The organism is Microbacterium sp. NPDC078428, assembly GCF_044542535.1.
Lineage (GTDB): Bacteria > Actinomycetota > Actinomycetes > Actinomycetales > Microbacteriaceae > Microbacterium > Microbacterium limosum.
This window is the reverse complement of record NZ_JBITUP010000006.1, coordinates 1-110,846: the sequence shown is the minus strand read 5'-3', so window position 1 is coordinate 110,846 and position 110,846 is coordinate 1. Positions and strand designations below refer to the sequence as shown.

Annotated in this window: 113 protein-coding genes, 1 tRNA gene and 2 pseudogenes; 71 read left to right on the top strand and 45 right to left on the bottom strand. The window is 71.1% G+C overall.

The annotated features are described in order from the left end of the window. The first annotated feature begins 31 nt into the window (after positions 1-31). Positions 32-403: a rhodanese-like domain-containing protein gene (locus tag ACIGCK_RS11910; protein WP_396666347.1), complete on the top strand. Its 372-nt coding sequence runs from the start codon at positions 32-34 to the stop codon at positions 401-403. A gap of 59 nt (positions 404-462) precedes the next feature. Here ACIGCK_RS11910 and ACIGCK_RS11905 read toward each other — a convergent pair whose 3' ends face one another. Further along, a complete protein-coding gene (locus ACIGCK_RS11905; RefSeq protein WP_396666345.1) occupies positions 463-1,506 on the bottom strand; it encodes a LacI family DNA-binding transcriptional regulator in 1,044 nt (347 codons plus the stop codon). A gap of 173 nt (positions 1,507-1,679) precedes the next feature. Between ACIGCK_RS11905 and ACIGCK_RS11900 the strand changes: the two genes are divergently transcribed. From ACIGCK_RS11900 to ACIGCK_RS11875, 6 genes are all read left to right on the top strand, one after another. Next, positions 1,680-2,978 (top strand): ABC transporter substrate-binding protein, encoded by a 1,299-nt coding sequence (locus tag ACIGCK_RS11900; protein ID WP_396666343.1) that lies wholly within the window; start codon positions 1,680-1,682, stop codon positions 2,976-2,978. Between the two features lie 79 nt (positions 2,979-3,057). Beyond that, the gene (locus ACIGCK_RS11895) at positions 3,058-4,011 is read left to right on the top strand and encodes a carbohydrate ABC transporter permease (protein WP_396666341.1); all 954 of its coding nucleotides are present in this window, start codon (positions 3,058-3,060) and stop codon (positions 4,009-4,011) included. Continuing rightward, positions 4,008-4,832, top strand: coding sequence for a carbohydrate ABC transporter permease (locus tag ACIGCK_RS11890; protein ID WP_396666340.1), 825 nt, complete (start codon positions 4,008-4,010; stop codon positions 4,830-4,832). Before ACIGCK_RS11895 ends, ACIGCK_RS11890 begins: the two co-directional genes overlap by 4 nt. Continuing rightward, positions 4,829-6,421 (top strand): glycoside hydrolase family 43 protein, encoded by a 1,593-nt coding sequence (locus ACIGCK_RS11885; protein WP_396666339.1) that lies wholly within the window; start codon positions 4,829-4,831, stop codon positions 6,419-6,421. The genes ACIGCK_RS11890 and ACIGCK_RS11885 overlap by 4 nt, the downstream gene beginning before the upstream one ends. 5 nt (positions 6,422-6,426) lie before the next feature. Beyond that, positions 6,427-8,730: a hypothetical protein gene (locus ACIGCK_RS11880; protein WP_396666337.1), complete on the top strand. Its 2,304-nt coding sequence runs from the start codon at positions 6,427-6,429 to the stop codon at positions 8,728-8,730. Positions 8,731-8,976: 246 nt separating this feature from the next. Beyond that, the gene (locus ACIGCK_RS11875; protein ID WP_396666336.1) at positions 8,977-10,263 is read left to right on the top strand and encodes a cation:proton antiporter; all 1,287 of its coding nucleotides are present in this window, start codon (positions 8,977-8,979) and stop codon (positions 10,261-10,263) included. On the opposite strand, the gene ACIGCK_RS11870 is transcribed toward ACIGCK_RS11875, so the two are convergent. Next, positions 10,257-10,853, bottom strand: coding sequence for a DUF1349 domain-containing protein (locus ACIGCK_RS11870; RefSeq protein ID WP_396666334.1), 597 nt, complete (start codon positions 10,851-10,853; stop codon positions 10,257-10,259). The genes ACIGCK_RS11875 and ACIGCK_RS11870 overlap by 7 nt on opposite strands. A 47-nt stretch (positions 10,854-10,900) precedes the next feature. Between ACIGCK_RS11870 and ACIGCK_RS11865 the strand changes: the two genes are divergently transcribed. Next, positions 10,901-11,296 carry a TIGR03618 family F420-dependent PPOX class oxidoreductase gene (locus ACIGCK_RS11865; protein ID WP_396666333.1) on the top strand — a complete coding sequence of 132 codons (396 nt, stop codon included), beginning with the start codon at positions 10,901-10,903 and terminating at the stop codon, positions 11,294-11,296. 193 nt (positions 11,297-11,489) lie between these two features. After that, positions 11,490-12,746 (top strand): MFS transporter, encoded by a 1,257-nt coding sequence (locus ACIGCK_RS11860; protein ID WP_330172063.1) that lies wholly within the window; start codon positions 11,490-11,492, stop codon positions 12,744-12,746. Between the two features lie 16 nt (positions 12,747-12,762). Here ACIGCK_RS11860 and ACIGCK_RS11855 read toward each other — a convergent pair whose 3' ends face one another. Then, the gene (locus tag ACIGCK_RS11855; protein WP_396666331.1) at positions 12,763-13,458 is read right to left on the bottom strand and encodes a class I SAM-dependent methyltransferase; all 696 of its coding nucleotides are present in this window, start codon (positions 13,456-13,458) and stop codon (positions 12,763-12,765) included. A 58-nt stretch (positions 13,459-13,516) separates the two neighbouring features. Here ACIGCK_RS11855 and ACIGCK_RS11850 point away from each other — a divergent pair, with 58 nt between their 5' ends. Further along, positions 13,517-14,308, top strand: a complete 792-nt coding sequence (locus tag ACIGCK_RS11850; protein WP_396666329.1) for an alpha/beta fold hydrolase — start codon at positions 13,517-13,519, stop codon at positions 14,306-14,308. Between the two features lie 6 nt (positions 14,309-14,314). On the opposite strand, the gene ACIGCK_RS11845 is transcribed toward ACIGCK_RS11850, so the two are convergent. Next, the gene (locus ACIGCK_RS11845; RefSeq protein ID WP_396666327.1) at positions 14,315-15,577 is read right to left on the bottom strand and encodes an NAD(P)/FAD-dependent oxidoreductase; all 1,263 of its coding nucleotides are present in this window, start codon (positions 15,575-15,577) and stop codon (positions 14,315-14,317) included. Between the two features lie 10 nt (positions 15,578-15,587). After that, entirely contained in the window at positions 15,588-16,121 is a 534-nt protein-coding gene (locus ACIGCK_RS11840; RefSeq protein WP_396666326.1) for an iron chaperone, read from the bottom strand. Positions 16,122-16,225: 104 nt separating this feature from the next. Here ACIGCK_RS11840 and ACIGCK_RS11835 point away from each other — a divergent pair, with 104 nt between their 5' ends. Continuing rightward, positions 16,226-16,879 (top strand): acyl-CoA synthetase, encoded by a 654-nt coding sequence (locus tag ACIGCK_RS11835; RefSeq protein ID WP_396666324.1) that lies wholly within the window; start codon positions 16,226-16,228, stop codon positions 16,877-16,879. Then, positions 16,876-17,199, top strand: a complete 324-nt coding sequence (locus ACIGCK_RS11830; protein ID WP_396666323.1) for an amino acid transporter — start codon at positions 16,876-16,878, stop codon at positions 17,197-17,199. The genes ACIGCK_RS11835 and ACIGCK_RS11830 overlap by 4 nt, the downstream gene beginning before the upstream one ends. Here ACIGCK_RS11830 and purB read toward each other — a convergent pair. Together purB and ACIGCK_RS11820 are read right to left on the bottom strand one after the other, a co-directional pair. Further along, positions 17,193-18,563: an adenylosuccinate lyase gene (gene purB / locus ACIGCK_RS11825; protein ID WP_396666321.1), complete on the bottom strand. Its 1,371-nt coding sequence runs from the start codon at positions 18,561-18,563 to the stop codon at positions 17,193-17,195. The genes ACIGCK_RS11830 and purB overlap by 7 nt on opposite strands. Further along, entirely contained in the window at positions 18,560-19,114 is a 555-nt protein-coding gene (locus tag ACIGCK_RS11820) for a low molecular weight protein-tyrosine-phosphatase (protein WP_396666319.1), read from the bottom strand. The genes purB and ACIGCK_RS11820 overlap by 4 nt, the downstream gene beginning before the upstream one ends. Before the next feature lie 118 nt (positions 19,115-19,232). Between ACIGCK_RS11820 and ACIGCK_RS11815 the strand changes: the two genes are divergently transcribed. Next, complete coding sequence (locus ACIGCK_RS11815; protein ID WP_330170712.1) at positions 19,233-19,526, top strand: hypothetical protein; 294 nt, start codon at positions 19,233-19,235, stop codon at positions 19,524-19,526. Positions 19,527-19,540: 14 nt separating this feature from the next. Beyond that, positions 19,541-20,914 carry a hypothetical protein gene (locus ACIGCK_RS11810; RefSeq protein ID WP_396666317.1) on the top strand — a complete coding sequence of 458 codons (1,374 nt, stop codon included), beginning with the start codon at positions 19,541-19,543 and terminating at the stop codon, positions 20,912-20,914. Here the strand turns inward: ACIGCK_RS11810 and ACIGCK_RS11805 are convergent. Beyond that, entirely contained in the window at positions 20,883-21,278 is a 396-nt protein-coding gene (locus ACIGCK_RS11805) for a phage holin family protein (protein ID WP_330170710.1), read from the bottom strand. The genes ACIGCK_RS11810 and ACIGCK_RS11805 overlap by 32 nt on opposite strands. A 161-nt stretch (positions 21,279-21,439) precedes the next feature. On the opposite strand from ACIGCK_RS11805, the gene ACIGCK_RS11800 reads away from it, so the two are divergent. The 17 genes from ACIGCK_RS11800 (at position 21,440) to ACIGCK_RS11720 (ending at position 36,994) form a co-directional block, all read left to right on the top strand. Further along, positions 21,440-22,501, top strand: a complete 1,062-nt coding sequence (locus ACIGCK_RS11800) for a histidinol-phosphate transaminase (RefSeq protein ID WP_396666475.1) — start codon at positions 21,440-21,442, stop codon at positions 22,499-22,501. Positions 22,502-22,506: 5 nt separating this feature from the next. Continuing rightward, positions 22,507-23,637: a thiamine pyrophosphate-dependent dehydrogenase E1 component subunit alpha gene (locus tag ACIGCK_RS11795; RefSeq protein ID WP_396666315.1), complete on the top strand. Its 1,131-nt coding sequence runs from the start codon at positions 22,507-22,509 to the stop codon at positions 23,635-23,637. Continuing rightward, on the top strand, positions 23,634-24,617 hold the full coding sequence (locus ACIGCK_RS11790; protein ID WP_396666314.1) for an alpha-ketoacid dehydrogenase subunit beta: 984 nt from the start codon (positions 23,634-23,636) through the stop codon (positions 24,615-24,617). Before ACIGCK_RS11795 ends, ACIGCK_RS11790 begins: the two co-directional genes overlap by 4 nt. A gap of 136 nt (positions 24,618-24,753) precedes the next feature. After that, complete coding sequence (locus tag ACIGCK_RS11785) at positions 24,754-26,085, top strand: dihydrolipoamide acetyltransferase family protein (RefSeq protein WP_396666313.1); 1,332 nt, start codon at positions 24,754-24,756, stop codon at positions 26,083-26,085. Positions 26,086-26,228: 143 nt separating this feature from the next. Next, positions 26,229-27,242: a metal ABC transporter solute-binding protein, Zn/Mn family gene (locus tag ACIGCK_RS11780; protein ID WP_396666311.1), complete on the top strand. Its 1,014-nt coding sequence runs from the start codon at positions 26,229-26,231 to the stop codon at positions 27,240-27,242. After that, positions 27,239-28,060 carry a metal ABC transporter ATP-binding protein gene (locus tag ACIGCK_RS11775; protein WP_396666309.1) on the top strand — a complete coding sequence of 274 codons (822 nt, stop codon included), beginning with the start codon at positions 27,239-27,241 and terminating at the stop codon, positions 28,058-28,060. Before ACIGCK_RS11780 ends, ACIGCK_RS11775 begins: the two co-directional genes overlap by 4 nt. After that, a complete protein-coding gene (locus ACIGCK_RS11770; protein WP_396666307.1) occupies positions 28,057-28,905 on the top strand; it encodes a metal ABC transporter permease in 849 nt (282 codons plus the stop codon). Before ACIGCK_RS11775 ends, ACIGCK_RS11770 begins: the two co-directional genes overlap by 4 nt. A 120-nt stretch (positions 28,906-29,025) precedes the next feature. Continuing rightward, the gene (locus ACIGCK_RS11765) at positions 29,026-29,439 is read left to right on the top strand and encodes a transcriptional repressor (protein ID WP_330170702.1); all 414 of its coding nucleotides are present in this window, start codon (positions 29,026-29,028) and stop codon (positions 29,437-29,439) included. Then, positions 29,426-30,493 carry a permease gene (locus tag ACIGCK_RS11760; protein ID WP_396666305.1) on the top strand — a complete coding sequence of 356 codons (1,068 nt, stop codon included), beginning with the start codon at positions 29,426-29,428 and terminating at the stop codon, positions 30,491-30,493. The genes ACIGCK_RS11765 and ACIGCK_RS11760 overlap by 14 nt, the downstream gene beginning before the upstream one ends. Further along, entirely contained in the window at positions 30,486-31,319 is an 834-nt protein-coding gene (locus ACIGCK_RS11755) for a DUF1980 domain-containing protein (RefSeq protein ID WP_396666304.1), read from the top strand. The genes ACIGCK_RS11760 and ACIGCK_RS11755 overlap by 8 nt, the downstream gene beginning before the upstream one ends. Next, the gene (locus ACIGCK_RS11750) at positions 31,309-32,730 is read left to right on the top strand and encodes a hypothetical protein (RefSeq protein WP_396666303.1); all 1,422 of its coding nucleotides are present in this window, start codon (positions 31,309-31,311) and stop codon (positions 32,728-32,730) included. Before ACIGCK_RS11755 ends, ACIGCK_RS11750 begins: the two co-directional genes overlap by 11 nt. Then, positions 32,712-33,401 (top strand): DNA-3-methyladenine glycosylase, encoded by a 690-nt coding sequence (locus tag ACIGCK_RS11745; RefSeq protein ID WP_396666474.1) that lies wholly within the window; start codon positions 32,712-32,714, stop codon positions 33,399-33,401. Before ACIGCK_RS11750 ends, ACIGCK_RS11745 begins: the two co-directional genes overlap by 19 nt. Before the next feature lie 224 nt (positions 33,402-33,625). After that, on the top strand, positions 33,626-33,862 hold the full coding sequence (gene rpmB / locus ACIGCK_RS11740) for a 50S ribosomal protein L28 (protein WP_251454689.1): 237 nt from the start codon (positions 33,626-33,628) through the stop codon (positions 33,860-33,862). After that, on the top strand, positions 33,862-34,032 hold the full coding sequence (rpmG, locus tag ACIGCK_RS11735; protein ID WP_029145259.1) for a 50S ribosomal protein L33: 171 nt from the start codon (positions 33,862-33,864) through the stop codon (positions 34,030-34,032). Before rpmB ends, rpmG begins: the two co-directional genes overlap by 1 nt. 4 nt (positions 34,033-34,036) lie before the next feature. Next, positions 34,037-34,342, top strand: a complete 306-nt coding sequence (rpsN, locus tag ACIGCK_RS11730) for a 30S ribosomal protein S14 (protein WP_330170698.1) — start codon at positions 34,037-34,039, stop codon at positions 34,340-34,342. A gap of 274 nt (positions 34,343-34,616) precedes the next feature. Further along, the gene (locus ACIGCK_RS11725; protein ID WP_396666301.1) at positions 34,617-34,904 is read left to right on the top strand and encodes an HU family DNA-binding protein; all 288 of its coding nucleotides are present in this window, start codon (positions 34,617-34,619) and stop codon (positions 34,902-34,904) included. Between the two features lie 104 nt (positions 34,905-35,008). After that, positions 35,009-36,994: a cytochrome c oxidase assembly protein gene (locus ACIGCK_RS11720; RefSeq protein ID WP_396666299.1), complete on the top strand. Its 1,986-nt coding sequence runs from the start codon at positions 35,009-35,011 to the stop codon at positions 36,992-36,994. Between the two features lie 34 nt (positions 36,995-37,028). Here the strand turns inward: ACIGCK_RS11720 and ACIGCK_RS11715 are convergent, their stop codons facing one another. Then, on the bottom strand, positions 37,029-38,105 hold the full coding sequence (locus tag ACIGCK_RS11715) for a hypothetical protein (RefSeq protein WP_396666297.1): 1,077 nt from the start codon (positions 38,103-38,105) through the stop codon (positions 37,029-37,031). A gap of 75 nt (positions 38,106-38,180) precedes the next feature. Between ACIGCK_RS11715 and ACIGCK_RS11710 the strand changes: the two genes are divergently transcribed. Then, on the top strand, positions 38,181-39,563 hold the full coding sequence (locus ACIGCK_RS11710) for an ATP-dependent RecD-like DNA helicase (protein WP_396666296.1): 1,383 nt from the start codon (positions 38,181-38,183) through the stop codon (positions 39,561-39,563). Positions 39,564-39,569: 6 nt separating this feature from the next. Here the strand turns inward: ACIGCK_RS11710 and ACIGCK_RS11705 are convergent, their stop codons facing one another. Together ACIGCK_RS11705 and ACIGCK_RS11700 are read right to left on the bottom strand one after the other, a co-directional pair. After that, complete coding sequence (locus ACIGCK_RS11705) at positions 39,570-40,226, bottom strand: heme oxygenase (biliverdin-producing) (RefSeq protein ID WP_396666294.1); 657 nt, start codon at positions 40,224-40,226, stop codon at positions 39,570-39,572. A 47-nt stretch (positions 40,227-40,273) separates the two neighbouring features. After that, a complete protein-coding gene (locus ACIGCK_RS11700) occupies positions 40,274-40,582 on the bottom strand; it encodes a DUF2470 domain-containing protein (protein ID WP_396666293.1) in 309 nt (102 codons plus the stop codon). A gap of 80 nt (positions 40,583-40,662) precedes the next feature. Here ACIGCK_RS11700 and ACIGCK_RS11695 point away from each other — a divergent pair, with 80 nt between their 5' ends. Both ACIGCK_RS11695 and ACIGCK_RS11690 read left to right on the top strand, forming a co-directional pair. Further along, complete coding sequence (locus ACIGCK_RS11695) at positions 40,663-41,925, top strand: serine hydrolase domain-containing protein (RefSeq protein WP_396666472.1); 1,263 nt, start codon at positions 40,663-40,665, stop codon at positions 41,923-41,925. Beyond that, positions 41,922-42,794, top strand: coding sequence for an EamA family transporter (locus tag ACIGCK_RS11690; RefSeq protein ID WP_396666291.1), 873 nt, complete (start codon positions 41,922-41,924; stop codon positions 42,792-42,794). The genes ACIGCK_RS11695 and ACIGCK_RS11690 overlap by 4 nt, the downstream gene beginning before the upstream one ends. A 27-nt stretch (positions 42,795-42,821) precedes the next feature. Here ACIGCK_RS11690 and ACIGCK_RS11685 read toward each other — a convergent pair whose 3' ends face one another. Next, on the bottom strand, positions 42,822-43,787 hold the full coding sequence (locus tag ACIGCK_RS11685; RefSeq protein WP_396666290.1) for a nucleoside hydrolase: 966 nt from the start codon (positions 43,785-43,787) through the stop codon (positions 42,822-42,824). Between the two features lie 165 nt (positions 43,788-43,952). Here ACIGCK_RS11685 and ACIGCK_RS11680 point away from each other — a divergent pair, with 165 nt between their 5' ends. Further along, on the top strand, positions 43,953-44,813 hold the full coding sequence (locus ACIGCK_RS11680) for a ribokinase (protein WP_396666289.1): 861 nt from the start codon (positions 43,953-43,955) through the stop codon (positions 44,811-44,813). A 110-nt stretch (positions 44,814-44,923) separates the two neighbouring features. On the opposite strand, the gene ACIGCK_RS11675 is transcribed toward ACIGCK_RS11680, so the two are convergent. Next, positions 44,924-44,997: transfer RNA gene (locus tag ACIGCK_RS11675), tRNA-Gly, on the bottom strand. 195 nt (positions 44,998-45,192) lie between these two features. Between ACIGCK_RS11675 and dcd the strand changes: the two genes are divergently transcribed. After that, positions 45,193-45,798 carry a dCTP deaminase gene (gene dcd / locus ACIGCK_RS11670; protein WP_330170688.1) on the top strand — a complete coding sequence of 202 codons (606 nt, stop codon included), beginning with the start codon at positions 45,193-45,195 and terminating at the stop codon, positions 45,796-45,798. Positions 45,799-45,855: 57 nt separating this feature from the next. Here the strand turns inward: dcd and ACIGCK_RS11665 are convergent, their stop codons facing one another. The 10 genes from ACIGCK_RS11665 to ACIGCK_RS11620 form a co-directional block, all read right to left on the bottom strand. Continuing rightward, on the bottom strand, positions 45,856-46,842 hold the full coding sequence (locus ACIGCK_RS11665; protein WP_396666287.1) for an NAD(P)/FAD-dependent oxidoreductase: 987 nt from the start codon (positions 46,840-46,842) through the stop codon (positions 45,856-45,858). Beyond that, on the bottom strand, positions 46,839-48,236 hold the full coding sequence (locus ACIGCK_RS11660) for an FAD-dependent oxidoreductase (protein WP_396666285.1): 1,398 nt from the start codon (positions 48,234-48,236) through the stop codon (positions 46,839-46,841). Before ACIGCK_RS11660 ends, ACIGCK_RS11665 begins: the two co-directional genes overlap by 4 nt. Beyond that, positions 48,233-48,985, bottom strand: coding sequence for a uroporphyrinogen-III C-methyltransferase (gene cobA, locus ACIGCK_RS11655; protein ID WP_396666283.1), 753 nt, complete (start codon positions 48,983-48,985; stop codon positions 48,233-48,235). The genes ACIGCK_RS11660 and cobA overlap by 4 nt, the downstream gene beginning before the upstream one ends. Continuing rightward, positions 48,982-49,956, bottom strand: coding sequence for an ABC transporter permease (locus ACIGCK_RS11650; RefSeq protein WP_396666281.1), 975 nt, complete (start codon positions 49,954-49,956; stop codon positions 48,982-48,984). The genes cobA and ACIGCK_RS11650 overlap by 4 nt, the downstream gene beginning before the upstream one ends. Then, positions 49,946-50,671 (bottom strand): ABC transporter ATP-binding protein, encoded by a 726-nt coding sequence (locus ACIGCK_RS11645; protein ID WP_396666471.1) that lies wholly within the window; start codon positions 50,669-50,671, stop codon positions 49,946-49,948. Before ACIGCK_RS11645 ends, ACIGCK_RS11650 begins: the two co-directional genes overlap by 11 nt. 68 nt (positions 50,672-50,739) lie before the next feature. Further along, a complete protein-coding gene (locus ACIGCK_RS11640; protein ID WP_396666280.1) occupies positions 50,740-51,807 on the bottom strand; it encodes an ABC transporter substrate-binding protein in 1,068 nt (355 codons plus the stop codon). Between the two features lie 79 nt (positions 51,808-51,886). Continuing rightward, on the bottom strand, positions 51,887-53,227 hold the full coding sequence (locus tag ACIGCK_RS11635) for a sulfate adenylyltransferase subunit 1 (RefSeq protein WP_396666278.1): 1,341 nt from the start codon (positions 53,225-53,227) through the stop codon (positions 51,887-51,889). Further along, positions 53,227-54,180, bottom strand: a complete 954-nt coding sequence (gene cysD / locus ACIGCK_RS11630) for a sulfate adenylyltransferase subunit CysD (protein ID WP_396666276.1) — start codon at positions 54,178-54,180, stop codon at positions 53,227-53,229. The genes ACIGCK_RS11635 and cysD overlap by 1 nt, the downstream gene beginning before the upstream one ends. After that, positions 54,177-54,920, bottom strand: a complete 744-nt coding sequence (locus ACIGCK_RS11625; protein ID WP_396666274.1) for a phosphoadenylyl-sulfate reductase — start codon at positions 54,918-54,920, stop codon at positions 54,177-54,179. The genes cysD and ACIGCK_RS11625 overlap by 4 nt, the downstream gene beginning before the upstream one ends. Then, positions 54,917-56,668 carry a nitrite/sulfite reductase gene (locus ACIGCK_RS11620; protein ID WP_396666272.1) on the bottom strand — a complete coding sequence of 584 codons (1,752 nt, stop codon included), beginning with the start codon at positions 56,666-56,668 and terminating at the stop codon, positions 54,917-54,919. Before ACIGCK_RS11620 ends, ACIGCK_RS11625 begins: the two co-directional genes overlap by 4 nt. 233 nt (positions 56,669-56,901) lie before the next feature. On the opposite strand from ACIGCK_RS11620, the gene ACIGCK_RS11615 reads away from it, so the two are divergent. Beyond that, a complete protein-coding gene (locus ACIGCK_RS11615; protein WP_396666270.1) occupies positions 56,902-57,366 on the top strand; it encodes a MarR family winged helix-turn-helix transcriptional regulator in 465 nt (154 codons plus the stop codon). Positions 57,367-57,544: 178 nt separating this feature from the next. On the opposite strand, the gene ACIGCK_RS11610 is transcribed toward ACIGCK_RS11615, so the two are convergent. Continuing rightward, on the bottom strand, positions 57,545-58,834 hold the full coding sequence (locus ACIGCK_RS11610) for an MFS transporter (RefSeq protein WP_396666268.1): 1,290 nt from the start codon (positions 58,832-58,834) through the stop codon (positions 57,545-57,547). A 109-nt stretch (positions 58,835-58,943) separates the two neighbouring features. On the opposite strand from ACIGCK_RS11610, the gene ACIGCK_RS11605 reads away from it, so the two are divergent. The 6 genes from ACIGCK_RS11605 to ACIGCK_RS11580 all read left to right on the top strand — a co-directional run bounded on the left by ACIGCK_RS11605 (position 58,944) and on the right by ACIGCK_RS11580 (position 64,704). After that, the gene (locus tag ACIGCK_RS11605; RefSeq protein ID WP_396666266.1) at positions 58,944-59,432 is read left to right on the top strand and encodes a cation:proton antiporter regulatory subunit; all 489 of its coding nucleotides are present in this window, start codon (positions 58,944-58,946) and stop codon (positions 59,430-59,432) included. 2 nt (positions 59,433-59,434) lie between these two features. Beyond that, positions 59,435-60,640 (top strand): cation:proton antiporter, encoded by a 1,206-nt coding sequence (locus tag ACIGCK_RS11600; RefSeq protein ID WP_396666265.1) that lies wholly within the window; start codon positions 59,435-59,437, stop codon positions 60,638-60,640. Positions 60,641-60,791: 151 nt separating this feature from the next. Continuing rightward, positions 60,792-62,657, top strand: coding sequence for a molecular chaperone DnaK (gene dnaK / locus ACIGCK_RS11595; RefSeq protein ID WP_396666263.1), 1,866 nt, complete (start codon positions 60,792-60,794; stop codon positions 62,655-62,657). A 2-nt stretch (positions 62,658-62,659) separates the two neighbouring features. Next, positions 62,660-63,256 (top strand): nucleotide exchange factor GrpE, encoded by a 597-nt coding sequence (locus ACIGCK_RS11590; RefSeq protein WP_396666261.1) that lies wholly within the window; start codon positions 62,660-62,662, stop codon positions 63,254-63,256. A gap of 12 nt (positions 63,257-63,268) precedes the next feature. Continuing rightward, positions 63,269-64,264, top strand: coding sequence for a DnaJ C-terminal domain-containing protein (locus ACIGCK_RS11585; RefSeq protein WP_330170674.1), 996 nt, complete (start codon positions 63,269-63,271; stop codon positions 64,262-64,264). Continuing rightward, positions 64,264-64,704, top strand: a complete 441-nt coding sequence (locus tag ACIGCK_RS11580; RefSeq protein ID WP_396666259.1) for a heat shock protein transcriptional repressor HspR — start codon at positions 64,264-64,266, stop codon at positions 64,702-64,704. The genes ACIGCK_RS11585 and ACIGCK_RS11580 overlap by 1 nt, the downstream gene beginning before the upstream one ends. On the opposite strand, the gene ACIGCK_RS11575 is transcribed toward ACIGCK_RS11580, so the two are convergent. After that, positions 64,665-64,940 (bottom strand): DUF2252 family protein, encoded by a 276-nt coding sequence (locus ACIGCK_RS11575; protein WP_396666258.1) that lies wholly within the window; start codon positions 64,938-64,940, stop codon positions 64,665-64,667. The genes ACIGCK_RS11580 and ACIGCK_RS11575 overlap by 40 nt on opposite strands. A gap of 122 nt (positions 64,941-65,062) precedes the next feature. Then, positions 65,063-65,320, bottom strand: a complete 258-nt coding sequence (locus ACIGCK_RS11570) for a DUF2252 family protein (RefSeq protein WP_396666257.1) — start codon at positions 65,318-65,320, stop codon at positions 65,063-65,065. A gap of 831 nt (positions 65,321-66,151) precedes the next feature. On the opposite strand from ACIGCK_RS11570, the gene ACIGCK_RS11565 reads away from it, so the two are divergent. The 9 genes and pseudogenes from ACIGCK_RS11565 to ACIGCK_RS11525 all read left to right on the top strand — a co-directional run bounded on the left by ACIGCK_RS11565 (position 66,152) and on the right by ACIGCK_RS11525 (position 72,418). Then, on the top strand, positions 66,152-66,433 hold the full coding sequence (locus ACIGCK_RS11565) for a metal-sensitive transcriptional regulator (RefSeq protein ID WP_396666255.1): 282 nt from the start codon (positions 66,152-66,154) through the stop codon (positions 66,431-66,433). A gap of 30 nt (positions 66,434-66,463) precedes the next feature. Continuing rightward, complete coding sequence (locus ACIGCK_RS11560) at positions 66,464-66,784, top strand: heavy-metal-associated domain-containing protein (RefSeq protein WP_396666253.1); 321 nt, start codon at positions 66,464-66,466, stop codon at positions 66,782-66,784. Further along, a pseudogene (locus ACIGCK_RS11555) lies at positions 66,781-66,960 on the top strand (cation transporter); the annotation flags it as partial. The gene ACIGCK_RS11560 and the pseudogene ACIGCK_RS11555, both read left to right, overlap by 4 nt. 53 nt (positions 66,961-67,013) lie before the next feature. Further along, a pseudogene (locus ACIGCK_RS11550) lies at positions 67,014-67,478 on the top strand (HAD-IC family P-type ATPase); the annotation flags it as partial. 41 nt (positions 67,479-67,519) lie between these two features. Further along, positions 67,520-69,622 carry a heavy metal translocating P-type ATPase gene (locus tag ACIGCK_RS11545; RefSeq protein ID WP_396666251.1) on the top strand — a complete coding sequence of 701 codons (2,103 nt, stop codon included), beginning with the start codon at positions 67,520-67,522 and terminating at the stop codon, positions 69,620-69,622. Positions 69,623-69,663: 41 nt separating this feature from the next. Then, positions 69,664-70,104, top strand: a complete 441-nt coding sequence (locus ACIGCK_RS11540) for a DUF6153 family protein (RefSeq protein WP_396666250.1) — start codon at positions 69,664-69,666, stop codon at positions 70,102-70,104. Positions 70,105-70,210: 106 nt separating this feature from the next. Beyond that, the gene (locus tag ACIGCK_RS11535) at positions 70,211-70,819 is read left to right on the top strand and encodes a DUF305 domain-containing protein (RefSeq protein ID WP_396666248.1); all 609 of its coding nucleotides are present in this window, start codon (positions 70,211-70,213) and stop codon (positions 70,817-70,819) included. Between the two features lie 71 nt (positions 70,820-70,890). Further along, a complete protein-coding gene (locus tag ACIGCK_RS11530) occupies positions 70,891-71,772 on the top strand; it encodes a F510_1955 family glycosylhydrolase (protein WP_396666246.1) in 882 nt (293 codons plus the stop codon). A 52-nt stretch (positions 71,773-71,824) separates the two neighbouring features. Next, positions 71,825-72,418: a DUF305 domain-containing protein gene (locus tag ACIGCK_RS11525; protein WP_396666244.1), complete on the top strand. Its 594-nt coding sequence runs from the start codon at positions 71,825-71,827 to the stop codon at positions 72,416-72,418. 157 nt (positions 72,419-72,575) lie between these two features. Here the strand turns inward: ACIGCK_RS11525 and ACIGCK_RS11520 are convergent, their stop codons facing one another. Both ACIGCK_RS11520 and ACIGCK_RS11515 read right to left on the bottom strand, forming a co-directional pair. Beyond that, the gene (locus tag ACIGCK_RS11520) at positions 72,576-73,217 is read right to left on the bottom strand and encodes an LON peptidase substrate-binding domain-containing protein (RefSeq protein WP_396666242.1); all 642 of its coding nucleotides are present in this window, start codon (positions 73,215-73,217) and stop codon (positions 72,576-72,578) included. Positions 73,218-73,246: 29 nt separating this feature from the next. After that, positions 73,247-73,840: a hypothetical protein gene (locus tag ACIGCK_RS11515; protein WP_396666241.1), complete on the bottom strand. Its 594-nt coding sequence runs from the start codon at positions 73,838-73,840 to the stop codon at positions 73,247-73,249. Between the two features lie 249 nt (positions 73,841-74,089). Between ACIGCK_RS11515 and ACIGCK_RS11510 the strand changes: the two genes are divergently transcribed. The 5 genes from ACIGCK_RS11510 to ACIGCK_RS11490 all read left to right on the top strand — a co-directional run bounded on the left by ACIGCK_RS11510 (position 74,090) and on the right by ACIGCK_RS11490 (position 81,160). Beyond that, on the top strand, positions 74,090-75,238 hold the full coding sequence (locus ACIGCK_RS11510; protein ID WP_396666470.1) for a glycosyltransferase: 1,149 nt from the start codon (positions 74,090-74,092) through the stop codon (positions 75,236-75,238). Beyond that, a complete protein-coding gene (locus ACIGCK_RS11505) occupies positions 75,235-76,497 on the top strand; it encodes a glycosyltransferase family 4 protein (protein ID WP_396666239.1) in 1,263 nt (420 codons plus the stop codon). Before ACIGCK_RS11510 ends, ACIGCK_RS11505 begins: the two co-directional genes overlap by 4 nt. 233 nt (positions 76,498-76,730) lie before the next feature. Then, positions 76,731-77,678, top strand: coding sequence for a GlxA family transcriptional regulator (locus ACIGCK_RS11500; protein ID WP_396666237.1), 948 nt, complete (start codon positions 76,731-76,733; stop codon positions 77,676-77,678). Positions 77,679-77,931: 253 nt separating this feature from the next. Beyond that, a complete protein-coding gene (locus tag ACIGCK_RS11495) occupies positions 77,932-80,139 on the top strand; it encodes an ATP-dependent Clp protease ATP-binding subunit (protein WP_396666235.1) in 2,208 nt (735 codons plus the stop codon). A 184-nt stretch (positions 80,140-80,323) separates the two neighbouring features. Further along, complete coding sequence (locus ACIGCK_RS11490) at positions 80,324-81,160, top strand: UbiA family prenyltransferase (RefSeq protein WP_396666233.1); 837 nt, start codon at positions 80,324-80,326, stop codon at positions 81,158-81,160. A gap of 22 nt (positions 81,161-81,182) precedes the next feature. Here the strand turns inward: ACIGCK_RS11490 and ACIGCK_RS11485 are convergent, their stop codons facing one another. Genes ACIGCK_RS11485 through ACIGCK_RS11475 form a run of 3 tightly spaced genes read right to left on the bottom strand, consistent with a single transcriptional unit; the run spans position 81,183 to position 84,177 of the window. After that, on the bottom strand, positions 81,183-82,328 hold the full coding sequence (locus tag ACIGCK_RS11485) for an FAD-dependent oxidoreductase (RefSeq protein ID WP_396666231.1): 1,146 nt from the start codon (positions 82,326-82,328) through the stop codon (positions 81,183-81,185). 2 nt (positions 82,329-82,330) lie between these two features. Continuing rightward, positions 82,331-83,038 (bottom strand): methyltransferase domain-containing protein, encoded by a 708-nt coding sequence (locus ACIGCK_RS11480; RefSeq protein ID WP_396666229.1) that lies wholly within the window; start codon positions 83,036-83,038, stop codon positions 82,331-82,333. Then, entirely contained in the window at positions 83,035-84,177 is a 1,143-nt protein-coding gene (locus tag ACIGCK_RS11475; RefSeq protein ID WP_396666227.1) for a type III polyketide synthase, read from the bottom strand. The genes ACIGCK_RS11480 and ACIGCK_RS11475 overlap by 4 nt, the downstream gene beginning before the upstream one ends. 132 nt (positions 84,178-84,309) lie before the next feature. Here ACIGCK_RS11475 and ACIGCK_RS11470 point away from each other — a divergent pair, with 132 nt between their 5' ends. Further along, positions 84,310-84,690, top strand: a complete 381-nt coding sequence (locus tag ACIGCK_RS11470; protein ID WP_396666225.1) for a VOC family protein — start codon at positions 84,310-84,312, stop codon at positions 84,688-84,690. Positions 84,691-84,737: 47 nt separating this feature from the next. Here the strand turns inward: ACIGCK_RS11470 and ACIGCK_RS11465 are convergent, their stop codons facing one another. Both ACIGCK_RS11465 and ACIGCK_RS11460 read right to left on the bottom strand, forming a co-directional pair. Beyond that, entirely contained in the window at positions 84,738-85,853 is a 1,116-nt protein-coding gene (locus tag ACIGCK_RS11465; RefSeq protein ID WP_396666224.1) for an ABC transporter permease, read from the bottom strand. Further along, the gene (locus tag ACIGCK_RS11460; RefSeq protein ID WP_330170652.1) at positions 85,850-86,734 is read right to left on the bottom strand and encodes an ATP-binding cassette domain-containing protein; all 885 of its coding nucleotides are present in this window, start codon (positions 86,732-86,734) and stop codon (positions 85,850-85,852) included. Before ACIGCK_RS11460 ends, ACIGCK_RS11465 begins: the two co-directional genes overlap by 4 nt. Positions 86,735-86,949: 215 nt before the next feature. Between ACIGCK_RS11460 and ACIGCK_RS11455 the strand changes: the two genes are divergently transcribed. Beyond that, positions 86,950-87,531, top strand: a complete 582-nt coding sequence (locus ACIGCK_RS11455; RefSeq protein WP_396666223.1) for an NADPH-dependent FMN reductase — start codon at positions 86,950-86,952, stop codon at positions 87,529-87,531. A gap of 36 nt (positions 87,532-87,567) precedes the next feature. Here the strand turns inward: ACIGCK_RS11455 and ACIGCK_RS11450 are convergent, their stop codons facing one another. The 3 genes from ACIGCK_RS11450 to ACIGCK_RS11440 all read right to left on the bottom strand — a co-directional run bounded on the left by ACIGCK_RS11450 (position 87,568) and on the right by ACIGCK_RS11440 (position 90,535). Beyond that, positions 87,568-88,266, bottom strand: a complete 699-nt coding sequence (locus ACIGCK_RS11450; RefSeq protein ID WP_396666221.1) for a response regulator — start codon at positions 88,264-88,266, stop codon at positions 87,568-87,570. Beyond that, the gene (locus ACIGCK_RS11445) at positions 88,263-89,588 is read right to left on the bottom strand and encodes a sensor histidine kinase (RefSeq protein WP_396666219.1); all 1,326 of its coding nucleotides are present in this window, start codon (positions 89,586-89,588) and stop codon (positions 88,263-88,265) included. Before ACIGCK_RS11445 ends, ACIGCK_RS11450 begins: the two co-directional genes overlap by 4 nt. 101 nt (positions 89,589-89,689) lie before the next feature. Next, positions 89,690-90,535 (bottom strand): exodeoxyribonuclease III, encoded by an 846-nt coding sequence (locus tag ACIGCK_RS11440; protein WP_396666217.1) that lies wholly within the window; start codon positions 90,533-90,535, stop codon positions 89,690-89,692. Between the two features lie 39 nt (positions 90,536-90,574). On the opposite strand from ACIGCK_RS11440, the gene pyrE reads away from it, so the two are divergent. Then, entirely contained in the window at positions 90,575-91,153 is a 579-nt protein-coding gene (gene pyrE / locus ACIGCK_RS11435) for an orotate phosphoribosyltransferase (RefSeq protein ID WP_396666215.1), read from the top strand. A gap of 248 nt (positions 91,154-91,401) precedes the next feature. On the opposite strand, the gene ACIGCK_RS11430 is transcribed toward pyrE, so the two are convergent. Next, a complete protein-coding gene (locus tag ACIGCK_RS11430; RefSeq protein WP_330170646.1) occupies positions 91,402-92,241 on the bottom strand; it encodes an HAD-IIA family hydrolase in 840 nt (279 codons plus the stop codon). Positions 92,242-92,283: 42 nt separating this feature from the next. Here ACIGCK_RS11430 and ACIGCK_RS11425 point away from each other — a divergent pair, with 42 nt between their 5' ends. Beyond that, positions 92,284-93,216 carry an SDR family NAD(P)-dependent oxidoreductase gene (locus ACIGCK_RS11425; RefSeq protein WP_396666213.1) on the top strand — a complete coding sequence of 311 codons (933 nt, stop codon included), beginning with the start codon at positions 92,284-92,286 and terminating at the stop codon, positions 93,214-93,216. 9 nt (positions 93,217-93,225) lie between these two features. Here the strand turns inward: ACIGCK_RS11425 and ACIGCK_RS11420 are convergent, their stop codons facing one another. Together ACIGCK_RS11420 and ACIGCK_RS11415 are read right to left on the bottom strand one after the other, a co-directional pair. Continuing rightward, positions 93,226-93,867 carry a metal-dependent transcriptional regulator gene (locus ACIGCK_RS11420; protein ID WP_396666211.1) on the bottom strand — a complete coding sequence of 214 codons (642 nt, stop codon included), beginning with the start codon at positions 93,865-93,867 and terminating at the stop codon, positions 93,226-93,228. 22 nt (positions 93,868-93,889) lie between these two features. Then, the gene (locus tag ACIGCK_RS11415; RefSeq protein WP_396666209.1) at positions 93,890-95,218 is read right to left on the bottom strand and encodes an Nramp family divalent metal transporter; all 1,329 of its coding nucleotides are present in this window, start codon (positions 95,216-95,218) and stop codon (positions 93,890-93,892) included. A 64-nt stretch (positions 95,219-95,282) separates the two neighbouring features. Here ACIGCK_RS11415 and ACIGCK_RS11410 point away from each other — a divergent pair, with 64 nt between their 5' ends. Then, entirely contained in the window at positions 95,283-95,909 is a 627-nt protein-coding gene (locus ACIGCK_RS11410; RefSeq protein ID WP_330170642.1) for a TrmH family RNA methyltransferase, read from the top strand. A gap of 4 nt (positions 95,910-95,913) precedes the next feature. On the opposite strand, the gene ACIGCK_RS11405 is transcribed toward ACIGCK_RS11410, so the two are convergent. Then, on the bottom strand, positions 95,914-97,248 hold the full coding sequence (locus ACIGCK_RS11405) for an MATE family efflux transporter (RefSeq protein WP_396666207.1): 1,335 nt from the start codon (positions 97,246-97,248) through the stop codon (positions 95,914-95,916). A 119-nt stretch (positions 97,249-97,367) separates the two neighbouring features. On the opposite strand from ACIGCK_RS11405, the gene ACIGCK_RS11400 reads away from it, so the two are divergent. From ACIGCK_RS11400 to ACIGCK_RS11385, 4 genes are all read left to right on the top strand, one after another. Further along, positions 97,368-97,838 carry a hypothetical protein gene (locus ACIGCK_RS11400; protein ID WP_396666205.1) on the top strand — a complete coding sequence of 157 codons (471 nt, stop codon included), beginning with the start codon at positions 97,368-97,370 and terminating at the stop codon, positions 97,836-97,838. Positions 97,839-97,998: 160 nt separating this feature from the next. Beyond that, positions 97,999-98,337, top strand: coding sequence for an SHOCT domain-containing protein (locus tag ACIGCK_RS11395; protein ID WP_396666204.1), 339 nt, complete (start codon positions 97,999-98,001; stop codon positions 98,335-98,337). Positions 98,338-98,416: 79 nt separating this feature from the next. Further along, positions 98,417-100,378 carry a M13 family metallopeptidase gene (locus ACIGCK_RS11390; RefSeq protein WP_396666202.1) on the top strand — a complete coding sequence of 654 codons (1,962 nt, stop codon included), beginning with the start codon at positions 98,417-98,419 and terminating at the stop codon, positions 100,376-100,378. 104 nt (positions 100,379-100,482) lie between these two features. Then, positions 100,483-101,403: a serine hydrolase gene (locus ACIGCK_RS11385; RefSeq protein ID WP_396666200.1), complete on the top strand. Its 921-nt coding sequence runs from the start codon at positions 100,483-100,485 to the stop codon at positions 101,401-101,403. Positions 101,404-101,424: 21 nt separating this feature from the next. Here ACIGCK_RS11385 and ACIGCK_RS11380 read toward each other — a convergent pair whose 3' ends face one another. The 4 genes from ACIGCK_RS11380 to ACIGCK_RS11365 form a co-directional block, all read right to left on the bottom strand. Continuing rightward, the gene (locus tag ACIGCK_RS11380; protein ID WP_396666198.1) at positions 101,425-102,012 is read right to left on the bottom strand and encodes a PadR family transcriptional regulator; all 588 of its coding nucleotides are present in this window, start codon (positions 102,010-102,012) and stop codon (positions 101,425-101,427) included. 91 nt (positions 102,013-102,103) lie between these two features. Next, positions 102,104-103,513, bottom strand: a complete 1,410-nt coding sequence (locus ACIGCK_RS11375) for an aminomethyl transferase family protein (protein ID WP_396666196.1) — start codon at positions 103,511-103,513, stop codon at positions 102,104-102,106. Between the two features lie 28 nt (positions 103,514-103,541). Further along, on the bottom strand, positions 103,542-104,414 hold the full coding sequence (purU, locus tag ACIGCK_RS11370; protein WP_396666194.1) for a formyltetrahydrofolate deformylase: 873 nt from the start codon (positions 104,412-104,414) through the stop codon (positions 103,542-103,544). A gap of 10 nt (positions 104,415-104,424) precedes the next feature. Continuing rightward, a complete protein-coding gene (locus ACIGCK_RS11365; protein WP_330170634.1) occupies positions 104,425-105,300 on the bottom strand; it encodes a methylenetetrahydrofolate reductase in 876 nt (291 codons plus the stop codon). A gap of 327 nt (positions 105,301-105,627) precedes the next feature. Between ACIGCK_RS11365 and ACIGCK_RS11360 the strand changes: the two genes are divergently transcribed. From ACIGCK_RS11360 to ACIGCK_RS11340, 5 genes are all read left to right on the top strand, one after another. Continuing rightward, entirely contained in the window at positions 105,628-106,611 is a 984-nt protein-coding gene (locus ACIGCK_RS11360; protein ID WP_396666192.1) for an ABC transporter substrate-binding protein, read from the top strand. A 65-nt stretch (positions 106,612-106,676) separates the two neighbouring features. Continuing rightward, positions 106,677-107,558 (top strand): ABC transporter permease, encoded by an 882-nt coding sequence (locus ACIGCK_RS11355; RefSeq protein ID WP_396666190.1) that lies wholly within the window; start codon positions 106,677-106,679, stop codon positions 107,556-107,558. Beyond that, entirely contained in the window at positions 107,555-108,379 is an 825-nt protein-coding gene (locus ACIGCK_RS11350; RefSeq protein ID WP_396666188.1) for an ABC transporter permease, read from the top strand. The genes ACIGCK_RS11355 and ACIGCK_RS11350 overlap by 4 nt, the downstream gene beginning before the upstream one ends. Next, positions 108,372-109,178, top strand: a complete 807-nt coding sequence (locus tag ACIGCK_RS11345) for an ABC transporter ATP-binding protein (protein ID WP_396666186.1) — start codon at positions 108,372-108,374, stop codon at positions 109,176-109,178. The genes ACIGCK_RS11350 and ACIGCK_RS11345 overlap by 8 nt, the downstream gene beginning before the upstream one ends. After that, complete coding sequence (locus ACIGCK_RS11340; protein ID WP_396666184.1) at positions 109,175-110,038, top strand: PaaX family transcriptional regulator C-terminal domain-containing protein; 864 nt, start codon at positions 109,175-109,177, stop codon at positions 110,036-110,038. The genes ACIGCK_RS11345 and ACIGCK_RS11340 overlap by 4 nt, the downstream gene beginning before the upstream one ends. Positions 110,039-110,086: 48 nt before the next feature. Here ACIGCK_RS11340 and ACIGCK_RS11335 read toward each other — a convergent pair whose 3' ends face one another. Continuing rightward, positions 110,087-110,629, bottom strand: a complete 543-nt coding sequence (locus tag ACIGCK_RS11335) for a MarR family winged helix-turn-helix transcriptional regulator (protein WP_396666182.1) — start codon at positions 110,627-110,629, stop codon at positions 110,087-110,089. Positions 110,630-110,846: the final 217 nt, after the last annotated feature.

Below are 110,846 nucleotides of genomic sequence, written 5' to 3'. Positions count from 1 at the left end.
CCGGCTGATCAGCGGTGCGGGGGTCACCCTTATGCCGCGGCGTAGCCTGCGAGCCGTCGCGCTCGGCGCGGCCCTCGCTCTCTCCGTCGTGATGAGCGGCTGCGCAGCCACGGCGCCTGGCTCCATAGTCATCGGCGACGACACGGTCGTCGTCGATGTGCGCACACCCGCGGAGTACGCCGGCGGGCATCTTGACGGCGCCATCAACATCGATTTTCAATCCCCGCAGTTCGACGCGGCCATCGCGGAGCTCGATCCCGACGACGAGTACGTGGTCTACTGCCAGACCGGCAACCGATCCGCGCAGGCGGTCGCCGCGATGGAGGATGCGGGACTGGACGTGCAGGACGCGGGCGGGATCTCCGAGGCCGAACGGGCCACAGGTCTTGCCATCGTCCGGTGACGTCGGCCGGCCTCACTGTTCACGGCGCGGACCTGGAAAACCGGAACGACCATTCCGCGTCATTCCGCCGCTGCGGGGGCCTCGCGGGAGAGGGGAGGGGCCGTGGACTCCCGCACCTTGAGGCTCGTCGCCAGCTGCAGATGCGGTGACGACGAGCGGGCCGTGCCGTTCGCGTGCGCCTCCAGGATCATCGTCACGGCCATCCGGCCCATGTCGACGAGCGGCTGACGAACCGAGGTCAGCTTCGGCGTCGACCATGACGCCTGGGGGGTGTCATCGAAGCCGGTGACCGACAGATCCCGCGGGATATGGAGGGCGAGGTCGCGCGCGGCGTCGAGGACACCGATGGCCAGTTCGTCGTTGGCGGCGACGATCGCCGTCGGCCGGTCGTCGAGCGCGAGCAGCTCCCGGGCCGCCGTCTCGCCCCCCGCCACCGTGAAGTCGGTGACCCGCTCGATGGCGGGATCGAGTGGCACCCCCGCCGATTGGAGAGCGGCCCGATAGCCGTGAAGGCGCTCGATGGAGGGTTCGGAATGCACCGGTCCGCCAATCCATCCGATCCGCCGGTGTCCGAGCCCCAGCAGGTGCTCCGTCGCCGACCGCGCCCCCGTCCAGTTCGTCGCGCCGACGTTCATCCACTTCGCGGGGTGCTGCGCCTCCGACGGGTCGACCACGGCGATCGGCACGCCCGCCTCTAGGTACCGGGAGCGGAGCCCGCGCGTGCCGAACGTCACCGCGATGATGCCGGCACAGCCCTCGGGCAGCTCGTCGCCCGAATCGGCCGCCGACGAACCGGGTGACGAGGGCGCGGTGAACCGCAGCACGGTCTCCGCGCCCTGGGCGGCCGCGGCATCCACGATCCCGTGCAGCACGCTCGCGGAGTACATCGTGTCGATGCCGGCCAGAAGGGCCAGGATGACGGGGCGCTGCGGGCTCTCCCGCCGCTCCGCCGGACTCTGGTACCCCGTGTCGGAGATGATCTTCAGCACACGATCCCGGGTTTCGGCCGAGATGTCCGAGCGCCCGTTGAGGGCCTTCGAGGCGGTCGCGACGGAGACACCCGCCTGCGCGGCGATGTCAGCGAGGGTGGGTCGCGCCGCCATGAGTCTCCTAACGAAATAGTTTCGTCAGCCTACCGCTGGGATCCAGCCCGACGCAACAGGGAGTTGCTCAACACTTTCCGGCTTGATAGCGTAAGCCCAGGTCAAAGATTTCGAAACTATTTCGTTGACCGAACACACGCATTTTGCGCCAAAAGAACAGAAAGGGCATGCAGATGCCACGTACAAGGATGTACTCCTTCGCTCTCGCCGCGGTCGCCGTGGGCGCGCTCACCGCGGGATGCGCCAGCGGGTCGGGCGATTCCTCGAGTGTCGAGCTGGAGATCTGGAACCCGGAGACCGACGACGCATCGATCGCCGTCTTCCAGTCGATGGTCGACGCGTACGAGGAGCAGAACCCCGGCGTCACCGTCAACCTGGTCAACATCCCGTGGTCCGACATCTTCACGAAGTGGCAGACCGCGCTGCAGTCGGGCAACGCGCCCGACGCGACGATCGGCTCGGCCGCGTTCGCGACCTCGTTCCAGGAGCAGGGCGTGCTCGAGCCGCTGGATGACGTCGTCGAGCAGATCGGCGGGGAAGAGGCCTGGTCCGACACCGCCGACTCCCTGGTCGAGATGAGCAAGGCCGACGGCAGCTACTTCGCGCTTCCGTACACGAACAACGCCGTCCTCCTCTGGTACAACAAGGCGATGTTCGAGAGCGAGGGCCTCACGCCCCCGACCACCTGGGACGAGCTTCGCGACGCCGCCGAGACGCTCACCCACGACGACCAGTACGGCATCCTCGTGCCCTCCTCCACGAGCATGGTCACCTCGCAGAGCCTGTACAGCCTGATCCTCTCCAACGGCGGCGACGTGGTCGACCGCGACAACCCCGACGAGATCATCTTCGACGACCCCGCGTCGGTCGAGGCCATCGAGTTCTACAGCTCGCTGGCGCAGTACTCCCCTCCCGGATCGGGCGGGTACGACCGTCCCGAGGCGCAGGCGGCGATGACGACGGGCAAGCTCGGCATGTTCATCTACGGCAGCTGGATGCAGGCTGCGCTGGATGCCGCGGGCCCCGATGTCGCGTCGCAGTTCGCCGCCGTGCCGGTGCCGTCCGAGAACGGCGAAGGAGGCGCCTTCATGGGAGGCCTGAGCCTGTTCGCCTTCACCGGGTCGGAGCACCCCGAGGAGACGAAGGACCTGCTCGCGTTCATGCTCGAGCCGGAGAACTACGAGCCCTACGTGCTGCTGAACCCCGTGCAGTCCATCCCCGTGCTCACCGAGGTGCAGCAGAGCGAGAGCTACCTGACGAACGAGAAGGTGATCGCCCAGGCCGAGGTGATCGACGCGGTCAAGACCACCCTCCCCTACTCGTGGTTCTTCGGTCTGCCGAACCCGCACGCCGGTGAGTGGGAAGGCCTGAACCTGATCGCTCAGGCGGCTTCCGCCGTGATCGAGCAGGGACGGAGCGCCCAGGAGGCCGCGATCGAGGTCGCCGACGAGATGCGCGCTTCGCTCGACTGACCGGTTCGCTCGACTGACCGGTTCCGCTAGCAGCGACGAGGGGCGGGCTGCGGCCCGCCCCTCACGAATGGAAACCTCCATGACTCACACCTCCACCGTCATCGCGCGCTCCCGGCGCAGCGATCCGTCGCTCGGGAAGCCCCGCCGCTCGCCGGCCCGGCGCCGCGAGATGCTCTTCAGCATCCTTCTGCTGCTTCCGGCGGCATCGGTCATCGTCCTTCTGATGGGCGTGCCGCTCCTCTCGGTCGTGGCCGACAGCTTCACCGACCGCTCCTTCATCCGGCCGGTCGCCGAGTTCGTCGGCCTGGAGAACTACGCGGATCTGCTGACGGACGGGTCCTTCTGGGACACCTTCGGACGCAGCCTGCTGTGGACGGCCACGTCGGTGCTCCTGCAGATCGTGCTGGGTCTGCTGTTCGCGATGCTCCTGAACCGCCGGTTCCGCGGCCGCGGCTTCATGCGCGCGATCTTCCTGCTGCCGTGGGTCACGCCCGTCGTGGTGGTCGCCCTCATCTGGAAGTGGATGCTGAACGACCTCTACGGGGTCGTCAACGGCATGCTCGCCGCGATCAATCCGGCCTGGGGCGACACGGCATGGTTCTCCGACGAGTCGCTCGCCCTGTGGACCGTCATCGGCGTCAACGTCTGGCGAGGCGTGCCGTTCACGATGATCATCTTCCTCGCGGGGCTGCAGAGCGTGCCGAAGGAGCTCATTGAGGCGGTCGCGGTGGACGGAGCGGGGCGCGTGCGCACCTTCCTCACGGTCACGCTTCCCCACCTGCGGGGAATCCTGCTGACCGTCGCGCTGATCTTCACGATGTTCAACTTCAACAACTTCGACCTCGTGTACCTGTCGACGCGTGGCGGCCCGGCCGAGCGCACCATGATCCTGCCCGTGAAGACCTACGAGGTCGCGTTCAAGGGCCTCCAGGTCGGCGAGGCCGGCGCCTGGGCGGTGCTGATGCTCATCACCATCGCGATCATCGCGGGTATCTACTTCGCCTACATCCGCCGCACCCGGAAGGAGTCATGATGTCGGTTGTCCTCCGGCGGGCCGCGCTGGCCGTCGCGCTCGTGGCCGCGACCCTGTACGTCGCGTTCCCGTTCTACTGGCTCTTCATCTCCTCCATCACCGACCCGGCGCTGCTGTTCACGGGCGACCTGTTCCCCGCGGCCTTCAGCTTCGACAGCTACGTCGACCTGTTCGCGACGTCGCCGATCCTCACGTGGGTGGGCAACAGCATCCTCGTCGCCGTGATCGTGACGGCCCTCACCGTCGTCGTCTCGGTGCTGGGGGCGTACAGCCTGGCCTTCTTCGACTCGCCGCTCTCCCGTACGGCGGGCAACCTCATCCTCTTCACCTACATGTTCCCCGGTGTCGTGGTGGTCGTGCCGGCCTACCAGCTGCTCAGTCGACTGGGCCTGGTCGACAACATGGTGGGTCTCGTGCTCGTCGAGCTGGTGCTGACGGTCCCGTTCTGCATCTGGATGCTGCGCAGCTTCTTCGTCGAGATCCCGATCGAGCTGCTGGAGGCCGGAAGGATCGACGGCGCGTCCCGCATGCGGGTGCTGTGGAGCCTCCTGCTGCCGGTGGCGCGCCCCGGGGTCATCGCGATCGCCGTGTTCGCCTTCATCTTCTCGTGGAACGAGTACCTCTTCCCGCTCGTGCTGGTCAACTCCGACGCGAGCAAGACGCTGCCGCTGGGCATCGCCGGCTACATGGGCAACCTCACCGTGGAATGGGGTCCCCTGCTCGCCTCGGGCGTCGTCGCGGTCGTCCCGGTGCTCGTGCTGTTCTTCTTCCTGCAGCGGTACCTCGTCGAGGGGCTCATGGCGGGGGCGGTGAAGGGATGACCATCACGCAGACGGCCACTTTCACCAACCCCGTCCTCCCGGGCTTCCACCCCGACCCGAGCATCTGCCGGGTGGGAGACGACTTCTACCTCGTCGTCAGCTCGTTCGAGTACTTCCCCGGCATCCCGCTGTTCCACAGCCGCGACCTCGTGTCGTGGACGCCGCTCGGTCACGTGCTCGACCGGCCCGAGCAGCTGGATCTCTCCCAGGCACCCGCCTCGGGCGGCGTGTTCGCGCCCACGATCCGGTGGCACCGAGGCGTGTTCTACGTCACCGCGACCAACGTGTCGGGGCGGGGCCACTTCATCGTCTCGGCCGTCGATCCCGCCGGTCCCTGGTCGGACCCGGTGTGGGTCGATCAGAACGGGATCGACCCGTCGTTGTTCTTCGAGGACGACCTCGTTTACTTCACCTCCAACGTCGAGCCCGACCCGAGCGGGCCGCATCTCGTGCAGGCCCCGTTCCGCCGCGGCATCCAGCAGTCGCTGATCGACCCGGTCTCCGGGAGCGTGCTGACCCCGCCGCGATTCGTGTGGGAGGGCTCGGGCGGCCGTTATCCCGAGGGACCGCACCTCTACCGCCGCGGAGATCACTACTACCTCGTGATCTCCGAGGGGGGAACGGAATACGGGCACCGCGTGACGGTCGGACGGTCGACGTCTCCCTGGGGCCCCTTCGAGGCATCCCCGTACGGTCCGATGGTCAGCCACGGCAGCATCGCCAGCCCGTTGCAGGCGGTGGGCCACGCCGACCTGATCGAGCTCGACGACGACGAGTGGTGGATGGTCTGCCTCGGTGTGCGGCCTCGGGGCCAGTGGCCGCGCCACGTCCTGGGGCGCGAGACGCTCCTCGCCCCCGTGAGCTGGACGGATGACGGCTGGCCCCGTGTGGGAGAGCAGAGCGAGGTCGCCGTCGCGCCGCCCCGCCCGTCCCTGCCCGTGCACGAGGTTCGCCCCGCGCCGGTGCGCGACGACTTCGACGCGGAGACGCTCCACCCGAGCTGGCAGTTCCTCCGCCGACCCGTTCCTCTCGACGTCCTGCTGTCGCGCCCCGGGTCGCTCACCCTGCCCACGGGGGCACCGTTGCGCGACAACCGCTTCCCCTCGTTCGTGGGGCGCCGTCAGCAGCACCACTACTTCGTCTCCCGGGCGCTCCTCGAGAGCGGTCCCGACGGGGCGGGCGACGAGGCAGGCCTCGTCGTGTGGATGAACGAGTCGCACTTCTTCAGCCTCGCCGTGCGCCGGGCCGGCGACGCCTCGGAGGTGGTGCTGCGGCAGGTCATCGGTCGCATCGACCTCGAGACCGTGCTCCAGGAGGTTCCGCTCGGGGCGGTTGTCCTCGAGGTGCGCGGGGACGGAGACGAGTACATCTTCTCCGCGACCGCCGCCGACGGGTCGAGGACCGAGGAGACGCCTCTGGAGGCGCGCTTCCTCAGCACCGAGTTCGCGGGAGGCTTCACCGGTGCGTTCGTCGGGCTGTTCGCGGCGTCGGCCGGATCGCCGACGGGTGTCGCATCGTTCGATTGGTTCGAGTATGAAGGTCGGGATCCTGCCTCGGGCATGACGGATCCGCGACCGGCGGGAGAGTGAGTGCGATGATTCTGGACACGTTGACGTCGGACGAAGGCATCGGCGTCGTGCTGCGCACCGAGGCCGCGCCGGTGGCGCGCTCCGTGACGCCGGTGCGCGTGGAGACCAGCGACGGGGTCTCGGTGCACCGCGGGTACGACCGGGTCGCCCCCGAGGGGCGAGGCATCGTCGGGCACGCCACCGTGCAGATGCCCGACGGGACAGTGATGTCGATCTCCGACCGGTGGATGCCGGAGGAGGACGGCTCGGGCTGCGGCGTCGTGCGCACCCACGAGATCGTCCGCGCGGGCACCTCGGGCGGGGTCCGGTGGGATCTGGAGTTCGCCTCGGGCTCGGATGCCGACAGCGACGAGTGGCGCTTCTTCATCTCCGGCAACGTGTACGGACGCAACGACACCGACGGTGACGGCGTCGACGACTATCTCGGCGGGAACACCCACGAGTTCCGCGACGACCGCAACGGACACCTCGCCGCGCTCGCCTATCTCCCCACCGCACGAATGGGACTGAGCCTCGCGCGCACGGAGGCCCCCGGGCAGGACAGCGCCATCGCGCCCGACCAGCTGACCGCGGGCGTCGTGATCGGCGAGACCGACATCGGGTCGCTGGGACTCGTCGCCGTCGAGACCGGCGGGGTCGTCCTCCGGGCCGGGTATCCGTTCCGCGAGGAGCGGACCTTCGCCCTCGACACATCGGGACGCGGCTGGTCCGGCTACCTCCCGGCGGTCGCCGGACGAACCGGTTCCGTCGGCTACGAGCTGCGGGCGATCGACGCGGACGAGCTCACCGACGCCATCTGGTCGGTGTCGCGGCGGCAGTGGGCGGTGCTCGGGACGGCGCCGACCCCCGTCCCGCTGCCGATGGAGGAGATCGAGCGGTTGCGGTTCGATCTGACGCAGCAGTACTACCGCGAGTGGAACGCGAACGAGGACGCCCGCATGCCGGCGGGGTATCTCACGCACTTCTCACCTCGCGACGGACGCACGCTCGGATCGCTCCTGGAGTACGGATTCACGGGGGCGCAGTCGCTTCTCGCGCTCGCGTCGCTGCGACGCGGGCACCGGTACGGCGTCCCGTTGTGGCGGGACAGGGCGCGACGCGTGAACGACTTCTTCGTGAACCACTGCCAGCACGAGAACGGATTCGCGGACGGACTCTACGACACCGACACGCAGCGCTTCGTGCACTGGTTCACCGGCATCCTGATGCCCTTCCAGTACTCCGACGACGAGGACCAGCTGCGCGCCTACCTCGGGACGCAGATGGTGGATGCGCTCGCCCCGGTGGCTGCGCGCCTGCGGGAACTGCCCGGCAACTACACCCGCACGATGTGCGAGGCCGTCTACGCCGTCCTCCTGGGATACGAGGAGGAGCGGCGGCACGGTGTCGCGCAGGACGAGTGGTTGCGCGCCGGCGAGCGGTTCGGAGAGTTCCTCCTGTCGACGCAGCAGGCCGACGGCTCGTGGTTCCGCGGCTATTCGCCGTCGGGGGCGCCGCTCACAGAGCCGGTGGAGTGGTTCGGGGCGAGTGCGCTCGAGCGGGGGTCGGGAACGATCTTCCCCATCCCGGTCCTGGCAGCGCTCCACCGGCTGACCGGTCGCGAGGAGTTCCGTGCCGCAGCGATGCGCGCGGCCGACTACATCGCCGCGACCTACGTCGACGAGGTGCTGTACTGCGGGGGTCTGAACGACACCGCGCAGCTCAAGTCGATCAAGATGGACTCCACGGGCGTGCTGTTCGCGATGCGCTCGCTGATCACCGCCCACCGCCTGGGCGGCGACGAGAGGCACCTCGCCGCCGCCGTGCGCGCCGCGAAGGTCGCGACGTCGTGGCTGTTCCTGTGGGACGTGCCCTTCCCCGAGGGCACGCTTCTCGCGGAGGCCGATTTCCGCACGACGGGGTGGGCGGTCTGCGACGCGATCCCGGGCGGCTCGTACATCGAGGACGTGTTCCTGGAGTTCGTCGGCGACCTGCTCGCGGTGGCCGCGGCCGGCGGCGAGGCCGACCTCGTCGACGTGGCCGAGCTCGTCCTCACGGGCATGCAGCAGGGCGTATCGACCCCGGACCGGATGCTGGGGTACGCGGCCCCGGGCATCCAGTGCGAGGGATACCTGACCTCGTACTGGCTGAGCGCCCCCGACGAGACGGCCTTCTCGGGAGCGGTCGGCAAGGTGAAGGGCGACGACAACGACACCTGCAACGGGTTCGTCAACGCCGCCGCGTGCTACGGACTGGACACGATCCGGGACATGTTCGGCACGCTCGACTTCGCCGAGATCCGCGGCCGGGTCGCAGGGGCCGCGCGGTAGGACGCCGAGGAGGTCGGGGCGGGGAGCGCCTCGCCTCGTCGGGGCCGCCGGCTCCGGCTCGTCCGGAGTCGGCTCGCGCCGGTGTCGCGAGCGCGGGGCTCGAGAGGCGCCTCGTACCGATCGCAGGGGCGTCCGTCAACGCCCCTGACGTGGCCGTCTTCTCTTGGCACGGTGGGATGCTGCGGCCCTGAACCGCGGTGCGGAGGGCGCCGCGGCATCCGCCGACGCACCGACGAGAGCGAGCCGATGTACGCAGCGATCACGTTCTTCGCAGCCCTGACCTTCGTCTTGTCCGCATTCTCGTTGCGGCTCGAGCGCATCGGGGTTCCGCCCCTCGTCCTGGCGACGGTCGCGGGCGTGGTGGTCGGGCCCGCCGTCATCGGGCTCATCGAACCGGACATCCTCGGCATCCACGAGTACGCGGTGCTGACCGAGATCAGCCGTCTCGTGCTGACGGTGTCGCTGCTCGGGGTCGCCCTGCGCCTTCCCGCCGGTTACTGGCGCGCCAACTGGCGGTGGGTGCTTGCGAGCATCGGCCTCGGGATGCTGGTGATGTTCGCCGTCTCGACGGGGGCCCTCGTGCTGCTGGGGATACCGGTCCTCTCGGCGCTGCTCGTCGCGGCCGCGATCACGCCCACCGACCCCGTCGTGACGACGCCGATCGTGACGGGCCCGCTCGCCGAGAGCCGCATCCCGGAGCGGGTGAGGTTCAACATGTCGTCGGAGAGCGGACTCAACGACGGACTGGCCTTCCTCTTCGTCATGCTGCCCGTCCTGCTGCTCACCAGGCCGGCCGGGGAGGCGTGGAGTCACTGGGCGCTCCAGGTGCTGGTGTGGGAGGTCGGTGTTCCCGTCGTAGGGGGGCTCGTCATCGGGTGGGGTGCGGGCCTGCTCATGGATCGCGCCGCCGCTCGGGGCTGGACGATGTCGTCGTCGTACCTCGGCTATGGAATCGCGCTCGCCGTCGCGATCTTCGGCGTCTTCCGGTTGCTGGACACCGACGCCATCATGGCGGTCTTCGTCGCCGGCGCCGTGTTCAGCGACCGCATAACGGACGACCTGCGCCATGACCTGGGAGCGGAGGTGGACGCGCTCGGCCGCGTCCTGGTGCTCCCGGTGTTCGCGCTGATCGGCCTCATCCTCCCGTGGCAGGAGTGGGCGGGACTCGGCGCCCTGATGCCGGTGGTCCTGCTGCTCGCACTCGTCGGCCGACGGATCGCCGGGGTGTGGGCGACGCGGCCGGTGTACCGCGTCCTGCACACCCGCTCCGAGTCCGCGTTCCTCTCCTGGTTCGGCCCCGTCGGAGTCTCCGCGCTGTTCTACGCGTCCATCGCGGCCGAGAGGACGGCGGACCCCATCGTCTTTCCCGCCGTGACCATGACCATCGCCCTGTCGGTGCTGCTGCACGGTCTTACGGCGACGCCTGCGGGGCTCTGGCTCGCGCGGCGCTCCGAGGGCGCGGCCGCCGCCGGCGGCTCGACCTCTCGCCGGAGGCCGGGGTCCCTGCGGTCCTCCAGCGGGGCGAGTCAGTGAAGTGACGCGTCGGCGTCGGTCTCGGTCCACTCGTCGAACACGACGGTGAGCCCCGCGCGGGTGGGTGCGCATACGAAGGGACCGGCGGATCCCGCGTGGGCCGCATCGAACGGCGCGACGCGCAGCAGCCGCAGCGGCTCCGCGTCGAGGCCCGCCCGCACCGTCAGGGCGTCCGCCCCGCGGCTGACCCGCACCCGCACCCGTCTGCCGAGCCACTCCGGAACGGCGCCGACCGACCAGTCCGACCAGCCGTCGGTGACGACGGCGCCGGCTCCCAGCACGCCGTCGGCGAACTCGAGCCCCGCCTTCACCCACCGCTCGGCGTCGACCCGCACGAAGACGCCGGCCTGATCGAACTGCTCCGAGAAGTCGGCCGTGAACACGACCTCCACGGCTCGCCCGACCTCGAGGGGCCGCACGAGGGCGTGCTCGGAATCGTGCACGAATCCGTACGCCGTACGCCGCCAGGCGTCGCTCCCCGGCTCCGCGACGACGGCGAGCGAGTCGCCGCGGGGCTCCGTCGCGGCCGGCGCGTGCGTCCACGCCCCCTCGCTCCAGTCGACGCGGCGCGGCATGGCTGTCTCCGGCATCCCCCGATCGTGCCATGCCGGTCCGTGCAGCCGCGAGAATCGAAGCCATGGCCCGCAATCTCTCGACCGGCGGCGAGCGCTTCGTCGCCGACCGTCACCTCGCGACGCTCTCGACGATGGGCGTCGACGGCCTCATCCACGCCGTCGCCATCGGCTTCACCTTCCGCGACGGGGTCGTGCGCATCATCACTTCCGACGGCACCCAGAAGGTGCGCAACATCGAGCGCGACCCCCGCGCGACGGTCGCGCAGGTCTCCGGCGCGCAGTGGGTGAGCATCGCGGGCCGCGCCGTGATCGAGCGCGACGCGGATGCCGTGGCCCACGCGGTCGCGCTCTACACCGAGCGTTACCGGGCCCCTCGCGCCAATCCGCGGCGCGTCGTCATCCGGCTCACCCCGGAGCGCCTGATGGCCTCCGCCGGGCTGCTGCACCCCGCCGCGTGAGACACCACATCTGCGGCGAGACGGCGTGCGGCTGCTGGTGTCTCGTCGCGGATGTGGTGTTTCGCGCATCGGAGGCGTGATTAGGCTGGGAGGACAGCCCTCCCCGAACCGAAGAAGCCCTGTGTCGCACACCGCACTCGCCACGCCTTCGTGGCGGGCGTGGACCATCTGGGGCGTCGGGGTCGCGGCCTACATGCTCGCGGTGACCAACCGCACCTCGCTCGCGGCGGTCGGGATCGACACGGCGGAGCGCTTCCAGGCGGATGCCTCGACGCTGTCGATGTTCGCGGTCCTCCAACTCGGCATCTACGGCGCGATGCAGATCCCCGTGGGCCTCCTGCTCGACCGCTACGGGGCCAGGCCGATCATGACGATCGGCATGGTGCTCATGGCGGCGGGCCAGCTCGCCATCGCGTTCGCCCCCAACGTCGGCATCGCGATCGCCGCGCGCCTGCTCCTCGGTGCGGGCGACGCCGCGGTCTTCCCCAGCGTGCTCCGCCTGATCGCGACCTGGTTCCCGGCCCAGCGGGGCCCGCTCATGGTGCAGCTGACCGGCATCCTCGGACAGCTGGGGCAGATCGTCGCGATCATCCCGCTCGCGGCGCTCCTGCACGCGACGAGCTGGTCGATCACGTTCGGCAGCGTCGCGGGCCTCGGCATCCTGTTCGCCGTGCTCGTGGCGCTGATCATCCGCAATCACCCGCCCGAACGCACCGCGGATGTCTCGGTCGACACGTCGACGGGGGCGATCACCACGGTGACCTCCTCGGTCGACACGCGCGTCGGCATCCGCGCGGCCTGGTCGCACCCGGGGACCCGGCTGGCGTTCTGGTCGCACTTCACGACACCGTTCGCGGGCACGGCGTTCATCATGCTGTGGGGGATGCCGTTCCTCACCGCCGGCGAGGGACTGGACCAGGCCGAGGCGGCGGCCCTCATGTCCACGCTCGTGCTCGTCAGCATCGTCATCGGCCCGTTCATGGGCCAGCTCTCCAGCCGGCTGCCGAATGTGCGCTCGCGGGCGCTGGTGCTGCCGACGGTCGCCGCGCAGGCGATCGCCTGGCTGTGCGTGATCGCGTGGCCGGGCCCCGCGCCGCTGTGGCTGCTGTTCGCGCTGGTCATCGCCCTGGCGCTGGGCGGCCCGGCATCGATGATCGCGTTCGACCACGCGCGCACGCACAACCCGAGCCACCGCCTCAGCACCGCCACGGGCATCACGAACTCCGGGGGATTCCTCGCGGGCCTGCTCGCGGTGTTCCTCATCGGCCTCGCGCTCGACCTGCAGGGAGCGGGGACACCGGAGACCTACTCGCTCGAGGCGTTCCGCGTCGCGTTCCTGACGCAGGTGCCGCTGTGGCTCGTCGGGGGTTTCTTCATCTCGCTGGAGCGCAAGCGCACCCGCATCCACATCGGCCTGGACCGCCCCAAGCCGCCGCGCCGCCCGCGCTGAGCGGCGCTCCCGAGACTCAGCGGCGCTGCACGAGCAGGACGGAGTCTTCGAGCTCCGCCTCTTCGCCCGAGGGGCCGGCCGCCGCGCGGGTGCGGATCTCGGCGATGCGCACCACCCACGCGCGCTCATCCAGCCCGAGGTCGGCGATCTCGCTCGCCGGGGTCGGGAACGCCTGCCGGTACTCGTGGGCGTGCTCGCGCAGACCTGCCGCCCAGGGCGGCGCGGCGGCGTGCGCGATGACGAGCAGGTGGCCGCCCGGCGCGACCCATGTCGCGGCACGACGGAGGATCGCCGCCCGCGGGAGCTCGACCATGGAGTGCAGGAAGGTGGCGGCGACGAGGTCGACGCTCCCCTCCGGGCTCCATCCGGTCAGATCGGCGGCGACGAATCGCGCCCGGTCCTCCCCGATTCCCGCGGCCCGCGCCGCGTCGGTCGCGCGCCGCGCGGCCGTCGGAGAGAGGTCCACCCCGGTCACGGACCAGCCCCGCTCGGCGAGCCAGATCGCGTCCGCGCCCTCGCCGCACCCGAGATCCAGGGCCGATCCGGGGGACAGGTTCCCCGCGACATCGACCAGGGTGCGATTGACGCGCCCCGACCAGACGGAGCCGCGCGAGGCGTAACGCTGCTCCCAGTGCGCCGCGGGGTCGGCCGCCGCGCGCTCGGTGGCGTCGAGATCCTCGGCGGGGAGTCTCTCGTCGCCGTTGTCGTCCATGCCGAGATCATGGCTCCGTGCGCGCTCGCACCGCAAACCGATGCGCAATGCTGGGGGGATGGATGCCGCTCCCCTCCTGACCGAAATGCCCGACCCGCGGTTCGTGATGTCGGGCGACGGCCTGCGCATCGCGACCTACACGTGGGGGGATGACGGGGACGAACCCGTGCTGGTGGTGCACGGCTTCTCCTCCAGCTGCCGCGACAACTGGGTGAGCACGGGGTGGGTGCGGGAGCTGCTTCGCGCGGGGTCCCGGGTGATCGGGGTGGACCAGCGGGGACACGGCGCCAGCGAGAAGCCCCACGATCCCGCGGCCTACTCGATGCCCGCCCTCATCGACGACCTCGAGGTCGTGCTCGACACCTACCTCATCGACGAAGCGCGCTACGCCGGCTACTCGCTCGGCGCCCGCGTCGGGTGGCAGCTGGCCGTCGACGCCGCGCTCCGCGTCTCGAGCGCGGTGCTGGGCGGCATCCCGGACGGCACGCCGCTCGGCCGGCTGAAGCTCGACCAGGCCCGCGCGTTCGTCGAGGACGGCACCGAGGTGACCGACCCGGTGACGCGCAACTACGTCACCCTCGCCGAGCGGGTCAGCGGAAACGACCTGCGGGCGCTCGTCGCGCTCGCCGAGGGGATGCGCCTGGGAGACTCCGATCCCGACCCCGCCGATCCCCCTCAGCAGCCCATCCTCTTCGCCACGGGCAGCGAAGACGCCATCCTCGATCGCTCACGCGGGCTGGCCGAGGCGACGCCCCGCGGGGAGTTCGTCGAGATCCCCGGCCGGCATCATTTCAACACCCCCGGTTCGCGCGACTTCCGCCGTGCCGCGGTGGAGTTCTTCCGGCGCTGAGGGCGCTCAGCGTCCCCGCCGCAGGTCGCCCGCGACCGCTCGGGCCACCCGCTCCCCCGACACGAGCGCGCCCTGGATCGAGGCGGTGTCGCGGTGATCGCCCGCCACGTACAGCCCCGGAGACAGACGGGCCGGCTTGGCGGGCCGCAGCGGCGCCGGCTGTGCGGGGAGGGCGTGGGGGATGTCGTCCCGTCGCAGCAGCCGCCACGATCCGGCGTCGCGACCCCAGATCTCCGTGAGTTGCCGCCGCACGTCGCCCTCCGCGGGCGCCGCCCGTTCCCCTCCCGGCAGCAGACACGTCGCCTGCACCAGATGCATCTCCTCGGGCGCGTAGCCGGGAGCCGTGTGCGACATGACGACCGTGTTCACGATCGGTCCCCGTCGGCGGCCGTCCACCGAGAGCGAGGCGGATGCCGAGGGTGGCTGTTCGCTCGCGAACCACCACGTCTGCAGGCCCTTCGTGGGCGCGGCGGGCAGGTCGACAAGGCCCGGCAGTGCCTCGCCGCCGACGGCGACGACGATCGCTCGCGCCTCGAGGGCGGGTGCTCCCGCGATCGCCACCTCCGTCGATCGGTCCGTGCGCCGCATGCCGGTGACGCGGGCGTCGACGCGGATGCGTGCCCCGATCGCCCGTGCGATCGCGGCGAGCTGCAGCGGCACCGCCCCGATGCCGTGCTCGGGCACCCCCGGGCGGCCGAGCACGAACGACCGCAGCAGCAGCCGGGCGAACGCGTCGGAGGTCTCCCCCGAATCGTCGGCCAGCACACCGGCCAGGAACGGTTCGAGCACCTCGGTGCGCAGGGGCGAGCGCAGGCCGAGCGCCGTCCAGGCCTCGGCGAGGGTGCGGTCGTCACCGCGGGCGACGGCCTGCGGCCGCAGCAGCACCGGAGCGAGCCAGCGGGCGAGGATCGCGGCATCCCGCGGTGTCACGAGGCCGCTCCGCAGCGTCGCGACGAGGTGCGAGGGATGACGGAGGGGGTGTGCGAGCTCGCGCACCCCGCCGGCGCAGCGCACCCGCACCGCCACGGGAAACCGGCGCACGCGCAGCGGTTCGACGTCGACCCACCGTCGCACGGCGGGGTAGGCGGGGTTCAGCACGTGGAAGCCGCGGTCGAGCAGGAAGCCGTCGACGCGGTCGGTGCGCTGGCGCCCGCCCACAGCATCCGAGGCCTCGAGCACCATCACGTCGAGCCCGTCGAGCGCGAGCCGGGTCGCGGCGCGCAGGCCCGCCAGCCCCGCGCCGATCACGATGACGTCGTGCTGCTCCACGCCACCGAGCCTAGGTGCCCGGCTCCTCGCTCGGCGCGGGGGTGCCCACCGCTCGGCGCACGAGCTCGACCAGCCGCGCCTCGGTCTCCGGCGTCATCGCCGTGAGCGCGAACGTGGTCGGCCACATCGGGCCGTCATCGAGCGCGGCGGCATCGTTGAAACCGACGGTGCAGTACCGGCTGTCGAACTTGGTGGCCGCCTGGAAGAAGCACACCACCGCGCCGTCCTTCGCATACGCGGGCATGCCGTACCAGAGCTTGGGATCCAGCTGAGGCGCGTTCATCACCACGATCGCGTGCACCCTCTCCGCGAGCGCACGCTCCTCGTCCGGCATCTCGGCGATCTTGTCCTGCACCGCCTGCGCCTGATCGGCCTTCTTCGCTCCGCCGCGCTGGGCACGCAACTCGGCGGCCCTCTCCTTCATCGCGGCGCGTTCGGCGTCGCTGAAGCCGTCCTGGGCCGATCCGTTCCCCGCCATGATTCCTCCTCGGGCGATCTCGCCCGCGCGGATGAGGTTCTCCGGCGGGTCGCGGTTCGCGCGCACCCGCACGGGTGCTCCGGGGGACGGCCTTCGCCGCCCACCGCCGGAGCCATCCCCGCGGCACGACCTAGACTGGAGGCATCCCCTCGTCTACGCAAGGTTCCGTCGTGTCAAGCCCGTCCGTCCCCGCCGAGCGCTTCGCCGTGCACCACGTGCAGCTGGCCCGCGCCGGTGCCGCGGCGATCGCGGCGCTGATGATCACGTTCTCCCCCGATCACTCCGCGGCGGTCGGCCTCTCGGTGTTCAGCGGGTTCGGCATCCTCACGGCGATCGTGTTCTTCCTCGCGGCGTGGCTGACCTATCCCGCCGGCAGGCGGTGGGCGCCGCTGTCGCTCGGGGCGGTCGCGGTCATCGCCGGAATGATCGCCGGGATCGGCCCCTGGCGCACGAGCACGACCTTCTTCGTCCTCGTCATCGCGTGGGCGTTCATGTCGGGCGCGGTGGAGCTCCTCTCCGGGCTCCGCGAGCGCCGGGCCGACGCCGCGCGGCGCGGACAGGCGCGGGATGCCGTGACCGTCGGCATCCTCACCCTCGTCCTGGGCGCCGCGATGCTCGTGATCCCGGCGCAGTACGTGCTCGAGTACACGATCGACGAAGCGGGCACCTTCACCCTGACCGGGACGACGATCGCCGTCGGCGTGTTCGGCGGGTACGCCGCCATCGTGGCGGTCTACCTCGCGATCGCCGCCTTCTCCCCCCGCCCGAAGGCCGCCGGTGAGGCGGATGCCGCGGCCCCCGCGCCCGAGGAGGGCACCGCATGAGCGACCGACCCACCCGCCGCGCCCTGATGCGCCCCGTTCAGCTGCTGGGCATCGCCTTCGCGTGCGCCGTCTTCGCGGGCCTCGTCACGTTCTTCTCCGCGGGCGGCTTCCAGACCGGCGGCGGCACGAGCGTGCTTCCGCTCGCGCTCGTCGTCGCCGGCGTGACGTTCATCGGCGTGCTGCTCGGGCTCTCGCTGCTGCTCCTCGCGGTCGACCCCGCGCAGGTGGAGCGGCCCGTCGACCGCCCCGTGCTGCTGCCGGACGAGCCTGCGGACGACTCCGGCGACGGGGATGCAGCGGCATCCCCCCGCGCTCAGTAGAGCTCGGTCGCCAGCCCCGTGTAGGTCGCGGGGGTGAGAGCGAGCAGGCGCGCCTTGGCGTCGTCGCCGATCTCGAGGGTCTGCACGAACGCGGCGAGGTCGTCCGCGCCGACGCGGCGGCCGCGCGTGAGCTCCTTCAGGAGGGCGTAGGGGTCGCTGATCCGCGAGCGGCCCGCGACGACCTCGGCGCGCACGACGGTCTGGATCGCCTCGCCGAGCACCTCCCAGTTGGCGTCGAGGTCGGCCAGCAGCGCGTCCTCCGCGAGCGAGATCTCGCCGAGCCCGCGGTGCAGGTTGTCGAGCGCGAGCAGCGAGTGCCCGAACGCGACGCCGATGTTCCGCTGCGTCGAGGAGTCGGTGAGGTCGCGCTGCAGGCGGCTCGTGACGAGCGTCGTCGACAGCGACGCGAGCAGGGCGCCCGCGATCTCGAGGTTGGCCTCGGCGTTCTCGAACCGGATCGGGTTGATCTTGTGCGGCATCGTCGACGAGCCGGTGGCGCCCGCGACGGGGATCTGCGTGAAGTAGCCGAGCGAGATGTAGGTCCACACGTCGGTGGCGAGGTTGTGGAGGATGCCGCCCGCGTGACGGATGCGGTCGTACAGCTCCACCTGCCAGTCGTGCGACTCGATCTGCGTCGTGAGCGGGTTGAAGCCGAGCCCCAGCGACTCGACGAACTCCCGGGCGACGGTCGGCCATGCCACCTCGGGCGCCGCAGCGACGTGCGCCGACCACGTGCCGGTGGCGCCGGAGAACTTGCCGAGGAACTCGGATGCCGCGACCTGGTCGGCGACGCGGCGGAGGCGCCCCGCGAACACCGCGAGCTCCTTGCCCATCGTGGTGGGGGTCGCGGGCTGACCGTGGGTGCGCGAGAGCATGGCGGCGTCGCGGTGCTCGTCGGCGAGCGCGGCGACGCGGTCGATGACGGCGCGGAGGGCCGGCAGCCAGACCTCGAGCGCGGCCCGCTTGACGGTGAGCGCGTAGGCGAGCGAGTTGATGTCCTCGCTCGTGCAGCCGAAGTGCGTCAGCTCGGCGATCGCGTCGAGACCGAGCGAGGACAGACGATCGCGGACCAGGTACTCGACGGCCTTCACGTCGTGGCGGGTGACCGCTTCGCGCTCGGCGAGCCAGTCGATCTCCTGCTGACCGAACGCGAGGTAGAGGGCGCGCAGCGCGAGCTTGCTCTCCTCGGGCAGCGGTGAGGTGCCGAACAGCGAGCGATCGGTGAGAGCGATGATCCACTCGACCTCCACCTCGACCCGGGCGCGGTTGAGGCCGGCCTCCGAGAGGTGTTCGGACAGCGGGGCGACCGCGGGGCGGTACCGGCCATCGAGGGGGCTGAGCGGCTGGAAGGGCAGCGACGTCAAGACAGAGCTCCGGGCGGGGTGAGGAAAGGGGATCGCGACCCCGAGCGGAGCGCGGGCTCCAGCTGGCGCAAGAGAGACCGGGTCGCGCTCTCGATCATACCGAGCACGTCGTCGAACATCGCGGGCCTCGCGTAGTAGGGGTCGGGCACGTCGAGCGTGTGGGGCCGGGGTTCGAAGGACATCAGCAGCGCCACCTTGCCGGCATCCTCCTCGCTGGGCGCCCAGCCGCGCAGGATCCGCTCGTGGCTGCGGTCCAGCGCCACCACGAGGTCGTTCGCGGCGAACGACTCGAGGGTGAACTGCCGCGCACGATGGGTGCGACCGTCGTAGCCCTGGCGCTCCAGTGCGGCGAGCGTGCGGTGGTCCGCCTGCTCGCCCACATGCCAGTCGCCGGTCGCCGCACTGGTCGACGCGACGCGCGAGGACAGGCCCGCGGCATCCGCCATCTGCCGGAAGACGACATCGGCCATGGGCGAGCGGCAGATGTTTCCGGTGCAGACGAAGACGACGCGGAACGCCGAGGAGTCATCGGGTCGCGACATGTCGCCCATTGTGCCAACGGCAGCGGCGCGGGTCGATCCCTCCTCCCCAGATCCCGTCGCGGCTTCACGACCCCGCCCGGAGGGGCGGCACGCGAGTGCGGCTCCGACGCTCCGGAACGCTGGGAGCGTGCTCGCCTCCTACCCCCTCGATCCCGCCTCCGCGCAGCGCGCGCTCGCCGCGCTGGGCGTGGCGGAACGGCTGGCGGATGACGCGCTGGCCACCGTCGGCGAGCTGGTCGCCGCCGTGCACGGTCTCCCGGCCGAGGTGGCGTGGGAGAGCCCCGCCGGACGTGCGTTCGTCGATGCCGCGCGGCGCGCGGAGGAGGGGATGGCGGCGGGTGCCGCGGTGGCGGATGAGGTGGCCGCCGACATCGGGATGCTGCGGCGACGGCTGGCCGCCGCCGTGGACGCGGTGCGCTGACGGGCGCGCGGTCCATGGGCGACGAGATCACGATCACCTCGGGCGCCGTCGTGCAGGTGGACACGGCGAGCCTCCGCCGGGCGGCGGCGCGAGTCGCCGTCGACGCGGAGGGGATCCGCGGCGCGGCCGAGCGGGTCGCCCGCGCCGGGGAGGCGCTGTTCGACGCGTGGGCCGTGCCGGAGGCGCGTGGTCTCGCCCACCGGTGCGGCGACGCCGCGAGACGGCTCTCCACCGCCGCCGACCGGCTGGACGAGCTCGGCGGCGACCTGCGCACGGCCGCCGACACGTACGAGCTGGCGGAGCTGCGGGCGCAGTGGCTCTCGGCGGGAGACGCGGGTGACGGCTCGCGAACCCGGGAGGGCATCGAAGAACGCATCGTCGTGCTCGCCCGCCGGCTGCTGGGCGACGAGCAGATCGCCGACGCGGATGCCGCGTGGCATGCCCTGGCCCGCGCGCGCATCGAGCTCGCCGGGCGCACGCCCCGCTCGCTCGAGGCGCAGGTGGGGTTCGTCGCGGCGCTCGCCGGCGGGATCGGCGGCGCGCTGTGGGCGGGGGCGGCGATGGCGGCGCTGCGGGGCGCGATCGCCCTCCACACGTCCGCGCGCGGGACGGCTGCGCCTCGCGCCGTCCCGCCGTCGCCGCGGGCCGCCACCGTCGCACCCGCGTGGACGGCGCCGGCCCGGCCGCCCACCGGCCTGGCCGCCGCCGCGCGCCGCATCCCGGGCGGCGACGCGGCCCGCGTGAGGGTGGAGCGCTACGACCTGCCGGGAGGGCGGCGGGAGTGGATGGTGTACGTCGCCGGCACCCAGAGCGCGAGGCTGGGGGGCGCCGACCCGTTCGACATGCGCTCGAACCTGCAGCTCTACAGCGGTGAGGGGGCGGCGTCGGTCGACGCGGTCCGGGCCGCGATGGATGCCGCAGGCGTCGCCCCGGGCGAGGCGGTGCACCTGGCGACGCACTCGCAGGGGGCCATGATCGGCGTCGCGCTGGCCGGCGCCGACCCCGGTGTGCGCACCCTCATCACCTTCGGGTCGCCGGTCCCCGCGGAGGTCGCGCCCGATGTGCTCGCGATAGACGTCCGGCACGCCGACGACCCGGTCGCCGCGCTCGCCGGGCCGGCCCCCGTCGCCGCCCAGGGCTCGTCGGGCAGCGTGCAGGTGAGCCGGGTCGTCGACCCCCTGCCGCACCTCGGGGACGCGACGCTGCCGGCGCACCACATGGAGGCCTACGTCGAGACGGCGCGACTCGTCGAGGCATCCGCCGATCCCCGGCTGGCCGAGATCGAACGCCTCTGGCAGCGGCTCGGCGATGCCGAGAGGGTGACCCGCACCGACTTCTCGGCCGCGAGGGGGTCGCTCAGTCCCGCTTCTCCTTCGGCCGCAGGATGATGCCGAAGATCCAGTTGATCACCGAGATGATCAGTGCCGCGAGCACGCCCCACCAGAAGTCGCCGACGCTCAGGCCGAAGCCGAAGAACGACGTGATCCACGCCGTGAACCACAGCAGGAAGCCGTTGATGACGAGCGAGATCAGGCCGAGCGTGAGGATGTAGAGCGGGATCGCGACGATGCGGATCACCGTGCCGAGCACGCTGTTGACGATCGCGAAGATCGCCGCGACGAGCAGCAGGGTCAGCACGAGCTGCAGCGTCTCGCCGGGGGCGAAGGGCGTGACGGTCACCTGGAGCGCGGGGATGAGGGTGACGACCCAGATCGCAAACGCGTTGACGACGACTCGGACGATGAAGCGCATGGTGCGTCAAGTCTGGCACGGGGCGCGTGCGCGGCGCGAGGCATCCTGCCCCCGCGCAGCGGCCCCGGCGCGGCGAGCCGCGCTCGTACACTCGAGGGGTGACCGCCCCCGCAGAGCCCCCCGCCGACGCGCCGGTGCGCGTGCGCCCCGAGATCGCGGCGATGCCCACCTACAAGCAGGGCCGCCAGGCGGATGCCTCGGCCCACAAGCTCTCCAGCAACGAGAACCCGTTCGAGCCGCTGCCCGGCGTCCTCGAGGCGATCGCCGCGGCGACCGAGATCAACCGGTACCCGGACGCCACCGCGGGGGCCCTTCGCGCCCGGCTCGCGGCGCGGTACGGCGTCGACCTCGAGGCGGTCCACGTTGCAGCGGGATCGGTGTCGATCCTGGCCCAGCTGATCGCCGCGACGGCCGGCGCCGGCGACGAGGTGCTGTACGCGTGGCGCTCCTTCGAGGCCTACCCCCTGCTGGTGACGGTCGCGGGCGCGACGAGCGTGACCGTCCCGGTCGGGCCCGACGGGCGGCACGACCTCGCGGCGATGGCGGCGGCGGTGACGCCGCGCACCAGGGTCGTCCTGGTCTGCAGCCCCAACAACCCGACGGGGCCCGCCGTGCGCCGCGCCGAGTTCGAGTCCTTCCTCGCCGCGCTGCCCTCCGACCTGCTCGTCGTCCTCGACGAGGCGTACGCGGAGTTCGTGACCGATCCGGAGGCGGTCGACGGTCTCGGGCCCGCGGGGTATCGCGACCGCCCGCAGGTGGTCGTGCTGCGAACCTTCTCCAAGGCCTTCGGGCTCGCGGGACTGCGCATCGGCTACGCGATCGGCCATCCCCGCGTGCTCGACGCGGCGCGGGCCACGGCCATTCCGCTGTCGGTGACGGCGCAGGCCGAGCGGGCGGCCCTCGCGAGCCTCGAGGTGGAGCCCGCGCTGCGTGAGCGCGTCGCGGCGCTCGTCGAGCGACGGGACCGGCTCGTGGCGGGCCTGCGGGAGGCCGGATGGCGGGTGCCCGACGCGCAGGGGAACTTCGTCTGGCTCGCCACGGGCGAGCAGACGATGCAGGTCGCGGCTCGCTTCGACGAGGCGGGTCTCATCGTCCGTCCGTTCGCCGGCGACGGGGTGCGGATCTCGGTCGGAGCGGACGAATCTGTCGACAGCGTCATACGGATCGCGGCATCCGTTGTGGAGGGTCTACCCGAGGGTCACCCGGCGAGGGCATTAGCGTAGGGCAGGTGATCCCGCTCGAAGCCCCGGATGTCGTGCGCGTGCTCGCGCCCGACGGAACCCTCGCGCCCACGGCCGCCGCGGAGCGGTACCTCCCGCTGGTGGAGGCGCTGACCGATGCCGACCTCGAAGGCTTCTACCGCGACATGGCGACCGTGCGCGCCTTCGACAGGGAGGCGACGAACCTCCAGCGGCAGGGGCAGCTGGCCCTGTGGCCGCCGAGCTTCGGGCAGGAGGCGGCCCAGGTGGGGTCGGCGTACGCCGCGCGGCGGCAGGATCACCTCTTCCCCTCCTACCGCGAGCACATCGTGTGCATGATCCGCGGCGTGGACCCCGTCGACATCATCCGCGTCATGAAGGGCCTCACCCACGGGGGGTGGGATCCCACCGACCCGAAGAACGGGAACACCCACATCTACACGCTCGTGCTGGGGTCGCAGACGCTGCACGCGGCGGGGTTCGGGATGGGGCTCGCGTTCGACGGGCGTTGCGGCACGGGAGACCCCGAGCGCGACGAAGCCGTCATCGTCTACTACGGCGACGGCGCCTCGAGCCAGGGCGACGTGCACGAGGCGATGGTGTTCGCCGCCAGCTACAACGCCCCGCAGGTGTTCTTCCTGCAGAACAACCAATGGGCGATCTCCGTCCCCGTCTCGACGCAGTCGAAGGCCCCCCTGGTCGATCGCGGGCGTGGGTACGGGATGCCGAGCGTGCAGATCGACGGCAACGACGTGCTGGCGAGCTTCGCGGTCACCCGCGCGAGCCTCGACGAGGCGCGAGGCGGCGCCGGCCCCCTGGCGATCGAGGCGGTGACCTATCGCCGCGGCGCGCACACCACGAGCGACGACCCGACGAAGTACCGCACTCCGGAGGAGGAGCAGGCCTGGGCGCTGCGCGACCCGATCGAGCGCATGCGGGCGTACCTGCGGGGCCGCGGGGCATCCGACGCCTTCTTCGACGGCGTGGAGGAGCACTCCCGCGCGGTGGCCGAGGATGCCCGCGTACGCACCCTCGAGCTGGGGGTACCCACGCACGAGGCGATGTTCGCGCACGTGTACAGCGAGCCGCATCCGCTGATCGACGAGCAGCGCCGTTGGCTGCGCGACTACGAGGCGTCGTTCGAGGAGACGGGCCGATGAGCGCACCCACCACGATGCCGTTCAGCCGCGCCCTCAACGCCGGCATGCGGCGCGCCCTCGAGGACAACGACCGCGTGCTGCTGATGGGTGAGGACATCGGTCCCCTGGGTGGCGTCTTCCGCGTCACGGAGGGCCTGCAGGCCGACTTCGGCGACCGCCGGGTGATCGACACCCCGCTCGCGGAGTCCGGGATCGTCGGCACCGCCATCGGCCTCGCGATGGCCGGGTTCCGGCCCGTCTGCGAGATCCAGTTCGACGGCTTCGTGTTCCCCGCCTTCGACCAGATCACCACCCAGCTGGCCAAGTTGACCAACCGCCACGAGGGCGCGCTGCGCATGCCCGTCGTGATCCGCATCCCCTACGGGGGCCACATCGGTGCGGTCGAGCACCACCAGGAGAGCCCCGAGGCGTACTTCACGCACACGCCCGGTCTGCGGGTCGTGAGCCCGTCCACGCCCAACGACGCCTACTGGATGATCCAGGATGCGATCGCGAGCGACGACCCGGTGGTCTTCCTCGAGCCCAAGAGCCGCTACTGGCAGAAGGGCGAGGTCGACACGAGCGCCCGCGCGCTGCCGCTGCACGCGAGCCGGATCGTGCGCCGCGGCACCGACGTCACCCTCGTCGGGCACGGGGCCATCGTGACGACCCTGCTGCAGGCCGCGTCACTCGCCGAGGCGGAGGGCGTCAGCTGCGAGGTCGTCGACGTGCGCTCGCTCTCCCCCGTCGACTACGGCCCGATCCTCGACTCGGTGCGCTCGACCGGCCGCATGGTCTACGCGCAGGAGGCACCCGGCTTCACGAGCCTCGGCAGCGAGGTCGCCGCGACCGTCATGGAGCGCGCCTTCTACTCGCTCGAGGCGCCCGTGCTGCGGGTGTCGGGGTTCGACACCCCCTTCCCCGCGGCGAAGCTGGAGGGAGCGTACCTTCCCGACGCCGACCGCATCCTCGAGGCCGTCGACCGCACGCTCGCTTACTGAGAGATCGACCGATGACTCCGCTCGCCACACAACACTCCGGAAGAACGGTGCTGCGGGCGTCGCCGAAGCGCTGCGGCAGCCGTCAGAGCCCCGTGTCTCCGGAATGTTGTCCACGTACCCCCGAGAGGATCCACCGATGAGCACGCAGACCTTCCTGCTCCCCGACGTCGGAGAGGGCCTGACCGAGGCCGAGATCGTCTCGTGGCGCGTCGCGCCCGGCGACGAGGTCGCGGTCAACGACGTGATCGTGGAGATCGAGACCGCGAAGTCGCTCGTCGAGCTGCCCTCGCCCTTCGCCGGCGTCGTCGGCGAACTCCTCGCCTCCGAGGGCGACACCGTCGAGGTGGGTGCGCCGATCATCACGATCGGCGCCGCGCGGGGAGGGGCGGACGCGCCGGACGATGCCGCCGCGGCACCCGAGCCCGCGGAGGAGAGCGGCTCCGTGCTCGTCGGCTACGGCGGGGGCGGACACGTGAGCTCCCGCCGCCGCAAGAAGGCCGAACGCCCCGTCGCCGCGTCGGTGGGCGTCGTCGCGAAGCCCCCCATCCGCAAGCTTGCGAAGGACCTCGGCGTCGAGCTCTCGTCCGTCGAGCCCTCGGGCCCGGCCGGCGAGGTCACCCGCGAGGACGTCGTTCGCCACGCCTCGCAGGCGAGCGTGTTCCGCAACATCGAGACCCCCGAGTGGGGGGCCGTGCGCGAGGAGACGATCGCCGTTCCCGTGGCGGAGCCCGCGGCATCCGCCCCTGCCTCACGCGTGACGGACGACGCGCGTGAGGAGTCGATCCCCGTCAAGGGCGTGCGCAAGGCGACCGCCACGGCGATGACCAGCAGCGCGTACACGGCGCCGCACGTCTCGGTCTGGGTGGACGTCGACGCCACGCGGACGATGGAGCTCGTCAAGCGGCTGAAGGCCTCGCCGGACTTCGCCGACACCAAGGTCTCGCCGCTGCTGATCATGGCTCGCGCCGTGATCTGGGCGGTGCGGCGCACGCCGATGGTCAACGCGGCCTGGGTCGACGCGGAGGGGGGCGCGCAGATCCGCGTGCACCACTACGTCAACCTCGGCATCGCGGCCGCGACGCCCCGGGGCCTGCTCGTGCCGAACATCAAGGATGCGCAGGCGCTCAACACCCGCGAGCTCGCGCGCGCGCTCGAGAAGCTCACCCTCACGGCCCGCGAGGGCAAGACGAGCCCCGAGGACCAGCGCGGCGGCACGATCACGATCACGAACATCGGCGTGTTCGGCGTCGACGCGGGAACCCCGATCATCAACCCGGGTGAGGTCGGGATCGTCGCTCTCGGCGCGATCCGTCAGAAGCCGTGGGTCGTCGACGGCGAGGTGCGCCCGCGCTGGGTGACGACCGTGTCGGGCTCGTTCGACCACCGCGTCGTGGACGGCGACGGCATCTCGCGCTTCATCGCCGACGTCGCGTCGGTGCTCGAGGAACCCGCGCTGCTGCTCGACTGACCCGCGCGCGGGCCCGCGTCCTCGTGCTCACCTGTCGCATTCCGACGGTGCGGCGCCGCGCGGGCAGCGTGTTGTGACAGGGGAGCGGGTGGGGGAAGCCTGTTAAGTTGAGAACGATAATCACTAGAGGATAAGCTGACGGCGTGACCCGATACCGCCGCATCCTGCCCCTGTTCGCTCTCCCCGCCGCGTCGGCGCTCGTCCTCGCGGGCTGTGCCGGGGGGACGGATGCCGCCGGCCCCGGCGACGACGCGATCACGGTCGTCGCCTCGACCAACGTCTACGGCGACATCGCCCAGCAGGTCGTCGGCGACGTGGAGGGCGTCGACGTCGAGTCGATCATCACCTCCGGCGCGCAGGACCCGCACGACTACGAGCCGAGTGCGCAGGACCAGCTCACCGTCTCGCGCGCCGATCTCATCATCGAGAACGGGGGCGGATACGACTCGTTCATCGATGCCCTGATCGACTCCAGCGGCACCGACGCGCACGTGATCACGGCCGCGGAGTCCTCGCACGACTGGCCCGGGGAGGACGGCGGCGACTCCCACGACCACTCCGAGGAGGAGCACTCCGAAGAGGAACACGCGGCCGAGGAGGGGCACGACCACTCCGGTCACGACCACATCGAGGGCTTCAACGAGCACGTCTGGTACGACCCGCACACGATCGAGCACGTCGCCGAGCACATCGCCGAGGAGCTCGGTGAGCTGGTCCCGGCCGAGGCCGACACCTTCCTGGCCAACGCGGAGCAGTTCGCCGCCGAGATCGCGGGGCTCGAGGAGTCGCTCGCGATCATCGCGAGCGAGAACGCGGGGGCCGCGGTGTTCGTGACCGAGCCGGTGCCGGTCTACCTCGTCTCGGCTGCGGAGCTCGAGAACGTGACCCCGGAGGCCTTCAGCGAGGCGGTCGAAGAGGGCCAGGACGTGCCCCCGGCCACGCTCCTCGAGGCGCTCGGCCTCCTCGAGTCGGGCGACGTCCGCGTCGTCATCGCCAACGCGCAGACGGGCGGGGCGGAGACGACGCAGGTGATCGATGCCGCCGAGACCGCCGGCATCCCGGTGATCGAATTCACGGAAACGCTCCCCGAGGGCCAGACTTACATCTCGTGGATGCAGGAGAACATCGAGGCGCTCGCCGGCGCACTGGCGGAGTGAGCTCAGCGCGCCCCCTCGAGATCTCCGGTGCGGCGCTGCGGCGCGGCGAGCGCACGATATGGTCGGGCCTCGATCTGTCGGTCGAGCCGGGCGAGTTCGTCGCCGTGCTCGGCCCGAGCGGCTCCGGCAAGACCACGCTCCTGCGCGCGATCCTCGGCCTGGAGCGCCTCACCGAGGGCGCCATCACCGCCCTCGGTGAACCCGTGCGCCGGCCGGGCAATCGCCGCATCGGCTACATCCCGCAGTCCCGGCCGCTCCCGCGCGACGCGGCGCTGCGGGGCCGTGACCTCGTCGCGCTCGGGGTGAGCGGCCATCGCTTCGGGCCTCCCATCCCGCGTCGCGCCGATCGCGAGCGCGTGGACGCCCTGCTCGACGCCGTCGATGCCCGCGGGTTCGCCGACCGGCCCGTGGGCCAGCTCTCCGGCGGAGAGCAGCAGCGGCTCCGCGCGGGCCAGGCGCTCGCCGACGACCCGCGCCTGCTGCTCTGCGATGAGCCGCTGACGAGCCTCGACCTCGCCAACCAGCAGTCGGTCATCTCGCTCATCGACCGTCACCGGCGGGAGAAGGATGCCGCGGTCCTCTTCGTCACGCACGACATCAACCCCGTGCTCGGCAAGGTGGACCGCATCCTCTACCTCGCGAACGGCCGCTTCACGCTCGGCAGGCCCGACGAGGTGCTCACCTCCCGCGTGCTCACCGATCTGTACGGCGCCCCCGTCTTCGTGCTCCGGGCGGGCGACCGCCTCGTCGTGGTCGGGGCCCCGGATGCCGAGGCCTCCCACCATCACCACGAGCACGAAGCCGGGGACCACGCATGAACTGGGCCGACGTGTGGGAGGCGATGTTCGGCGGGCTGCCCTACTACGGCGAGATCCTCGCGCTCGTGTCGAACTCGGTCGTCGCGGGTGCGGTCCTCGGTCTCGTCGGCGGCCTCATCGGCGTCTTCATCATGCAGCGGGACATGGCCTTCGCCGTGCACGGCATCAGCGAGCTGTCGTTCGCGGGCGCGGCCGCCGCGCTGCTGATCGGCGTGGACGTCGTGACGGGCTCGATCGTCGGGTCGCTCGTCGCGGCGGGCATCATCGGCTGGCTCGGAGCCCGGGCCCGCGATCGCAACTCGATCATCGGCGTGCTGATGCCGTTCGGACTGGGCCTGGGCATCCTGTTCCTGTCGCTCTACAACGGCCGCACGGCCAACCGCTTCAGCCTCCTCACGGGGCAGATCGTCTCGGTGCAGTCCGACCAGCTGGGATGGCTGATCGGGATCGGGGCCTTCGTGCTCGTGGGGCTCGTCATGATCTGGCGCCCGCTGCGGTTCGATTCGCTCGACCCGCAGTCGGCTGCCGCGCGAGGAGTGCCGACGACCGCCGTCTCGTTCGCGTTCATGCTGCTGCTCGGGCTGATCGTCGCGGTCGCGGTGCACATCATCGGCGCGCTGCTGGTGATGGCCCTGCTCGTGACGCCCGCCGCGGCGGCCATGCGGATCGCGTCGGGACCGATTGCTGTGCCGGCGCTGGCTGCGGTCTTCGGCGTCGTCTCGGCGGTCGGCGGCATCCTGCTCGCGATCGCCGGCACGCTGCCGGTCAGCCCGTACATCACGACGATCTCCTTCGCGATCTACCTGGTCTGCCGGCTCGTCGGCGCGCGGCGCGGCTCGCCCTGAGAGCCCCGCGGATGCCGCGGCGCCGGGCCGCAGGCGGGCGGGGCGGTCCAGCCGCCGCCAAGGTGCGCCGTCCTAGACTTGGGGGCGATCGCGTTCGCGGTCGGCTCTCGGAGGTGGCAGATGGCCCAGCGCAACACGTGGCAGCGTGACGCCGTTCGCACGGCGCTCGACGGCTCCCGTGGGTTCGTCAGCGCGCAGTCGCTGCATGCCGCCCTCCGCGAGGGCGGGACGGGCATCGGGCTCGCGACCGTCTACCGGGCGCTGGCCGACCTCGCCTCCACCGGCGAGGCGGACAGCCTGCAGAGCCCCGAGGGCGAGAGCCTCTATCGCGCGTGCCGCATGCAGGCCCACCACCACCACCTCATCTGCCGCTCCTGCGGGTCGACCGTCGAGATCGAGGCGGATGCCGTCGAACAGTGGGCCCGGGGCACGGCCGCCCAGCACGGCTTCACCGACGCGGAGCACATCGTCGACATCTTCGGCACCTGCGCATCCTGCGCGGACGCCCGGGCCCGCGAGCGTGTCGCAGACTGAGCGCACGGGCACGCGCCGCCCCGACCACTCCTCGTCCGCCTCGCCGGCGCGCTCCGCCCGGCTCCACGCGCGATCCACCGTTCCGGTGATCGGCGGCGCGATCGGCCTCGCGGCGATCGCGGTGCTCGTCGCGATCGACGTGTGGGCGCCGGGCCTCTTCCAGGCATCCCTGCCCACACGCGCCCAGGACGGCTTCACCCTCGGGCTCAGCGTCCTGATCGAGTCGCTGCCGTTCATCGCGCTGGGGCTGATCCTCTCGATCGTCGTGCAGGTGTGGGTGCCCGCCGGGCTCATCGAGGTGTGGATGCCGCGGCGTGCCTGGGCTCGTCGGGCGGTGCTCTCGCTGCTGGGCATGTTCCTCCCGGTCTGCGAATGCGGCAACGTCCCGCTCGCGCGGGGGCTGCTCATCCGCGGCTTCTCGGTGCCCGAGACGCTCACGTTCCTCGTCGCGGCGCCGATCGTGAACCCGATCGTGATCCTCACCACCCACCAGGCCTTCGGCTGGGACGGCGGCATCCTCGTGGCGCGCCTGCTGGGCGGATACGCGATCGCCAACCTCATCGGATGGCTGTACAGCCGGCACCCCGACCCGGACGGCATGCTCACGGATCGCTTCCGCGCCGAGTGCGCCCACGATCACCACCTCCATGGCAACCGCGTGCAGCGCAGCCTCGAGGTCTTCGTCCGCGAACTGCGCGCCGTCATGCCGGCGCTCGTCATCGGCTCCGCGATCGCCGGGGCCATCCAGGTGCTCATCCCCCGCGACGTGCTGATCGCGATCGGGTCCAACCCGGTGCTGTCGATCGTGGCCATGATCCTCCTCGGCCTCACGGTCGCGATCTGCTCCAACGTGGACGCCTTCTTCGCGCTGTCCTTCGCGTCGACCTTCACCCCCGGGTCGATCGTCGCCTTCCTGCTGGTGGGCCCGCTCGTGGACGTGAAGATGCTCGCGCTGCTGCGCACGACCTTCACGACGCGCACGCTGGCCGGGATCGTCGCCGTCGTCATCGCTTCCGCGTTCGCGATCGCCGTGGGGGTGAACCTCCTTGCCTAGGGGCAGCGCGCTCGGCATGCGGTGGCTCGGCGTCGGTCTCGCCGCGGCGCTGGCCGTCGTGACCCTGGGCCTCTGGGTCACCGGCCGCATCGGGCTGTACATCAACCCCGACTCGGCATGGTGGGCGGTGGCGATGTCGGCCGTGCTCCTCGTCCTCGCGGTCGCATCCTGCGGCGTGCGCATCGAGGACGACGCGGAGCACGAGCACGAGCACGACGACCCCGGGTCGGAGACCGCGGACCCCGCGGAGGCCGCCCCCGCGGGCGGGCTCCGCCGTTCGCGCCCCCGCCCCGCGGCGTCCCCCGCGCCCCGCCCCCTCCTCGGCGCAGTGGCCTCGGCCGCGGGCGGCGTGATCGCATCGGCGTTCGTGCTGCTGGCGATCGCGACGCCCCCGGCATCCCTCTCGTCCGAGCTCGCTCTCGCGCGCACGTCGGGAGCGGCGCCGGTGCTCTCCACCTCGGCCACGCTCGCCCTGGCCAGCTCCGACGACACGTCGAACTTCGGCATCGGGGAGTGGGCCTCCGTGATCGCGACGACGACCGACCCGACGCGCTTCGTCGGCGAGCCCGCGAGCCTCGTGGGCTTCGTCTCTTCGACCGGCGACACCGACGGCTTCTCACTCACGCGCCTGGTCATCGTGCACTGCGTCATCGACGCCCAGTCGGCGAGCGTGCCGGTCTCCGGGACGGCGGGGACAGACGACCTCGAGGACGGGCAGTGGGTCGAGGTGCGGGGCGCGTTCTCGCGTTCGGCGAGCGGCGGACTGGTGCTCGAGCCGGTCGATGTCGAGCCCGTCGACGAGCCGGAGGACCCGTATGAGTACTGAGCGCCCCACCCGGCGCGCGCTGCGAGGCCGCCGCCCGGGGGCGACGTTCGGGCGCTCGCTCGCGGTCGTGCTCGCGGCCCTCGTGCTCGTCGGCGGCGTCGGAGCGGCCGTCAGCCTCACGCAGGGCCCGAGGGCGGGCGCCGCCGCGGTCGATGCGCAGGCGGTCGCGGCGGCGGCGGGCCAGCGCGTCGTGTTCACGACGAACCAGCCGCTCGCCCCGGTGACGGCGGGCCAGGTGTCGGTCGAGCCCGATGCCCGGTTCACGATCGCCGCGTCGGGGCGCAACATCGCCGTGCAGTTCACCTATGCGCTCGATCCCGACACCGAGTACACGGTGCGGATCGACGACGTCACGGGCGCGAGCGGCGGTCCCGCATCCACGCTCCGGCACACCTTCACGACGGGGACGCCGCCGCTGTTCGTGCTGCAGCGGCAAGACGACGCCGATGACGCGATCTTCTCGACGAACCTCGCCGGCGACCGCGCGGTCCCGGTCTTCACCGACGAGCAGATCGAGGACTACCGCGCGTCGCGCACCGCTCTCGTGGTCCAGACGACGGATGCCGCGGGTGCCGCGCGGCTCGTGACGACGGGTCTGGACGGCTCGGAGCCCACCGAGCTGGCGCTGCCCGGGGAGGGCACGATCGCGGGGCTCCAGGTCGCCGATCAGGGCGGATTCGTCGGCTACACGTACACCGATCTCGATATCTCGGCGTCGGGCGGCATCGAGTCCACGCTCTTCATCGCGTCGCTCTCCGAGCCCGGAGCGGACCCCGTCGCGATCGACGTGGGGGAGGATTCGCGCGTCGTGCAATGGGCGTTCGTGCCGGAGACGTCCGCCCTGATCGTGCTGACCTTCGACGGACAGCTTCGTCTGGTCGACACGGCGGACCTCGATGCGGAGCCGGTGCTGCTGGGGGGCGCGCTCGCGCTGTCGGGCATCGAGAGGGGCACGGCCCGCGCGATCGTCGAGCGCACCGAGGGGACGGTCGTGATCGATCTGACCGATCTCTCCGAGGAGCCGCTCGTCGCGGCCGACGGCGCCGAGTCCCTCGGCATCCCCGGGCCGGTGACCCCCTCCGTGGCGGGGTCGACCCTGCGCACCTTCACCCGCATGGGCGAGGACGGGTTCCCCGCGGCCCAGTCGGTCGTGAGGGTCGACGCCGACGGAGCAGTCACGCCGCTGCTCGAACTCGCCGGTCCGGGGGATGCCGTGATGCAGACCTGTGCGTCGCCGAGCGGTCGCTACGCCGCGGTCATCGTCACCCCCGACCTCGTGTCCAACACCTACGACACGTACACGCGCCCCCTTCCCACCCGCATCGAGACCCACATCATCGACACCCGCGACGGCGAGGGCGTCACGGTGATCGAGGGGACGGACATCTCGTGGTGCCAGGTCGCGATCTAGCGCAGACGCGACCGGCCGAGCGCGCCGACCTGCGTGCGAGCGCCCTCGAGGTCGCGCCGACGCTCCTCGGAGCAGTGCTGATCACGAGTCTCGCCGACGGAGAGGTGGCGCTGCGGGTGACCGAGGTCGAGGCCTATCACGGGCTCGGAACGGGGGCCGTGCCCGACCCCGGATCGCACGCGCGGATGGGACCGACCGCCCGCAACGCGACGATGTGGGGCGAGCCGGGTCACCTCTACGTCTACCTGAGCCACGGCATCCATTCCTGCGTGAACGTCGTCTGCGGCCCCGCGGGGGTGGCGGGCGGGGTGCTGCTGCGCGCCGGGGAGGTGATCGCGGGATCCGACATCGCCCGGCGGCGCCGCACCCTCCGCGGCGTCGTTCGCGCCGATCGGGATCTCGCGCGAGGTCCCGGCCGGCTCGGGGATGCCGTGGGACTGCGGCACGTCCTGCACGACGGGATCGACGCGATCGAGGGGGTGCCGCTCGGCGGTGCGACCGCGCGCCTGCTGCTTCCCGCGGCTCCACCGGCGTCGGTGGTGTCCGGACCGCGGGTGGGCGTGGCGGGTGTCGCGGGTGGGCACGAGTACCCGTGGCGGTTCTGGATAGAGGGCGATCCCACGGTGTCGGCGTTCCGCTGGGGGCGCGGTGCGGGCCCGACGGCCGTCTGATCGGGGCGGGCCGTCGTTCAGCGGTCACCCGACCCCGGTCGGCGCGACACGCCCGGCGTGCTAGTATTGGCGATTGTCTGTGCGCACTCCAGCGCGCAGTTCGCGTGTCACCCCACTCGTTCGTTCTACGACCGGTCCTCCGGGCGTGGGTCACCCGTGCGGCGAGACGCAGACAAGGGATCTTGGGTGGAGCCGTCCGGCTTCACGGTACAGAAGGAGACACCATGGCCGCAGTGTGCCAGGTGACCGGCGCTGTTCCCGGCTTCGGTCACAACATCAGCCACTCGCACCGACGGACCAAGCGCCGCTTCGACCCGAACGTGCAGAAGAAGACCTACTTCGTTCCCTCGCTGGGACGCAAGATCACGCTCAACGTGTCCGCCAAGGGCATCAAGGTGATCGACGTCCGCGGCATCGAGTCGGTCGTGAAGGATCTGATCGCGAAGGGCGTGAAGCTGTAATGGCGAAGAAGGCTCAGGACGTTCGTCCGATCATCAAGCTGCGTTCCACCGCCGGCACGGGGTACACCTACGTGACGCGCAAGAACCGCCGCAACAACCCCGACCGCATCGTGCTCAAGAAGTACGACCCGGTGGTCCGCAAGCACGTCGAATTCCGAGAGGAGCGCTGATCTCATGGCGAAGAAGAGCAAGATCGCGCGCAACCAGCAGCGTCAGGCCGTCGTCGACCGCTACGCCGCCAAGCGCGCCGAGCTGAAGAAGGCCCTGGTCGACCCGACCTCGACCGACGAGCAGCGCGAGGCCGCCCGTGTCGGCCTGCAGAAGCTGCCCCGCAACGCGTCGCCGGTGCGTCTGCGCTCGCGCGACGTGATCGACGGCCGCCCCCGCGGTGTGCTGACGAAGTTCGGCATCTCGCGCGTGCGCTTCCGCGACATGGCGCACCGTGGCGAGCTGCCCGGCGTGACCAAGTCGAGCTGGTAAGCACCGCGTCATCCACGCAGTCACGGGCGGGTCTCCTTCGGGGGCCCGCCCTTCTGCGTGCGCCGTGACGCCCCGTGGCGGCCAAGGTGAGTCACTCGCGTAACTTTGGTCACTTCTGTCACACGCAACACGCGCGAGGACGCCGAAAACCCGCGGAAATACGCGGAACATGACACGTGCGGGGTAGATTCGACGCGGTCGATCGACCAGCCGGGCACTTCGGGCCCGGTCAGTGAACGAGGCGGCGGACGAGCCGCCGCTGGAGGTAACCCCCATGGCAGACAAGTCCATCACCAAGACCGAGCTCGTCGCGAGCATCGCCAGCGCCACCGGCGAGAGCCAGGCCACGGTCTCGCGCGTCGTCGACGGTCTGTTCTCCACCGTCTCCGAGGCCGTTGCCAAGGGCACGAAGGTCTCGATCCCCGGCTGGATCTCGTTCGAGCAGGTCGACACCGCCGCTCGCACGGGCCGCAACCCGCAGACCGGCGCGGAGATCAAGATCGCCGCCGGCAAGCGCGTCAAGGTCACCGCCGGCTCGAAGCTCAAGGCCGCCGCGAAGTAATCGCCGACGCCGCACGAAGGGGGATGCCGCGGCCGCGGCATCCCCCTTCGTCGTGAGGGTCGGCTCCCACGCCCCACGCGCGCCTGGCCGCCTAGGCTGGTGCGGTGAGTCCTCGATCCCTGCGCGTGGCCGGCCCGGCGATCCTCGTCGTCTCCGCCCTCGCCGCGGTCCTCCTCGGGCTCGCCTACGGCGGCGGTGCCGCCCCGCTCGACATCGGCGATCCCGGGCCCGTCGTGCGCTGGGGGCTGCCGGTGGCGGATCTCCTCGTCAACCTCGGCGCCGCCGTGATGGTCGGCTCCCTCGTGCTCGCCCTCTTCGCGCTCCGCGCGGGGCAGCGGGAGTTCGATCTCGCGCTCGACGCGGCCTCGATCGGCGCGGCCGTCTTCACCGTGGCCGCGGGGACGACGGCCTACCTCAACTTCCTCAACGCGTTCAACGCGACCCCGAGCGCCGACGCCGTCTTCGGACAGCAGCTCGGTCGATACCTCCTCGACCTCGAATTCGGCCGCGCGTGGCTGCTGACGACCCTCGCCGGCGCCGTCGTGACGGTTCTCGCGTTCGCCGTGCGCACGTGGACGCCGACGCTCCTCGTCGCGCTCCTCGCGATCGCGGCGCTGGTTCCGATGGCCACCACCAGCCACGACGGGGCCGCGGCGAACCACAACGCCGCCGTGTCGTCGCTCGCGCTGCACATCATCGGCGCCGCCGTCTGGCTCGGCGGGCTGCTCGTGCTCGTCGTGCTGCGGCCGGTCATGCCGGGCCCCGCCTTCACGGCGGTCCTCCGCCGCTATTCGTCGATCGCCCTCGTCGCGTTCATCGTCGTCGCCCTTTCGGGCTACACCCGCGCCGCCCTCGCGCTGGGCATCTGGAGCGAGCTGGCGACGCCCTACGGCGTGCTGATCGTCGTAAAGGTCGCGGCCCTGGTGGCGATCGGCGTGCTCGCGGCCTCCTACCGCGGACGGCTCATCGCACGCATCGCGGATGCCGGGGCCGCCCGGCTCTTCTGGGGGCTGATCGCGCTGGAGCTGGCGTTCATGGGCATCGCCAGCGGTGCGGCCGCGGCGCTCGCCCGCACCGCGTCGCCCATCGGCGAGGACCCGATCATCGATCCCACCCCCGCGGAGTACCTCACGGGCGCCCCGCTGCCGCCTCCTCTGGATGCCGCGCGATGGATCACGGCGTGGGAGCCCGACCTGCTCTGGTCGCTGCTGTGCGGCTTCCTGCTGTTCTTCTACCTCGCGGGCGTGAGGCGCCTGCGTCGGCGCGGCGACCAGTGGCCGGTGGCGCGCACCGTGTCGTGGGTCGCGGGAGTGCTCGCGCTCTTCTGGGTGACCAACGGCTCGGTCGCCATTTACGAGCAGTACCTCTTCAGTGCGCACATGGTCGGCCACATGCTCCTCACGATGGCCATCCCGCTCATGCTCGTGCCCGGGGCGCCCGTCACCCTGGCGGCGCGCGCCATCCGCAAGCGCGACGACGGTACGCGCGGCGGGAGGGAGTGGATCCTCTGGGCGGTGCACTCGCCCGTGGCCCGCATCCTGACGAACCCGTTCATCGCGGCGGCGCTCTTCGTCGGGTCGCTGTGGATCTTCTACTACACCGACCTGTTCCGCTGGTCGCTCTACGACCACACCGGTCACATCTGGATGGTGCTGCACTTCCTCATCACCGGATACCTGTTCGTGCTGACCCTGATCGGCATCGACCCCGTGCCGTACCGCCTTCCCTACGCGTTCCGGCTCGTGCTCCTGATCGGCGTCATGGCGATGCACGCGTTCTTCGGTATCTCGATCATGATGCAGTCGGGGCTCATGCTCGCCGACTGGTTCGGGTCGATGGGCCGCGACTGGGGGGTGACGCCCCTCGAGGACCAGTACGTCGGGGGCGGCGTGGCATGGTCGGTCGGAGAGATCCCCACCCTCATCCTCGCGATCACCGTCGCGATCCAGTGGAGCCGGTCGGACGAGCGCACGCAGAAGCGCCAGGACCGCCAGGCGGATCGCACGAACGACTCCGAGCTCGACGCCTACAACGCGCGGCTCGCGGCCCTGGCCGAGCGCGACGCGCGCACCGCCCAGCGCACGCCCTGAGGATCGAGCGGATGCCGAGGGTGGGCGCCGGCGGTCAGCCGGCGCCCACCCGGATCGACACCGATCCGTCGGGCTGGAGCGAGATCGCGGCATCCAGCGTGAACGGCACGTCCTCGTCCACCTCGCGGATCGTGCCGTCGAACAGCGATCGCACGTCGACGAGCAGGTGCGCCGCCGCGGTCGTCGGGGGCATCACCCAGTCGGCGCCCGAGGGCTCGAGCGTGACGGTCGGGTACTCGCTGATCGACCACTCGGGAAGCGTCACGATGCGGTTCTGGACGACGTAGCCGAACGGGCACGCCGTGGGCTGGAGCACCTGCTGCGTCGCGCACTCGTCGAGGAACGCATCGACCTCGTCCTGCACGACCCGGATGAATTCCTCTGTCGGCTCAGCCGCGACCCGGACGGGCACTTGGACGAGGGGAACATCCGCCACGACGTCGACGCCCGGGGTCTGTGCGATCGGGGTGTCCACGCCCACCCGGTAGCGCCCCGGCGAGAACACCAGCAGGGGCACGGTCGCCGCGGGGTCGACATCCGCGCCCTCCGCGGCCACCTGACGCTTGTCGATCTCGAAGCCGTTGACGGTGAAGCTCATCGAGCCCGACACCTGCAGATCGAGCACGGCGAGGGGGCTCTGAGCGAAGCGCCACCGCGGGGCGACGCCGATCCACCCGTCCTGCTCGACGAGGAACGTCGACCGACCGTAGTGGTCGCCCGTCCGGTATCCGACGGTCACCTCCACGCCCTCCGGGACGGTCTTCTCCGAGATCGCGTGGATGTCGTCGATCGAGCTGAGCGCCGCGGAGCGCAGGAGGGCCTGCGAGGCGAACGGGTTCATCCCCGCGTCTTCGAGTGCGGCCGACGAGACGCGCACGCCGGGCACCGCGAGCGCGTCGGCGGCCGACCCCTCCGCGAGGAGCGAGACGTAGCGCTCGACGAACGCCGACGGTCCGTAGAAATGGCGGTAGAGCGAGAGCCCGGCCGCGACGAGCGCGGCGACCAGGAGCATCCCGATGACGACCATCAGGGCCACATCGCGACGCAGGCCGGACCGGTGACGCCGCCCACGGGGGCGCTCGCGCACACCGGTAACCGCCCCCTGATCCACACGGGAAGTCTAAGCGGGCATGGGTGCACGCCGCCGAGAACGCGGGGCGCGCGGCATCCCGCATAACATGTTGCGGTGACCACGCCGCCCCTCTCCGCCGAGCAGGAGGCGCTCTTCCGTCGCATCGAGGACACTCGGGATCACATCTTCGTCACCGGTCGTGCCGGCACCGGGAAGTCGACGCTGCTGCAGCACCTGTCGGCCCACACGTCCAAGCAGATCGCCGTGTGCGCTCCGACGGGTGTGGCCGCCCTCAACGTCGAGGGGCAGACGATCCACTCCCTGTTCCGCCTGCCGATCGGGCTCATCGCCGACCAGGAGCTCGAGCAGCCCGAGGCCACGCGGAAGATCCTCGGCGCCATCGACACGCTCGTGATCGACGAGGTGTCGATGGTCAACGCCGACCTCATGGACGGCATCGATCGATCCCTCCGGCAGGCGCGGGGACGACGGGCCGAGCCCTTCGGCGGCGTGCAGGTCGTCATGTTCGGGGACCCCTTCCAGCTGGCGCCGGTGCCGCCCCGGGGAGACGAGCTCGCGTACATCCGCGACCACTACCGCTCCTTCTGGTTCTTCGATGCGCACGTGTGGGCGGGCCACGACGGGGGAGAGGCGGCGGGCGACACGCTCGGAGGCCTCGATGCGCTCGGCCGCTACGGTGCGCAGCTGCACATCCACGAGCTCAGGACGATCCACCGGCAGTCGGATGACGGCTTCAAGGCGATGCTCAACGCGGTCAGACACGGGCGGGTCACGGCGGACATCGCCGGCGTGCTCAACGACATGGGATCGCGCACGCCGCCGAATCCGGGGCCGACCGAGACCCCCATCATCACGCTGGCCACGCGCAACGACATCGTCAACGCCATCAATCGGCGCCACCTCGACGCGCTCCCCGGCACCGCCCAGACCGCCAACGCCGAGATCATGGGGGACTTCGGTCGCGGCGAGGGTGCGTACCCGGCGGATGCCGAGCTGAGGCTGAAGGTCGGCGCGCAGGTGATGTTCCTGCGCAACGACGTCGGCGCCTACGGCGACCCGCCGCGCTGGGTGAACGGGTCGATCGGCACGGTCACCCGGATCGCGGGCGGCAGCGTCCGCGTGGACCTCGACGGCGAGGAGCACGACGTCGAACCTGCCGCGTGGGAGAAGTACCGCTACAGCTACTCGCCGCTGTCGAAGAAGATCACGCGCGAGGTGGTGGCGGAGTTCCACCAGTTCCCGCTTCGGCTGGCCTGGGCCGTGACGATCCACAAGTCGCAGGGCAAGAGCTACGATCGCGCGGTCATCGACCTGGGTTCTGGGGCGTTCGCGCCCGGGCAGACCTACGTCGCGCTCAGTCGTCTCACCTCGCTCGACGGGCTCTACCTCTCGCGTCCGCTCCGCCCGAGCGACATCCGCGTGGATCCCGACGTGCAGCGCTTCCTCGCCTCGCGTCGTGCGCCGCAGGCGGGGTGAGGCCGCTCAGGCGACGGACGAGCGGACGCGCGCCCGCTGCAGGTCCTGGAACAGCTCCGTGTTGAACCGGTAGGCCACCAGCACCTCGTCGATCACGCGCTCGCGCTCGTCGTCGTCCCACGGCGCCCGATCGAGCTGCTCGCGGTAGACATCCTTGAAGGCGCGGGGGTCGGCGATGTCGGCGAACAGGTAGAACCCGATCCCGTTGGTGTCGAATCCGAATCGCCGCTGCATGACGCGTCCGATGAAGATGCCGCCGGAGAGGTCGCCGAGGTATCGGGTGTAGTGGTGCGCGACGAAGCCGCCCGGCCATGTCGCCGCCACCTTCCGAATGCGATCGACGTACCGCTTCGTCGTGGGCAGCGGGGCGATGCGCTCGCGCCAGTCCGGGCCGACGAGGAAGTCGAGGTCGGCCTCGAGCGCCGGCAGCCGCGTCAGCTTGTCGCTGATGAAGGGGGCGACGACGGGGTCGGTGCGCAGCGCCGCAGCGGCGGATTCGAGGGCGTCGTAGATGAAGTAGTGCTGCGCGACGAGCGAGATGTAGTCCTCGCGCGTGCCCTCGCCCCCGAGCAGATCGGCCATGAAGCCCTCGCCTTCGCTGGCGGAGTGGGCGCGGCTGGAGCGCTCGCGAAGCAGGACGGAGAACGACACGACGTTCGACATGCCGCCAGTGTAGCGACCTGGTAAGGATTACCTAAGTACTTCTTTCCTCATTCGTGCGGGCGCGGCTCGACGCCGAGCCGCGCGCACGCCGCGTCATACAGGGCGACGACCTCTCGACGCACCTCGGCGCGCTCGCTGATCGGCCCCGTCGGCCAGTCCACCCGCACCACCGCGGCGATGCCGTCCGGACCCTCGACATTCCAGGCGCCCCCGGCCCCGTCGAACCCCGTCATCGTGGCCGTGACGGCGTCGGGACGACCGAACGCCCGCACGATCAGCAGATTGTCGCCGGCGTGATCGGTGTTCATGTGCCGCAGCACCGCCGAGACGACGGATTCGTCGAAGAGATGGGTCACGTCTTTACCATAGGCGGCGCGCGTGATCGAACCGTGATCTCGGCTCGTTAGACTCGACCGGGATACACCGGGGGGTGAGTATGGCGGCACGCGGCATTCGTCGTCGAAGCGCGGCGATCGCGGGCGCGGTGCTCTCGGTGATTCTTCTGGCCGCGGGGTGCGCACCCGACAAGACCCTCGAGCTCGATCTCGTCGAGCAGGCGTCGGGCGGCTTCCCGGACGACGTCTCGGCCGAGCTGGATGCCGCGGTGCAGAGCGCGATGGCGGCGACGGCATCCACCGGCGCGCTCGTCGGGGTGTGGGCACCCTGGAGCGGGAGCTGGCTCGCGGGTCTCGGCACCGACGCGACGGGCGCGACCGTCACGCCCGACATGACCTTCCGCATCGCAGACCTCACGCGCCTGATGACCTGTGACGTGCTCTACGCGGTCGCGAGCGAGGGCACCGTGTCCCTTCAGGACCCCGTGACGGACTACGTCGTCGGGTACCCCGATCTCCACGATGCGACCCTGCTCGACCTGTGCAACGGGACGGCGGGGCTCGGGTCGTTCGAGCCCGTCATCGGCGCGCAGTGGTACGGCAACCCCGAGCGAGTCTGGGACCCGCTGGAGATCGCCGCCTTCGGGCTCGGTCAGCCGCGCTCCGCCGTCGGCACGGAGTACCGGGACTCGGACGCCGGATTCATGCTCCTGGGCATGGCTCTCGAGCGCGCGACCCGCCTGAGCGCCGCTGCCATGTACGAGCGCTACATCGTCGAGCCCCTCGGCCTGGTGGCGACGTCGCTGCCTCGGGCCGCGGCATCCGCGCCCGGAGCCCAGCCGCTGCACGGCGCCTGGATCCCGACGAACCCCGACGGCACGCTCAACTGCGCCGAGCCGCGGGATGTCTCGGTCATGTCGTCGTCGGCCGGATTCACCGACGCGGGCGTCGTCTCCTCCCTCGAGGATCTCGGGCTCTACCTGCAGGCGATGGCGGCGGGGGCGATCGGCGGCGAGGCCGTGAGCGAGCGCTTCTCCGAGCCCCTGCCCGCCTACTCGGGAGCTCCCGCGTGGTACACCGCCACCGGCGGCGCCCTGATCGCAGGATCGCTCATCGGCCAGATGGGGGCGATGCCGGGCTACCTCACGGCCGGCTTCACCGACCCCGCCACGGGGATGACGGTCGTCGTGGTGCTCAACAACTCCACGGCCGGCGCGGCCGTCGCGGGCGACCTCGCCTGGCAGCTCGCCGCGATCGCGTCGCGGGCCCCCGCGGCATCCGGCTTCACCGCGCCGGAGCTGGGCCTGCCCTGGACGGCGCAGCAGTACGGCAACGCCGTCGCGCAGATCAACATCTGCCGGTGACCCCGCGCTCCGGTGGGTCGGCAGCCGCCGGCCTCGTGGTGCTCGGCCTCGCCTGCCAGGAGGTCGGCGCCTCGGTGGCCGTGCTGCTGTTCCCGGCGGCCGGGCCGCTCGGGATGGTGATGCTGCGGCTGGTCTTCTCCGCGGTGCTGCTCATGGCGATCGCGCGGCCGGCCCTGCGCGGCCGCTCCCGGTCGGACTGGAATGCCGTCATCCTGTTCGGCCTCGTCCTCGCCGTGATGAACGGGCTGTTCTACCTCGCGCTCGAGCGACTCCATCTCGGAGTCACCGTCACGATCGAGGTGCTGGGGCCGCTCCTGCTGTCGGTGATCGTCGCTCGACGGCCCGTGGCCTGGCTGTGGGCGGCGCTCGCGTTCGGCGGCGTCGTGCTCCTCGCCGGGGGCGGTTGGCAGGATCTGGACCTGCTGGGCGTGCTGTTCGCGCTCGGCGCCGCCGCGAGCTGGGCGGGCTACATCCTCGCCTCGGAGCGGGTGGGTCGGGCCTTCTCCAAGCTCGAGGGGCTCGCTCTGGCGATGGTGATCGGGGCCGTGGCGTCGCTGCCCTTCGGCGTGGCCGACGCGGGCGCGGCGCTGCTGAACCCGGTCACGCTCGCGCTCGGCGCCGCGGTCGCGGTGCTCTCCTCGGCGATCCCCTACGCCCTCGAGCTGTCGGCGCTGCGCCGGCTCGCGGCATCCGCCTTCGCGATCCTCATGAGCCTCGCTCCGGCGATCGCGACCGGTGCGGGGCTGCTCCTGCTGGGACAGGTGCTCACACCGCTCGAGCTCGCGGGGATCGCCCTCGTCGTGATCGCGAGCATCGGGGCGGTGCGCACCGTGCCTCGTGCGGCGCCACCGGCCGAGCCCGTGGCGTGACGCGGCGGTCGACCGGGACGGGCGCCCTCAGAATCGCGTGAGCGTGTCGACGAGGTGGGGCCCGAGGGGGCGGTCCACCTCCAGGACGATCCTCGTGCGGACGCCCTCGTGATCGCGGGGGCGCGCGCGCTGACCGCGCAGGTCGGCGATCGTCTGACCGCGTCCGGGGCCCGACGTCGTGTCGACGATGACGGGAACCCGGGGCGCGCGCGTCGCCGTCACGCCATCGCCCACCGCGAGGGCCGCCGCGAGGGGATCGTGCAGTGCGCAGCCGCGCTCGCCGTAGATGGGTCGGTAGAAGTCGAAGTAGTGGTCGAGCATCTCGCCGACGGCGCGCGTGAAGGGATTCGCCGATGCCAGCAGGGCTTCGCGGTCCTCCTCCCCGAGCGTGTGCTCCATCGTGACGTCGAGCGGCACGAGCGTGATGTCCCACGCGGCATCCAGCATCGCGGCGGCCGCCTCGGGGTCGTTGGCGATGTTCGCCTCGGCGACGGGGGTGATGTTGCCCGCGCACAGGGCCGCTCCGCCCATCGCCGTCACTCCGTCGATCCGCTCGGGCAGTGAGGGGTCTGCCGCCAGGGCCAGGGCGATGTTGGTCACCGGACCGATCGTGAGCAGGTGGAGGTCGCCCGCGTAACGGTGCGAGAGCTCGAGGAGCAGGTCGACCGCGGAGGCGTCCTCCGGCGCGCGCGTGGCCGTCGGCAGCGTGACGCCCCCGATGCCGTTCTCTCCGTGCACGTGGGTTGCGCCGCCCCCGTAGCCGTGCGAGAGGTGGTCGTGCGCGCCGACAGCGACGGGGATGTCCGTGCGCCCGGCGAGGGCGAGCAGGTCGAGGGTGTTCTGTGCCGCGGTCGCCGAGTCGATGTTGCCGCTGACGGTGCCCACTCCCACCAGCTCGATCGAGGGAGAGGCGAGCAGGTAGGCGAGGGCGACGGCGTCGTCGATGCCCGTATCGCAGTCGAGGAAGACGGGGCGGCGAGCGGGTGCAGACATGGTGACCTTTCGTGAGGGCGTCGACCACGCTGTCGTTCTCCGGCGGCGCCGGTTCGCTCTCAGGGTTATATCGCGCGTGCGGGGTGGGGGGCAAAGTGACCCCGGGTGCATGCGGGCGGGCGGGCGGATCCTTCGGCGGTGGGAGCGGCGTGGTGGAATGGGCGGATGAGCTCCCCCCGCCTCCCCTCGCTCGCCGTCGTGGGCAGCATCAACGTCGACGTGAGCGCCGCCGTGCGGCGGCTGCCCGGTCCTGGCGAGACGGTGCTGGGTGGAACGCTCGCGCGGCATCCGGGAGGCAAGGGCGCGAACCAGGCCGTCGCGGCGGCGCGCCTCGGGGCGACGGTGCGCATGATCGGCGCGGTGGGCGACGACGGCGACGGACAGCGGATGCTCGAGAACCTCCAGGAGGCGGGTGTCGGGACGGCCGACGTGTGGCTCGGCGCGCAGCCCACCGGCACGGCGCTCATCACGGTGGAGGAGTCGGGGGAGAACCAGATCGTCGTCTGCTCCGGCGCCAATTCCGACGTGAGCCTCGACGGGGTGCGGTTCGCGCCCGACGAGGTCGTCCTCGCGCAGCTGGAGATCCCGATGGGCGTCGTCGCCCGGCTCGCGGAGGCGGTGCCGGGCTACCTCGCCGTCAACGCGGCGCCGGCCGCGGCCTTGCCGGCCGAGGTGCTCGCGCGCGCAGATCTGGTCATCGTCAACGAGCACGAGTACGAGTCGCTGCGGCCCGAGATCGAACGAGCCGCCCTGGTCGCCGTCACCTACGGGTCCGAGGGCGCGGCACTGCGTGAGCACGGCGCCGAGGTCGTGCGCGTCCCCGCGCCGCGCGTGCGGGCCGTCAACGCGGTCGGGGCGGGGGACGCGTTCTGCGCGGCGCTCACGGTGGCGTTGGCCGCCGGGTGGGGCCGCGAGGAAGCGCTGCGCGCAGCGTGCGCCGTGGGGGCGGATGCCGTCACGCACGAGGGGGCGCAGCCGCCCCTGCGTCCGCTGGAGTCGTACCGCTGGGCGCACCCCGCGGGATAACCGCGGGGACGCGCCGGGACACGACCGACATTCGGGCCCAGCGCGTGTCGAGCAGCCGGCCCCGCGCCTCGGAGTCCGCCCCGTAGCCTGTGGCCACGGGGTGAGAAAAGTGGAGGGGATGACGGGAATCGAACCCGCGCTATCAGCTTGGGAAGCTGAAGTTCTGCCATTGAACTACATCCCCGGAGCCTTTCGGCGTCCGGCCAGCATAACAAACGCGGCGGGACCGATCACGCGCGGACAACACTCCGGAGAGATTCGCGGAAACTGTCGCTTCCGGCGCCATCCGGTCCGGTTTCGGTGCGAACGTCCGGAGTGTTGTGCGCGGTGCCGCCGATCGTGCCCCGATCCGCCCCCGCCCGCTCGGTAGGCTGGGCCCGTGCTGCTCTCCGACCGCGACATCAGGCTCGAACTCGACGGCGGCCGCATCGGCCTCGATCCCTACGACCCCGCGATGGTGCAGCCCTCCAGCGTCGATGTGCGGCTCGACCGCTACTTCCGCCTCTTCGACAACCACAAGTACCCCTTCATCGACCCGGCCCAGGATCAGCCCGAGCTGACCCGCCTCATCGAGGTCGACCCGCAGGAGCCGTTCGTGCTGCACCCCGGCGAGTTCGCCCTCGGCGCCACCTTCGAGCAGGTCTCCCTCCCGGACGACGTCGCGGCTCGTCTCGAGGGCAAGTCCTCGCTCGGGCGCCTCGGCCTTCTCACCCACTCCACTGCGGGCTTCATCGACCCGGGCTTCTCGGGCCACGTCACCCTCGAGCTCTCCAACGTCGCCACCCTGCCGATCACCCTGTGGCCCGGCATGAAGATCGGCCAGCTCTGCTTCTTCCGGCTGTCGTCGCCGGCCGAGAACCCCTACGGCTCCGGTCCCTACGGCAACCGCTATCAGGGCCAGCGCGGACCCACGGCATCCCGCTCGTTCCAGAACTTCCACCGCACCGATGTCGGCACGTCGGATGCCGGGGCCCTCGGCGGCTGATCACGGTCGCTGAGCGAGCGGCGGCAGCACCGTCACCGCGCCGCTCGAGCCCAGCCGTCAGTGAGCCTGCGTGACGCCGAGGGCGTCGTGCACGACGACCGCGGCGACGCGGGCGCCGGCACCGGCGGCGACGATCAGCTGCTGAGCGCCCGGAGCCGCGGCATCGCCCGCGCCGTAGAGCCCGGGCACGCTGGAGCGGCCGGAGCGGTCGGTGACGAGGTGCCCGTCGTCGTCGAGGTCGGGCGCGAGGGGAGCGAGGAACTCCAGCGCCGACTGCCATTCGGGGCGGACGAAACCGCCCGCGATCTCGACCCGGCTGCCGCCCTCGAGCACGATGGCCGACAGCATCCCGCGCTCACCCTGAAGCTCGGCGATGCGGGCGCGCTCGACACGGATTCCGGATGCTGTCAGCTCGGCCTCGGCATCCACCCCGAGCGCGTCCGATCCGTTCGTGAAGACCGTGAGGGCGTTCGTCCACCGCGCGATGAGGCGAGCCCGGTCGGCGAGGTCGGCGCTCTCGCCGATGAGCGCGAGGGGGCGGTCGCGCAGCTCCCAGCCGTCGCACGCGGCGCAGCTGAAGAGCGACATGCCGTAGAAGCCGCGGATGTCGGGCACCGCCGGCAGGGTCTCGCGCAGGCCCGTCGCGACGATCACGGCGCGCGCGGCGATCGTGGCGGGCGCGCGCCGACCCTCCAGCGTCGCGACGAAGCGTGCGCCGTCGGGGTGGCCGTCGGCGCGCGCGACCGCGACGACCTTCGTGCGGCCGTGCACCACAACGTCCGGATACGCCTCGAGCTCCGTGCGTGCAAGGCGTCGCAGCTCGTGCGGGGGCACGCCGTCGCGCGTGAGGAACCCGTGCGAGAGCAGCGTCGCCGCGTTGCGGGGGCGGTCGGCGTCGACGAGCGCGACGCCGGCGCGGGCCCGTCCCAGGTTGAGGGCTGACGAGAGCCCCGCGGGTCCGCCGCCGATGACGAGAACGTCGACGACGGTCGGCGCGACAGGCGGCGTCCCCTCCGCCCCGCCCGCCGCGGGCGATCCGTTCACGACCGGGTCAGCGCGTCCGCGCGCGAGATCTGCACCTGCTCGTCGCGGGGTACGACCTTGACGCGCTCGCGCGTGTGCTCGTGGTTCGCGCCGAGGTTGCGCTCGTGCGCGTCGAGGGCCAGCCAGCCCTGCCAGGTCGTGTACTCCACGCCGCGGTCGGCGAGCAGCTCGAGCACGTCGCCCGGCTCGGTCGGGGCGGCGAGCAGGCCCGCCTCGGCGTCGGCCACGAGATGCGCGACGGTCTCCATCGCGTCGCTCTTGGTGTGCCCGATGAGGCCGACCGGTCCGCGCTTGATCCACCCCGTCGCGTAGAGCCCGCGCACCGCCGTGCCGCCGTCTTCCGCGGAGAGTGCGGATGCGGCATCCGTCACCCGCCCCTCGACGTTGGGGACGACGCCGCGCACCTCGTCGAACGGGGCATCGAGCACGGGCGTGCCGAAGTAGCCGACGGCGCGGTAGACGGCCTGCACCGGGATGTCGCGCAGCTCGCCCGTGCCGACAACGCTGCCGTCGCCGGTCGGGGTCGTGCGCTCGAACCGCACGCCCTCGACGCGCTCGGACCCGAGCACCTCTACGGGCGAGTGGAAGAAGTGCAGGTGCAGGCGACGAGAGGCGGTGCCCACCTCGCGACCGCGCCAGGACTGAAGGGTGCGCAGCATGACCTTGAGCTGGTTGTTGGATGCCGCGGCGGGGTCGACGCCCTCGAAGTCCTCGTCGTAGAGCACGATGTCGACGTCGGGCACTTCGCCGAGCTCGCGCAGCTCGATGGGCGTGAACTTGATGTCGGCGGGACCGCGGCGGCCGAAGACGTGCACGTCGGTCACGGCCGAGGCCTCGAGCCCCGCGAGCACGTTGTCGGGGATCTCGGTCGAGCGCAGGTCGACCGCGTGCTTGGCGAGCACGCGTGCCACATCGAGCGCGACGTTGCCGTTGCCGATCACCGCGACCTCGGCGGCCTCGAGCGGCCACTCGCGCGACACGTCGGGATGTCCGTCGAACCAGGCGACGAAGTCGGCGGCGCCGTAGGAGCCCGGCAGGTCGATGCCCGGGATGTCGAGTCGCACGTCGCGGATCGCCCCGGTCGCGAGGATCACGGCGTCGTAGCGCTCGTGCAGCTCGTCGAGGGCGACGTCGCGGCCGACCTCCACGTTGCCGATGAAGCGGATGACGCCCGAGTCGAGCATCTCGTGCAGCGACGAGACGATGCCCTTGATGCGCGGGTGATCGGGCGCGACCCCGTAGCGGATCAGGCCGTAGGGGGCGGGGAGGGTCTCGAACAGATCGATTTCGACGGTGCCGCCGGCGTCGGCCACGCGGCCGGAGAGGATGTTGCCGGCGTAGATGCCGGCGGGACCGGCGCCGACGATCGCGACGCGGAGATTGAGGGTGCTCACAGTGCTTCGGCCTTTCTGGCGGAGAGTTCTTCCGGGGCGTAGGGGCTGAGGGTGACGACGTCGCCGACGACGATGACCGCCGGATTGCGCACGCGGCGCTGCGCGGCCTGGGCGACGATGGTACCGAGGGTGCCGATCGTGACGCGCTGGTGCTCGCCGTATCCGTCCTCGATGACGGCGACGGGGCAGTCGGCGCCCCGGGCGCCGCGCGCGAGCACGTGGGCGGAGTGGCCGAGGGTGCCCACGCCCATGAGCAGCACGACGGTGTGGTCGCGCCCGCCGCCGACCTCGCCGAGCTGGTCGTGGCCGGAGACGACGGAGAACGCCGTCGCGAGCCCGCGGTGCGTGAGCGGGATGCCGGCGATCGCGGGCACCGAGACCGCGCTCGTGACTCCGGGGACCACATCGACGGGGATGCCGGCATCCCGGCAGGCGGCGAGCTCTTCGCCGCCACGGCCGAACACGTACGGGTCGCCGCCCTTCAGGCGCACGACGTGCTTGCCCTCGAGGGCCAGCTCGACCAGGAGGGCATTGATGCGCTCCTGCGGCACCGCGTGGTGGCCGGGCAGCTTGCCGACATCGATGACGGGGGTGTCCAGGCCCAGCTCGTCGAGCACGGGGCGGGCCCCGAGGCGGTCGGCGACGATGACGTCGGCCCGCTCGAGCGCGCGCAGCCCGCGCACCGTGAGCAGGTCGGCGCTGCCCGGGCCGGCGCCGACGAGCGTGACGCGTCCGAGCCGAGTCGTCATCGGGCCCTTCCCTGCAGCAGGCCGCGCCCACGCAGCATCCGTCGTTCGAGCGGGGCGAAGAAGAGCAGTTCGATGAGGATGCCGATCCCGAGGATCACGAGGATCGTCGCGAGGACGCCGGAGATGTCGGCGAGCTCGCGGCTCTGGTCGAGCATCGCGCCGACGCCGAATCCGATGGCCCCGCCGGTGGCGATGATCTCGGCGGCCATGAGCGAGCGCCAGGAGAACGCCCACCCCTGCTTGAGGCCGGCGACATACCCCGGCAGCGCGGCAGGCATGATCACCAGGGTCGCCAGTTGGGTTCGGTTGGCTCCGAGCACCGTGCCCACCCGCCGCAGCTGGGGCGGCACCTGCTCGACGCCCGCGATGAGTCCATTGACGATCGACGGGGTCGCGCCCATCAGAACGACGAAGTACACGGTGGCGTCCGTGAGCCCGAACCACAGGATCGCGGCGGGCACCCACGCGACGGAGGGCAGAACCTGCAGGCCCGAGATCAGCGGACCCATGGCCCGTCGCAGCACCCGCACCTCGGCGAGCAGCAGCCCTAGCGGGGTGCCGACGGCGATCGCGATGAGAAAGCCGACGATGCCACGCTCGAGGCTCGTGACGACGGCCGTCTGCAGGCGACCGCTCTCCCAGGCGTCGCCGAGGGCCCCGACCACCGCGAGCGGCGAGGGCACGACGTCGGGGCGCGGCTGGGTGATCGTCACGTAGAGCTGCCAGAGCACGATCAGCGCGAGCAGGAAGACGATCGGCGGAACGACGCTGTCGGCCACCGAGCGCAAGCGCCCGATGGGTCGCTCCGCGGTGGTCTGCAGGCGATCCAGTCCCGCCTCGAGGCTGCGCAGATCCTCGTCGTTCTGGGATGTCGGGGGGGCGGAGGCAGGCGAACCCGGGGAGAGCGATCCCTCGGGTCTCGTCCCTTCGCTGCGCTCCTCACTCAAGGGCGGATGGCTATCACGCGGCATTGCGGCGGATCTCCTTGCGCAGCTTCTCGGTGATCTCGATCGACAGGGCCGCGACCTCCGGTGATTCGATGCGCCGACCCTCGGTGTGTGCGATGCGCCACTCGCCCGCGACCCGACCCGGGCGGCTGGAGAGCAGGACGACCCGCTGGCCGAGGCGCGCGGCCTCACGCACGTTGTGGGTGACGAACACGACCGTGCGGCCCGTGCGGCGCCAGACGCGCTCGAGCTCGTCGTGGAGCAGGTCGCGGGTGATCGCATCGAGCGCGGCGAAGGGCTCGTCCATCAGGAGCACGGGACGGTCCTGCGCGAGTGCCCGGGCGAGCGCGACCCGCTGGCGCATGCCGCCCGACAGCTCGTGCGGGCGCTTCTCGGCCGCATCGGCAAGGTTGACGGTGTCGAGCAGTTCCATCGCCTGAGCGCGGCGTTCCGCGCGCGCGACGCCGCGCAGGCGGAGCGCGAGCTCGACGTTGCGCCGGGCGCTCAGCCAGGGCATGAGCGCGGATTCCTGGAACATCACCGACGAGCCCTCGGGGGGCGTCTCGATCAGGCCGCTGCTCGGCTGGTCGAGGCCCGCGATGAGGTTCAGCAGCGTGGACTTGCCGCATCCCGAGGCGCCGAGCAGGCACACGAACTCACCCGGGGCGATGTCGAGGGTCACGCCATCCAGCACGAGCGGACCGGTGCCGAAGCGCTTGCCGACCTTCTGGATCCGCACCGCGGGCGGTGTGCCGAAGTAGGCGCCCTCGTCGAAGCTCGGCCCGAGCCGGGGGGCGGCGGCCGCGCTCACGGCGAGTCCTCGCCGAGTCCGGCGGCCGAGACGGGCTCGGCGCCGGCGTCGGCACGCAGCTCGTTGAGCAGACGCAGGTCGAACAGGCCCTGGATCGAGCCTTCCCGCTGCGTGCCGGCCGCGAGGCCGTGGTCGACGAGCGTCTCGAAGGTCCCGGCGTGCGGGTTGACCGAGAAGGTCACGTGCTCGAGCGCGCGGGCGAGCACCGCGTCGCTGAGCCCGCGACCCGTCTCCGCCTGCAGCGCGGCGTTGATCGCTGCCGGGGCCTCGCCGGGGTTGTCGTTTATCCACGCGATCGAGGCGATGTGCCCCTCCAGCAGATCGGTCACGACGTCGGGGTGCTCTTCGAGGAAGTCGGAACGCACGAGAAGGACCGTCGTCGGGAACTCACCGTTCTCCCACAGCTCGGCCTCATCGATCAGCACGTGAGCGCCCTCGTCCTCGACGAGCCGCGAGACCCACGGCTCGGGCACCCAGGCGCCGTCGATCTGGCCCTGCTGGAAGAGGGTCAGCATCTGGGCGTTGTCGGTGGGCGTGATCGACACGTCCCCCCCGCCCTGGATGTCGGTCTCGAAGCCCTCGTCGGCCAGCCAGCTGCGCAGCGTCACGTCCTGCGTGTTGCCGAGCTGCGGCGTCGCGAGGGTCGTGCCCTCGAGGTCGGCGACCTCATCGATGCCCTCGCGCACCACGAGCGCGGCGCCTCCCGTGGTGGCGCCGGCGACGATGTGGGCGGACTGGCCGCCGGACTGGATGAAGGAGTTGATCGACGGGTTCGGCCCGATGTACGTGGCGTCGATGGCCCCCGCGGTGAGCGCCTCGATCGCCGCGGGACCGGCGTTGAACGTCTGCGTCGTCAGTTCGACATCGCCGAGGGCGTCGTCGAAGAACCCCTGCGAGGTACCGATGAGCGCCGGTGCGTGGGTCACGTTGCCGAAGTACCCCAGGCGCAGTTCGGTCACGTCGTCACCGGCGGCCGACGCCCCCGATCCCGCAGTGCACGCCGCGAGCATGCAGGCGGCAACTCCCAGAGTGGTGATCGTCGTCGCGGTGCGAGTGGTGTTCACGGTGTCGCCTCCTTCGAGGGGGGTGGATGCCGGGGCTCGGCGGGGGTGGTCGGTATCGGTCGGTGGGGGCGGACCCGCGTCAGGCCTGCGCGGTGTCTGCGGAGAGGCCGATGCCGGCGGCGAGCGTGGCGCCGTCGGCGGGGTGGATGACGAGGAACGAACCTCCGTCGCGGCTGTCGCGGTAGGACTCGAGCGGCAGATCGGCCGCCAGGCGCAGCGTCGCGCGCCCGATGTCGTTGACGGCGAGGGTGTCGGCGGGCACGTGCACGAGCTCGTCGAGGTCGTACCGCGACGTGATCTGCTGCACGATGGCCTGCACCGTCGCGGTGCCGTGTTTGACGAGCACTCGCGCGCCCCTCGCGAGCGGACGCGCGTCGAGCTGGAACAGCTCGGCCTCGAGCGAGCGGCGCGGCGCGGGCAGTGAGCCCGGCGTGACGACGAGGGACCCGCGGGCGGCGTCGACGTCGTCGGCCAGGCGCAGCGCGACCGAGGTCGGGGCGATCGCGGCCTCGACCTCTGCGCCGGCGACCTCGATCCCCGTCACGGTCGTGCTCACCCCGCTCGGGAAGATCTCGACGGCGTCGCCTACGCGCACCTCTCCCGACGAGATGCGTCCCGCGACGGCACGGTAGTCGCGGTAGCGCTCCGCGAGGGCGGGATCGGCGGCGAGCTCGGGGCTGAGCCCGCCCTGCGGCCGCAGCACGAGCTGCACGGGCAGGCGGAAGGCGTCCTCGGCGCTCTCGAGGTCGCCCTGCGCCGGCAGGGTCTCGAGCAGTTCGAGCAGGGCCGGACCGCTGTACCACGGGGTGCGGGCGGAGCGCTCGACGATGTTGTCGCCCTCGAGCGCCGAGACCGGCAGCACGTGCACGTCCTCGATACCCAGGCCCTCGGCGACCCGGCGCACGTCGGCCTCGACCGGGGCGTACGCGTCCTCCGCGAAGTCGAGCAGATCGATCTTGTTCACCGCCACGACGACGTGCGGCACACGAAGCAGTGCGATCACGGCGAGGTGGCGACGCGTCTGCTCGAGCACGCCCTTGCGCCCGTCGATCAGCACGACCACGGCATCCGCCGTCGTCGCGCCGGTGACCATGTTGCGTGTGTACTGCACGTGTCCCGGGCAGTCGGCGAGGATGAAGCTGCGGGTGCCGGTCGAGAAGTAGCGGTAGGCGACGTCGATCGTGATGCCCTGCTCGCGCTCGGCGCGGAGGCCATCGGTGAGCAGCGCGAAATCGAAGCCCGTGCCGTGCGCGAACCCCCGCTCGGCCGACGTCCGGGCCACCTGCTCGAGCTGGTCGGCGAGGATCGCCTTGGAATCGTGCAGCAGGCGGCCGACGAGCGTGGACTTGCCGTCGTCGACCGACCCGGCCGTCGCGAAGCGGAAGAGCGTGGATGTCTGGGCGAGCACGGTCGCGGTCATCAGAAGTACCCGTCCTTCTTGCGGTCCTCCATGGCGGCCTCCGAGATCCGGTCGTCGGCGCGCGTGGCGCCGCGTTCAGTGAGGGTCGAGCGGGCGACCTCGGCGACGACGGATGCCGTGTCGAGCGCATCCGACTCGACCGCTCCCGTGCAGCTCATGTCGCCGACGGTGCGGTAGCGCACGACGCGGCGCTCGACCTCCTCGCCGGCCCGCGGCTCGGACACCTCGCCGACCGCGCGCCACATGCCGTCGCGGCGGAACACGTCGCGCTCGTGGGCGAAGTACAGCGGGGGCAGGGGGATGTCCTCGCGCTCGATGTAGCGCCAGACGTCGAGCTCGGTCCAGTTGGAGATGGGGAACGCGCGCACGTGCTGGCCCGGGGTGTGGCGGCCGTTGTAGAGGCTCCACAGCTCGGGGCGCTGGTTGCGCGGATCCCACTGGCCGAACTCGTCGCGCAGCGAGATGATGCGCTCCTTGGCCCGGGCCTTGTCCTCGTCGCGGCGGGCGCCGCCGAAGACGGCGTCGTGACGGCCCGCGGCGATCGCGTCGAGCAGCGGCAGGGTCTGCAGCGGGTTGCGGGTGCCGTCGGCGCGCTCGTGCAGGCGCCCGTCGTCGATGTAGTCCTGCACACGGGCGACCTCGAGGCGGATGCCGAGGCGCGCCACCGTCTCGTCGCGGAACGCCAGGACCTCGGGGAAGTTGTGGCCCGTGTCGACGTGCAGCACGGGGAAGGGCACGCGCCCGGGCCAGAACGCCTTCGCCGCCAGGTGCAGGACGACCACGGAGTCCTTGCCGCCCGAGAAGAGCAGCACGGGGCGCTCGAACTCGGCGACCACCTCGCGGATGATGTGGATCGCCTCGGCCTCGAGCAGGTCGAGGGCGTCGAGGCGCGGAGCGGAAGCGGCGTCTCGCGAGCGGACGGACGCGACGTCGCTCGTGAAGGTGTCGGTCATACGTGGAGCCCGCATTCGGTCTTTCCGAGCCCGGCCCAGCGGCCGGACCGGGGGTCTTCGCCGGGGGCGACCGGCTTGGTGCACGGCTCGCACCCGATCGAGGGGTACCCGTTCGTGACGAGGAGGTTCACGGGCACACGGTGCGCGCCGGCGTAGTCGAGGAGGTCGTCGAACGACCAGGCCGCCACGGGGCTCACCTTGACGAGACCGTTGCGCTCGTCCCACGTCACGAGGGGCGTGAGGGTGCGGGTCGGTGCCTCGTCGCGGCGCACGCCCGTGAACCACACCTCGTACCCGCCGAGGGCCTCGTGCAGCGGCTCCACCTTGCGGCGCGCGCAGCACAGGGCGGGATCGCGGGCGAAGAGCCTCGCGCCGAACTCGGCGTCCTGCTCGGCCACGCTCTGCGTCGGCAGCACGTCGACGATGCGCACGTCGAGCGCGCGCTGCACCTCGTCGCGCGTCGCGTGGGTCTCGGCGAAGTGATATCCGGTGTCGAGGAACAGCACGTCGACCCCGGGGAGCTGCTCGGCGACGAGGTGGGGCAGGGCGGCGTCGGCCATCGAGCAGGCGACGGCGGCGGCATCCACCCCGAAGTTCTCCGCGACCCAGCGCACGACCTCGGCGGGCGAGGCCTCACGGTCGGTCAGGCTGCCGAGCTCTACGTTGCCGCGCTCCGCGAGGGCGCGCAGCTCGTCGGCGGTGCGGCGGGCGGTGGCACGAGGGGCGAGTGAGACGGTCACTGCAGAGCCTCCTCTTCGGCGCGGTGGGCCCACTGGGCGAAGGTCTCGTCGGCGGCCGCGTCGCGATCGGCGATGAAGCGGCGCACGACCCGCTCGGTGTAGTCCGCGATGCCGTCGGCGGCCACCTTCAGGCCGCGCACGGTGCGCCCGAGGCCCGGGTTCTCGCGATCCCGGGACGCGAGACCGCCGCCCAGGTGCACCTGGTACCCCGGCACCTGCTCTCCGTCGATCGTCACGAGCTGGCCCTTGAGGCCGATGTCGGCCGTCTGGATGCGGGCGCACGAGTTGGGGCAGCCGTTGACGTGCAGGGAGAGCGGATGCGGCAGGTCGAGGCCCCCGAGGCGCTTCTCGAGGTCGAGCACGGCCTGCGTCGCGAACCCCTTCGTCTCGACGATCGCGAGCTTGCAGAACTCGATGCCGGTGCAGGCGATCGTGCCGCGGCGGATCAGGCTCGGACGGGCCGACAGGCCCAGGCGGTCGAGCTCGGCGACGAGCGGCTCGACGTTCTCCTCGGGCACGTCGAGGACGACGAGCTTCTGGTGGGGGGTCGTGCGCAGCCGCCCGGATCCGTGGGCCTCGAGCACGTCGGCGAGCTCGGTGAGCACGGGACCCGACACGCGGCCGACGATCGGGGTCACGCCGATGTAGAACCGGCCGTCCTTCTGCCGGTGGATGCCGACGTGGTCGCCGGGGGTCGCGGGCTTCGGCGCCGCCGGGCCGTCGGGCAGCGGCTCGCCGAGGTACGCGGTCTCGAGCACCTCACGGAACTTCGCGGGGCCCCATTCCGCCAGCAGGAACTTCAGGCGCGCCTTGTTGCGCAGGCGCCGGTAGCCGTAGTCGCGGAAGATCTGGGCGACGCCGTGCCACACCTCGGCGACCCGCTCCGGCGCGACGAAGGCGCCCAGGCGCTCGCCGAGACGCGGGGAGGTCGAGAGCCCGCCGCCCACCCAGAGGTCGTAGCCGATGCCGTGCTCGGGGTGGTCGATCGCGACGAAGGCGACGTCGTTGATCTCGTGCACGACATCCTGGCTCGGGTGGCCGGTGATCGCGGACTTGAACTTGCGCGGCAGGTTGGCCAGCGACTCGTCGCCGATGAAGCGGGAGGTGATCTCGTCGATCTGCGCGGTGGGATCGATCAGCTCGTCGGCGGCGATGCCCGCGACGGGCGAGCCGAGGATCACCCGCGGCACGTCCCCGCACGCCTCGGTGGTCCCGAGGCCGACGGCCTCGAGCCGGCGCCAGATCTCCGGCATCGCCTCGACCTGGATCCAGTGCAGCTGGATGTTCTGCCGATCGGTCAGATCCGCCGTGTCGCGACCGAACTCGGTCGAGATGCCCCCGATGACGCGCAGCTGAGCCGTCGTGAGCTGACCGCCGTCGATGCGCACGCGCAGCATGAAGTACTCGTCTTCGAGCTCGTGCGGCTCGAGCGTCGCGGTGCGCCCGCCGTCGATGCCGGGCTTGCGCTGGGTGTACAGCCCCCAGACCCGGAAACGGCCGTGCAGGTCGGTGGGGTCGATGCTGGAGAATCCGCCCGCTGCGTAGATGTTCTCGATGCGGTCGCGCACCGACAGGCCGTTGTCGACCTGCTTCCACTCCTCGTTGCCGTTGAGGGGAGACGTGCCGTCGATCTTCCACTGGCCGTTCGGCTTGCTCGAGGGGCGCGGCGGCCGCGCGCGTGCGCCCTCGGTGGGCGGCCGGGTCGCCGCGGCCAGGGCGGCCGGGGTGTCCGTCGTGTCAGGGGTCACAGCATCCTCTTCGCGCAGTCGTTGAGGTCGTCGCGGTGTGGCGATCCCTGCACGGTACGTGAAGCCCGCCGGGGGAGACGAGCGCGTGACGACCTGGGACGTTATGCGGCGTAGCAATCGGACACATTCGCCGACACATTCGGGTGATGCCGCGCGCTGCGGCCGGCGTGGGGAGCCGGGCGTGGCGGGAGCGCTGCCGCAAAAGCATGTCAGGTGGCATGTATTCTCGTCGCGTGTCCGATACGTCGCGCGATCCCGCTGAGTCGATCGCCGCTGCGCTCTCCCGCGTGCGGCGCCGACGGGGCGGCCGGGGGCGTCCGGCGGGCGATGGCGGGCACCGCTCGCCGGAGGAGCGGCTCGCGGGGGCGGCGCGACTGCGAGTGCTGGAAGCGCTGGACGCCGCGTCTGCGCCGCTGACGATCGGCGCGGTCGCCGACGCGATCGGCGTGGATCAGCCGCGGGCGAGCCGGCTCGTGCAGCAGGCGATCGACCTCGGCCACGCGGTGCGGCAGGCCGACCCCGCCGATGCGCGCCGCACGCTGATCGGGCTCGGCGACGGCGGGCGGGAACTCGTCGCGCGGGTGCGCGCCGAGCGCCGCGCGGCCGTCGAGGCGGCGCTGGGCGGTTTCACCCCGGAGGAGAGCGCCCAGCTGGCGACGCTGCTCACGCGCTTCGCCGACGCGTGGCCGCGCCCCTGACCCCCGGGCGCCGCGCCCCTGACCCCCGGGCGACGCTCGCCTGTCACGAACCGCTCGGCGTGGCGCCCGTGGCGCGCGGTTCGTGACAGGCGAGCGGGAGGCGGCGCGCGGTTCGTGACAGGGGACCAGGGGCCGGGGCGCGGCGGGCGCGGGGAGAGCGGGGAGCGCCGGGGCCCGCTCAGCGCAGGGCGGGGACGGCGGCGGGCGCGCGCACGGGCAGCAGGAGCAGCAGCCCGGCCAGCAGCACCAGCACGATGCCCAGGATGCCGAAGGCCGAGTCGCCCGTGAGCCCGACGAACAGCGCGAACATCGTGGGCGCGAGGAACGACACGGCGCGCCCGGTCGTGGCGTAGAGGCCGAAAACCTCGCCCTCGCGACCGGGCGGGATGATGCGCGCGAGGAACGTGCGGGAGGCCGACTGGGCGGGGCCGACGAAGAGGGTCAGTGCCAGGCCGGCGGTCCAGAAGACGGCGGGCCCGCCGTCGCGCAGGAAGAACACCAGCAGACCGGAGACGATGAGCCCGGCCAGCGCCGTCACGATGACCGGCTTCGCGCCCAGCCGATCGTCCAGGGCGCCGACCGCGATCGTCGAGATGCCCGCGACGACGTTCGCGGCGATGGCGAAGAGGATCACCTCTCCCGCCGAGAACCCGAAGACGGATGCCGCGAGCACGCCCCCGAAGGTGAAGACGCCCGCGAGGCCATCGCGGAACACGGCGCTCGCGAGCAGGAACCATACGGTGGCGCGGCTGTCGCGCCAGAGCCGCGCGATGTCGCGGCCGAGGCGCGCGTAGGAGGCGAAGAACCCGATGCGCTCGCGCCGTGTTCCCGCGCCCCGGTATTCCGGCACGGCGAAGAGGACGGGCAGGGCGAAGATCCCGAACCAGAGCGCGGCGACGATCATCGACAGGCGCACGTCGAGGCCGTTCTCGCTCGGGAGCCCGAAGAACCCCTGAATGAAGCCGAAGTACACGATGAGCAGCAGCACGATCCCGCCGACGTAGCCCATGCCCCAGCCGAAGCCGCTGACGCGGCCGATCGAGGCCGGGGTGGACACCTGCCGCAGCATGGCGTTGTAGTTGACGCCCGCGAACTCGAAGAAGACGTTCCCGCCCGCGACCAGGAGCAGGCCCAGCCAGACGAAGGAGGGATCGGGCTCGACGAAGAACATCGCGAGGGTGATGGCCACGACGATGTAGGTGTTCACCCCGAGCCAGAGCTTGCGCCGGCCGGAGGTGTCGGAGCGCTGACCGGTGACGGGGGCCAGGAGCGCGATGAGCAGGCCCGCGCCGGCGAGCGCCCAGCCCAGTTGGGACTCGACCACCCCCTCGGGGCCGAAGCCCGAGCTCGTGAGGTAGACGGTGAAGACGAACGTCGTCACGACGGCGTTGAAGGACGCCGAGCCCCAATCCCATAGCCCCCAGGCGACGACGCGGCGGCGGCTGGTGCGGTCGGGGGTGTCGCTCATGTGCGGCACGGTATGGCCCTTCGGTGAACGGCGGGTGGCCCGGCGCCGCCGCGGCGCGGCGCGCGCCCAGGCTATACCGCGGCATCCGCTCGCCTGTCAGGATGTGCGCATGGGCGTACATGTGGAGCGCACTGAGCTGCCCGGGATCGGCGTGCGGCACGACATCGTCAGCGAGACGGGTCGCAGGCTGTCGGTGGTGTCGCTGCGCGACGGCGGACGCGAGCTGGCGCTCGGGGATCGGGACGATCCCGACCGGGTGCGCGCCACGGTGTCGCTCACGGACGAGGAGGCGACGGCGCTGGCGGAGGTGCTCGGGGGATCGCTGATCTTCACCCAGCTGGCGGGTCTGCGCGAGCAGTTGACGGGCCTCTACGTCGAGCAGATCCCGGTGCGCGCGGACTCGGTCTACGTGGGGCAGCCGCTCGGGCGAACCCGGGCGCGGACCCGCACGCGGTGCTCGATCGTCGCGGTGGTCCGCGAGGGGGGCGTGGTCCCCGCTCCGGGGCCCGAGGACGTGCTCCAGGCGGGCGACACGCTCGTCGCGCTGGGAACGCGCGAGGGGCTCGATCGCCTCGTGCGCATCATCGACGGCGACTGATCATGGACCACGGCGCGCTCGCCCTCATCGAGATCGGCGCGCTGCTCTTCGTCATCGGCCTCCTGGGCCGTCTCGCACGGAAGTGGGAGATCTCCCCGATCCCGCTCGTGCTGCTGATCGGACTCGCGTTCGGGGAGGGGGGACTGCTGCCGATTGCGCACGGCGCGGAGTTCATCGAGATCGGGGCCGAGATCGGCGTGATCCTGCTGCTGCTCATGCTGGGGCTGGAGTACACCGCGGACGAACTCGTCGGGAACCTGCGCTCGGCGAAGTTCTCGGGAACGCTGGACTTCGTGCTGGGCGCCCTCCCCGGCGCGGCGGCGGCCCTCCTGCTCGGGTGGGGCCCGGTCGCGGCGGTCGCGCTCGCCGGAATCACGTGGGTGACCTCCTCGGGCGTCGTGGCGAAGGTGCTGCAGGACCTCGGCCGGCTGGCCAATCGTGAGACTCCCGTCGTGCTCTCGGTGCTCGTGACCGAGGACCTGGCGATGGCGTTCTACCTTCCGATCCTGAGCGCCCTGCTGGCGGGGATGAGTCTCGGCGCGAGCGCGCTCGCGATCGGGATCGCGCTCGGGTGCGTCGCGGCGATCTTCTACATCGCCCTCCGCCACGGCGCACTGGTGTCGCGGCTGGTCAGCTCGCGCGACGCGGAGGTGCTGCTGCTGTCGGTGCTCGGTCTCACACTGCTGGTGGCGGGCCTCGCAGCGGGGGCGAACGTGTCGTCGGCGGTGGGTGCCTTCCTCATGGGCATCGCGATCTCCGGTCCGGTGGCGCGGCACGCGCAGCGGGCTCTCGCGCCGCTGCGAGACGTGTTCGCCGCGGTCTTCTTCCTCTTCTTCGGGCTCTCCACCGATCCGCGCGACCTCGTGCCGATGCTCGTTCCCGCCGTGATCCTCGCGGTCGTCACGATGGCCGCCAAGCTGCTGACGGGGTACCTCGCCGCGCGGCACGCGGGAATCGCCGAGGCCGGCCGCTGGCGGGCGGGCTTCGCCCTGCTGCCGCGCGGCGAGTTCTCGATCGTCATCGCGGGGCTCGCGGTCGCGTCGGGGGTCGAGCCCGCGCTCGCCGCGCTCGCGACGACGTACGTGCTCATCACGATCGTCGCCGGTCCGTTGCTGGCTCGCGTGCCGGATGCCGCGTGGTTCTCGCGATGGGTCGCCGGCCGGGCTGCGAGAGCCCGTCCGCGAGCTCTTCTATCCCGAAAAAGTTGAGCCTTACCATGTCAAGTTCATTTGACAGCATCCGGCGGTCTGAGTACTCTTGAGCGCAGGCGGCTCAACCCCGGTCGAGCCGATCGCAGACTTCCGCAGAAACACCGAATCGGCAGCATCCCGCTGCGGTTCATACGAAGGAGAGAAACACATGCCCCGTGCAGTAGGAATCGACCTTGGCACCACGAACTCCGTGGTCGCGGTGCTCGAGGGCGGCGAGCCGAAGGTGATCGCGAACGCCGAGGGCCTTCGCACGACGCCGTCGGTCGTCGCGTTCACGAAGGACGGGGAGGTGCTCGTCGGCGAGACCGCCAAGCGCCAGGCCGTCACCAACGTCGACCGCACGGTCGCGAGCGTCAAGCGCCACATGGGCACGACCTGGACGTTCGACGTCGACGGCAAGAAGTGGACGCCGCAGGAGATCTCCGCGCGCATCCTCCAGAAGCTCAAGCGTGACGCCGAGGAGTACCTCGGCGACACCGTGACGGATGCCGTCATCACCGTCCCCGCGTACTTCAACGACGCCGAGCGCCAGGCCACGAAGGAGGCCGGCGAGATCGCGGGCCTGAATGTGCTGCGCATTATCAACGAGCCCACCGCGGCCGCCCTGGCCTACGGCCTCGACAAGGGCAAGGAGGACGAGCTCATCCTCGTCTTCGACCTCGGTGGCGGAACCTTCGACGTCTCGCTGCTCGAGGTGGGCAAGGACGACGACTTCTCGACCATCCAGGTGCGCGCCACCGCCGGCGACAACCGCCTCGGTGGCGACGACTGGGATCAGCGCATCGTCGACTACCTGATCAAGCAGTTCAAGGACACCACCGGTGTCGACGTCTCGGGAGACAAGATCGCCCTCCAGCGCCTCAAGGAGGCCGCGGAACAGGCCAAGAAGGAGCTGTCGAGCTCGAGTTCGGCGAGCATCAACCTGCCGTACCTGTCGCTGACCGACAGCGGCCCCGTGTCCCTGTCCGAGACGCTCTCGCGCGCCAAGTTCGAGGACCTGACCAAGGACCTCCTCGACCGCACCAAGAAGCCGTTCGAGGACGTCATCCGCGAGGCCGGCATCAAGGTGGGCGACATCGACCACGTGGTGCTCGTGGGTGGTTCGACCCGCATGCCCGCGGTGGCCGAGCTCGTCAAGCGCGAGACCGGCAAGGACGCGAACAAGGGTGTCAACCCCGATGAGGTCGTCGCCGTGGGCGCCGCCCTGCAGGCCGGCGTGCTGAAGGGCGAGCGCAAGGACGTCCTCCTCATCGACGTCACCCCGCTGAGCCTCGGCATCGAGACGAAGGGCGGGATCATGACGAAGCTCATCGAGCGCAACACCGCCATCCCGACCAAGCGCAGCGAGACCTTCACGACCGCCGACGACAACCAGCCGTCGGTCGCGATCCAGGTCTTCCAGGGCGAGCGCGAGTTCACCCGCGACAACAAGCCGCTGGGCACCTTCGAGCTCACCGGCATCGCGCCCGCGCCCCGCGGCATCCCGCAGGTCGAGGTCACCTTCGACATCGACGCCAACGGCATCGTGCACGTGTCGGCGAAGGACAAGGGCACCGGCAAGGAGCAGTCGATGACCATCACGGGCGGCTCGTCGCTGCCCAAGGAGGACATCGACCGCATGGTGCGCGAGGCCGAGGAGCACGCCGCCGAGGACAAGAAGCGCCGCGAGGCCGCCGAGGTGCGCAACCAGGCCGAGTCGCTCGCGTACTCCGTCGACAAGCTCATCCAGGACAACGCCGACAAGCTGCCCGAGGACGTCAAGTCCGAGGTGCAGGGCGACGTGGATGCGCTCAAGGCGGCGCTCGCGGGCGATGAAGACGACGCCGTGAAGACGGCCTTCGACAAGCTCAGCGCCAGCCAGGGCAAGCTGGGCGAGGCGATCTACGCCTCGTCGCAGTCCCAGGCAGCGCCGGAGGGCGAGCAGCCCGCCGAGGGCGCGTCGACGCAGAGCGACGACGAGGACGTCATCGACGCCGAGGTCGTCGAGGACGAGGACGAGGACGAGAAGAAGTAATCATGACCGACAAGGACTTCGAAGAGCCGCAGGGCGACGACGAGGTTCTTCCCGGTGACGAGGGGTCGGAGGCGCAGGCTTCCGACCCCGAGTCGCAGGAAGAGGCTCTCACCGTCGAGGACATCCTCGGCGCCGAACAGAGCGCGGATGCCGCGGCATCCGAGGACGCCGTCATCGCCGACCTCGAGTCGGCGCTGCTGACCGACCTCAAGCGCCTGCAGGCCGAATACGCCAACTACCGCCGGCGCACGGAGGAGCAGCGCGAGCGGGAGATCGAGCGGGCGAAGGGCGAGGCCGTGAAGGGCCTGCTGCCGGTGCTCGACGACCTCGACCGCGCCGAGAAGCACGGCGACCTGACCGAGGGGAGCCCGTTCGCCGCGATCGGCGAGAAGGTGCGCACCGTGGCCGAGCGCCTGGGTGTGACGGCCTTCGGCGCCGTCGGCGAGGTCTTCGACCCCCAGCACCACGAGGCGATCTTCCAGCAGCCCGTTGCGGGCCAGGAGGAGACGACGGTGCTCGAGGTCGTCGAGGTGGGCTACCGCCTCGGCTCGGTCGAGCTGCGCCCCGCGAAGGTCGTGGTCGCCGTCCCGGCGGAATAGACGGAGGACGACATGGCCAGTCAGGACTGGTTCGACAAGGACTTCTACAAGGTCCTCGGCGTGTCGAAAGACGTCTCCGCGGCGGAACTGAAGAAGGTCTACCGCAAGCTCGCCCGCCAGTATCACCCCGACTCCAATCCGGGTGATGCGAAGGCCGAGGCGACCTTCAAGGAGATCAGCGAGGCGTACGCGGTGCTCTCCGACCCCGAGCAGCGCGAGGAGTACGACCAGATCCGCGCGATGGGATCGGGTGCGCGCTTCACGGCCGGCGGCGGCGGTGGCGGCGGATTCGAGGACGTGTTCAGCGGCTTCGGCGGCGGCCGCGCCGGCGGCCGCTATTCGGCGGCCGACTTCGACGACATCTTCTCGATGTTCAACCAGCAGCAGGGCGGCGGCCGTTTCGGCTCCGGCCGGTTCGGGCAGCCCTCCGGGGGCTTCCAGGGTTACGGCGGCCCCGCGCGCGGCGCGGACGTGACGGCACGCACGACGATCGACTTCGTCACGGCGACCAAGGGCGAGACGATCACGCTGCAGGGCGAGGACGGCAGCCCCTTCAAGATCAAGATCCCCGCAGGTGTCGCCGACGGCCAGAAGATCCGCCTGCGCGGCCGCGGCCGCCCCTCGCCCGACGGCGGGGAGAGCGGCGACATCGTCGTGCACGTGAGCGTGCGCCCGCACCCCGTCTTCGTGCGCGACGGGCTCAACCTGCGCCTGACGCTGCCGGTGACCTTCACGGAGGCCGCGCTGGGAGCCACGGTCGAGGTGCCGACCCTCGGCGGCGAGCCCGTCAAGCTGCGCGTGGCCCCGGGGACGCCCTCGGGCCGCGTGCTGCGGGTCAAGGGCCGCGGGGTCGAGACCGCCAAGGGCACGGGAGACCTGCTCGCCGAGGTACAGGTGGTCGTCCCCTCGCACCTGGAGGGGGCGGCCCGTGAGGCGCTGGAGCGCTTCCGGGAGGCCGAGCCCAAGGAGAACCCGCGGGCGGAGCTGATGCAGAAGGCGCGAGCCTGATGGACGAGATCGACGAGGATGCCCCGATCTTCGCGATCGCGGCGGCCGCCGAGCTCTCGGGGATGCACCCGCAGACCCTGCGGCAGTACGACCGGCTGGGCCTGGTCGTGCCCGAGCGTACGCGTGGCGGGTCCCGCCGCTACTCGACGCGACACGTAGAGCAGCTGCGCGAGGTGGCGCGTCTCTCGGCCGACGGGATGAGCCTTCCCGCGATCGCGCGGCTCATCGCCCTCGAGGAGCAGGTGCACGACCTCTCGCGCCGCGTCCGCGACCTCGAGCAGCAGCTGCAGGTCGAGCGGCAGTCGCGCCCGGGGTCGCGGGTCTTCGCCGCCGGCGTGACCGGCTCGGTCATCACCCTGCGGGCCGGGACGCGCGTGCGGCGCGCGACCGACGTCGTGCTCTACCGGCCGCGTCCGCCGCAGCCCCCGGCATCCGACTGACACCCGGGGTCCGACCCTCCCGGGATCGGGGCAGCTTGTGTGCAGTGGGGCAGGTTCTGCCGTGCCCCACTGCACAGAACCTGCCCCAATAGGCGCTGGGAATGTACATCCGCGTACCGGCGGAACGGGCCCGCGTCGAGCGTCTCCATCTCGATGCCGCCCTTCATGTCGTGGAACTGGCGCACGTAGTAGTCGCGGCCGTCGAAGCGGAAGTGGCCGAGGAAGGGGTCGGACACCGCAGCAGGATGCGCTGCAGCGCGACCACCCGCGCCCCCTCGCCGTGCTGCGCGACATAGTCCGTAACGGCCGCCGGCTGCCGGATGCCGCCGTACTCCTCCAGCACGCTGCGCCCCGTGGGTCATGGTCGGCGGGCGCTCGACGAAGCGGAGCCTGCCGTCGTCGCGTGCTCCGTGAGCTTGCGGGCCGCGCGCTCGGAGGTGCGCCTCTCGGCGTCGCGCCGGGCCGCCGCCAGCACGGCGCGGGACTCCTCGTCGAGCGTCGACTCTCCCGCGTCGGCGGCGAAGTGCTCGACGTAGCGCTGCAGCGGACTGCGCCGCGACCCCGACCGCAGCGCGCCGGCATAGGTGCGGACGGCCGAGTCGGCGGCGGCCCGCACCACGGCATCCTCGTGCCCTCAATGGGTGGGTAGCACTCGACAGGTTTCCCGATCTTGTGATCCCGCCGGAGGATCGTGCAACCCTGGGGAACACGCTCGACAGGACCAAGCGGAAGCTCTCGCTCATCATTGGAGCCGAGATCCCCGACGCAATCTGGAGGTGGTGACGTGACTGAGTCCGATCCCGAGTTTCCGACAGCGATGGACTTGGTACGTGCCGCCGCGGATGAGCGGATCTCGCGAAGAGCTGGTTGGCTTCTTGCTGTCCTGGCGTTACGAGCCGCGTTACCGAACGACTGGTCTCGCCGACGACTGGGAGTTCCGAGACAACAGCTTCGAGGTCGTCGAGTACGCGTTCGTGAATGACTTCATTGACGAGACCGATTACGAACGCATCGTTCGAGCCCTCGACGAAGATGGCCCCGCTACGAAGGATTCCGGTGGCCCCAGGTCGCCTTCGGCTTGAGGTTCGCGACTTGCCTCATACGTCTTGAGATCGATGCCGAAGCGATCGGCGACGTCCTCGAGCGGTTCCGAGTCGGCCGCGAGCCGATCTCGCGAAATGCGCTGAGTCTCTCGGTCGTCGATCGTCTCGACAATCTCCTCGAGCAAGCGGTCAACGCTGACCTTCCGGCTCGCCGCCAGCGTGGCGATCTTGGTAGCGGCCTCAGCAAGGGTATACAACCGGTGCCACGGGTGGTCGCCGTGGCGGGCATTAGCGACTGTCTCGCCAGCGTAGGAGCTCGCGTCGCCGGCAACGTGCCACCGCTCTTGACCGGCAGATACGGTGATCGTGTTGACCAGCTACCCTAGGGGGGTACCGTATATATCGTGAACGGGTACGCCAGCAAGAAGGACGATCTGCAGAAGCGGCTGCGTCGGGTGGAGGGTCAGGTGCGCGGTATCGCGCGGATGGTCGATGAGGACAAGTACTGCATCGACATCCTCACTCAGGTGTCTGCGGCGACGAAGGCTCTGGAGACGGTGGCGCTGTCGTTGCTGGGCGATCATCTGACGCATTGCGTGGCTGAGGCCGCTGCGGAGGGCGGTCAGGTCGCTGCGGACAAGATCCGTGAGGCCAACGACGCGATCGCCCGCCTGGTCCGTTCGTAACCCGACAACCGCATTCACCTGGAGGTACTGATGACTGACCGCACCGATCTCGGCTTGACCGACACCAACGCCGGCTGCGCCTGCTGCTCCACGGCATCCGCGCCGGAGACGCCAGCTGCTGCATCCGCTGTCACAGGCGAAGTGCTGGTGTCGGGGATGACGTGCTCGCACTGCGTATCGAGCGTCACGGAGGAGCTGACCGCGATCGACGGTGTCGAGAACGTGACGGTGGACCTGAACGCTGGTGGTACGTCGCGGGTGACGATCCACAGCACCAGCCCGGTCGATGGCGCGGCGATCGAGGCGGCGGTGGAAGAGGCTGGTTACACCCTGGCGGGCGCACCGGCATGAGTACTGTCGACGTCGAGCTCGAGATCTCCGGGATGACCTGCGCGTCGTGCGCGACCCGGATCGAACGCAAGCTGAACAAGCTTCCCGGTGGGGAAGCGTCGGTGAACTATGCCACCGAGAAAGCACGGGTCCGCGGGGGAGACGTCGACACCGCTGAACTTATCGCCGCCGTGGAGGCCGTCGGCTACCGCGCCACTGTGCCCACCCCGACCGCACCCGACACCGCCACATCGACACGGTGCACGCGGGGGTTACCCCTGCCGAGAAGCTCGACATCATCCGGAGCCTGCAAACTGAGGGGCGGGTGGTGGCGATGGTCGGCGACGGGGTCAACGACGCCGCAGCTCTCGCGGCCGCAGACCTGAGGCTGGCGATGGGGGGCGGGACGGACGCGGCGATCGCAGCGAGCGACATCACCATCGTCTCCGGCGACCTGATCATCGTGGCCGACGCGATCCGCCTGGCCCGCCGCACTCTCGGCACGATCAAGAGCAACCTGTTCTGGGCGTTCGCGTACAACGTCGCCGCGATCCCGGTTGCGATGGCGGGGCTGCTCAACCCGCTGGTCGCGGCCGCAGCGATGGCGCTGTCGTCCGTGTTCGTCGTCACCAACAGTCTGCGGCTGCGCCGGTTCCGACCCAACCCAGCCCCTGCCGTGGCAACCGCGGATTCCCGTCTTTCTGTATCGGCCTGACCCTGTGCGCCTCCGGGCGCACCCAGTGAAGGAGGGCTCTGATGAGCCAGCACGATCACCACACACCCGCCCCGAGCGGGCACACCGCCGCCACCGCCGAGCACGACCACGATCAGGCGCCTGCGGAGGGGCATTCCAGCCAGGGGCACGCCGACCACGGTGGGCCGGCCGGTCACGGGGATCACGTCGCGAAGTTCCGGAGGCTGTTCTGGATCATGCTGATCCTCGCCGTCCCGGTGGTCGGGTTCTCGATGATGTTCTCGATGCTGATCGGCTACCCGCTCCCGGATGCCGCATGGGCGGGCTGGATCTCCCCAATTCTGGGGACCGTGATGTATGTGTGGGGTGGCGCCCCGTTCCTGATCGGCGCGGTCAGCGAACTCCGCTCCCGCAAGCCCGGGATGATGCTGCTGATCGCGTTGGCGATCACCGTGGCGTTCCTCGCTTCTTGGGGTGCGAGTCTCGGGGTGTTGGATCACGAGCTGGACTTCTGGTGGGAGTTGGCGCTGCTGATCGTGATCATGCTGCTCGGGCACTGGATCGAGATGCGCTCCCTCGCCCAAACCACCTCCGCCCTGGACTCCCTCGCCGCCCTGCTCCCCGATGAGGCGGAGAAGGTCGAGGGGGACAGCACGGTCACCGTCGCCCCCGCCGACTTGACGGTTGGGGATGTTGTGGTGGTGCGTCCTGGTGGGCGGGTGCCCGCGGATGGGCGGATCGTGCAGGGGTCGGCGAGCATGGACGAGTCGATGATCACCGGCGAATCCCGCGCGGTACGCCGCGGCGAAGGGGATCAGGTCATCGCCGGCACCGTCGCCGCCGACAGCGGTGTCAGGGTGGAGGTCACCGCGGTCGGTGAGGACACCGCCCTGGCGGGGATTCAGAAGCTGGTCACGGATGCGCAGAACTCCTCCTCGCGCGCCCAGCGGCTCGCGGATCGTGCTGCCGGGTGGCTGTTCTGGTTCGCGCTCGGCGCCGCCGTCATCACCGCAGTGGTGTGGACGTTGGTTGGGCTGCCGGATGATGCGGTGATCCGCACGATCACGGTGCTGGTGATCGCGTGCCCGCACGCGCTGGGCCTGGCGATCCCGCTGGTGGTGTCGATCGCGACCGAACGGGCCGCCCGCGCGGGGGTACTGATCAAGGACCGGCTGGCGTTGGAGAGCATGCGCACCGTGAACACGGTCCTGTTCGACAAGACCGGCACCCTCACCAAGGGCGCCCCCGCCGTGACCGGCATCGAACCGGTCGACGGCACCGACCCGGACCAGCTGCTCGCAGTGGCCGCGGCCGCCGAAACCGACTCCGAACATCCCCTGGCCCGCGCCATCGTCGCCGCCGCGAAGGACAAGCAGCTCACGATTCCTCGCTCGAGCGAATTCGAGTCGTCCCCGGCGGTGGGAGTCCGCGCCACCGTGGACGACCGCACCGTGCAGGTCGGTGGCCCGTACATGCTGGAGCAGGAGCACGCCGACGAGCTGCCCGTGGCTGACCGGTGGCGGGAGGAGGGTGCGATCATCCTCCATGTCCTCATCGATGGGTTTGTCGCGGGCGCCTTGCGGCTGGCGGATGAGATCCGCCCGGAGTCGAGGGAGGCGATCGATGCCCTCCACGCCCGTGACGTGCAGGTGGTCATGATCACCGGTGATGCGGACGCGGTCGCTGCGGCGGTTGCTGCCGATCTGGGCATCGACCGGTACTTCGCCGGTGTGCGCCCCGAGGACAAGGCCTCCAAGGTGAAAGAGCTGCAAACCGAAGGCCGGAAGGTCGCAATGGTCGGCGACGGGGTGAACGATGCTCCCGCACTCGCGCAGGCCGACGTCGGGATCGCGATCGGTGCCGGCACGGATGTCGCGATCGCGTCCGCCGGGGTCATCCTCGCCAGCGATGATCCCCGGTCGGTGCTGTCGGTGATCGAGCTGTCACGGGCGAGCTACCGGAAGATGAAGCAGAACCTGTGGTGGGCGGCCGGCTACAACCTGATCGCGGTCCCCCTCGCCGCGGGGGTGCTCGCACCGATCGGGTTCGTGCTGCCCATGTCAGTCGGGGCGATCCTGATGTCCCTGTCGACCATCGTGGTCGCGGTGAACGCGCAGCTGCTGCGTCGGCTGGATCTCAGCCCGGACGCGATGATCCACCGCTGAACTGGGTGGTGCCGTACCGTGGAAAAGGGAAGGAGGGTGAAATGTCGCTGATCGCGTTGACCGAGCGGCTGCGGGCCGGCCGGTCCGTGGCGCGGACGATGCTGCTGCTGATCGCCCTCATCGGTGCGGTCATCGTCGGCCTCCTCGCGATGCATTCCCTCAATACCCACACCGCCGCCGACACCGGCCACCACGCCGCGATGACCACCGACCAGACCGTCGCCGGCACCGCGGGCATGGGGGATGCTCACGCCCCGACTGCGGAGGAGCCGTGCGCGGACTGCGGGATGGGCGATGCGGGAATGCTCGCCATGGCCTGCCTCCTCGCCGTACTGGCGACGCTGCTGCTGATCATCCGGCCCCGCGACGCCCAGCAGTGGCTAGCCCGTCTCCCGCGCCCCGGGCCGCTCCTGCGCGGTCTCGTCGAGGCGGCACCGCTTCGACCTCCCTCATTGACAAGTCTTTGCATCAGTCGTACGTGACGCGGCTGCAGATGCCCCGGACACCCGTTGTCCTGGGTCTCTGTCCGCACGCCTGGCCGAACCCGGCCGGGCGCACCGTCACGCACACCTCTTGGAGAGACCACTGATGAAGATTCGCTACGCGGCATCCGCCGCCCTCGCCCTCGCCGCCGCGCTGGTTCTGGCCGGCTGCGCCGACTCCGGCAATTCCGGCTCCATGCCGGGCATGGACCACGGCAGTTCCACGTCCCCGTCAGCCAGTGCCGTCGCTGGGGACTTCAACGACGCGGACGTGATGTTCGCGCAGATGATGATCCCCCACCACCAGCAGGCCGTCGAGATGTCCGACATGCTCCTCACCAAGGACGGCATCGATGACCGGGTGGTCACCCTCGCCGAAGACATCAAAGCCGCCCAGCAGCCCGAGCTCACGCAGCTCGAATCGTGGCTGCAGGCGTGGGGCGCTGACCTCGCGATGAACTCGATGGACGGCATGGACCACGGCAGCGGAACGATGACCGGCGAGGACATGCAAGCCCTCGACGCCGCCACCGGAGCCGACGCCGCCCGCTTGTTCCTGGAGCAGATGACGATGCACCACGAGGGCGCGATCGAGATGGCCGAAGGTGAGGTCGACAACGGTCAGAACCCGGACGCGGTCGAGATGGCGCAGACCATCATCGACACCCAAACCGCCGAAATCACCGCCATGAAGGAGATCCTCGGAACCCTCTGACGCCGGCAGCGCGGTGGGGACCGCTCGCATCACGGCGTATCCCCGCCGCGCGGTCGGATCAGTGAGCCACTATGATCCACCACACTCTCACCGACCCGTTCCGTCGACGCGGAGTTCGTCGCTTGGCGGCGTTTCTTCTCGCCGGGTTCACCGTCGCTCTGCCGGTGACTGGTTGCGTCAGTCAGCCGCCATCCACGGGCGCCGAACACGCCGACACCGCGATCAAGCATGTGCACGGCATCGTCCCTGACGCATCCGGGTCTGGGTTCCTCATCGGCACCCACGACGGTATCTACACCGCTACAGCCGACGGGGCGCTCGGCCCGCGCGTCGACGGCCCGACCTTTGACGCGATGGGGCTCACGGTGGTCGACGGCACGTTGCTCGCATCCGGACACCCGGACCGCACCACCCCCGCTAACCTCGGCTCGCCGCACCTGGGCATCATCCGCAGCACGGACGGCGCCCGGACCTGGTCGCCGGTCGCTTTCACTGGCGAGAAGGACTTCCACGTCCTGGCCGCCGGCCCGGACGGCTCCGTCTATGGCCTCGCCACAGACACGATCGTGATCCTGTCGAGTACCGACACGGGCGACACCTGGTATCCGACCGGGGCGTCTCTGTTCGCGTACAACCTGATCGCGGACGCCGCTGGTCGGATCATCGCGTCCACGCCGGACGGATTGCAGATCAGCACCGATGGCGCCGCCTCCTTCACCCCCTGGGAGGAAGCGCCTCTCATCGCCTTGATGAACGTTTCCCCCGATCATCGACGAATCGTCGGTGTCGGAACGGGCGGCAAGATCTGGGCCACCACTGCCGGGGCGCCCTCCTGGGTCGAGGTCGGGACGGTGCACGGCACAGCGCAAGCTATCGCGGTCACCAACTCCGGCGACGTCCTCATTGCCGACGAGAGTGGCCTCACGCTCCTGCCGGAAGTCGCATCCCCGTAACAAGACCCATCTCGGCGCTGACGCGCCACCCACTGAGAAAGGAACGATATCGATGTCAGACAGCAATGATCACACCACCTCTCACGAGGAGAAGCAGCACAACAACACCATGCTCGGCATGTACATCCGCTTCGGCGCGATGATTCTCACCGCCGTCGTCGTCATGTACTTCGTGATGTTCGCCGGCTCCTGGGAGTGGGGCCACATCCGCCTCAGCGAGAGCCGCATCTTCATGGCCCTCACCATGGGCGGCACGATGGTCCTCATCATGCTGGGCTGGATGCTCAACATGTACAAGAACACGAAAGCGAACATCGCAATCATCGTCGCCGGCGTGCTCCTCATCGGCGGAGGCATCTTCCTCGACCGTAGCCAGATCACGGTCGACGACACCGCCTTCATGCAGGGAATGATCCCGCACCATTCACTCGCGATCACCCGATCCGAACGCGCACAGATTCAGGACGTCCGAGTCTGCGAACTCGCGGTCAATATCAGCGAAGCGCAGAAGAAGGAGATCCTTGAGATGGATTGGCTCATCAAGGACATCGCCGAAAACGGCATCGCGGCAACACCCGAGGAAGCTGCGGCGCGTCCCGTGCCTACCTACGACGAACCTGCCGACCGAACCTGCCCAACGGACTAAGAACTCAGCGGGAGGTGCGTTTCGTCTCGCTGCGCTCGCTCAACGACCGGAACAGAAAACCCTCTCACACCAGGGAAAAGAAGAACCCCCTCGGTGTAGAAGCCACCTCGGGGGTTCAGTGGCTCCGACGGGCGTCGATCCCGTGGCCTCACGATTTTCAGTCGTACCCCTCGTCGTCGTCGACCTCGAGGGGCGCGGCGGTGAGGCGCATCAGCTCGTCGGCGTCGGATACGGCCGTGCGCAGGCGGCTCACCACCGTCGCGAGGTCGTCGGAGGCGAGGATGCCGTAGCGATCGAGCGTGCCGATGGGCGCGATCCCGGCGAGCTGCCAGAGCGAGAGCACCGGGTCGTCGGAGAGCTCCTCGTCGGGCGACCATGGCGCGTCGACGAATTCGGTCGCGGTGACGAGGAGGCGGCGCACGTCGCGCTCCGCGGCATCCCGTTCCGCCCGCAGGTCCTCGTCCCAGACGAGGGCCGGCACCTTCCTCACGCGGGCCCGGGGGTAGGGATCCTCGTCCTCCCAGCCGACGACGTCGAAGCGGTCGCCGCCGACGGCGGCGAGGAGGATCGACTCTCCCACGTCGCGGTATCCGCGGATGTGCGCCATGGTGCCGCGGGTGAAGCGCTGGTCGCCGCCGCCCACCTCGCCGCCCCGCTCGATGAGGACGACGCCGAACGCGCCGTCGCCGGCCGAGACGTCGTCGAAGAGCCGCCGGTAGCGGGGTTCGAAGATCCGCAGCGGCAGCGGCATGCCGGGCAGCAGGGCGGACCCAAGCGGGAACATCGGCAGCACCGGCACGACACCAGCGTGCCACCGTCGAGGCGGGGTCAGGCCGGATCGATGCGAAGAACGCCGGCGCTCTCGCCGGCAGCCACGTCCTCCACGAGGCGCAGCGACCGGGCCAGGTCGTCGACCGCGGCGCGCACCGTGCCGAATCGCCCGCGGTCGCTGCACACGGCGGTCACCGTCACGAGGTGCGTGCCGGTGTCCCACGTGTACGTCGCGAACGGCGGCGTGCGCTCGTCGGGCGGAAGGTCGACCACCAGCCGTTCGCCGACCCCCAGATACGTTCCGCGGAAGGTCTCGGTGTCGTCGTACTCCATCGGCATGCTCGCGCGCGCCGCCCGTACCTGCGGCGTGGCCTCCTGCACCTGCGCCATCACGACGAGCAGCTCCGGATCGCTCTTCCACACCCAGACGAGCACGCGACCGGCCGCGCGGCGCATGAGCAGCGGGGCAGCCTGGCTCATCGCCCAGGCCGCGATCCCCGAGCCCGGCCGCTCGGGGGCGCCCATCGCGCGGTTCGCCTGGCCCAGCAGCATCCCGATCGCCGCCTTGCGATGCCGTCGGCCGCGCAACCCCAGCGACCCGGTGACGGGGACCCACCGCTCTCGCGGGGCATCGGCCTGCAGTCTCGCCATTCCCCCAGGGTAGGGCGGATGCCTGGGCCCGCGGTGTGGGCGCACCCGCCCCGCCTCCCGGGTCCGCGCGAACCCCTCGGGTAGAGTGACTGCTCGCGTGCACGTGAGACGCCCCCCATCCGCCGCACAGATTGGCAGCCCCCCGTGAGTTCGTCCGAGACCCACGGCGCCGACCGCGAGTCCGACGCGCCCGTATCGCCGCGCGCCGAGGCGGATGCCGCGTCATCCGCACGGCCTCTCACGATCGTCATGGGCTGCGACACGTTCGCGCCCGACGTGAACGGCGCGGCACGCTTCAGCGAACGCCTGGCCGCCGGTCTCGTCTCGAAGGGCCACGACGTGCACATCGTCGCCCCGAATCAGCGCTACCGCCGTCAGGCGCCCGGGCCGGAGACGATCGAGGGCGAGCAGGTCATGGTCCACCGGCTGCCCGCCGTGCGATGGCCTCCGCACGACTGGCTCCGCTTCGTCTGGCCGTGGCGCTCCAAGCACTACGCGCGCCAGGTGCTCGACGCCGTCAAGCCCGATGCCGTGCACATCCAGTCGCACATCGTCATCGGGCGGGGCCTCGCCCGCGAGGCGCGCAAGCGCGGCATCCCGGTCGTGGCGACCAACCACGTGATGCCCGAGAACATCCTCGATCACACGACGCTGCCCCCGGCGCTGCACGACCTCTTCGTGAAGCTCGCGTGGGACGACGCCGCCCGCACGTTCGCGCTCACCTGCGCGGTCACGACGCCGACCCGCAACGCCGCCGACTTCCTCGAGCGGGCGATCGACATCCACGGGGTGCTGCCCGTCTCCTGCGGCCTCGACGCCGGCAACTACCTCCCCGACCTGACGCCGCGCGAACGCCACCGCGTGCTCTTCGTCGGCCGGCTCACGCGCGAGAAGCAGATCGACCTGCTCCTGCGGGCCGTCGCCCAGCTCGATCCCGCGCTGAAGACCGAGGTCGACATCGTCGGCGGAGGCGATCAGCGCAAGAACCTGGAGCACCTGGCGGAGGAGCTGGGGCTCGCCGACCGCGTGACGTTCCACGGCCGCGTCGACGACGACGAGCTTCGCAGCATCTACAGCCGTGCGAGCGTCTTCGCGATGCCCTCGATCGCCGAGCTGCAGTCGATCGCGACGATGGAGGCGATGGCGTCGGGCCTGCCCGTCGTCGCCGCCGACGCCATGGCGCTGCCCCACCTCGTGCACGACGGCGAGAACGGCTATCTGTTCGACCCGGAGAGCGCCGACGACCTCGCCGAGAAGCTCGCCGCGGTGCTGTCGGCGGATGCCGATCGGTTCCGCCAGATGCAGGAGGCCTCGCTCGAGGGCGTGAAGATCCACGACATCCAGCGCACGCTGCGCACGTTCGAGGCTCTCTACCGCGGCGAGCCCGTCGGGTCGTGACGACCGACGCGGCCGATCGGGGGCGCTCCGAGGACGGCACGCCCCGCCGCGTCGCGCTCGTCTGCGACTACTCGCTCGACTACCTCGGCGGCGCGCAGAGCGCGTTCCTCGACGAGGCGACGCTGCTGCGCCGGGCCGGTCACGACGTGCTGCTCATCGCCCCCGAGCCGGAGGATGCCGAGGCATCCTGGCTGCGCGAGTGGCGTGGCATCGGCGGTGCCGACGCTCTCGTCCCGGCCCGCGTGACCCTGCCGGGGGTCGATCTGCCCGTGATCCGCAACACCGCCGGGCTGCGCTCCCGCCTCGCGCAGCAGCTGGCCGAGCACGATGTCGAGGTCGTGCACGTGCACTCGGAGTTCGGGCTCTCCGCCGCGGCGATCAGCGCGGCACGCCGGCGGGGTCTTCGCACGGTGCAGACCGTACACACCTTCTTCTGGCAGGCGCCCGTGCCGCGGGGGGTGGGCGTCGTCGCGGCGGGTGCGGTGCGGATCTTCGCCCGCTGGCTGCGCGGATTCCCCTCATCCCGTGCCGCGCTCGCCGAGGCCCCCCTCGACTCGGCCCTTCGGGGGCTGACCCTCGCCACCGGTCAGCGGGTGGATTCCGTCGTGTCGCCGTCGGCACACCAGGCGGTGCGGCTCCGCGAGGCGGGCCTGGCCGACGTGCGCGTCGTGCCGAACGCCGTGGCGCTTCCCGACGCGGCCGCCGAGCCGCTGACGTCGGTGGACGCTGCGCTGCGGATCGTCTGGGTCGGGCGTCTCGTGCCCGAGAAGAGGCTGATGGAGTTCGTCGCCGCGATCGCCGAGGCATCCCGCCGCCTTCCCGGCGGCTCGCTGTCGGTCGACGTCGTGGGCGAGGGGCCGCTGCGCGCCGAGGGCGAGCGGTCGGCCGAGGGGTTGCCGGTGCGCTTCCACGGACGACTCGATCGCGGCCGGGTGCAGGAGCTCATGCGGCAGTCGCACGTGGTCGCGCTGTCCTCGTACGGATTCGACAACCAGCCCGTGACGATCGTCGAGGCTCTGCACGCGCGGCGCGGCGTCTTCTACGTCGATCCGGCGCTGACCGAGGGTGTCGACGTCGCCGGCCTGCGCGCCGCCGGTCCGGAACCGGAGGCGATGGCGGAGATGCTCATCGCGCTCGTGCAGGACCCGGCACGCGTCGTGCTCGCGTCACAGCGTGCGGCCGACGGCGCGCGGGAGTTCGACCCCGAGGTTCACGTCGCGCGGCTTCTGGGCGTGTACGCGGGACGCCGCGGTCTCTGACGCGACCGGCTCGGACCGGGACCGGTCGGGGATGCGGGCGCGGTCGGTCGGCACGCGACGGTAGCCGTCGGTGAGCAGGAGATGTACGGTGCCGGCGATGCCGGTGAGAGCGGCGAGGGCGAGGGTGCTCATCAGCAGGATCATGGCAGTCACGCTACGATGAGCGGGTAACTGCCACGAGTGGCAGAGCAGACGCTGTTCGTAGGAAAAGTGCCACTGATTCCGGGGGTGCGATGAAGACGGTCGCCGTCGTGGTGCAGGAGGGCTTCTCGCCCTTCGAGTTCGGGCTCGCGTGCGAAGCGTTCGGGCTCGACCGCTCCGACGACGGCATCGAGCCGTTCGACTTCCGCATCTGCGCCGCCGAGTCCGGCCTCGTCGCGTCGAACCTCGGCTTCTCGATCACCGTCGAGAACGACCTGTCGTTCGCGGCCGTGGCCGACCTCGTCGTCGTCACCCCCGTGCCGCGGGCGACGTGGGCGATGGCCGACGAGCGGGTATGCGAGGCCGTGCGGGGCGCGGTCGCGCGCGACGCCTGGGTGCTGAGCGTGTGCAGCGGCGCGTTCGTGCTCGCGGCATCCGGGGTGCTCGACGGGCGGCGGGCGACGACGCACTGGCGCTACGCCGAGACGATGAGGGCGATGTACCCGGAGATCGAGGTGGATCCCGACGTCCTCTACGTGCAGGACGGCAAGATCATCACGAGCGCCGGTACGGCTGCGGGTCTCGACGCGTGCCTGCACCTGCTGCGACAGGAGCTCGGGGCCGAGGTGACCAACGCCATCGCGCGCCGGATGGTGGTGGCCCCCCAGCGGGACGGCGGGCAGGCGCAGTTCATCGCCCGGCCACTGCCGAGGGTGACCTCGCTCTCGCTCACCCCCGTCGCCGACTGGATGCTCGAGAACCTGCGCCACGACCTGACGGTGGAGCAGGTCGCGGCGCGTGCGCACATGTCGCCGCGCACATTCGCCCGCAGGTTCAAGGCCGACTTCGGGGTGACCCCCGCCGCCTGGCTCGCGCGGCAGCGGATCATACACGCCCAGCGCCTGCTGGAGACGACGGACCTGGGGCTCGACCGGATCGCGCAGGACTGCGGCTTCGGATCCGCGGCGGTGCTGCGCCAGAACTTCACCCGGATGCTGGGGACGACCCCCACGGCGTACCGGGCCACGTTCGCCGCCTGACCCCGGGGGGCGGACCGGGGCTGTGCGCCGTGGCTGCGACAACATTCCGGAGGGATGCGGGGTGAGCCGGGCGTACGCCGCCCCGGCGGCCGCTCCGCGCCGATGTGTCCGGAATGTTGTCTGGCGCGGGGTGGGCCCCGACGCCCTGCGTGCCCTGTGGGGCCATTGCCGCCGGCGTCCGGGTAATGTTAAAGTTGAGCCAACAAGGCTCAAGTTAAACGTGAGCCCGAGGATCTCTCGAGAATGGACGACCATGCAACCAGGCCAGCAGCCGCAGGAGGAGCAGCAGAGCGCCCTCGAGCAGTTCGGCATCAACCTCACCGAGCGCGCAAAGCAGGGCAAGCTCGACCCCGTCATCGGGCGCGACGCCGAGATCCGGCGCGTCAGCCAGGTGCTCACGCGCCGCACGAAGAACAACCCCGTGCTGATCGGCGAGCCCGGCGTCGGCAAGACCGCCGTCGTCGAGGGCCTCGCACAGCGCATCGTCGCGGGCGATGTCGCGGAGTCCCTCAAAGACAAGGAGCTCATCACCCTCGACATCTCCGCGCTCGTCGCCGGGGCGATGTACCGCGGACAGTTCGAGGAGCGGCTCAAGAGCGTGCTCAAGGAGATCACCGAGTCCGAGGGTCGCGTCATCACCTTCATCGACGAGCTGCACGTGCTGATGGGCGCGGGCGGCGGGGAGGGCTCGGTCGCGGCATCCAACATGCTCAAGCCGATGCTGGCCCGCGGCGAGCTGCGCCTGATCGGCGCGACGACGCTCAACGAGTACCGCGAGTTCATCGAGAAGGATGCTGCGCTCGAGCGCCGCTTCCAGCAGGTGTACGTCGGCGAGCCCAGCGTCGAGGACACCGTTGCGATCCTGCGCGGGTTGAAGGAGCGGTACGAGGCTCACCACAAGGTCGCGATCGCCGACGCCGCGCTCGTGGCCGCGGCATCCCTGTCGCACCGGTACATCCCGAGCCGGCAGCTGCCCGACAAGGCCATCGACCTCATCGACGAGGCCGCGTCGCGGCTGCGCATGGAGATCGACTCCGCGCCGCTCGAGATCGACGAGCTGCGGCGCCACGTCGACCGGCTGAAGCTCGAGGAGCTCGCGCTGAAGAAGGAGAAGGACGACGCCTCGAAGGAGCGGCTTGCCAAGCTGCGCGAGGACCTCAAGACGCAGGAGGCGCGCCTCGGCGAGCTGCAGGAACGGTGGGAGCACGAGCGTGCGTCGCTGAACCTGGTCGGTGACCTCAAGACGCGTCTCGACGCCGCGCGCGTGGACGCCGAGCGCGCCCAGCGCGAGGGCAACCTCGAGAAGGCGTCGCGGCTGCTGTACGGCGAGATCCCCGCGCTGGAGCGGCAGCTCATGGAAGCCGAGCGGGCCGAGTCCAGCGAGGACCGCATGGTGAACGACCAGGTCACCGACGAGGACATCGCGAACGTCATCGCGGCGTGGACGGGAATCCCCGTCGGGCGGCTCCTGCAGGGCGAAACGGAGAAGCTGCTGCACCTGGAGGCCGAGCTCGGCAAGCGCCTGATCGGGCAGAAGGATGCCGTGAAGGCCGTCTCCGACGCGGTCCGTCGCTCGCGCGCGGGCATCAGCGACCCGAACCGCCCCACCGGCTCCTTCCTCTTCCTCGGCCCCACGGGTGTCGGCAAGACGGAGCTCGCCAAGGCGCTCGCCGAGTTCCTCTTCGACGACGAGCACGCCATGGTGCGCATCGACATGTCCGAGTACGGCGAGAAGCACTCCGTGTCGCGGCTCGTCGGCGCCCCTCCCGGCTACATCGGGTACGAGCAGGGCGGCCAGCTCACCGAGGCCGTGCGGCGCCGCCCTTACTCGGTCGTGCTGCTCGACGAGGTCGAGAAGGCCCACCCCGAGGTCTTCGACGTGCTCCTGCAGGTGATGGACGACGGGCGCCTGACCGACGGTCAGGGCCGCACGGTCGACTTCAAGAACGTCATCCTGATCCTCACGTCCAACCTCGGCTCGCCGATCCTCATCGACCCCACGCTCTCCCTCGAGCAGAAGCGCGAGGCCGTGCAGGGGCTCGTGCGTCAGGCGTTCAAGCCCGAGTTCATCAACCGGCTCGACGACATCGTCATCTTCCAGGCGCTCACGCAGGACGACCTGGCGCAGATCGTCGAGCTCGCGGTGGATGCGCTTCAGCGCCGGCTGCACGAGCGGCGGCTGACGCTCGCCGTCACGCCCGACGCGCGCGCCTGGCTCGCCGAGCGCGGGTACGACCCCGTGTTCGGTGCTCGGCCCCTCCGGCGCCTGATCCAGTCGGAGATCCAGGACCGCCTCGCGATGGCGATCCTCGCGGGCGGCGTGCGCGACGGCGACGTCGTGCGGGTGGATGTCGCGGCCGACGGCACGTCGCTGGTGCTGACGAGCGACGGGCCCGCGGCCCCGGCATCCGATCCCGGCGACGGCGACGACGTCATCGAGGCCGAGCTCATCGAGGACTGATCCCCGCCGCGACTCCGGACCGCGTCGGGCACCACTTCTGCGACGAGACACCAGCCGGCGGACGCTGTCTCGACGCAGAAGTGGTGTTTCGGCGGGCGGGCGGGCCGGACGCAGGTCGGCGGTAGGGTGGCCGGGTGATGGATGGCGCGGGCGGGGCGGATGCCGTGGCCGCGGCATCCTGCGTATGAGAAGCGCCGAGGCGCTCTGGCGCTCGTGCCACCCGGGCCCGACGCTCGTCGTCTCGGTGCTGTCGCTGCTGCTGGGTCTCGCGGCGGGGGCGACGCCCACCGCGCTCGCGCTGCTCGTAGGATCCGTGTTCGCGGGACAGCTCTCCATCGGCTGGTCGAACGACGCGATCGACGCGGGCCGGGATCGCGCCGTCGGCCGCACCGACAAGCCGATCGCGCGCGGCGAGATCGGCGTGCGCACGGTGTGGATCGCGGCGGTGGGGGCCGTCGCGGCGGCGCTCATCCTGTCGGCGCTGCTCGGCCCCGGCTTCCTGATCGCGCACGGGGTGTTCCTCGTGTCGGCGTGGTCGTACAACGTCGCGCTCAAGCGCTCGGTGCTCTCGCTGGCGCCCTTCCTGCTGAGCTTCGGGCTCTTCCCCTCGCTCGCCACCCTCGCGACGGATCCCGCTCGCGTGGCCCCGCTCTGGGCCTGGATCGCCGGCGCCGCCCTCGGCGCAGCCGTGCACCTGACCAACGTGCTGCCCGACCTCGACGACGACGCGCGCACCGGCATCCGCGGCCTGCCGCACCGGATCGGCGCCCGGGCCTCGGCGGTCGCGGCGTTCGCAGCCGTGGCGATCGGGGCGCTCTCCGTGCTTCTGGGCGGCTGGATGCTGCAGCCGGCCCCCCTCGCGGCCGCCGTATCGGTCGTGGGATGCGTCCTCGTGCTCGCCGTCGCGGCGGCGGGACTCGTGCGCGCCCTGCGCGCGCCCGACCGGACGGTGTTCCCCCTCGTCATGGTGTCGGCGCTGCTTCTGGCGCTCCAGCTCGCGGCGACGAGCGCCGGTCTCTGACGTGCGCCCGAGGTCCGCGTGACTACCCGGGGTCGAGGCCCATGGAGTATGCCCGCGCGAGCATGTTCCCCGCGGGGGAGTGCAGGATGCCGCGCAGGGCAGCCGTCCGCGCGCGATGCGCAACCGGCCCGGCCGCCCGCCCGATGACCGTGTTGGCCGTCGCGATGCGTGCCGAGATCGCGGCGGCGCGGCGGCGACGTCGGTCCCACTCGCGCAGTTCCCCTGCAGGCTCCTCACCCGTGACGATCCAGCTCGCGAGCAGCGGGGCGAGGGTGGCGGCGTCGATGAGGCCGAGGTTCATGCCCTGGCCGCCGATGGGGCTCACCTCGTGGGCGGCGTCTCCGATCGCGACGACCCTCCCCCACCGCATCCGCGGCACGAGCGCCCGCCGCACGCCGAACGCGGCGGCGGCCGTCACGGCTGCCGCCGCGTCCGCCGAGCCCGTGCGGCGGGTGATGGCGTCGCGCAGCCACGCCGCGGGCTCGGCCTCGGCATCCGCCGGGGACCGCCACGCGACGAACCGACGCATGCCATCCGGCAGCGGGAACGACTCCAGGACGCCCTCGGGGTGCAGATGCACGACCGCCGTCGTGCCCTCTCCCGTCGCATCGGGCGCGTCCGTCATGACATAGCGGTCGGGGTAGGCGCGGATCCGGGTCGACGCGGCCAGCGGCGTGATCGCCCGCCCCGCCGAACCGGTCGCCACCACGACGATGCGTGCCCTCTCCTCCGTCGTCACGTCCCCGCGCCGCAGGCGAAGCCGCACCGCCTCGGGACCGCCGCGAACGCCCTCGACGGTGCACCCGCGCACGACGGCCGACGCTCCCCAGGAGGCGGCCGTGCCCGCGAGGGCGTCCTCCGTGCGGGACTGCGGGAGGGTTGCGACGTACGGATGACGAGCGTCGAGCCGGTCGAAGCGGACGAGCCCGAGCGGCCGCGCGGCCCGGGCCTCGCCCCGGAGGACCCGGAGGGCGGACGACAGGATGCGGGCCGTGGCTCCGGACGCCTCGAGCGCGTCGAGGGCGGCCGGATGCACGCCGACGGCCCGGCTGCCCGGGCCCGGCTGCGCGCGCCGCTCGAGGACGGTCGCCTCGACGCCGAGCCGCGCGAGCTCCGCCTGCAGGAGGGTGCCCACGGGCCCCGCCCCCGCGATGATGACGTCGTGCACGGTCAGTGCCCGGTTTCGCTCACGGCGAGCAGGCGGAACGCCGCCGGGCGCTCGACGCGCCAGCCCTCCGGAAGCACGCCCTCCAACTCGAAGGCCGTGTAGCTGCGGCGGATCGACCGCAGCCCGTCCGTGCGCAGGAAGCTTCCCGGCGCCAGGGGCGTGACGCCGATCGCGTACCCTGCGTAGGCGAGGGCGGAGCGATGGATGTCGGAGTGCAGGCTCACCCCGCGCGAGAGCACACGGGAGTCGGCGAGCACCGCCGCCAACTCGCTCCGGCTCAGGTGGTGGAGCAGGTGGTTCGAGACCACGACGTCGAAGGCGTCGCCCCGGGCGGCGAGGTCGCCGCTGTGGCCGAGCATGTATTCCACTCCGCGCATGGATGCCGCGCCCCGCGCGACGCTCAGGCTGCGGTCATCCGGATCGAGTCCGAGCCCCGTCACCGCGAAGCCGTCGGCGCGGGCGCGGGAGACGATTCCCCGCAGCACGTCGCCGGCGCCGCAGCCGATGTCGAGGATGCGCGCTTCGCCCCCGCCCCGGGCGATCAGCCGTGGCCGGATGTGTCGCCGATAGACGCCGCCCCATCCGGCCACGAGTCGATTGATCAGCGCGAAGCGCTCCAGGGTGCGGCGCAGACGGATCGCGTCGCAGTGGGGATCGTCCATGAGCTCGCGCAGATCCCCATCGCGGCGCGCGAGGGGCGGGGCGATCATTCGGCGAAGCCGGTGCCGACGGCTGCGAGCGTCTCGGCGTGCACGGGTGCGGGTACGCACGCCCGCAGCAGGGCCGACTCGACCGTGAGGCCCGGACCGAACGCCACCCCCATCACCCGATCCTCATCGCGCAGGCGCTCGTCGCCCAGCATCCGCTTCAGGATGAACAGCACCGTCGCCGACGACATGTTGCCGTACTCGCGCAGCACGTCGCGCGAGTGCCGCAGCGCGGCCGGCGACAGCGCGAGAGACGACTCGACACGGTCCAGGATGCTGCGCCCGCCGGGGTGCACGGCCCAGGCGTCGATGGGCGCGTCCGCGCGCGCGAGCAGCGGGTCGAGAGCGGCGCGCACCTCGCGGCCGATGACGCGCGGCACCTCGGCGGTCAGGGTCATCTCGAACCCGTGGTCTCCGATGACCCAGCGCATCTCGTCCTCGCCCTCCGATGTCAGGGCCGTGCCGAATCCGTCGAGCTCGAGAGTGCGGGCATCGGGTGCCGGTGCGGCGGAGACGACCGCGGCCGCGGCGCCGTCGGCGAAGACGGCGGACGCGACGATCTGCTCCGGGTCACTCGAGACGCGGATGTGGATCGTGCAGATCTCGCCGCACACGACGAGCACGACCGCCGAAGGGTCGGCGGCGCAGATGCGCGACGCCGAGCGCAGGGCGGGGAAGGCGGCGGCGCATCCGACGAAGCCCAAGTGGTCCCGCTCGACCGTGGGCGCGAGGCCGAGGTCTTTCACGAGCCGGAAGTCCGGGCCCGGGGCGAAGAAGCCCGTGCACGACGCGGTCACGACGTGTGTGACGCCGGATGCCGGCATCCGCGCCTGCTCGAGCGCGTCCCGGGCGGCGCCGGAGAACAGCGCCGGGGCCTCGCGGATGTAGACGTCGTTGCGCGCACCGGTGAGAGGCGCGTGCACGGCGCGTGAGTCTCGATCCACGAATGCCGAACCGCCCGCGACGAGCTCGGGGAGCACCGTGTGGCGCGTGTCGATCGCGGACTGGTCGAATGCCGCTCCGATGAGCCTCGAGGTGAGGCGATCGGTGCCGGGCTGCGCGAGGAAGAGGTCGCGCACGTCGTTCTGGGTGATGACGGTGGGCGGCGTCGCGGTGCCGATGCCGAGGATGTGGGCGGGCATGCCTCAGAGTAACCGTGCGTCGGCGGTGGCCGGGTCGGGTTGACAGGGGCGGAAGTCGGGGACCGCACTCTCTGGACACGGGCGGGGACGAGGAGGAGCCTGTAGCGGGGAGCGGAACTCGAGGAGGAATCCATGTTCACCACGACGCAGCCATTCAGCAGTTTCTCGGTCGACGACATCCCCGCCGCCCTCGCCTTCTATCGCGACGTCCTCGGCTTCGACGTCGAGGAGATGCCCGAGATGGGACTCGATGTGCGACTCGGCGGCGACGCCCACATCTTCATCTACCCCAAGGACAACCACGAGCCCGCGAGCTTCACGGTGCTGAACATCCCCGTCTCGAACATCGACGAGGCGGTCGACGAACTCAACGGCAAAGGGGTCGCGACCAAGATCTACGACGACGCCGATCTGCCGACCGATCGGAAGGGCATCAATCGCGACCTGGGCCCGGCGATCGCGTGGTTCCTCGATCCGGCGCGCAATGTGATCGCGGTCATCGAGATGGACTGACCGGACGAGGGATGCCGGCGACCCGGCACCCCTCGTCCTTCGCGACCTCAGCCGCGCAGTGCGTCGACCAGCTTGACGCGCGCCCCCATGCGCAGAAGCGAGTTCTGGTAGATCTTCGCCCCGACGAGGATGGCGGCCACGCACGTGAGGATGAGGATCGCGAGCGAGATCAGGGCCTCCCACCACTGCGCCTCGCCCAGGTACAGCCTCATCGGCATCCCGACCGGCGCCGAGAACGGCACGTACGACATGATCGTCAGCACGAGCGGGTTGTCGTTGAAGAAGATGACGAGGAAGTACGGCGCCATCACGAGCATGATGAGCGGCGTCGTGGTCGAGCCGATGTCCTCCTGACGCGACACCATCGCCGCGGCGGCCGCGAACAGCGACGCCAGCAGGATGAAGCCGAAGAGGAAGAAGACGGCGAACCAGGCGATCGGCCCCCCGAGCCCCTGCAGCACGGCGGCCTGATCCGTGACGGTCAGGCCCACGATCGCGATCGCCGCGAGCACCACGATCTGTCCCATGGCGAGGATCGTGTTGCCGATGACCTTCCCGGCGAGGAGGGCGCGGGTCGGGATGGCGGAGATGAGGATCTCCACGACGCGGGTCTGCTTCTCCTCCACGACGCTCTGCGCGATCGTCCCGCCGAAGGTCGATGCGGCGATGAGGAAGACGATGCCGAAGGCGAGGGCGACGAAGTAACGCAGCGCGCCGTCGGTCTGGTCGGGGTCGAGCAGTTCGACCGGGGGAGCCTGCGAGAGCATGAGCAGGAGAGTCGTCGGCGCTTCGCTCTCGGCGACGAGCGCGAAGCCGACGGGCGAGTCGGAGTCGCCCACGAGCGCGGCGTCGACCGTCCCTTCCGTCACGAGCTCCTCGGCCGCCGCACGGTCGGGCACCTCCGTCACCTCCAGGCCCGCCATCGACGACACCGCGGCGGGCGCATCGGCGGTGACGGCGACGGGGATGCCGGAGGAGTCGCGCGCCTGGAACCCGCCCCAGACCACGGCCGCGAGGGCCACCAGGAAGAGGAAGACCGTCGAGATGACGAAGGCCTTCGACCGCAGCTTGGAGCCGATCTCGCGTTCGGCGACGAGCCACACGCTCTGCGCTGTCGAGGGGGCCGCGGGGCTCGACGCCCGCGTGGGGGTGGACGCGGTCACTGGATGACCTCCTTGAAGATCTGGGCGAGGGTCGGATGCTGCGGCGCGAAGCTGGCGACGTCGCCGTTGTCCACCGCGCGGCGAAGCACGCGCTGGGCGGTGGCGTCGTCCTCCACGTCGAACAGCGCGTACCCGCCGTCGAAGTCGGTCACGGTGACTCCCGGCTCGTCCCGGAGCCAGCCGGCGTCGGTGCCCGACACCAGTTCGTAGCGCCGCGAGCCGTGCTCGGCGCGCATCGCATCGCGGGCGCCGGCGGCGCGCACGGTGCCGCCCGCGATGATGACGAGGTCGTCGCAGAGGCGCTCGACGACGTCGAGCTGGTGCGAGGAGAAGAGCACCGAGACGCCCTGGGCGGCCCGCTCCTGCAGCACCCCCGCGACGACGTCGACGGCGAGCGGGTCGAGCCCGGAGAAGGGCTCGTCGAGGATCAGCACCTCGGGATCGTGCACGAGCGCGGCGGCGATCTGCGCGCGCTGCTGGTTTCCGAGCGACAGCGTCTCGACGAGGTCGTTCAGCCGCTCCCCGAGCCCGAGGCGCTCCAGCAGCGCGCGGGCGCGCGCCGCGGCATCCGACGCCGAGAATCCGTGCAGGCGCGCGAGGTAGGTGATGTGCTCGTGCACCTTCATCTTGGGGTAGAGGCCGCGCTCCTCCGGCATGTACCCGAAGCGGCGCCGATCCGCCGCGGTGAGCGCGGCGCCGTCGAGGGTGACCTCGCCGGCGTCGCGCGCGAGCACGCCGAGCACGATGCGCATCGTCGTGGTCTTGCCGGCCCCGTTCCCGCCGACGAAGCCGGTGAGGCGGCCGGGTACGACGTCGAAGGTGATGTCGTCGAGCACCCGCCTTCCGCCGTAGCTCTTCGTGATCCCGCTCAGCCTCAGCATCCGTGGTCCTCTCGTTCGGTGCGTGTCCTTCACGCTACGGAGGGAGGGGCCCGGCCCGCCTCCCTCCCGGGAGGGGTCTTCCGGCCTCCCCCCGTGGGGGGAGACGCAGGCCGGCCCCGCCGACCGCACCCGATCGATGCGCGGGAATGGAACGGTGAGCGCGCCGGTTGGGATCGGAGACCCGGCCTCGTGCCCACGGAGATGAAAAGGAAAACATGACCACGCGCACCATCGGATACATCGTCGGCTCGCTGTCCTCGACCTCGATCAACCGCCGCCTGGCGAGGGCGCTCGAGAGGCTCGCCCCCGAAGACACCACCCTCGTGGAGATCCCGATCGCTGACCTGCCGTTCTACTCGCAGGACCTCGAGCCGGACTTCCCCGCCGAGGCGCGCGCGTTCAAGCAGGCGATCGACGACGTCGACGGCGTCATCATCGTCACCCCCGAGTACAGCCGCTCGATCCCGGGCGTGCTCAAGAACGCCCTCGACTGGTCGGCCCGCCCCTACGGCCAGGCCTCGTTCGCCGGCAAGCCCACGGCCGTCATCGGCACCTCGCAGGGGCCCATCTCCACGGCGGCTGCGCAGCAGCACCTGAAGGCGATCCTGAGCCACTACAACGCGCCCGTGCTGGGCCAGCCCGAGGGCTTCATCCAGTACGTCCCCGGCGTCTTCGCCGAGGACGGCGAGGTGACCAACGAGGGCACCGCCGTGTTCCTCGTCTCCTATCTCGACGCCTTCGCGACCCTCATCGACCGCTACGTGCCCGTCGAGGAGCGCGCCTCGGTCGCGGCCTGACGCTCCAGGCCCCACGTGTGCGGGGGGAATGCGGGATCAGTCCCCGACGACGCCGTGGCGGTGCGCCCACACGACCGCGGCGACCCGGTCGCGCGCGCCGAGCTTCTGCAGCACGTTCGACACGTGCGTCTTGACCGTCGCCTCGCCGATGTAGAGGCGGGCGGCGATCTCGCCGTTGCTGAGCGCCGCAGCGAGCAGGCGCAGCACCTCCGTCTCGCGCTCCGTCAGCCCCGCCACCGGGGTGGCCGTGGCGGCGCGGACCGCTGCCGCGGTGCGGGCGTGCGCGGCGGGCGAGGCGGGGGGAGGGGATGCCGCGGCGAAGCGTGCGATCACGCGCCGCGTGACCTCGGGCGCCAGCAGCGCGTCGCCCGCCGCGACGATCCGCACGGCCGCCACGAGCTCCTCGGGTCCGGCGTTCTTGAGCAGGAAACCGCTCGCGCCGGCCTCGAGCGCGCGGAAGAGGTAGTCGTCGCGGTCGAAGGTCGTCACCACCAGCACCGCCGGGCCCGCCTCCGGGGCGGCGACGATGCGGCGCGTGGCCTCGAGCCCGTCGAGGTCGGGCATCTGCACGTCCATGCAGATGACGTCGGGGCGGAGGGATCGGGCCGCGTCGATCGCTTCCGCGCCGGTCGCGGCATCCCCCACGACCTCCATGCCGGCGGACTCCAGGATCATGCGGAATCCCGCGCGCATGACGGCGTGGTCGTCGGCCAGCAGCACGCGGATCGCGCTCATGAGGGCCTCCTCGACCCGGCGAGGGGCGCCGCGTCTACCCGCTCCTCCGGACTGCTTCGCCCGGACACCGGGATGCGTGCTCGTACGAGGTAGCCCCCGCGCGAGCGGGGCCCCGCCTCGAGCGTGCCCCCCGAGGAGGCCGCGCGCTCCCGCATGCCGACGATCCCCAGCCCGCCGGGGCGCGCCGCGGCGACGCGGCCCGAGTTGGTGACCTCGAGCTCGACGGAACCCGGGTCGTACCGCAGCCGCACGTCCGCCGCGGCATCCGGCCCGCCGTGGCGTCGTGCGTTCGTGAGGGCCTCCTGCGCGATGCGGTAGAGGTTCACCTGCACGACGGCGGGCACCTGAACGGGATCGCCGAGCAGCGTCAGCGTCGTGGGCAGGCCCGTCTGCGTCGCCCTCTCGACGAGGGCCGGCAGGGCGTCGAGGCCCACGGTGGATGCCGCGACCTCGCCGTCCGCGTCGATCGTGGGATCGTCGGGGCTGCGCAGGGTGCCGAGCAGGTGCCGCAGGTCGCCGAGCGCCTCTCGCGCCGAGGCCTCGACGCCGGCGAGTGCGGACCGTGCGGCATCGGGGTCGCGATCGAGCACGGACCTCGCGGCCCCCGCCTGCACGCCCATCGCGGAGACGTGGTGGGCCACGACGTCGTGCAGTTCGCGGGCGATGCGCAGTCGGTCGAGCGCCACCGCCTGCGCCGCGGTGACCTCCCGCTCCCGCTCCAGCTCGGCCGTGCGCTCCTCGAGTGCCAGCCTCTCCAGCGCGGCGGCGTAGGCGCGGTCGCCCATGTAGTAGGCGCCCCCGAAGAACAGCCCGTTGATCAGGAACTGGATGAGCATGAACGCGACGAAGGGGGAGAAGACGCCGGCGCGCGAGAAGTCGCCCTCCGTGGGGGCCGTCGCCGCCTGGAACGTGGTCACGAGCAGCCACGCGAACATGCCCGCGATGAGCAGGACGCGCACGAGCATCGCACGACGGCGGTCAGTCACCCACGCCCCCACCGTGTAGATGGCGATGAACACCGCGATGTTGCCGACGTAGATCTCGGGGATGCGGAAGGTGACGGCGACGAAGTACAGCACCGAGACGACGACCGCGACCGTGCACGGGAATCGGCGGCGCACCGCGAGGGGCGCCGTGAGGGCGGCGGCATAGAGCAGCGCCCAGCCCAGGTCGGCCTGGTCGTCGCCGTACAGCTGTGCGATGGACGAGAGCCCGGCGCTGACGATGGCGCCCACGAGCAGCGCGCCCGCCAGGAGCACGTCGCCGCGCAGATCGCGGGCTTCGGGCGCCGGCCTGCCGGTGGTGGGGGAGTTCGCGCTCATCCCCCCACGGTAGGCCGCGCCCGCCCGCCCCGCCTCCGCCGAAGGGGGGATGTCGGGCGGGGGTCGTCGCCGACGTGCGTGGGCTTCACGGACAACGGCAGTCAGCCGAAGATCATCGGCACGTCGTCGTCCTCGTCCGGTGCGGCCGTATCCAGGTCGACCACGACGGGCACGTGATCGCTCGGGGCGTCGCCCTTGCGCTCGTCCCGATGGATCGCGGCACCCGTGACGGCGTCGGCGAACGCCCGAGAACCGAGGATGAAGTCGATGCGCAGGCCCTGGTTGCGGGGGAAGCGCAGCTGCTTGTAGTCCCAGTACGTGAAGCCCGTCGGCACGAGCGGGCGCACGACATCGGCGAGACCGGCGGCCTCGAGCGCGCGGAAGGCGTCGCGTTCGGGCTCGGACACATGCGTCGACAGCCCGGCCACGATCGTCGGGTCGCCGTTGTCCTCGTCGGTGGGTGCGATGTTGAAGTCGCCCGTCAGCGCGAGGGCCAGATCGGGCGTGCGGGCGAGAGTGTCGCGGGTGTACTGGGCGAGGGCGCCCAGCCAGTCGAGCTTGTAGACGTAATGCGGGTCGCCCAGGCCCCGGCCGTTCGGCACGTACAGGCTCCACACGCGCACCCCGCCGACGGTCGCGCCCATCGCCCGCGCCTCCTGCGGCTGATCCGGGCCCTCATGCCCCTTCGCGAATCCGGGCATGTCCGGGAACGCCAGCTCGACATCTTCGAGCGGCTCGCGGCTGGCGATCGCGACGCCGTTCCACTGGTTCAGTCCGTGCGCCTCGACGTGATACCCCGCCTCCTCGAAGGCGGCGAAGGGGAACTGCGCGGGCGTGCACTTGATCTCCTGCATCGCGAGGACATCGATCCCCTCGCGCTGGGCGAAGTCGACGATGCGCCCCACGCGGGCGCGGATGGAGTTCACGTTCCAGGTGGCAAGACGCATGCATCCAGCCTATTTCTCGCCTCGCCGTAGACTCGCCGTGTGACCGCAGCCTCCACGCCCGAGCTCGAAGCCGACCGCCAGTCCCTCATCGCCCTCATCGGCGCCGAGGCGGTGTTCCACGGAGACTTCACGCTCTCGAGCGGCAAGAAGGCGTCCTACTACGTCGACATGCGCAAACTGACGCTCGATCACCGCGCGGCGCCCGCCATCGGACGCCTCATGCTCGATCTCATCGCGGACATCCCCGACGTGGCATCCGTCGGCGGTCTCACCCTCGGCGCCGACCCCATCGCCAACGCCGTCATGCACGAGTCGGTGCGCACGGGCCGCCCGCTCGACGCGTTCGTCGTGCGGAAGGAGCCGAAGGATCACGGACGCGGGCGCCAGATCGAGGGCGCGGATGTCGCGGGCAAGCGCGTCGTCGTCCTCGAGGACACCTCCACCACCGGCCAGTCGGCGCTGAAGGCCGTCGAGGCGCTGCGCCGGGAGGGTGCCGACGTCGTCGCCGTCGCCGTGATCGTCGACCGCAAGACGGGGGCGCAGGCCGCCGTCGAGGCGGAGGGCCTGCGCTGGCTCGCCGCGATCGACCTCGACGACCTGGGCCTCGCACCGCAGTAGGGACCGCGCGGCATCCGCGCTGCCCGTCTGCTCTCGCGGTGGATGCTCCGGGGCAGGTTGCGTGCAATGGGGCAGGACAGAACCTGCCCCGTTGCACAGAACATGCCCCGATCAGCAGGGCCAGGCCTGGACGGGTTCAGTCCCGTCCGCGGCCGCGCCACCACACGACGAGCCACGCGACGAGCGTGCCGGTCAGGATGATCGCCGAGGCGGCGAAGAGCAGGTCGCGCTGATCCATGGGCGTCTCGCTAGAGGACCTCGGGAAGCTCCGACTCGGCGGGCTCGTCGGCGAGCAGCTCGGCGACCGAGTCGAGCACCTCGTCGGGGCGGAACGGGTAGCGCTCGATCTCCGCGGTGTCGCTGATCCCCGTCAGCACCAGCACGGTGTGCAGGCCGGCTTCGATGCCCGCCACGATGTCGGTGTCCATGCGGTCGCCGATCATGCCCGTCGTCTCGGAATGCGCCCCGATGCGGTTGAGTGCGGAGCGGAACATCATGGGATTGGGCTTGCCGACGACGTACGGCTCCTTGCCGGTGGCCTTCGTGATGAGCGCGGCGAACGCGCCCGTGGCCGGGACGATCCCCGCGGGGGTGGGGCCCGTGGCATCCGGATTGGTCACGATGAAGCGTGCGCCGGCGTTGATGAAGCGGATCGCCTTCGTGATCGCCTCGAACGAGTACTGACGCGTCTCGCCGACCACGACGTAGTCGGGCTGGGACTCGGTCATGATGTATCCGGCTTCGTGCAGAGCCGTCGTGAGGCCGGCCTCGCCGATGACGAACGCCGTGCCGCCCGGGAGCTGGGAGCGCAGGAAGTCGGCCGTCGCGAGCGCCGACGTCCAGATGCGATCCTCCGGAACGTCCAGCCCGGATGCTCGCAGCCGCGCGCTCAGATCGCGGGGCGTGAAGATCGGGTTGTTCGTGAGCACCAGGAAGGGGGTGCCGGCGTCGCGCCACTGCGCGAGCAGTTCGGCGGCGCCGGGGACCGGACGGTTGTCGTGCACGAGCACGCCGTCCATGTCGGTGAGCCAGCATTCGATGTCGGAGCGGGAGCGCTTGTGCAGGGCGGGAGTGCGACCTTCGGGCATGGCCTCAGCCTATTGCGCGGCGCGCCCCGTAGTGTCGGTGCAGTGAGCACCGCACGAGCGGGCTGGGACCCGCGGAACCTCCCGTCGCAGCACGGCCGCGTCTTCCTCGTGACGGGTGCGAACGCGGGGCTCGGATACTTCTCGTCGGAGCAGCTCTCGCGCGCGGGCGCCCACGTCATCATGACCGGCCGCAACCCCCACCGCCTCGCCGACGCCCGCGCGGCGTTGCGGCGGCGCGTCCCCGGCGCGTCCGTGGAGACGATGCTGCTCGACACGAGCAACCTCGGATCCGTGCGAGCGGCCGCGGCATCCGTGGGGGCCCGCGACAGGCTGGACGGCGTGCTGCTCAACGCGGGCCTCGTCCATCCTCCGCGCGAGCGCAGCGTCACCCAGGACGGCAACGAGGTGGTGTTCGCCACGAACGTCCTCGGGCACTTCGCGCTGGCCGGAACGCTCCTGGGCCCCCTCGCCCGCGCCGGCGCGGGGCGGCTCGTGTGGCTCGGGAGCATGTCGACGTCGATGTGGCGGTACGATCTCGCCGACCCGCAGCTGGAACGCGACTACTCCCCGTGGCGCGCCTACGTGCAGTCCAAGATCGCCACTCAGGCCCTCGGCGTCGAGGCCGACCGGCGGTTGCGTGCCGCCGGTTCCCCCGTCTCCAGCGTCGTCGCGCACCCCGGATACTCCGTCAGCGGGCGAACCGTCGGCATCGCCGGTGTCAACGAGCCCACGCGCACGGGCCGGTTCGTCGACAACCTGCAGGCCGCGCTGACACAGTCCAAGGAGCACGGGGCGTGGTCGCCCGTTCGCGCGCTCATCGATCCCGACGTCGAGGGCGGCTCGGCGTGGGGACCGGCCGTCGTGACGAAGGGGATGCCGCGGCGCGCGCGCCTCGCCTCGGCCACGCGCTCGCCCGAGGTGGGAGCGCGGCTCTGGGCGTTCTGCGAGGAGACGGCCGCCGTCCGCTGGCCGTGACGGTGCGGCTCAGGCGCTGAGCCACACGATGCGCGCGGCGCCCTCGGGCAGCGACAGCATCCCCGAGGGTGCGTTCACCCTCGTCGCGTCGACGACCGAGACGACCATGCCCACCTCGACCCCCGCCGTCTCGACCGCGCGCAGCATCGCCGGATCGCGGTCGCTCACCCGCAGCACCCGGCCTTCGTGACCCGGGGCGGCGTCGGCGAGCAGGACGAAGTCCTCGCGCTGCACGCCGCCCGCGGCATCCGGGATCGCATCGCCGTGGGGATCGAAGCGTGGGTGACCCAGGCGGGCGTCGATGCCGGTGAGGAGGCGGTCGCTGATGGTGTGCTCGAGCACCTCCGCCTCCTCGTGCACCTCGTCCCATGTGTAGCCGAACTCGCGCACGAGCCAGGTCTCGATGAGCCGGTGGCGCCGCACCACGGCCTTCGCCCGCGCCTCGCCGTCGGGGGTGAGCGACACGGGGCCGTAGGGGCGGTGGGTGACGAGACCCTGCGCGGCGAGCTTCTGCACCATCTCGGTGACCGACGACGGGGCGAGGCCCAACTCGGCGGCCAGCTGCGACGGCGTGATGCGACGCTCCTGCCACTCGGTGTGGTGATAGATCGTCTTCAGGTAGTCGTCGGTCACGGGGCTCGCGGGTGCCACCGGTTCAGGGTACCCGCGTCGCTCAGGCGCCGGTGAAGACGAGCCAGAGCAGCACACCGTTCAGGGTGATGAGGAAGACGGATGCCGCGACGCCCGCCGCCGTGGTCCAGGCGCGATTGCGGTAGCCCCCGAGGGTGCGCCGCTGCGCCGTCAGCACGACGAGCGGGACGAGGGCGAACGGGATCCCGAACGAGAGGACGACCTGGCTCAGCACGAGCGCGAGGGTCGGGTCGAACCCGATCGCGAGGATGGCGAGGGCGGGCAGCAGGGTCACAAGGCGTCGTGCGAGCAGCGGGATCCGCACGCGCAGCAGGCCGTGCATGATCTCCGCGCCGGCGTACGCGCCGACCGATGTGCTCGCCAGCCCGCTCGCGAGGAGGCCGACGGCGAACAGCGTCGCGACGACCGGACCGAGCCCCGCGTCGAGCGCGGCGTACGCACCCTCGAGGCTGTCGGTGCCGGGCACGCCCGCGAGGTTCGCGGCGGCGAGCAGCAGGATGCAGAGGTTGACGGTCCCCGCGACGACCATCGCGATCGAGACGTCCCACCGGGTCGCGCGCAGCAGCCGGAGGGTTCCGACCCCCCGCAGCCGCTCGAGCTCGGCGGTGTCGCGGCGCGCCCCGGCGGCGCGACCCCGGTCCGCGCGGGGGGCGAAGCGGTCTCGTGCGAGCGCCGAGTGCGCGTAGATCGCGTGGGGCATGATCGTGGCACCGAGGATCGACGCGGCGAGCAGCACCGAACCGGTGTCCTCGAAGCGGGGGACGAGCCCGGAGGCGATGCCCGCGGCATCCGGCGGCCCGACGAAGACTCCGGCGACGAAGCCGACGGTGATGATCGCCATCAGGCCGATCACGACGTTCTCGAAGGGGCGCGGCCCGCGGCGGGATTGCACGAGCAGCAGCGCGATGGACACGAGCCCCGTGATCACCCCGCCCCACACCAGAGGGATGCCGAAGAGCAGGTACAGCGCCACCGCGCCGCCGATGACCTCGGCGATGTCGGTCGCCATCGCGACCAGCTCGGCCTGCAGCCAGTAGGCGCGACGCGGCCACCGACGCCGGATGCGGCGGCCCAGCACCTCGGGCAGGCTCTCGCCCGTGACGATGCCCAGCTTGGCGGAGAGGTACTGGATCAGCCAGGCCATGACGTTGCCCACGACGACGACCCACACCAGCAGGTAGCCGTACTGGGCGCCCGCCGTCATGTTGCTGGCGACGTTGCCCGGATCGAGGTAGGCGACGCCCGCGACGAGGGCGGGACCGATGAGCCACGCGAGCCTCGGCGTGCTCAGGGCGCCACGCGGTGTCTGAGGAGCAGTGGCGTCGTCGACGACGGCGGTGTCTTTCGGCATGCCGAAAAACATACCGGATTTTTCGGCTGACCGAAATATCCGGGTGCGGCGCTACGCTGGCTCGGTGTCAGAGGATCCCGAGCCGCAGCTGCCCGTGGGCGTCGGGCCATGGCCGGGTGGGCCGGGAGACTGGCCCGAGGACCCTCGCTACGACCGTCAGCTGCTGGCCGAGGGCGACCGGCGCAACGTCGTCGACGGCTACCGGTACTGGACGCTCGAGGCGATCGTCGCCGACCTCGATACGCGCCGCCACCGCTTCCACGTGGCGATCGAGAACTGGCAGCACGACTCCAACATCGGCGCCGTCGTCCGCAGCGCCAACGCCTTCCTCGCCGCCGAGGTCCACATCATCGGACGCCGTCGGTGGAACCGCCGCGGCGCCATGGTGACCGATCGCTACCAGCACGTGCGCCACCACGAGGATGTCGCGTCCTTCGCCGCGTGGGCCGCGGAGGCCGCCCTCCCGATCCTCGCGATCGACAACGTCGCCGGCTCGGTGCCCGTCGACCGCGCCGATCTGCCCGAGCGGTGCGTCCTGCTCTTCGGGCAGGAGGGACCGGGCCTGTCGACCGAGGCGCTCGCCGCGGCATCCGGGATCGTCGAGATCACCCAGTACGGCTCGACGCGCTCGATCAACGCGAGCGCGGCCGCCGCCGTCGTCATGTACGAATGGTGCCGCCGCCACGCGTGAGGCGTCAGTGGGCGCCGACGCGCTGCCACTGCGTGCCGCGCACGCGCCAGCCGAGGGTGAGCAGCCGGGCGCACATGTAGACGCCGAAGAAGGCGACCGCGAGCCACGCGAGCCCCGCGGCGCCGGAGGCGCCCGTCCACGCCAGGATGCCGAGGGCGGGCAGGAAGGGGACGAGATTCGCTCCCCCCGCGATCGCCAGGTACTTCGCGTCGCCGGCGCCGATGAGCACGCCGTCGAGCACGAAGACGACCCCGCACACGGGCTGGGCGATGGCGAGCACGACGAGTGCGGGCAGGACCAGGGCCGCGAGGCGCTCGCTGCCGGTGAACAGCAGCCCGACCCAGGGAGACCCGAGCCCGACGAGCGCCCCGACGAGCACGCCGAACCACGCGCCCCACGCGAGGGTGCGCCGCAGCACCCGCCGCACCTGCGAGACGTCGCCCTCGCCGAGGCCCTTGCCCACGAGGGCCTGCGCCGCGATCGCCAAGGCATCGAGCGCGAAGGCGGCCGTCGAGAAGATCGTGAACGCCACCTGCCAGCCCGCGAGCTCCTCGGGTCCCATCCCGGTGGCGACCCCGACGGTGAGCAGGAGCGCGAGGCGCAGGCTGACGGTGCGAAGGAACAGCCATCCCCCGGAGCGGGCCGACCCGCGCACGCCCTCCCGCTGCGGCCGGACGGCGGCGGTGTGCCGTCGCGCCAGCCTGCCGACGACGATGACGTAGGCGGCGACCATTCCCCACTGGGCGATGACGGTGCCGATCGCGGAACCCGCGATCCCCCAGCCGAGGCCGTAGATGAGCGCCCAGTTCAGCAGCGCATTGGCGGCGAATCCGAGGCCGGCGATCCAGAGGGGAGTGACCGTGTCCTGCAGCCCGCGCAGCAATCCCGTCGCGGCGAAGACGATGAGCATCGCGGGCAGCCCGCCCATCGAGAGCCCGAGGTAGGTCTCGGCCTGTTCCGCGACGTCGGGGCCGGGGCCGAACGCGGCCACCATCGCGGGGGTGGTGAGCCAGCCCAGCAGCGCGAGCACGGCGCCGGCGCCGAGCGCGAGCCACATCCCGTCGATGCCCACCGAGACCGCCCGGCTCGGGTCGCCGGCACCGAACCGGCGGGCCACGGCGGGGGTCGTCGAGTAGGCCAGGAAGATCATGAGCCCGACGATCGTCTGCAGCACGGCAGCGGCGATGCCGAGCCCCGCCAGCGGGACGACGCCGAGGTGCCCCACGAGGGCGGCGTCGACGATGAGGAAGAGGGGCTCCGCGACCAGCGCGCCGAGCGCCGGCACGGCGAGGCGCAGGATCTCGCGGTTCAGTCGCCGCCCCTCGCCCGCCACCGTCACGCCTCGAGCCTACGAGGCGCAGCGCAGGGACGGTTCTCCCCAGCCGACGGCGCGGCGGGGTCTCCACGGTCGCGGGGGCGAGCGGGACCGCCGTGTCCGGAACGGCGGAAGCTGGCCCGATGACCGACACCGATCCTCGTCTCGACCGCTCCCGCATCCTCGCCCTCGACACCGACCTCGAGGAGGTGATCGGGCTGCTGCTCGGACGCGCGATCAACCCGCGGCAGCTGTGGCTGCTCTTCCTCGACCACGACGACCGCCTCGCCGACCCGATCATGCCGTGCGACGACTACCCGGCCCGGCCGTCCGATCGCCCGTCCGCGGCCGATCCCCGGGAAGGCGACGCGGCGCACGTGCTGGCGCATCGCCTGGCGTACATCTGCGAGGCGATCGGTGCCCGCCGGGCGGTGCTCGTGTGGGAGCGCAGGGGACCCCGACGCTTCGGCGCGAACGAGCGGCTGTGGGCGGCTGCCATGGCGACGGCGTGCGCGAGCGCCCGGGTCGACCTGCGCGCCCAGTACGTGCTGCACGACCGCGGCATCCGCGCGATCACTCCGGACGACTACGCCGAGCCCGAGCGAGCACGCTGAGCGGGTCCCCTGCCCGTCCGAGTCCCGACCACCTCCCGTGGGAGTACGACCCGCGCGGGTGCCGCGCCTAGCCTGGAGGGATGATCCCCGCCGGAGCCGGTTCGGACGCCCCCGGGCGTCGGCGCCGTGGTGGGACCGTCCCGATCCGTGGGGATGGCGGGTGTGGGGTCCGGCGCTCCTGGCCCTCGTCCTGCAGATGGGGGCGGTGCTCATGCAGGGCCCCCGCCGTGGCGGCGCTGACGGCGCTCTCCGGGACATCGTCGGCGCCATCCTCGGATTCGTCTTCGCCCTGGCGGTGCTCGCCCTCGTGGCGGTCGCGATCGTCTACGTGGTGCAGCGCCTGCGACAGCTCCCCGCGGGCCCGGCGACCGTCCACGCGTCCCCCACGGCGCCGAACGCGGCGCGCGCACTCCTGGACGAGCGCTACGCGCGCGGCGAGATCGACGACGAGGAGTACACGCGCCGGCGAGCGCTGCTCGAACCCGCACCCCGAGCCTGACCCGTGCGGGCGACCCCCCGGGTCCGGCGTACACCGGACTCCGAGGGTCGCCCGAACGGCTGCGCCTATCCTGGACGACATGACCGACGCGCTTCGCTCCGGTCTCGCGCTCGATGATCTGAGCCCCGAGATCCGACCCCAGGACGACCTCTACCGCTATGTGAACGGAAACTGGATCGAGCGGACCGAGATCCCCGACGACAAGGCTCGGTGGGGATCGTTCCACCTCCTCGCCGAGCAGGCCGAGGGCCACGTGCGCGAGATCGTGCAGGAGTCGCAGTCGGCGGAGCCGGGCACCGAGGCCCGCAAGATCGGCGATCTCTTCACGAGCTTCATGGACACCGAGCGGATCGCCGAGCTGGGCGTCTCCCCGATCGCCGCCCAGCTCGAGAGCGTCGACGAGGTCCGTGACATCGCCGGCTTCCTCACGCTCGCGGGCCGCCTCGAGCGGGAGGGCGTGGGCGGCCTCGTCGGCCTGTACGTCGAACCCGATCCCGGCGACCCGCAGCGATACGTCCCCTTCCTCATGCAGGGCGGTCTCTCCCTCCCGGACGAGAGCTATTACCGGCTCCCGAACTTCGCCGATCTGCGCATCGCATTCCGCGCCCACATCGAGACGATCCTGGGTCTCGCAGGCGTCGAGGATGCCGCGGCCGAGGCCGACCGCGTCGTGGCGATCGAGACGGAGCTCGCCGGCCACCACTGGGACAACGTGCGCAGTCGCGATGCCATCGCGACGTACAACCTCCGCACGTGGGACGACCTCGTGTCGCTCGCGGGCGCGGACCTCTCCCCGTGGCGGAGCGCCGCCGCCCCCGATCACGAAGACGCGTTCGGCGAGGTCGTCGTCTCGCAGCCGAGCTTCATCGAGGGGCTGGGCTCCCTGCTCACGCCCGCGAGGCTGCCGGAATGGCGCGCATGGCTGCGCTTCAAGATCGTCCACGCCGCCGCCGCGTTCCTCACCGACGAGATCGTGCAGGAGAACTTCTCCTTCTACGGCACGCAGCTGACCGGGGTCCCGGTCAACCGCGAGCGCTGGAAGCGCGGCGTCAGCCTCGCCGAGGCCGCGCTCGGTGAGGCGATCGGCAAGGTGTACGTCGAGCGTCATTTCCCGCCGGCGGCGAAGGAGGCGATGGACGACCTGGTCGCCAACCTCATCGAGGCCTACCGGGAGAGCATCCAGGATCTGCCCTGGATGACACCCGAGACACGGGAGCGCGCCCTGGACAAGCTCGCCAGGTTCACCCCGAAGATCGGCTATCCCGTGAAATGGCGGGACTACTCCGCTCTCGAGATCGACCCGGCCGACCTCGTCGGAAACGTGCGTCGCGCCCACGTCGCCGAGCACGACCGGCAGCTCGGCAAGGTCGGGTCGCCCATCGACCGCGACGAGTGGTACATGACGCCGCAGACCGTCAACGCCTACTACAACCCGCTCATGAACGAGATCGTGTTCCCCGCGGCGATCCTGCAGTACCCGTTCTTCGACGCCGGGCGGGATGCCGCGGCCAACTACGGCGGGATCGGCGCCGTGATCGGGCACGAGATCGGGCACGGGTTCGACGATCAGGGCAGCAGATTCGACGGCGACGGACGACTGCAGGACTGGTGGTCGGAGTCCGATCGCGCCGCGTTCGAGGAGCGTACGAAGAGCCTCATCGCGCAGTACGACGCGCTGTCGCCACGGGGTCTGCCCGACCACCACGTGAACGGAGCGCTCACCATCGGGGAGAACATCGGCGACCTCGGGGGACTGGGGATCGCGCTGAAGGCCTACGCGCTGTCTCTGAACGGCGCCGAGGCTCCCGTGGTGGACGGTCTCACCGGCATCCAGCGCCTCATCCTCTCGTGGGCGCAGGTCTGGCAGCAGAAGGGCCGCGACGCCGAGACGATCCGCTTGCTCACGATCGATCCGCACTCCCCGAACGAGTTCCGCTGCAACCAGATCGTCCGCAACATCGATGCCTTCTACGAGGCGTTCGATGTCACGGACGGTGACGAGCTCTGGCTCGCCGAGGACCAGCGCGTTACCATCTGGTGACTCCGCCCCGTCCGTGTGCCGCGGGGGACGGCGCCCGGATGCCGCATCCCCCGCAGACCGAGCACGACAGTAGATCCGCCACCCGTGAGGGAAGGAATCCGCTCGTGGGCACGCCTCCTGAGCCAACCCGGGACAGCACCGATTCGCGCGCGGCGCGCCATGGAGGGCGGCGGCGCCCTCGCAGGGAGGCCGCCTTCCGCCGGTCCTTCACGTCCACGCTGTCGGTGCTCGACGAGCTGGCCGCGACCGGCGCGCGCGTCTCGGTGCACGTCCGGGATCTCGATCGCGACTCGGTCGTGCTGGCGGGCGATGACTACGTGACCCAGCCGATAGGCGCGCTCGGGGTGGTGCCCCTGCTGATCGAAGTCGCCGCCCGCTTCGACGACGGATCGGTGGATCCTCTCGAGATAGTGGAGCGCGGGGATGCCGACGCCGCCGGCGCCTCCGGCCTCTGGCGTCACCTCGCCGCTCCCGCCCTGCCCCTGCGCGATGTCGCCGTCCTGGCGGCGTCCGCGGGCGACGCCCGGGCCGCGAACCTGCTGCTGGAGCGGGTGGGACTCGAGGCGGTGCACCGCAGGATCACGGAGATAGGGCTCGCCCGGGCCGCCGTGCTCGACCGCTTCCGCGACGAGCGCGGGCCGGATGATGCGCCCCACTTCGCGCTCGGCTCGGCGAAGGAGCTGGCGGAGGTCTTCGCCGCGCTCGTCAACACGACGCTCGTCAGCGCGGCGGTGAGCGCCCAGGTGGCGGAGTGGCTCTGCCTCAACCACGATCTCTCGCTCGTCGCGGCCGCGACAGGGCTCGATCCGTTCGCGCACGACGACGACGACCACGGACTGCTGTTCATCAACAAGACCGGCAGAGACCGCGGCGTCCGTGCCGAGGCGGGGGTGCTGGCGGGACCTCGCGCGGGCGTCGCCTATGCGCTCGTGGTGTGCTTCGACGATCTGTCGATCATGCATCGGCTGCGCGCGCACGAAGCGTTCCGCATGCTCGGGGTCGACCTGATGGAGTACGTGTTCTGACGCGGGCGCCAGGCGCCGCGGTCAGTCCTGCGCAGTGATCTCGTCGACGAGGTCAAGGCCCCGCCGCGCCCAGGCGATCTCGCTGCGGGCGCGCTCGACGAGGCCCTCGTAGGCGAACCGCTTCCACGCGATGGTCTCGGCGCGCCCCTCTGCGGGGGTGGCCTCCAGTCGCCGCACGAGCATGGGGTTCGACAGATGCTCGATGTGGGTGAGCTCGCCCTCCCACTGCTCCAGCTCACCCTCCCACTGGACGATGTGCGCCCGCAGGAAGGCGCGGGCGGCATCCGCGGTCGTCGTCTCGAGGTACGCCGCGCGAAGGTGGGCGGGGTCGCGGACGCGCTGGTAGTCGAGCGGAGTGCGCATCCACTCCAGGAACGCCTCATGTCCCGCCGGCGTGACGTGGTAGACGCGGCGCGTGCCGCGCTCGCCGCGCGGCTGCTCCTCGCCTTCGATCAATCCCTCCGCTTGCATCTTGCGCAGTTCGGGGTAGATCTGGGAGTCGGGGGCGTGCCACACGTGGCCCACCGACTGCGTGAATTGCTTCTGCAGGTCGTAGCCGGACAGCGGCCCCACCCGAAGCAGCGCGAGAAGCGCGTATCGCAGGCTCATCCGGTTCCCCTCGTCACGATCAGGGTGAGGCTATCAATGGTTCGAGGGGGCCCGAGCAGAAGCTCGGGCCCCCTCGGGTCTCACGGTGGGCTCAGTCCTTGTAGCCCGTGCGCCAGCCGCCCTGGTACGTCGCGCGGGCGACGGTCGAGTACGGCACGGGGCTCACGACGGCGCGGACCTCGGTCTGCTCGTGCGGCTCGACGGAGGCCTTCTTGGAGCCGCCGTTCGGCTCGCCCCACACGACCTTGAGCTCGGTGCCCTCGGGGACGTTCGGGTCGAGGGTCGCCAGCGACAGGCCGCGGCGCTCGTTCGCCGAGTAACCGGTGAACATCGAGTAGCCCACGACGGTGCCATCGGCATCCACGACGGCGTCGTAGTTGGCCGAGCCGTAGTTGGCCAGCGGCAGGTCGAAGAACTTGTAGTTCGGGCCGTCGACGTTCAGCAGCGACGTCCACACCTTGCCGAGGTCCTCGGCGTCCCACGCGAGGGTGACCTTCTTGCGCTGGGCGGCGGGGTCCATCTTCTCGAGCGCGTCGCGGCCGATGAAGTCGTGGTCGAACTTCACGAACGAGCCGTAGCCGAGCTCCCACGGCGTGAGGTAGTAGTCCTCGATGTTGTCGGAGACGAATGAGCCGGCGAGCGTGCCGGTGGCCTCGTAGCTGTCGGCCGGCAGCCACTCACGGTAGGCCTGCTCCTCGGCGCCGGTGTAGATGGCGGGCAGCGGAGAGGGGATCCAGCCGGACTCCAGCGTGTTCGACGGGTACGCGCGCGAGCCGACGGGCAGCAGACCGAACTCGGCGCCGGCCTCGACGATCAGGTCGCGGATCTTGTGGTGGTCGGCGTAGGGGCCCCAGATCTCCAGCCCGGGCGCGCCGGCCATGCCGTGACGCAGAGTGCGGACGTTCATGCCGCCGATCTTCATCTCCGACATGTTGAAGAAGCCGAGCTTCTCGAGCGGTCCGCCGTTGAGCTTCTCGATGACGGCCCAGGCGTTGGGGCCCTGGATCTGGAAGCGGTAGTACTTGCGCGCGACCGCGTCGCCGTAGGGGCGCGAGGGCGAGCGGCGGTCGACGACGACCTCCAGGTTGGAGTATCCGCCGGTCTCGCCGTGGAACATGAGCCAGTTCGACGCGGGCGCGCGGCCGACGTAGACGTACTCGTCCTCGGCCTCGCGGAAGAGGATGCCGTCGCCGATGACGTGGCCCGAGGCCGTGGTCGGGACGTACTGCTTGGCCTTGTTGACCGCGAAGTTCGCGACCGAGTTGATGGCCGTGTCCGAGATCAGCTTGATGGCGTCGGAGCCCTTGAGGAACACGTTGTCCATGTGGTGCGACTGGTCGTAGAGCACGGCGGTGTCGCGCCAGGCCTTCTGCTCCTTGATCCAGTTCTGGAAGTCGGCGGGGACGACCGGGTAGATGTAGGAGCCGATCTGCGAGTTGCGAAGCAGCTCGACCGGGCTTCCGGCCTGATCGATCACTTCCTGAAGATTCTTGGGTGCCACGATGAACCTCTCTTTGTTGTGGATGGTGTCAGAAGACGATGGTGTGGTTGCCGTGTCGGATGACGCGGTCTTCGGCGTGCCACTGGACGGCGCGGGAGAGTACGGCGCGCTCGACGTACGCTCCGCGGGCCTGAAGGTCCGCGGCGGTCATCGAGTGGTCGACCCTCGCGACGTCCTGCTCGATGATGGGCCCCTCGTCGAGGTCCTTCGTCACGTAGTGGCTGGTCGCGCCGATCAGCTTGACGCCCCGTTCCTTGGCCTTCTTGTAGGGGCCGGCGCCGATGAAGGCGGGCAGGAACGAGTGGTGGATGTTGATGACGGGCACCTCGACGGCGTCGAGGAAGTCCTCGGAGATGATCTGCATGTAGCGGGCCAGGACGACGAAGTCGACGTTGCCCTTCAGCAGTTCGAGGATCCGCGCCTCGGCCTCGCTCTTGTCGGGCCCCTGCGAGGGGACGTGGAAGAACGGGATGCCGAAGGAGCGGACATCGTCGGCGACGTTGGTGTGGTTGCTGATCACCATGGGGATCGTCACGGGAAGCTCGCCGCGGCGGTGGCGCCACAGCAGCTCCAGCAGACAGTGATCCGACGTGGACGCGAGGATCGCCATCCGCTTCGGCACGGACTGGTCGGTGAGCTTCCACTCCAGGCCCAGCCCGCCGACGGTCGCGGCGAGGTCGGCCTCGATCTCGGGCATCGCCGCGGCGAGGTTGGGGCGGTGGAACACGACGCGTTGGAAGAACGCGCCGCCGTCGGCGTTGTCGGAGTACTGATCCAACGCCACGATGTTGCCCTTGTTGCGGCTCACCAGCGCGGAGACCGCCGCGACGATCCCGGGCTGGTCCGGGCCGTGGACGATCAGGCAGGCGTGGTCCCGCAGCGCTTCGTTGTGCACGGTCATGGAGGGCTCCTTAGGACTGGGATGCGGAGTACTGCCGCACCCATTCCGACGTCGCGAGCAGGCCACCGAACGTGTAGAAGTGCAGCTTGACGTCTCCGGATGCCGGATCCTGCGCCAGCAGCGCGGAGAGGTCGGACACGAACTTATCGGGTCCGGCGGTGCCCATGAGGTTGGTCAGGGAGAAGCCGTACTTCTTCACGATCATCGCGTTCGCGCCCACGCCGAAGCGCCGTGCGAAGTTGATCAGGCGCTTGATGCCGGCCGGTCCCGGGGTGCCGATGCGGATCTGGGATTCGATCCCGCGGGACCGCACGCCGTCGATCCACGCCATCACCGGGTCGGTGTCGAAGGCGAACTGGGTGAGGATGACGGCATCCAGGCCCTGCTCCTTCAGCGCGGCGGACTTGTCCTCCAAGTGGCGCCACAGCACGTCGGTCTTGATGTCGGGGTGACCCTCGGGGTACCCGGCGATCGAGACCTCCTTGACCCCGTACTTCTGCAGCAGGCCCGTCTGGATGACCGACAGCGAGTCGGGGTAGGGGCCCTCTGGCTCGGCGGGGTCGCCGCCGACGGAGAAGACGTGCTCGGTCGCGCCGACCTCCTGCAGGCGGCCGAGGAACTCCTCGAGCTGGTCCTGCGACGACAGGCGCCGGGCCGAGATGTGCGGGACGGGGATGAATCCCATGTCCTTCACGGCCTTGGATGCCGACACGCGCATGTCGAGATCCTCGTTCCCGAGGAACGTGACGTTGATCTTCGTGCCGGCGGGGATCGAGTGCGCCGCCTCCTCGAGGCCAGGCACATCCTTTCCGGTCATCTCGAGCGAGAAGTCGCTCACCAGCTTCAGGGCTGCCGCGGGATCCGCGGCGGGGGTGTTTCGAGACACTGATCGGGGTCCTTTCCGCTCTCAGTCGGAGCGCTTCGTCGCGTCTCCCGAGAGGCACTTTACCTATGCGCATAGGGATTGTCCATAGGCACATCGCGAGGGGGGATCGTTCTGGCTGCGTCGCACGGAACATGTGCTCGGCAAACCCCTCGGCGGCGGGGCCAACGTTCTACTAAGTCATGACGAACGTCATGAATACCTTGACAGAACGGCGATTCTCCCGGAGCATCAAGGCGTCGACACGAAGGCGTGACGCCCGCCTATCTCGCGGGTTTCGGGCGCATTCGAGGCCGACGCCGTCCCGAAACCGCACTGAGAGGCCCGTCAATGAAGAGAAGTCTCATCGCGCTCGGTCTGATGACCGTTTCCGCGCTCGCACTCGCCGGCTGCACCGATTCCGCCGCCTTGCCCAGTTCCGCGCCGTCCGAGGAGGGCGAGGGTATGGAGATGCGCTCCGTCCGCGTCGCGGCTCTGCCCATCGCCGAGACGGGCGCGCTGTGGGCCGCCATCGACGAGGGCATCTTCGAGGAGTATGGCTTGGACGTCGAGGTCGTGCCCGCCCAGGGCGGGGCGCAGGCCATCCCCGCGCTGCTCAGCGGCGACATCGACTTCGCCATCGGCCAGCCCTTCGGCCCCATCCGGGCCGACTTGCAGGACCTGGGCGTCGTCATCTTCAGCAACTACGCCTCGAGCCTCGCCGACGGCACCGACGTGAACTCCGTGGTTGCGCTGGGCGACTCCGGCATCGCGGGGCCCGCCGACCTCGCCGGAAAGCGGGTCGCCGTGAACAGCCTCGGCGCGGCGGGCGACCTGACGATCCGCAAGGCGGTGGATGACGCCGGCGGCGACTCCTCCACGGTGGAGTTCGTCGAGGTCGGCTTCCCCGATGCGCAGGCGCAGCTCGAGTCCGGCAACATCGATGCGGCCTGGGTCCCCGACCCGTTCCGCGGACTGATCGTCGGCGGCGGCGGCGTGGAGGTCGTCGCGCCGTATCAGGCGACGATCCCCGGCCTGACCGTGCTGACCAACTTCACCACCCAGGCCCTCATGGACAGCGACCCCGAGCTGGTGGCCGACTACGCCGCGGCGATGTCCGACGCGCTCGAGTTCGCCGCTCAGAACGAAGACCTCGTCCGCGCTGCGATCGCGGCCAACCTCGAGATCCCGGAAGAAGCGGCGGCGGCCATCGTGCTGCCGGACTTCACCGCAGACCTCGGCAGCGCGGGCATCGAGGAGCTTGCGGCGCTCGCCGTGGAGTACGAGTACATCGACGCCGAGCCCGACTTCTCGCGCCTGGTTCAGCAGCAGTAGTCGACGCCGCCTGTGGATGGGGCGCCGCCGCGCGCGGCGCCCCATCCCTGCCCCTGGAAGGTCCCATGGACACCGTCTCCGACGCCCCCACGGCGGATGCCGCGCGCTTCGCCGAGGCCGCGTCACCCCCCTCGGCTCCCCCGCCCCGTCGTTCCCGCGCGGCGCGTCGCGCTCGCCTCGTCCGCAAGGTCGCTCTGGGCGCCGCGGGCATCCTCGGCTTCCTCGTGACGTGGCAGCTGATCCCCACCCTCGGCATCCTCGACCCGCGCTTCTTCCCGGCGGCGACGGACACCCTCGCCCGCCTGGCGCTCGACCTGCGCGACCTCGAGTTCTGGCGCAATGTCGGCCGCACGATGAGCGCGTGGGGCATCGGGCTCGTCATCGCCACGCTTCTCGCGGTGGTCCTCGGCACCATCGTCGGGCTCGTCCCCTTCCTGCGCCGCAGCACGCACACGACCGTCGAGTTCCTCCGGCCGATCCCGTCGGTCGCCCTCATCCCTCTCGCGATCCTGCTCTTCGGCATCCAGATCCAGGCGGCGCTCGTCATCATCGTCTTCGCCAGCTTCTGGCAGGTCTTCGTGCAGGTGCTCTACGGAGTGGCCGACATCGACGCCGTCGCGCGTGACACGGCGCGCAGCTTCGGTCTCCCGCGAGCGACCCGCATCCGCTACCTCGTGCTGCCGACGGCCCTGCCGTACCTCATGACCGGAGTGCGGCTCGCGGCGACGGTCGCGCTCATCCTCGCCGTCACGGCCGAGATGACGATCAACAATCCGGGGCTCGGCCTCGCGATCGTCTTCGCGCAGTCGGCGGGAGACTACGTGCAGGTCTACGCACTCGTCATCGTCACGGGGATACTGGGGCTGATCGTCAACGTCGTGTTCCGGCTGGTCGAGCGCCGCGCCCTCTCGTGGCATCAGTCCGTCCGCGGGGAGGACCTGCTGTGACCCTCTACACGAGCACCGTCATGACCCCGCGTGCACGGCCGCGCCGCTGGGCCAGGTTCGGGTCCGGTGCCGGCTTCGCGCTGGGGCTGCCCGTCCTCCTCCTGGTGATCTGGGGGATCTGGTCGTCGTTCTCCTCCACGCCGTTCTTCCCCAGCCCTCTCGTCATCGCCGAGGCGTTCGTCGACACGTGGGTCGGGCCCGCCTTCTTCACCGACGTGCTTCCGAGCCTCGGGCGCCTGCTGATCGGCGCCGCACTCTCGATCGTGATCGGCGTCGTCGTGGGCACGCTCATCGGTCTCACGCGCTGGCTCAGCGAGCTCCTCGAGCCCGTGCTGGAGTTCTTCCGCGCGATCCCCCCGCCGGTCCTCATCCCGATCGTCGCGGTGCTGCTGGGCCCCACCGATTCGATGAAGATCGTCGTGATCGTGGCGGGCTCGGTGTGGCCGGTCCTTCTCAACACGATCGACGGCGTGCGCGCGACGGACTCGGTCATGACCGAGACCGCCCGTTCGTTCGCGCTGACGCGGGCCGAGCGGATACGTTTCCTGGTGCTCCCCGCGGCGAGCCCCCGCATCATGGCGGGTGTGCGACAGGCGCTGTCGATCGCGCTCATCCTCATGGTCATCTCGGAGATGTTCTACTCGTCGTCGGGCCTCGGGAACCGCATCGTCTTCTTCCAGCGCAACTACCTCATCGCGGAGATGTGGAGTGGAATCGTCCTGCTGGGACTGATCGGCGTGCTGCTGGCGGCGGTGTTCGGAGTCATCGAAAGGCGCGTCCTGCGCTGGTATCACGGAATCAAGGAGGTGGGGCGTGCCTGACACGCTGCTGCACGTCGAGCGACTTAAGAAGGTCTACGAGTCGCCCACCGGAGACGTCGAGGCCATCGGCGACATCAGCTTCCGCATGAGCGCGGGTGAGCTGGTGTGCATCGTCGGCCCTTCGGGCTGCGGCAAGACGACGCTGCTCAAGTGCATCGCCGGTCTGCTGGCGCCCACCTCGGGAACCGTCGAGCTCGACGGGGAACGGGTGTCCGCGCCGCCGCCGAACATGGCGCTGGTCTTTCAGGAGTACGGCCGTTCCCTCTATCCCTGGCTGACGGTCCGGGGGAATGTGGAGCTGCCGCTCAAGCACAAGCGCCTCAGCCGCGCCGACCGCGACAGACTCATCGACGACGCGCTGACCGCCGTCGGTCTCGAGCACGCCGGCGGCAGCTACCCATGGCAGCTCTCGGGCGGCATGCAGCAGCGCGTGGCCATCGCCCGCGCCGTCGCATATCAGCCCGAGGTGCTGATCATGGACGAGCCCTTCGCCGCGGTGGACGCTCAGACCCGCGCGGATCTCGAGGACCTCGTGCGCACCCTCCACCGCGAGCGGGGCATGTCGATCCTCTTCGTCACGCACGACATCGACGAGTCCGTGTATCTCGGAGAGCGCGTGGTCGTGCTGTCGAAGTCGCCGACCTGGGTGCAGGAGGACCTGGCCATCGATCTGCCCGACGCGCGCGACCAGATCACCACCCGGGCGCTGCCCCGCTTCACCGAGCTGCGCACGCACGTCTACGAGCAGATCCAGCGCGCCAAGCGCGGTGAGGCGGTGCGTCCGGTGTCGGCCGCGTGAACCCCCCGCAGGTGATGCCGGGCGTCGATCCCGGCGGGGTCGTGGCGGTCAGGGACGGCACCGCGCTGCCGCGCAAGCCGCGCCAGTTGCTGCTGGCGCTCTTCGGCGAGTACGTGTGCGACCGGTACTTCGAGCCGCTGCGCGCGGCGGTGCTTCTGACCGTCCTGGAGGACGCCGGCGTCGCGGGCCCCGCCGTGCGCACCAACCTCGACCGGATGGTGGACAGCGGGTTGATCGAGCGGCGGCGTCTCGGCCGGGAGATCGGCTTCGTGCTGACGGCGCACGGCATCGAGGTGCTGCGGGAGGCATCCCGGCGCGTGAACAGCCCGACCCCCTTCGTGCCGTCGGGTGCGGGGTGGACGCTCGTGACGTTCACGGTTCCCGAGGAGCAGCGGACGCTGCGGCACCGGCTCCGGGCGGCGCTGACCTGGTCGGGTTTCGCTCCGCTGCGCGACGGGCTGTGGATCGCGCCCGGCGAGGTCGATCTGGCCGGCGCGCTGGCCGCGATCATCCCCGACCTGCCCGCAGGGTCCGTGACGGCGTTCGCGGCCCAGGAGCTCCCGGGCTTCCCGATGGTCGACGCCGTGCGCACCGCGTGGGACATCGACGCGATCCGCGGCGCTCACCACGAGTTCCTCGCCAGGTGGGAGAGCTTCTCGCCTCCCGACGAGCGGGGAGCCCTGGCGGCGCGGATGCTGCTCGTGGCCGACTGGCTCGCGCTGCTGCGGCTCGACCCCGCGCTGCCGCGCGAGTACATGGACGCCCAGTGGCCCGCCGATCGCTCCTTCGAGGTGTTCACGCTGCGGCACAGGGAACTCGCGTTCCCCGCGATCCGTGAGTTCGCGGCGCTGGCCGGCTGACCCCGAGATCGAGGCGCTCGCTCGGATGCCGGCCCGCGGGGTCGCCCGTCAGAGGCCGGCCGCGAGGGCGTCGCTTTCGAGCTGCTGGAGTTCGCGCGTCTTCTCCAGCATCCGCCTCAGCAGCGTGTTCAGCGCGTCGATGTCGTCGGCGGACAGATCGGCCAGGATGATCTCCTGGCCGCGCAGGGAGATGGGCAGCATCGCGTCGTGCATGCGGGCCCCCTCGGGGGTGAGGTACATGGGACGAGAGCCCCGGGGGCCGTCGAAGAGGATGACGAGCCCGCGGTCGACGAGGGTGTTGACGCTCTTGGAGACGACGGCCTTGTTCACGCCGATGAAGTCGGAGACGTCGGTCGCGGCGGAGCCCGGCTTCATCGCGAGGACGGAGATCACCCGCCAGTCGTTGGTGCCGAGCCCGAATCGTCGTCGCAGCTCGTGGGACTCGCGCCAGACGAGGGCGTTCGAGAGCAGGGCCAGCAGGCGGGGCGTGAAGTTCTCGGGGTCGATCGAATCGGTGATCGGCTCGGTGACGGCGTCCGAGGCGGCTGCGGCCGCCTCCCGGGCGGCATCGCGTGCCCTCTTCTTCGCCATGCGGTTCCTCTCGACCCTCGTCGATCCCACGGTCACGGTGCCTTCGGTATGCATGAGTCTCCCAGAAAGGACGGGATCCGGCCCCGCATTCGGGGCCGGATCCCGTCGTATCGATGTTCGCGCGTGGTGTCAGTGGGCCATGTTTGCGAGGGCTTGGGGGTCGATGGTGGCGATGGAGCGGGTGTCTTGGAAGGCGCGGATGCCTTCGATTCCTTGT

Excerpts from the sequence above, each read along its gene's own strand:
- ACIGCK_RS11695 (WP_396666472.1), top strand. The coding sequence starts at position 40,663 with ATGGCGGCACGCGGCATTCGTCGTCGAAGCGCGGCGATCGCGGGCGCG.
- ACIGCK_RS11870 (WP_396666334.1), bottom strand. The coding sequence starts at position 10,853 with ATGCCGGAGACAGCCATGCCGCGCCGCGTCGACTGGAGCGAGGGGGCG.
- ACIGCK_RS11525 (WP_396666244.1), top strand. The coding sequence starts at position 71,825 with ATGTCAGACAGCAATGATCACACCACCTCTCACGAGGAGAAGCAGCAC.
- ACIGCK_RS11600 (WP_396666265.1), top strand. The coding sequence starts at position 59,435 with ATGGACCACGGCGCGCTCGCCCTCATCGAGATCGGCGCGCTGCTCTTC.
- ACIGCK_RS11510 (WP_396666470.1), top strand. The coding sequence starts at position 74,090 with ATGGGCTGCGACACGTTCGCGCCCGACGTGAACGGCGCGGCACGCTTC.
- ACIGCK_RS11450 (WP_396666221.1), bottom strand. The coding sequence starts at position 88,266 with ATGAGCGCGATCCGCGTGCTGCTGGCCGACGACCACGCCGTCATGCGC.
- rpmG (WP_029145259.1), top strand. The coding sequence starts at position 33,862 with ATGGCGAAGAAGGCTCAGGACGTTCGTCCGATCATCAAGCTGCGTTCC.
- ACIGCK_RS11400 (WP_396666205.1), top strand. The coding sequence starts at position 97,368 with ATGACCGACACCGATCCTCGTCTCGACCGCTCCCGCATCCTCGCCCTC.
- ACIGCK_RS11360 (WP_396666192.1), top strand. The coding sequence starts at position 105,628 with ATGAAGAGAAGTCTCATCGCGCTCGGTCTGATGACCGTTTCCGCGCTC.
- dnaK (WP_396666263.1), top strand. The coding sequence starts at position 60,792 with ATGCCCCGTGCAGTAGGAATCGACCTTGGCACCACGAACTCCGTGGTC.
- rpsN (WP_330170698.1), top strand. The coding sequence starts at position 34,037 with ATGGCGAAGAAGAGCAAGATCGCGCGCAACCAGCAGCGTCAGGCCGTC.
- ACIGCK_RS11540 (WP_396666250.1), top strand. The coding sequence starts at position 69,664 with ATGTCGCTGATCGCGTTGACCGAGCGGCTGCGGGCCGGCCGGTCCGTG.
- ACIGCK_RS11800 (WP_396666475.1), top strand. The coding sequence starts at position 21,440 with ATGCCCACCTACAAGCAGGGCCGCCAGGCGGATGCCTCGGCCCACAAG.
- ACIGCK_RS11750 (WP_396666303.1), top strand. The coding sequence starts at position 31,309 with ATGAGTACTGAGCGCCCCACCCGGCGCGCGCTGCGAGGCCGCCGCCCG.
- ACIGCK_RS11445 (WP_396666219.1), bottom strand. The coding sequence starts at position 89,588 with ATGAGCGCGAACTCCCCCACCACCGGCAGGCCGGCGCCCGAAGCCCGC.
- ACIGCK_RS11880 (WP_396666337.1), top strand. The coding sequence starts at position 6,427 with ATGATTCTGGACACGTTGACGTCGGACGAAGGCATCGGCGTCGTGCTG.
- ACIGCK_RS11855 (WP_396666331.1), bottom strand. The coding sequence starts at position 13,458 with ATGGACGACAACGGCGACGAGAGACTCCCCGCCGAGGATCTCGACGCC.
- ACIGCK_RS11850 (WP_396666329.1), top strand. The coding sequence starts at position 13,517 with ATGGATGCCGCTCCCCTCCTGACCGAAATGCCCGACCCGCGGTTCGTG.
- purU (WP_396666194.1), bottom strand. The coding sequence starts at position 104,414 with ATGACCGTGCACAACGAAGCGCTGCGGGACCACGCCTGCCTGATCGTC.
- cysD (WP_396666276.1), bottom strand. The coding sequence starts at position 54,180 with ATGACCGACACCTTCACGAGCGACGTCGCGTCCGTCCGCTCGCGAGAC.
- ACIGCK_RS11590 (WP_396666261.1), top strand. The coding sequence starts at position 62,660 with ATGACCGACAAGGACTTCGAAGAGCCGCAGGGCGACGACGAGGTTCTT.
- ACIGCK_RS11895 (WP_396666341.1), top strand. The coding sequence starts at position 3,058 with ATGACTCACACCTCCACCGTCATCGCGCGCTCCCGGCGCAGCGATCCG.
- ACIGCK_RS11765 (WP_330170702.1), top strand. The coding sequence starts at position 29,026 with ATGGCCCAGCGCAACACGTGGCAGCGTGACGCCGTTCGCACGGCGCTC.
- ACIGCK_RS11585 (WP_330170674.1), top strand. The coding sequence starts at position 63,269 with ATGGCCAGTCAGGACTGGTTCGACAAGGACTTCTACAAGGTCCTCGGC.
- ACIGCK_RS11770 (WP_396666307.1), top strand. The coding sequence starts at position 28,057 with ATGAACTGGGCCGACGTGTGGGAGGCGATGTTCGGCGGGCTGCCCTAC.
- ACIGCK_RS11605 (WP_396666266.1), top strand. The coding sequence starts at position 58,944 with ATGGGCGTACATGTGGAGCGCACTGAGCTGCCCGGGATCGGCGTGCGG.
- ACIGCK_RS11905 (WP_396666345.1), bottom strand. The coding sequence starts at position 1,506 with ATGGCGGCGCGACCCACCCTCGCTGACATCGCCGCGCAGGCGGGTGTC.
- ACIGCK_RS11440 (WP_396666217.1), bottom strand. The coding sequence starts at position 90,535 with ATGCGTCTTGCCACCTGGAACGTGAACTCCATCCGCGCCCGCGTGGGG.
- ACIGCK_RS11455 (WP_396666223.1), top strand. The coding sequence starts at position 86,950 with ATGACCACGCGCACCATCGGATACATCGTCGGCTCGCTGTCCTCGACC.
- ACIGCK_RS11490 (WP_396666233.1), top strand. The coding sequence starts at position 80,324 with ATGAGAAGCGCCGAGGCGCTCTGGCGCTCGTGCCACCCGGGCCCGACG.
- ACIGCK_RS11430 (WP_330170646.1), bottom strand. The coding sequence starts at position 92,241 with ATGCCCGAAGGTCGCACTCCCGCCCTGCACAAGCGCTCCCGCTCCGAC.
- ACIGCK_RS11560 (WP_396666253.1), top strand. The coding sequence starts at position 66,464 with ATGACTGACCGCACCGATCTCGGCTTGACCGACACCAACGCCGGCTGC.
- ACIGCK_RS11785 (WP_396666313.1), top strand. The coding sequence starts at position 24,754 with ATGAGCACGCAGACCTTCCTGCTCCCCGACGTCGGAGAGGGCCTGACC.
- ACIGCK_RS11635 (WP_396666278.1), bottom strand. The coding sequence starts at position 53,227 with ATGACCGCGACCGTGCTCGCCCAGACATCCACGCTCTTCCGCTTCGCG.
- ACIGCK_RS11580 (WP_396666259.1), top strand. The coding sequence starts at position 64,264 with ATGGACGAGATCGACGAGGATGCCCCGATCTTCGCGATCGCGGCGGCC.
- ACIGCK_RS11885 (WP_396666339.1), top strand. The coding sequence starts at position 4,829 with ATGACCATCACGCAGACGGCCACTTTCACCAACCCCGTCCTCCCGGGC.
- ACIGCK_RS11810 (WP_396666317.1), top strand. The coding sequence starts at position 19,541 with ATGGGCGACGAGATCACGATCACCTCGGGCGCCGTCGTGCAGGTGGAC.
- ACIGCK_RS11900 (WP_396666343.1), top strand. The coding sequence starts at position 1,680 with ATGCCACGTACAAGGATGTACTCCTTCGCTCTCGCCGCGGTCGCCGTG.
- ACIGCK_RS11680 (WP_396666289.1), top strand. The coding sequence starts at position 43,953 with ATGAGCTCCCCCCGCCTCCCCTCGCTCGCCGTCGTGGGCAGCATCAAC.
- ACIGCK_RS11495 (WP_396666235.1), top strand. The coding sequence starts at position 77,932 with ATGCAACCAGGCCAGCAGCCGCAGGAGGAGCAGCAGAGCGCCCTCGAG.
- ACIGCK_RS11685 (WP_396666290.1), bottom strand. The coding sequence starts at position 43,787 with ATGTCTGCACCCGCTCGCCGCCCCGTCTTCCTCGACTGCGATACGGGC.
- ACIGCK_RS11860 (WP_330172063.1), top strand. The coding sequence starts at position 11,490 with ATGCTCGCGGTGACCAACCGCACCTCGCTCGCGGCGGTCGGGATCGAC.
- ACIGCK_RS11355 (WP_396666190.1), top strand. The coding sequence starts at position 106,677 with ATGGACACCGTCTCCGACGCCCCCACGGCGGATGCCGCGCGCTTCGCC.
- ACIGCK_RS11875 (WP_396666336.1), top strand. The coding sequence starts at position 8,977 with ATGTACGCAGCGATCACGTTCTTCGCAGCCCTGACCTTCGTCTTGTCC.
- ACIGCK_RS11460 (WP_330170652.1), bottom strand. The coding sequence starts at position 86,734 with ATGCTGAGGCTGAGCGGGATCACGAAGAGCTACGGCGGAAGGCGGGTG.
- rpmB (WP_251454689.1), top strand. The coding sequence starts at position 33,626 with ATGGCCGCAGTGTGCCAGGTGACCGGCGCTGTTCCCGGCTTCGGTCAC.
- ACIGCK_RS11380 (WP_396666198.1), bottom strand. The coding sequence starts at position 102,012 with ATGAGCCTGCGATACGCGCTTCTCGCGCTGCTTCGGGTGGGGCCGCTG.
- ACIGCK_RS11535 (WP_396666248.1), top strand. The coding sequence starts at position 70,211 with ATGAAGATTCGCTACGCGGCATCCGCCGCCCTCGCCCTCGCCGCCGCG.
- ACIGCK_RS11415 (WP_396666209.1), bottom strand. The coding sequence starts at position 95,218 with ATGCCGAAAGACACCGCCGTCGTCGACGACGCCACTGCTCCTCAGACA.
- ACIGCK_RS11830 (WP_396666323.1), top strand. The coding sequence starts at position 16,876 with ATGAGCGACCGACCCACCCGCCGCGCCCTGATGCGCCCCGTTCAGCTG.
- ACIGCK_RS11910 (WP_396666347.1), top strand. The coding sequence starts at position 32 with ATGCCGCGGCGTAGCCTGCGAGCCGTCGCGCTCGGCGCGGCCCTCGCT.
- ACIGCK_RS11480 (WP_396666229.1), bottom strand. The coding sequence starts at position 83,038 with ATGATCGCCCCGCCCCTCGCGCGCCGCGATGGGGATCTGCGCGAGCTC.
- ACIGCK_RS11515 (WP_396666241.1), bottom strand. The coding sequence starts at position 73,840 with ATGGCGAGACTGCAGGCCGATGCCCCGCGAGAGCGGTGGGTCCCCGTC.
- ACIGCK_RS11470 (WP_396666225.1), top strand. The coding sequence starts at position 84,310 with ATGTTCACCACGACGCAGCCATTCAGCAGTTTCTCGGTCGACGACATC.
- ACIGCK_RS11725 (WP_396666301.1), top strand. The coding sequence starts at position 34,617 with ATGGCAGACAAGTCCATCACCAAGACCGAGCTCGTCGCGAGCATCGCC.
- ACIGCK_RS11545 (WP_396666251.1), top strand. The coding sequence starts at position 67,520 with ATGAGCCAGCACGATCACCACACACCCGCCCCGAGCGGGCACACCGCC.
- ACIGCK_RS11865 (WP_396666333.1), top strand. The coding sequence starts at position 10,901 with ATGGCCCGCAATCTCTCGACCGGCGGCGAGCGCTTCGTCGCCGACCGT.
- ACIGCK_RS11890 (WP_396666340.1), top strand. The coding sequence starts at position 4,008 with ATGATGTCGGTTGTCCTCCGGCGGGCCGCGCTGGCCGTCGCGCTCGTG.
- cobA (WP_396666283.1), bottom strand. The coding sequence starts at position 48,985 with ATGACGACTCGGCTCGGACGCGTCACGCTCGTCGGCGCCGGCCCGGGC.
- ACIGCK_RS11500 (WP_396666237.1), top strand. The coding sequence starts at position 76,731 with ATGAAGACGGTCGCCGTCGTGGTGCAGGAGGGCTTCTCGCCCTTCGAG.
- ACIGCK_RS11820 (WP_396666319.1), bottom strand. The coding sequence starts at position 19,114 with ATGGGCGACATGTCGCGACCCGATGACTCCTCGGCGTTCCGCGTCGTC.
- ACIGCK_RS11335 (WP_396666182.1), bottom strand. The coding sequence starts at position 110,629 with ATGGCGAAGAAGAGGGCACGCGATGCCGCCCGGGAGGCGGCCGCAGCC.
- ACIGCK_RS11790 (WP_396666314.1), top strand. The coding sequence starts at position 23,634 with ATGAGCGCACCCACCACGATGCCGTTCAGCCGCGCCCTCAACGCCGGC.
- ACIGCK_RS11705 (WP_396666294.1), bottom strand. The coding sequence starts at position 40,226 with ATGTCGAACGTCGTGTCGTTCTCCGTCCTGCTTCGCGAGCGCTCCAGC.
- ACIGCK_RS11610 (WP_396666268.1), bottom strand. The coding sequence starts at position 58,834 with ATGAGCGACACCCCCGACCGCACCAGCCGCCGCCGCGTCGTCGCCTGG.
- ACIGCK_RS11530 (WP_396666246.1), top strand. The coding sequence starts at position 70,891 with ATGATCCACCACACTCTCACCGACCCGTTCCGTCGACGCGGAGTTCGT.
- ACIGCK_RS11475 (WP_396666227.1), bottom strand. The coding sequence starts at position 84,177 with ATGCCCGCCCACATCCTCGGCATCGGCACCGCGACGCCGCCCACCGTC.
- ACIGCK_RS11805 (WP_330170710.1), bottom strand. The coding sequence starts at position 21,278 with ATGCGCTTCATCGTCCGAGTCGTCGTCAACGCGTTTGCGATCTGGGTC.
- ACIGCK_RS11390 (WP_396666202.1), top strand. The coding sequence starts at position 98,417 with ATGACCGACGCGCTTCGCTCCGGTCTCGCGCTCGATGATCTGAGCCCC.
- ACIGCK_RS11650 (WP_396666281.1), bottom strand. The coding sequence starts at position 49,956 with ATGCCGCGTGATAGCCATCCGCCCTTGAGTGAGGAGCGCAGCGAAGGG.